This window comes from Mesorhizobium sp. M7A.F.Ca.US.010.02.1.1, from assembly GCF_004023085.1.
In the GTDB taxonomy this organism is placed as follows: Bacteria; Pseudomonadota; Alphaproteobacteria; order Rhizobiales; family Rhizobiaceae; genus Mesorhizobium.
Map to the genome: position 1 here is coordinate 226,598 of NZ_RZRV01000003.1, position 109,699 is coordinate 336,296.

Sequence of the window (109,699 nt, forward strand, 5' to 3'; positions counted from 1 at the left end):
CGCCCAGATCGCTGCCTGCGGCAAGCAGCGCACGGCGCAGGCCCGCGTGCTCATTGGCCTGGCAATGGATTTCGTAGCCGAGCTCGCCGATGACCGACAGCCGACCGACCTTGGCCCGCACCAGGCCGACATCCAATGTCTTGCAGGCGAGGAAGCCGAAAGCCTCGTGCGAGACATCCTGGTGTGTCAGCCGCTCGAGCAGCATTCGCGCATTGGGTCCGGCGAGCGAGAAACCGACTACCGCATCGGAAATGTCGCGGACGGTGACGCCGTCGCCCAGATGCTGTTCGAACCAGCGCATATGCCATTGGCGCAGATAGTAGGATCCCATGATCCACCAGGAGCCATCGCCCCAGTTGAAGACGGTGAGATCGCCCTTGAGTTTGCCGTTTTCGCCCAGCATCGGCGCGAGCTTGGCGCGTCCCGGCTTGGGCAGCGCACAGGCAAGCAGCCGGTCGAGCCAAGCCTCGGCCCGCGAACCGGTGATCTCGTAGCGCGAGAAAGCTGATATATCGAGCAGGCCGACACTTTCGCGCACTTTGCTGCATTCCTGTGCGACAATGTCGAAGGCGTTGGAGCGCTTCAGCGTCGGTGTCTCGACGAAGCCTTGCGGCGCGAAATAGAGCGGCACTTCCATGCCCCATGAATTGCCCCAGCGCGCGCCGGCGGCATCCATCGCGTCATGCGCGCCGGCTGTCTTCAAGGGCCGTCCCGCCGGCAGCTGCTCGTTGGGATAGCTCATGACGAAGCGGCGCGAATAGAACTGCCCGGTGGTCTGCCTGATGTATTCGCGGTTGGAGGCGAAGTCGCCATAGCGGGCGATGTCCATGCCGTAGACGTCGGCTTCCGGCTCGCCATGGATCATCCATTCGGCCAGCGACTTGCCGACGCCGCCGCCTTGCAGGAAACCGGCCATGACGCCGCACGCCACCCAGTAATTGGGCACGCCGCGCACCGGGCCGACCAGCGGATTGCCGTCCGGTGAGAAGGTGAAGGCGCCGTTTACCCAGCGCTTGATGCCGGCTGTCTCCAGGCAGGGATAACGGCTGAAGCCGAGCGCCAGCTCGTCGGCGATGCGGTCGGTATCTTCCTGGATCAGTTCGATGCCGTAGTCCCAGGGCGCCCCGTCCATGTTCCAGTGTTTGTGGTTGACCTCATAGATACCAAGCAGAAGGCCTTTCTGCTCCTGGCGCATGTAGGTGAAGCCTTCGAGATCGACGATCAGCGGCAATTCCATGTCCAGCGCCTGGATTTCGGGCAATGCCTCGGTGACGAGATAATGGTGTTCCATCGGCGATACCGGCAGGTCGATGCCGGCCATCCTGCCGACCTGCTTGGCCCACAGTCCGCCGGCATTGACGACGTGCTCGGCAATCACCGTGCCCTTCTCGGTGACCACGTCCCAACCGCCATCGGCGCGGCGGTTGAGTTCCAGCACCCGGTTGTGCTCGATGATGTCGGCGCCGCGCAGCCTGGCTGCCTTGGCATAGGCGTGCACGACGCCTGAGGGATCGATATGGCCCTCGCGCGCGGCAAAGAGGCCTCCCAGCATGCCGTCGGTGTTGAGGATCGGGCAGCGCTGCTTGATCTCATCGACACCGACCAGGTGGACATCGTCGATGCCCATGGTCTGGAAGATGCGGTAGGAGGCCTTGAGCCATTCCCAGCGCTCGGGCGCCGAGGCGACCGAGATGCCGCCGGTCATGTGCATGCCGATGCTCTGGCCCGATTCCTTCTCGACCTCGGAGAGCAGGTCGATCGTATAGGCCTGCAGGGCGGCGATGTTGGGATCGGCGTTCAGCGCATGGAATCCGCCGGCCGCATGCCAGCTCGATCCCGCTGTCAGTACCTCGCGTTCGATAAGCGCGACGTCGCTCCAGCCGAACTTCGCCAGGTGATAGAGCACCGAGGCTCCAACCACGCCGCCGCCGATGACGATCGCCCTGTATTGGGATTTCATCCTGTCGCACTCCACCCAGTCAGTGTGGCGTACCCTATCGGTATTGTACATATGTGTCTAGAGCTTGGCGGAGGACGGAATGAACGGTCCATGACGCCGCTTTGCGCCGATGCGGCAGAGGGGCGTCTCCGCTGCTGTCGGCAGCAAACGTGCTTGCTATTTGGGCCGATGCGCCCGCGAAGTCGCCAGCTGCGGGGGCCGAACGGGCCGTACTATCGGTTGCGCAAAAGCGTTTTCTCGACATAGCGCGAGAAGTCTTCGACATCCTCCGCTGGAGGCTCCTGGCCGGTGAAGCTGCGCAGATAACCGGCGACGTGAGGCAGGCGGCTGCTCATCGGCTCGTTGAGCTCAAGCGAGTAATAGCCGATCTGCATGAAATACAGCACGCGGGCTCGCACGAACGCGTCTTCTTCCTCATAGCCGTGGCGCATGAACATGTGGCGGATGGCGTTGACGCGCTCCTCGTCGGCCTCGTCGAGCGCGCGCCTGATGGCGGGCGAGCGGCGGGCCCAGGCCCTGATCGCGAAATCCAGCTGCGGATCGAACAGTTTTTCGTCCACCCAGCATTCGAAAATGCTCATCACCCCGCGGATGACGGTCGCGGAAGGCCGCCTGGCCCGTTCGACGATGAACCTGGTGTTGGTCTGCCGCCAGTAATCTAGCAATTGATCGAGCAGATCCTGTCGGCTCTTGAAATACCAGTAGAAGCTGGAACGCGACACATCGAGCTTCTGTCCAAGCGTCAGCACGCGGACGCGTTCGACACCGTCAGAGATCAACGTTTCAAGCGCAAGCTTCAGCCAGTCTTCGCGAGTGGCCTTGATATTGCCGGTGGCGCCGGCGCGCTGAATCGTCGTTTCGAGAGCTGCCATCGACACGACGCATGACACGCTGCCTCAGGCAAATCAAGGCTATGGACATTTGTGTACAGACCAAATCGGGCCCAAGCCGAACGATGCATCGTGGCTGTTGGCTGCATCGAGGCTCGATGGGGCATTGTCGTCGCCCGCCATCCGCGCGGCGCAAGCGGGGATTTTTGTCGCGGCTGCTGGTTCACTGTTTGCTTTCCCGCGAGGCAATTGTCTGGCAAATACCAGTTCAGACAGATGCCCGCGCGGCCAACAAGCAGGAACATACGATATGACGCTGTTTCGAAAGAACCTCATCGATGGCGAGTGGGTCGGCGACGCCGGTTCGCGCAACATCAACCCCTCGGATACCGGTGACATCGTCGGCGATTATGCCTCGGCGGGTGTCGAACAGGCCAAGCAGGCGATCGCCGCGGCCAAGGCAGCGTTCCCGGCTTGGTCCCGCTCCGGTCCGCTGGCGCGTCACGCGGTGCTGAAAAAGGCCTCCGACGAGATTTTGGCGCGCAAGGACGAGATTGGCCGCAACCTCGCGCGTGAGGAAGGCAAGACGCTGGCCGAAGGCATAGGCGAGACCATTCGCGCCGCCCAGATTTTCGATTTCTTTGCCGGCGAAACGTTGCGTTTGACCGGAGAGGTCGTGCCGAGCGTGCGGCCGGGCGTCGGCGTCGAGATGACGCGCGAGGCGGTCGGCGTGGTCGGCATCATCACGCCGTGGAATTTTCCGATCGCCATTCCGGCCTGGAAGATCGCTCCGGCGCTGACACACGGCAACACCGTCGTCTTCAAGCCGGCGGAGCTGGTTCCCGAGAGCGCCTGGACCATTGTCGACATCCTGCATCGCGCCGGCCTGCCAAAGGGCGTGCTCAATCTCGTCATGGGCAAGGGTTCGGTGGTCGGTCAGGCGATGCTCGACAGTCCCGACGTCAACGCCATCAGCTTCACCGGCTCGGTCGGTACCGGCAAGCGCGTTGCCGCGGCAAGCATCGAACACATGCGCAAGTTCCAGCTTGAAATGGGCGGCAAGAACCCACTGGTCGTGCTCGACGATGCCGATCTTGCGATCGCCGTCGATTGCGCGCTCAATGGCGCCTTCTTCTCGACCGGCCAGCGCTGCACCGCGTCGTCCAGGCTGATCGTGACCGAGGCCATCCATGACCGTTTCGTCGATGCCCTCAAGGATCGCATGAGCAAACTGGTCATCGGCGATGCGCTCGACGCGCAGACCCAGATCGGTCCTGTCGTCGACGCGACGCAGCTGAAGCAGGACGAGGACTATATCGCCATCGGCGTCAGGGAAGGTGCCACGCTCGCCTTCGGCGGCGAGCGGCTCGACCGCAAGACGCCAGGCTTCTATCTGCAGCCGGCATTGCTGACCGAGGCCACCAATGCCATGCGCAGTTCGCGCGAGGAGATTTTCGGACCTGTCGCCAGCGTCATTCGCGTCAAGGACTATGACGAGGCGCTTTCCGTCGCCAACGACACGCCCTTCGGCTTGACCTCCGGCATCTGCACCTCGAGCCTCAAGCATGCCACGCACTTCAAGCGCAATTCGGAGGCCGGAATGGTGATGGTCAACCTGCCGACGGCGGGTGTCGATTTCCATGTTCCCTTCGGCGGCCGCAAGGGTTCGAGCTATGGGCCGCGCGAGCAGGGCCACTATGCGGCGGAGTTCTACACCACGGTGAAGACGGCCTATACGTTCGCAGGCTGATCGGCCGTCGACCGATCAGCCTGACTGATCGGTCACTGCCGATCATGCCGGCAACACCGCCATGCACATCTGGATTGGACGGCGCGAAAGGATGACAGTGCAAGATCTGATCTGGCTTAACCCGCCGCCGCACCATTCTATCGACGGCGACAGCGTTCGTGTGCGCACCGGTAAGGAGACCGATTTCTGGCGCGAGACCTTCTACGGTTTCTGGCGCGACAACGGCCACTTCCTGCACCGGCCGGTCGAAGGCGATTTCAGCGCCGAAGTCACGGTCAAAGGCGACTACGAAGTCCTCTATGATCAGGCCGGGCTGATGGTCCGGCTCAGCGAAACGCACTGGATCAAGGCCGGTATCGAGTACACCGACGGCCTTGCCTATTTCTCCGTTGTCGTCACCAACGACACGTCAGACTGGTCGCTGGTCGCCATTCATGCCGATCCGAACGGCGTCAGGATCCGGTTGACCCGTCACGCCGAGGCGATCCGCGTCCAGTACCTCGATGCTTCCGACGGCCACTGGAAGCCTGTGCGGCTTGCCTATTTCCCGACCTCGAAGACGGTCGATATCGGCATGATGTGCTGTTCGCCGCAACGCGAGGGCTTTGAGGTAACGTTCTCCGATTTCTCCCTCGGTCCGCCGATATCGCGGGAATTGCACGATTGAGATGTGCGGTCTTGCGCTGAACCGCAAGCACTTCGACCTTTGCCGCGATCAAGTCTGTAGACCGCCGCGTGCCTCCGTCCGTGCCGGGAGTTGGTCGCGGCACTGCAGCCGGCGAGATCGTCAGCCAGTTGCGACGCCGCCAGACGGCTCGAAATTTTTAGCCCGGGTTCGGCTCAAGGCGAATATGCCAGGCAGTACGTTGCAACGCTATTGCCATCCGCGCTAGGAGTTGCCGATGGGCAGGTTTCGAAGGGCTGTCAAAAGAGTCGTCTATTCCAGGGCGCTAAGGTTTCTTGACGTTCCGCCCGTGCTGTGGTCGCAGGGCATCGGGCATTTCTGCGATTTCGCCGGGCCGCGCTGGTATCGCAACGCGCCAACTGCATCGACGCAGAGCGAGGCATTTTTCCGCCAACATTACAGCGGCGCGCGTGGCATCGTCTGGCTGCGCCTGAGCACCTTGTCCAGGGATGCGCAAACCTGCGACCTCGACACGTTCGTCAGGATCGTGCTGCCGACGATCACGGCACCGTTCACGCTGCTGACGACCGACGGAGATGCTTCGGTGCCGTCGGATCTGGCGAAGGACACCGTCGACCAACTTCTCGCCAACCCTTTCCTGGTCTCTTGGTACAGCCAGAATTGTGACGGCACTCACCCCAGAGTGAAGCCTTTCCCGATCGGGCTCGATCTTCACACGCCTCGGTCCCTTGCCACGCCGGCAGGGCTTGTGAAGCAACTGGAAATCATACGCGCCCGGCAGGATCATGTGGACCGCCGCCCGCCCAGGCTGTTCTCTGATTTCAGCATCAGCAATGGCTCGAGGCAGCGCCGGGAACTGCTTGATGCCCTGGGCGGATGTCCGCATGTTGATTTCCTGACGAAACGGGTCTCCCAGCGCTCGATCTGGCAACTATACTCGCAATACCCGCTCGTGCTGTCCACCGAAGGCAATGGCCTGGACTGTCATAGGACATGGGAGCTGTTTTATCTCGGCTGCATCGTCGTCACCAGGACCTCGCCGCTCGACCCGCTCTACCAGGGCCTGCCTGTCATTATCGTCGACGACTGGCATGAGGTGAGGGACCCCGATGCGCCGAGACGCTGGATAGAGCAGGTCGCGCATCTGACCGACCGGGGCCATGTTTGGGGACGCTTGCATCCGCAAACCTATCTCGGCCCCATTCGGCAAGAGCTTCAGCACGCATCCTGATAGGGCAGACCACGAAATTCCGGCTGGACGTGGTGCGAAGCGGGGCTCCTGCAAGCGATGTGGAACGATGTGGCTCCTCCATATCTGGTGGAGGGACGGATCAGGTGCCAGCCTCGTCCAGCCCCAGCCCGCCGCGGACAGCATTGCGGATGGCTTCTGGGCCGAACCTTGCCCAAACCGCTTGATGCGCGCGGATGCGCTGCCGTGCCCTGCGGTCGGCATCCAGGCAGAGTCCGACAGCCATTCCGGCAAGCCCTTCATCGGTATCCGACAGCAGCAGCTCCTCCCCGTCGACCAGATCCAGGCCCTCGGCCGCCAGAGGCGTGGCGATCACCGGCACGCCCCACGCCATCGCCTCCAAAATCTTGATGCGGGTGCCGCCGCCTGCCGCAAGCGGGATGATGGTGAGATGCGCTCTCGAAAGAAGCGGCGCCATGTCTTCGGGGTCTTCGACAAGCTCCACGCCCCGCAATCCTGCCAGCGCTTGCACGGCCGTTGTCGGGTTGCGCCCAGCGAGAATCAATGTCGCGGTCGGCAAGGCCAGTCGGATGCGCGTAAGTATGGAGCCGGCTAATCTCTGGACGGCGTCGACGTTTGGCGGATAGCCGAGATGGCCGACGAACAGGATCACCGGAAAGCTTTCGCCGGATCCGGGCTCGGCGGGCAGCGTTTCGGGGCTGTGCCCGGCGTGCGGAATTCCGTTTGGAACGACGTCGATCGGCAACTTATGCCGGGAAAGCGCCATCAACCGCTCTCGATCCTGGCTCGAGCAGACCCAGACCCGGTCGACAAGGGCAATCGCTTTTCTCTCGAGACGCCTGATGCCAAGGCCCGCGCTGATCGTCGCCACCGCAGGCCGCTTCACATCGACGTGCCGCAACTGCCCCGCCAAGTCGGACTCGACGTTGTGCATGTCGAGGATGAGATGTTTCGTCAATGCCCGCAAAGGCCGCAGCAGCTTGAACAGGCCGATGCCCTCGATCAGCACCGTATCGGGGCGGAAGTCCCGAACCAGTGCCTCCAGCCGCGTCAAGGCGACGCGCGAGATGCGACGCTCCGCCCTTATGCGCCACCACCCGATCGAAGCGGAGCGGGCCTCTCCCTTGATCGACAAGGCTTCGGTGCGGATCGACGGATCGGTTGTTTCCGTCGCCTGCGGCAGCACAGACACCAGGCAGACCGGGCCGAATTGCGCAGCAGACTCAGCATTGCGGTAGTTCCGCAAATCCGCGCCGGAGATCGGCGGAAAGGCCGGATCGTGGGACACAACCAGCACACGTCGCCCGGCTTTCGCCGCGGAGGCAGCGTCGAGCGGTTGTGCGTCCGCGGGTTTCAAAGCGGACGCTCTGGGCTTTGCGCCGGAGGCTTCATTCCAGACGACATGCGCGACGGCCCCAAAACCACAACAATCGGCTTCGACTTGTTCAGCCGAACGCCGCTTTCGTCAAGCGCCGCATCGTCGCTGAATGTCAGATGCACCAGCTGCGCGCCCTGCCGAATGTCACCATCGCCTGGACCACGCCAACCAGCGGCCCGCCAGATGCTTCCATGATGAGGTGAGCCTTGTCCGCCGATAGGCGTCACCGGCCATCTTGATGCCTTGCGCCTGCGTCGGGAATGGATGGATGACGTCGGCCAGCGCCCGCAGTCCCATGTCCGATTTGATCGCCAGCGACACCGCATTGATCATCTCGCCGGCATGGCTGGCGACGACCGTGGCGCCCAGGATGCGGTCGGAGCCCTCCCTGACGTGGATTTTGACAAAACCCTCCTCCTCGCCGTCCATCACCGCACGGGCGACATCGTGCATCAGCACCGTATAGGTCTTGACCGGAATGCCGCTCTGGCGCGCCTCCGCCGGATAGAGGCCGACATGGGCGATCTCCGGATCGGTATAGGTGCACCACGGAATGACCAGTTCGCTCAGTTTCCTGCGTCCGAGAAACAGGGCATTGCGCACGACCATGCGGGCTGTCGCCTCGGCGGTATGGGTGAATTTGTAGGCGAGGCAGACGTCGCCCGCCGCATAGATGCGTGGATTGGCGGTTCGGAGATAATCGTCCACCTTGATGCCGTCGGCATCATATGCCACCCCGGCGTTCTCCAGGTCGAGACCGTCGACATTGGGCGATCGGCCGATGCCGGTGATGATCTCGTCGACGGAAATCGTTGTCGTGATGTCGTCGCACACCAGGTCGGCGAGCTTCTTGCCGCCTTCCGTTCGTACCGCCACCACCTCGGTGTTGAGGCGAACCTCGACACCTTCGCGCGCCAGCGCGTCCGAAAGAATTTGGGCGGCATCGCGTTCCTCACCGGGCAGGAACATCGGTTCGCGCTGCGCCTGGATGACCTTCGCGCCCAGCAGGCAGAAGGCCTGCGCCGCTTCGCAACCGAGTGGTCCGCCGCCGATGACCAGAAGCCGCTTCGGGCACTCCGTGAGATCGAACATGGTCTCGTTGCTGAGATAGCCGGCGTCGGCAAGCCCCGAGATCGTCGGCAGCCTCGGGCGCGCGCCTGTCGCGATCAGCGCCTTTCTGAAACGCAAGGTTTGTCCGGCGACCGTGACAGCGTCCCTTCCGGAAAACCGCGCTTCACCGAAATAAAGGTCGATGCCTTCGGCAATCAGGCTATCGGCGGCATCGGCGCGGCTGATCCGCTGCCGGATCTGCCGCATCCGCGTCATGGCGCGCTGAAAGTTGACGTGAAGACGGTCCGGCATGTCGCCGCCGAAATTCTCGGCGTCGCGCATGTCGGCATAAAGCCTTGCGGTGCGGATGATCGACTTCGACGGGATGCAGCCGACATTGACGCAAGTTCCGCCGATCAGGTTGCGCTCGATGAGCGCGACCTTTGCGCCGAGGCCGGCCGCTTCGTAGGCGGCGGTCAGTCCAGCCGGTCCGGCACCGATGACGACGAGGTTGTAGGGACCGTCCGGCTGCGGGTTCTTCCGGTGCGGCGGATGGGCGCCCTTGATCAGCTCAATGTCGTTGTGATCGACAGGAAAGGCGGCAGCCCTGGTCCGGTCACGCGACATCGCCGCCACCCGACGCCGGGCTTGCCGGCTGAGACAGCCAGCCGCCATTGAATCCGGCCTTGCGCAAGCCGTTGCGGATGTGTTGATTTGACCGCATCAGTCTCCAGATCAACCCTGACCGATGGTTCTCGATCATCATCACCACGATGCCTTGATCCAGCCCATAGTGGCCTTCCGACACCCAGCCGTGCCTCCCGAATTTACGTCGGTTCGCCAATGTCGGATTGAAACCGCTCGGCAGTCGGAAATTGTCGATCACCTCGGGGTAGCGATCACCGAGATGGCGCAACGCCGCCAGGCAGATCTCCGGGGCGAAAGGCAGTGATGCCGGATAGGACCAAGGCGCGATCGTCCCGTCATCGGGACCGAACGGCGCGCCGCGCGCGGCATAGCCGGAAAACCGCCGGCGCTGTCGCTCCACGCTGGTGCGAAAACCGCCTGGCCCGTCGCCCGCCGAAAGACCCCAAAGGTTCTCGTCGTAGCCGCCATAGCCGTAAGGGTTGTGGCGTGCATAGTCGCGATGCAGATAGGTCGAGCGGCGGCTGTTTTCGAAATAGTCCGAGTTCTTCTCGCGCATGAAGGCGTCGCGGATGCCGGCGAAATCGATCCAGGCATGCGAGAACTGGTGCATGAACAGCGGACCGCCATACAGCACGTCGTAGCCGTAAATGTTCTCCCACTGATAGGTCGCCGTCCAGCCCTCGTAGCTGTTGTCCGAAGTTGGGCTGTCGGGCGAGGCCATCGACAGGACGTAGAGGATCGTGGCTTCGTTGTAGCCCTCCCAGCCATAGTGGAGAAAGCCGCTCCTCGGCTTCCAGCCTTGTCGCAAGGTCGGGCTTGAGCCTTGTGCCCACCGCCAGTCGACGCGCCGGTAGAGCGCCTCGGCCAGTTGGCGGATTTCGGCTTCCTCGTCATCATCACCGGAGAAATAGGCGCCCGCCACCAGCATGCCCGATATCAGCAATGCCGTATCCACCATCGACAGTTCGCAGCGCCAGACGCGCAGGCCGGTCCGCATGTCGAGGAAATGGTAGTAGAAACCCTTGTGGCCGGTGACCTCCTCGCCATTGCCTTGCGAGCCGGCCGAGAAGAAACGCAACGCGGCCAGCGTCAGCTTCGCGGCGGCATCGCGCGCCATCCAGCCGCGCTCGACGCCGACCGGATAGCTGGACAGCGCGAAGCCGACGACAGCGATGCTGGCCGGCGAATTCGGCCGCGAGGTGTCGGCGACCAATCCGTTTTCGGGGTTCACGTTCTCGAGGAAATAGTCGAAGGCGGCGCGCTGATAGCGGTCCAGAAGCTCGTCGTCGGACAGCGCGCCAGGCTCGGCCCTAAGCAAAGGAAGCAAGCTCCCGCCGGATGGCTGCAGCGTCCGTCAACCGCCAACCAGTTGCCCCGCGCCGGCAGGTCATCACGCATGCTGAACTGTCATGCCGCGTCATAGCTTTCCCGCATAGCTTTGTTGCGTCAACGTCGATTCGACGTCTGGACTATACGCCCCTACGCTCCAGTTCGTTGCGTCGTCACGCGGAATTGAGATGCGTCCTGCCTCAGTAGGTGGCGCGGCCGCCGGAAACGTCGAACACGGCGGCGGTCGTGAACGAACACTCTTCCGAGGCGATCCAGCAGATCAGCGCCGCCACCTCGTCGACCTCGCCGAAGCGCGCCATCGGTATCTTGGACAGCATGAAGTCGATGTGCTCCTGGCTCATCTGCCTGAAGATCGCGGTGCGCACGGCCGCCGGTGTGACGCAATTGACCGTCACCTTGGTCTTGGCCAACTCCTTGCCGAGCGACTTGGTCAGGCCGATCACCGCGGCCTTCGAGGTGCTGTAGGCCGAAGCGTTGGGATTGCCTTCCTTGCCGGCGATCGAAGCGATGTTGACGATGCGGCCATAGTTGCGCTCGAGCATGTGCGGGACAAGCGCCTTGTTGCAATAGAAGACGCCATTGATGTTGATGTCGATGACCTTCTGCCAATCTTCGACCGAGTAATTCCAGGTCGTCATGTTGGGTCCGGTGATCGCCGCACTGGTGACCAGGATGTCGACACCGCCAAGCGCTTCGATCGCCGACTGTTTGGCGCGTTCCACGCCGGCCGCATTGGCGACGTCGATGGCAACACCGTGGAGGCCGGGAAGGGTAGTCTTGGCCTGTTCGATCTGAGCAGGATCGCGATCCCAGACTGAAACCCGTCCGCCCTCTTCGACAATCCTCTGAGCCACTGCCAGACCGATGCCCGATGCGCCGCCGGTGATCACCGCCGCTCGACCGCTGAACCGTCCTGCAAAATTCATCGGCATCTGATTCTCCCCCCGTCACCTGAACCCGATGGACGCCAACCACGCGCGACCGCCATACCATCGACGGCGACTGTGCGGTCACCATCAGGCAAGTTCAAGCCGGCATGCGAGTCCGATCGTCTGGGCCAATCCCGTTACCCGGGACTCCCCTCGAGCTCTCTGCCCAGCGCCTTCACCATCGCCACCAGCGCCGGTCCGATCTCGGCATGCGCGCGCTCTTCCGTGATGATCTCGCCGATGCCGCCGCAGGTGATGGCAACCAGCGGCGAGCCGTCACTCGGACGGAACGGCACGCCGACTGCATGGATGTAGCTGTGCCAGGCGCCGAACGACGTCACATAGCCCTTGTCGGCATACTGGGCGATCGCATCGTCGATCGCCGCCGCGATCATCGCCGCCCTGTCCGGCTCGGCCTCCTGCAAAGCCCCCACAAGGCTGGCACGCTCCTCGGATGAAAGTGCCGCCGCATAGGCCAGCCCCATCGATGTCTTCCAGATCGGCAGATAGGAGCCCGGGTTGAGGCGCAGCGTGACAAGGCTCTCCGACCGGCAGTTGGCGAGATAGACCATGTTGAGGCTGTCGCGGGTGCCGAGCGCCACCGCCGCCCCCGTCAAATCGGCCAGCGGCTGCATCAGCGGCCGGGCGACGTGGACAACCGCACTGGAACTCAGTGCCGAATAACCCAGCGCCACGGTGGCTGGTCCCAGGCTGTAGCGGCCAAGGTCCTTGTCGTAGAGGAGATAGCCGAGCGCGCTTAGCGTATAGGTGATGCGCGAAACCGTGGCCTTGGGCAGGCCGGTGCGGGCAATGATGTCCTGATTGCCGAGTGAGGCATCGCCCGGGCGGAAAGCGCGCAGGATGCCGAGCCCGCGCACCAGCGACGACGAAAGCTGCGCGCCTTCGACTTCAAGCTCCGTCTCGTCCCTGGTGGCTCGCTTGCGCACGCTGAGGTCTTTCTGGCGTCGTCGTCCGCCTGTCGGGCCGGTGTCGCCGGCGCTGTCTCAAAAGTGAAATTAAATTCCATTTATATTGACAGGCGCTTTCACCCACTGTCAATATGCTTCCCTCGATGGCATCTCCAAGCGCCTTGTGCCATCTTACGAAGCCCCTCCTTGTGAAGGTAGCCACGTGTCTCGCTATATTTTGCGCCGGCTTATCGCCATGCCGTTTCTGGTGCTCGGCATCGTCACCATTGCCTTCCTGATCACCACGGTGACCAAGGGCGATCCGCTGACCGCGATTGTCGCCGAACAGCAGATGAGCAACCCCGAAGTGGTGGCCGCCGCCAAGGCGCGCTGGGGTCTCGATCGTCCTTTGCCGGAACGCTATATGATATATCTCAGTAATCTGCTGAGCGGCGATCTTGGCACCTCATTCATCACCAAGCGCAATGTCGGCACCGACATTCTCTACCGCTTGCCGGCAACGCTCGAACTGGTTTGCGCTGCGATGATCTTCGGCACCACGCTCGGCATTGTGCTTGGTGTGCTAGCCGCCTATTTCCGCAACAGCCTGATTGACCATGGCGCGCGGCTGTTCGCCTTGTTCGGCTCTTCGCTGCCGGTGTTCTGGTCGGGGCTCGGCCTGTTGTTCATCTTCTCCGTCATGCTGAACTGGCTGCCGGGGCCGGGCAGGGTCGATGCCCGCCTGGCATTGCCGCCCGGCATCACGGGCTTCCTGACCATCGATTCGCTTCTGGCTGGCGACTGGACCGTCCTCAAGGACGCGCTCTGGCACCTGCTTCTGCCGGCCTTCGTGCTCGGCTGGACGGTTTCGGGAACCATATCGCGGCTGGTGCGCGCCAACATGCTGGATGTGATGAGCCGCGAGTTCGTGCTCACCGCGCGCGCCAAGGGGGCGAGCGAATTCCGCGTCGTCATTGTGCACGCGCTGCGCAACACCATGGTGCCGACCCTGACCGTCATCGGCTATTCCTTCGCCTATCTGATCACCGGCGCGGTGCTGACCGAGACCATCTTTTCCTGGCCGGGCATGGGCTCCTATGCCGTCGAGGCGGCGCGCGCGCTTGACTTCCCGGCGATCATCGGCGTCACCATCGTCGGCGGCCTCGCCTTCCTGGTCACCAACCTCATCACCGACATACTCTATGTCGTGGCCAATCCGCGCGTGAGATTGAGCTGATGTCGGCGGTCGAAACCAGATCCCGTTCCGCCGCTGTTCCCGAATGGCTGACCGCGCCTTTGGTCATCGGCACGATCGTCATCCTGTTCTGGCTGTTCATGACCGTGTTCGCCAATCTGGTCGTGCAGTTCGATCCGCTCGAAATGGTGGCGCGCCGGCTGCAGCCGCCGAGCTGGGCGCACTGGCTGGGCACCGACGCACTCGGGCGCGATGTGCTGGCCCGCACTCTGCACGGGGCCGCGCATTCGCTGCCTATCGCGGTACTGGTCGTCGTCTCCGCTGGGATCATCGGCTCGCTGCTCGGCGCCATTTCCGGCTTCGTCGGCGGCCTGACCGGCGCGGCGATTATGCGGCTTGTCGACGTCACTCTGTCCTTTCCGCCGATGCTGCTGGCCATGGCCGTCGCGGCGTCGCTCGGCCCCGGCCTCGGCAATGCCGCCATCGCCATGGTGCTGGTCTGGTGGCCGGTCTACGCCCGGCTGATGCGGGCGCAGGTGCTGGAGGTGAAGGAGCGCGAGCATGTCGAGGCGGCGATCGCTGCCGGCGCCAGGCCTCGACGCGTGCTGTTCACGCACATATTGCCGCTTTGCTGGACCCCGGTGCTGATCAGCGCGACCATGGATCTCGGCCAGGTCGTGCTGCTTGCCGCGTCGCTCAGCTTCATCGGGCTCGGCGCCACGCCGCCGACGCCTGAATGGGGGTCGATGATCTCCGATGGCGCCGTCCATTTCTACCAATGGTGGATCGCCTTCGGTCCCGGCGTCGCCATCCTCACCATCGTGCTCGGCTTCAACTTCATCGGCGACGGCTTGCGCGACATTCTCGATCCAAGGTCGGATTAAGCGATGAGCGCACAGATATCTTCAGCGCCACCGGGCGCAGTCGACAAGGCGGGCAGAGGTGAGCCGCTGCTGTCCATACGCGGCCTGCGGGTAGGCTTCCGACGGGCAGGCGATCAGTTCGAAGCGGTGCGCGGCATCGATCTCGACGTCGCCAAGGGCGAAGTGGTCGGCATTGTCGGGGAGTCCGGCTCGGGCAAATCCGTCGGCATGCTCGCCGCGCTCGGCCTGACGTCGAAGAACGCGGTCGTCACCGGTTCGGTCCGCTTCAACGGCGACGAACTGGTCGGCAAATCGTCACGCGAAATGCGCAAGATCAGGGGCGCGCGGATAGCCATGATTTTTCAGGACCCGCTGTCCTCGCTAAACCCGGTGATGACCGTCGGCGCCCAGATCGCCGAGGCGGTCAGGCTGCATCAGCGCGTCACCCGCAAGCAGGCCATGGCGCGCGCGGTGGAATTGCTCAATCTGGTGGCGATCCCGCAGCCGGAGCGCCGGGTGAACCAGTATCCGCATGAATTCTCCGGCGGCATGCGCCAGCGCGCGGTCATCGCCATGGCCGTCGCCAACGATCCCGATTTGCTAATCGCCGATGAGCCGACCACGGCGCTCGATGTCACGGTGCAGGCGCAGATATTGGCCGTGCTGCGTTCGCTGCAGGAGCGGCTCGGCCTTGGCCTGGTGCTGATCACACATGATCTCGGCGTCGTCGCCGGTCATGCCGACCGCGTCGCGGTCGTCTATTCCGGCCGTGTCGTCGAACAGGCTGGCGTGTCCGAGCTGTTCGCCGACCCGCGCCACCCCTATACGCGCGGGCTCATTGCCTCGATCCCCAACCTCGAGGAAAGCCGCGAGCGGCTGTTCTCGATCGACGGTTCGCCGCCCGCACTTGGCCGCTTGCCGGGCGGCTGCGCCTTCCATCCGCGCTGCACCTATGCCGAGGCACGCTGCCGGACCGAGGATCCGCCTTTGCACGACATAGGCGGCCGCTTCTCGGCCTGCCATTTCGCGACGACCTTGCCGCCCTTCCATAGTGCTGCGCTGGCGGCGGCAGAACTGGACAGTGGAAGCATGGCCCCATGAGCGCAGTGGAGCAAATTCAAATCGAAACCAAGCCGGCGGCAGCGCTTTCCGTGCGCCATCTTGTCAAGGATTTTCCGGTTCGCGGCGGCCTCGTCTTCGACCGCGCGGTTGCCCATGTGCGTGCGGTGGCCGATGTGTCCTTTGACTTGGCGCCGGGCGAAACGCTGGGCCTCGTCGGCGAATCCGGTTGCGGCAAGTCGACCCTCGGACGCTGCCTGATGCGGCTGATCGAGCCGACCAGTGGCGAAAGCTGGTTCCGTGGCCAGAACCTGCTCGCCCTCAACCACGAAGACATGCGCCTGATGCGGCGCTACATCCAGCTGGTCTTCCAGGATCCGTACGGGTCGCTGCATCCGCGCATGCGCATTGCCGACAACATCGCCGAGCCTTTGCGCATGAGCGACATGTCGGCGGCCGATCGCCGTGGGCGGGTGGCCGAACTGCTCGAACTTGTCCGGCTCAATCCCGATCACGGCAAGCGCTATCCGCACGAACTGTCCGGCGGCCAGCGCCAGCGTGTGGTCATCGCCCGCGCGCTTGCGCTCAACCCGCAAGTGGTGATCCTCGACGAACCGGTTTCGGCGCTCGACGTTTCGGTGCAGGCTGGCGTGCTCAATTTGCTCAGGGATATTCAGCAGTCCTTCGGCACATCCTATCTGTTCATCGCACATGATCTTTCGGTCGTGCGCCACATCTCGCACCAGGTCGCGGTGATGTATCTCGGCAAGATCGTCGAGATCGCACCCGCGGCCGAACTCTACTCCAGGGCGCTGCACCCCTATACCCAGGCGCTGCTGTCGGCGGTGCCGCTCGCCAATCCCGAGAAGGAGCGCAAGCGCGAGCGCATCGTACTGACCGGTGACGTGCCGAGCCCGCTCAACCCACCATCCGGCTGCCGCTTCCGCACGCGCTGCTTCAAGGCGCAGGCGATTTGCGCTGCCGTCGAACCACCGCTCGATCCGGCTGGTGGTTCGCATCGCGTCGCCTGTCATTTTCCGGAGCCGGTCAACACTTTCAGGGCTGTCTGACAGGCCCGCCGAATTCATCCGCGAAGGAATTTTGATCGTGACTGAGGACCATTCCGAAAATGCCGCCACGGCTGGCCGCGCGCGCCTGCCGCTCGAAGGCATCAAGGTTCTCGATCTTTCGCGCGTGCTGGCCGGTCCGTGGGCGACGATGAGCTTGGCCGATCTCGGCGCCGAAGTCTGGAAGATCGAGAATATCGATGGTGGCGACGACACCAGGGCGTGGTCGGTGCCGAGCTACAAGGGTGTCTCAACCTATTATCTCTGCGCCAATCGGGGCAAGCAGAGCATCGCGCTCGACATGAAAAGCCCGCAGGGGCTGGCCATCGTGCGCGAGTTGGCAGCGAAGGCCGACATCGTCGTCGAGAATTTCCGCGCCGGCACCGCCGATCGCCTCGGTGTCGGTTTCAAGGAACTCAGCGCGTCAAACCCGCGGCTGATCTATTGCTCGATTTCCGGCTACGGCCAGACCGGGCCCGATGCCGGACGGCCCGGCTATGATTTCGTCATGCAGGCCGAAAGCGGCCTGATGGCCATCACTGGCGAGAGCAATGGCGAGCCGATGCGTGTCGGCGTCGCCATCACCGACATCGTCTGCGGCATGGTCGCCACGCAGTCGATCCTGGCAGCGCTTTACGAGCGCGCGACGACCGGCAAGGGCCAGTTCCTCGACCTGTCGCTGATCGACTGCGCGCTCAGCCTGCTGATCAATGTCGGCAGCGGTTACCTCAACACCGGTCGAGAGGTTGCCCGATACGGCAATGCCCATCCGACGGTCGTTCCCTATCAGATATTCGAAGCCTCCGATGGCAGCTTTGCGCTGGCGGTCGGCAATGACCGCCAGTTCGCGGCGCTGTGCGAGAAGGTCGTTGATCTGCCACATCTGGCTGGGGATGCGCGCTTCATCAAGGCAGGCGCGCGCGCCACCAACCGTGAGGCGCTGATCCCGCCGCTTGCCGCCGTCTTCAAGACCAAGCCGCGTGACCACTGGATGGCAACCTGTGCCGCCGCCAGCGTGCCGGCCGGCACGGTAAAATCGATACCGGAAGTCTTCGATAGCCCCAATGTGCGCGAACGTGGCCTCGTTCAGACCTTGCCGCATCCGCATCTCGGTTCCGTTGCCATGGTGCGCCCGGCACAGGGACTTGCCGCGCAGTTGACCGCCGACTTCACCGCGCCACCGATGCTGGGCCAGGACACAGCTGCCGTGCTGGCCGACGTGCTCGGCTACGGCGCCGAGACCATCGACCAACTGATCGGCTCCGGGGCTGTCGGCGTCTATACGCCGGCCGCCGAACCTGTCCTCGCCTGATTTTCCACGGAACGTGGCAGCCCTCGTCTCGCATTTGCGGGTCGACTGAGTGGTTCTTCACTTCAAGAGCGCGAAGAGCCGTTCCCGGAATTGCTCGGCCAGCTACTTCTGCTGGCCGTAATTCTTGTACCGCCCGCGAATGGCGGCAAGCTCGGTGCCCTCAATGATCGCCGGTGTGCCGGCGCTGCGCGCCAAAAGGTATTGCCGAGCCAAGGTCTCGAGCTTGATGGTGCGGATGAGCGCCACGTCGAGATCGCCGCCGAAAGCGATCATGCCATGATTGGCGAGCAGGCAGGCCGACCTGTCCTTGAGCGCGACGACGGCGACCTTGGCCAAGTCGCTTGACGCGAACAGCGCATAGTCCGAACAGCGCACATCATCGCCACCGAAACCCGCGACCATGTAATGGAACAGCGGCAGTCCCTCGCGCAGGCACGATAGCGCCACGCAATGGTCGGGATGGGCATGGACGACGGCACCGGCCTCGGGGAAAGCCTTGTAGATCTCGGCGTGCATTTCCCATTCGCTCGACGGCCGGAACGCCCCCTCCCAGCTGCCATCGAGTTGCATCGGCACCATCTGCTCCGGCCGAAGCGCGCTTGTAGCTATTCCTGTCGGCGTGATCATCATGCCGCTTGTCGTCCGCACGCTGATATTGCCGGTGGTGCCGACATTCATCCCGCTGGCGTCCAGCGTCTGCGTCGCGGTGATCAGGCTGGCGCGTGCAGTCTCGGTGTCCATCACGATGCTTTTCCTGTGGTTGGCCGCATGACAGGTTTTGCCGGTGGCCATATATCGATCGCCGGCGCGACGGTGGTCGCCCGTGTCATGTCTTGCAGGACGTCGGCGAAAATATCCGGGCCGCCGAGCTTTCCCGATTTCAGCATCAGCGCCAGCGGCTCGGATGGCAGGCCGGGGAGGTGGGCAGTGGCGCGCGACAGTCCCGGCCCCTCATAGGCACCCATGGCGATGCGGTCGATGCCGAGCGCCTTGACCACCGAACCGGCTGTCTCGCCGCCGGCGACGACCAGCCGCCGCACACCGAGATCGAGCACAAGAATTTGTGCGATCCCGGCCAAGATCTCTTCCGCCCTTGCTGCCACCACATCGCGGCCGTGCGCCTGCTGCAGCGCTTTGACCGTCGCTTGCGGCGCTGTCGTGGCAATGGCGACCATCGTGCCGGGCAAATGCCGCTCGGCAAAGGCACGCGCTTCGGCCATGACATCGCCGCCGGCAAAGGCGCTGGCAAGGTCGATCGTCAGCAGTGGATTGTTTTGCGCAAAGCGCTCGAGCTGTTCGATGGTGCGGTCAGCGACGCTGCCGGCCAGCACCACTGCCGGCCCTTCGACGGCCGGCAGGCTGGCGGCAACGAGATCGCCTGAATTCAGCAGCCCATGCGTGAGCCAGGCCGGTGGCAGATGCGCGGCGACTGAGGAATTGCCGGTCATCAGCGGCAGGTCGAAGGTCGCTTCCGCGATCGCAACCAGGTCGCGCTCGCGGATCGTGTCAGTGATCAGCAGCGTCTCGCCGACCGCGCTGTGCTCTCGTAGGGCGTTGCGGATGGCCTCCGCCCCGGCATCGACGACGAGATAGGGCACCAGCCCGACCTTGCCCTTGCTCTGCGCCTGCAGCACGCGAACCAGATTGGAATCAGTCATCGGCGTCAGCGGATCGAAGCGCTTGGGCGATTCACCCAACAATTGGGCGCCGCCGAACATGTGTCCCTGATAGACGGTGCGGCCGGTCTCACACAGCGCCGGGGCGAACAGCGTGACGCCGCCGCCAAGCCACTCGAGCAGCGCCTCGGCGCAAGGACCGATGTTGCCGGCAGGTGTCGAATCGAAAGTGGCGCAATATTTGAAGAAGATCTGCCGGGCACCAGCTTCAAGCAGCCGGTCCGCCGCCTCCAGAACCTGGCGCACCGCATCGCTGGCCGCGATGACGCGTGTCTTGAGCAGGATCACATGGGCAAGATTGCCTGGTGGGATCGGCGCACTCAGTCCGACCGTGCATCCCGTTGGAATGCCGCGCGCCACCAGCATCGACGCCAGCTCGGTGCCGCCGGTCAGATCGTCGGCTATGGCGCCGAACAGGAGTGAAGGCGTCGCGGTCATGCGCCCCGTCTCATATCCGTCTGCACCATGGCTGCCCGTCTCACAGTTGCCTGTCTCATGTCGGTGGTCAGGCCATTCGTGGTATCATATACACAGCCCATGCGACGCAGGCGACGCCTGCGCCACTGCAAGAACGGAGAGCGGATGTGACTGCTTCTATCGCGCCGATCGCGCGCGACAATCTGACGACGCGCGTCTACGAGGAGCTTCGCCGCGCCATGATGGAAGGTCGTTTCTGGCCGGGCCATCGCTTCAAGATCCGCGACCTCGCCGCCAGCCTTCAGGTTTCCGAAACGCCGGTGCGCGAGGCGCTGATGCAGCTGGTGCGCGAAAAAGGCCTGGAGATGGAGGCCGGTCGTTCGATCACCGTCGCCCAGCTGTCGCTGGCCCAATATCTGGAACTGCGCAGCATCCGGCTGCATCTCGAAGGCATGGCGGGGGCGGCGGCAACGACGCGCATCGAGCCGCGCGAGATCGACCGTCTGGCCGAGGTGCATGACAGGCTGATTGCCAACGAGGACAATGGCCATTGGTTTGAAGCCGTCCGCGACAATTGGGAATTCCACCACTCGATCTACCAGGCGGCGCAAATGCCGGAGTTGCTGGCCATCATCGAGGGCATCTGGCTGCGCAACGGACCGCTGGTGAACTATCAATACCCACACGCCAGGCCGACCTATGACGGCCGCCACAGGCACCTCGACATCCTCGACGCGCTGCGCGCCCGTGACGAGAACGGCGTGCGCAAGGGCATTCAGCAGGACATGATCGAAGGCGGACGCCTGCTGGTCAAGGTTCTCGAACGGCTGAACGACGGTGCGGTCACGCCGGAGGAACTGCGCCGCGCGGCGCAGAACGGCCGTCTGGTGTCGGCCGCCGGCTGAACGATCTGTTTGCCTCCACCGCATGGGCGCTGGTTCACGCCACCTGCGCCGCGGCGGCCATGCCGGCATCTGCCGCCTGCAGGGCGAGATCTATGTCTTTTGCGGTGTGCGCGGCACTCAGGAACATGTTGTGCCGGGGATGGAAATAGGCGCCTTCGCGCAAGGCGGCCGAGCAGAAGGCATTGGCCAGCTTGAACTCGGCATCGTCGTCGAACAGCACCATCGGCATCGACGCCGGACCGGTCTGGCGCAGCGACAGGCCATGCTTCTTCGCTGCCGCGTCGAGACCTGAGCGCAGCCTGTCGCCGGCTTCGGTCATGCGGGCAATCGCGTCGGTATCGCGCAGCGTGCTGATGGTGGCGATCGCGGCGGCCATGGCGACGGCGCCATACCAGAAGGAACCCGTCACATAGATCTTGGTCGCGGCCTCGCGAAACCGGTCGGTGCCGGTGATGGCGGCCAGCGGATAACCATTGGCGATAGCCTTCGAGAAGGCGGAAAGGTCCGGTCGTACGCCGAGCGGCTCCCAGCTGCCGGCGAGGTCGATGCGGAAGCCGGCCCGCACATCGTCGACGATCAGTGCCGCGTCGGCGGCGGTAGTCAGTTCGCGCGCCCGTTTGGCGAAGGCGGCTGTCGGCAATTCCTGGTCGCGGGCGATGTCGTGCCGGAAGGCGGTGACGACGACAGCAGCGAGATCGTCGCCGGCCTGCTTGACGGCTGCCTCGAGGCTGGCAACGTCATTGTAGTCGAAATGGATCAGGTGGGCGCGGTCCTCGGCGGTGACGCCGGCGAGCGAAGGCGTGCACCACGGCACGGCGCCGTGATAGGAGCCGCGCGCGACCAGCACCTTGCGCCGGCCGGTGCCGGCACGCGCGATTGTCACGCAGGCCGTGGTGGCGTCGGTGCCGTTCTTCTGCAGCATTGCCCAGTCGGCATGCGCGACGGTCTTGACCAGCAACTCCGCCAGCTCGACCAGAACTTCACCCGGGCCGTTCATCGCATCGCCCAGGCGACGTTGCTTCTCGGCTGCCTCTTCGACGGCCTGGTGATGGTGGCCGAGGATGTTGGGCCCCCAACTGCACATCAGATCGATGTATTCGCGTCCATCGACGTCCCAGACCCGGCAGCCATCGGCGCGCTCGAAGAACTGCGGATAGGCGGAGCCGAGATAGCGCGTCGCCATGTGTCCCCACATGCCGCCCGGAATGACCGAGGCCGCACGCTCGCGCAGCAACTGGTCCTTGGAGTTGATCAGGGAAGGCATAGCGAAGTCTCCGTATATTGATATATCATATATTGAGTTTGGCGCTGGAAGAACAGGATTTGCTGATCGTCCAGGATGAGAAAACGGGAGGCGTCAGGCCGCCTCCCGCATCTTTCGCTCAGTGGCTGAGTTCCGCCAGCGGCAGGTTGCAGCAGGCGCTGTAGCGCACGCCCTTGACGTCCGACTTGTAGGCCAGGATCAGGTTCGGGCTGATCAGCGGCAGGATGATCCTGTCCTTGATCATCTCCTCGCCGGCCTGGTGCCACAGCTTGGCAGCCTCGTCGCCGCTCGCCGCGAGGGCTGCCTTGTATATATCCGCTTCCTTTGGGTTGAGCACCGACGGGTCGCGCTCCGCGCCGGCGCGGCGTGCCCACGGGCTGCCCTTGGTCATGGCGAAATAATCGATGTATTGCGAGGTGCCGTAATAGTCCGGCGCGTAGAACACCGCGGTCATCGGGATGCCGTCGCCATTGACGCGTTCGCGCCAGTTGGCGAAGGGGATCGGCTGCAGATCGAGCTTGATGTTGATCTTGGCCAGATCCTGCTGAACCTTCTGCATCAGAAGCGACAGGTCGACGCCGTAGACGTTCATGCCGGGAAACGCCGCTTCCATCTCGAAGCCGTCGGCGTGTCCGGCCTTGGCCAGAAGTTCCTTTGCCTTGGCGACGTCATAGGGCTGCGCCTCGAAGCCCGAACCGCCGGGGAAGCCGAGCGGGATCGGCGCACTGATCAACTGGCCCTCGGAGCCGATGGTGAAGTCGAGGATGCTCGGACGGTCGAGGCCGAGCGAGATGGCCTCGCGCACTTCGGGCGTCAGTGGCACCTTGTTGGCCTTGGCGCCGGGCGACAGCGCCACATAGATGAAGTTGTAGGACGGCACGGTCTCGATCTTCACGTCGCTGCCGGTCATCGTCTTGGCCGTATCCGGGTCGATCTGCATGGCGATGTCGGCGGTGCCGCTCTGCAGCATCTGCGCCTGCGCCACCGCATCCTTGGTCTGGCGGATGACGACTTCGCTCAGCGCCGGCGCCGTGCGCCAGTATTTGTCGTTGCGTGCCAGCCGCAGCTCCGAATTGGGCTCATAGGATTTCAGCACGAACGGCGCGCTGCCGGCCGAATGCGCCAGGAACCAGGCCTCGGCATTGTCTGTCGTCGAGGCTTCCGCATCGGCCTTGGCGCCGGCTTCGGAAGCAACCTTGCTGTTGACGACCGCTGCGTAGGGCGCCGCCGCGATGTTGAGGAATTCGGAGCTCGGCGCGACCATCTTGACGACCACCGTATGCGCGTCCGGGGTCTCGATCGAGGCGACATTGTCCATCAGGAACGAGGCGCTGCCCTTGAGGTTCTTCAGCCGCTCCCAGGACCATTTGACGTCCTTGGCTTCAACCGGCGAACCGTCCGAGAATTTGGCGGCCGGGTCGAGTGTGAAGGTGAAGCTGCTCTGGTCGGCATTGCCTTCCCACTTCGAGGCGAGCAGTGGGATCAGCTTGTTGTCCTTATCGAGCGTCAGCAGGGATTCATAGACGCTGGAATTGTAGATCTGGCAGGTGTCGCAGAAGGCGCGGTGCGGGTCGAGCGAGTTGAGGTCGATGTTGCGTGCGATGACCAGCGGCTTGCTGTCCTGCGCGAACGTGGCCGGTGCCCAGAAGGCGCTGGTGGCCAGCAGCACGGCTGCCAGCATCGTCGCTCTGGTCTTGCTTCTCGGTAGGATGGTCATGTCAGTTCTCCCATTTTCTTGTCGGATCTTTGTGGCAATGCGTTCGCTCTATCCGCCCACGCCAGTGAGGGATTGAAGCGCGGCCTTGAGCTTTTCAGCGCCGCCCAGTGCGGCGCGGTTGAGCGGGGCCGATACGACGGGAGCAGAAAGGCTTCCCGTCACATGCAGGATCTCGTGATCGAGATAATCGAACACGCGATCCTGAATCTCCTGTGTCAGTCGTCCGCCAAGCGATAGCCCACGCTGCACCTGCTCGATGACGGCCACTCGGTTGGTCTTGCGGATCGAGGCTTCCACCAGCGGCCAGTCGAGCCCGGTCGGGTCGAGGCTGCGCAGGTCGATGATCTCGGCATCGGCGCCGGTCTCCTCGACCACCTGTCTGGCGACAGCAACCATGCTGGCGCTGGTGAGCAGTGTGTAGGCGCTGCCCGGCCTGACTATCTTCGCCTTGCCGAGCCGCACGCAATAGTCGCGGTCGTCCGCAGGCACAGGGCCTTCGCTCGGGAACAGTTCGACATGCTCGATGACGACGACCGGATCGTCGCATTTCAGCGCTGAATTCATCAGGCCGATATAGTCGAAGGGCGTCGTCGGCGCGACGATGCGCCAGCCGGGAAACAGGGCGAACAGGCCGGACGGATCACCCGAATGCTGCGAGCCGTAGCCGGTGTGCGGCGAGACGCGCACCCTGACCACGATGGGCACCGGAAAACCGCCGCCGAACATGTGACGCACCTTGCTGACCGCGTTGAACAGCTGGTCGGCGGCAACCAGGCAGAAGTCGCCGAACATGATCTCGACGATCGGCCGCAAGCCGCAAAGCGCTGCACCCAGCGCCACCCCGACAAAACCGTTCTCGGCGATCGGCATCGCCAGCACGCGCTCCGGCCAGCGTTCCAGCGCACCTTTTGTGGCGCCCGAAACGCCGCCGCGCAGCCGGTGCACGTCCTCGCCCATGATGATGATGCGCGGATCCTGCTCCATGGCGCGAGCGATGACCTCGGACGCGGCAACCATGAATTTGACCGGCTTGGTCTCGGCCGGCGGCACGTCCTCGATCTCGAGGAAGCGCTCGCTCTTCAGTTCGGAAAGATCGCCGCGGATCTGGTTGTCGACGTCGCTTGGGTCCGGCCACAGATGATCAGGAATGCGCAGCGCGTTGCCGCTCATTTCGGTCAGCGAATCGGCAGCGGTGTTGACCACCTCCATGACGCGCTGGTCGAGTGTACCGAGGTCCGAATCGTTCAGGATGCCCATCGTCTTCAGGCGAGCCGCCATGGTGGCAAGCGGGTCGCGCGCTTTCCAGGCGTCCTCTTCGGCCCGCGTGCGGTAGCCGAATTCGCTGCCCGGGCGGGCGCCGCTCTGATGCAGGAAGCGGTAGCAGAGCGCCTCGACCAGCACCGGGCCGCCGTCTTCCTCGATCGTCCGGCGCGCCTTGCGCATGGCATGGTGGACGGCCACCACATCCATGCCGTCGCATTCGATGCCGCGAAAGCCAAGCATAGGTCCGCGCGAGGCCAGCCGCGTCTCGCGCGTCTGCTCGTTGATGTGAGTCGAGACGGCATAGAGATTGTTTTCGGCGAAAAAGATCACCGGCAGCCGGTATAGCGCGGCGATGTTCATCGCCTCATAGGCCGGCCCTGCCATCATTGTGCCGTCGCCGAAGAAGGCGACCGAGATGTTGCCGGTACCAAGCAGCTTGTCGGCGAGCGCGTAGCCTGCCGCATGCGGCAGGTTGCCACCGATGATGGCGCTGGTGCCAGGAATCCCCGAGGCGTCGTCGCGCATATGCATCGAGCCGCCACGGCCGCCGCAATAGCCGGCGCTGAGGCCCATGATCTCGGCCATCAGGCCGCGCACCGAGCCCTGCATGTCCGGGTTGAAAGCGTCATGCAGCGGGTCGAATCCGCCGGGCGTCTGCGCGTTGACAAGCTTGGCCAGCACCTGGTGATGGGCGCGGTGGGTGCCGTTGATGCGGTCACCCGTGCCGAGCACGGACATGGCGCCGACCGCCGTCGCCTCCTGGCCGATGCTGGCATGCGCCGGACCATGCACCAGCCCCGCATTGGCGAGATCGAGCACTTTTTCCTCGAAACGGCGGATGAGCAGCATCTGGTGGTACCAGCGCACCAGGCCCGAAACCTCGGCGTCGTTCCAGTCCGAATCGTCAACCTCTAGCCGCAACCAGGGCGCCGATGGCTGGATCGATGTCTGCTGGACCATGTCAGCTATTTCCGTTCTGGTAGATGATATATCAAATATTTTCTCAGTCGATTAGGCCGTTCATTTTTCCTGGGGCATGATGCTGGCTAGAAGGTTTGCACACAAATGGAATTAAATTTCATTTTTGTGACGAGGCAGAGACTAAGCCGGGACGGCGCGGTTCCGCAAGAGGAATTTTGAGACTGCTAGCAGGCCCCATGTCGGTTCTTCGCCCGACAGATTTTCTAACGCTATTCGATATTGGTATGATATAATCACACCGACATTATAGGAGAAATCATGGCTGCCACCGAAAAGCGCACCTTCAGCCTGCCAACAGAGCAGGCTGCTTTCATCGACCGTCTCGTTGAATCAGGAACCTATGCGACCAGCAGTGAAGTGATCCGCGCCGGGCTTCGTGCCCTGCAAGAGCGCGACGCGGCCGTAGAGCGTTGGCTGCGCGAGGAAGTCGTGCCGACCTATGACAGATGGAAGGCAGACCCTTCCCGAGTTATCCCAGCCAACCAGGCTTTTGACGACGTCCGCGCTCACCACGCCGCCCGCTTTAAGAGGGATGTGTGAAGCGCCGGCATATTGTTCTGTTGCCGGAAGCCCTAACGGACTTAAGATGGATATACGACACCATCGAGATCGCCGCCGGCAACGTCACGGCCATACGCTATATCGAGCGTATCGAAGCCTACTGCCAGGGTCTCGACTACGCCTCGGAGCGCGGAACACGCCGTGACGATCTGCGGCCGGGGCTTCGGGTTGTCGGTTTTGAGCGCCGTGTAACGGTGACCTTTACAGTGGAATCCGACCAAGTGGTGATTTTCCGTGTGTTCTATGGCGGCGCCAATTGGGAGGATGAGCTCTAACCTGCAACGGGAAAAAGCGTAAACCGCCTAGCTGTCCGAACCCCGGCTGTCAGTCGACCAGATGCTGGAAGAACTGCAAAAACAATTCCCGCTCGGTGGTGATGTCGAGCTTCTCGTAGATACGCCGGCGGTGGTTCTTGACCGTGCCGACGGTGATGCCGAGGCGCTCGGCGATGTTCGCCGTCGGGTGGCCGGCGAGGATCAACTGGACCAGCTCCCGCTCGCGCAGCGACAGCTCCGGCCACAGGCTGGCCGGAATGGTCGGCTCCTGCCGGGGCGAGGCGCCGGGGCTGGTCGGTGCCGATGTGCGGGAGAATTCGGTTCCGCGCGCCTTGATGTCGAGCGCATGCAGCGCCTCGAACACCGGCAGCCGCTCGTCCAGCAGCGAGATTTCGCTGTCCTTGAAAGAAGCGGTCGAGCGATCGAGGAAGATGCCGAGGCACCAGTCACCGCCATCGGCCAGCATGATGCCGACCTCGTCGCAGATGTCCGACTGCGCCAGGAAGCCGGCAATGTACTGGCCGCGCTTGGCTTCGTCGTCGGCGAGCCGCTTCAGCGGCATGATGCCCAGCCGGCGTTCGCGCCGCCACGAGGCATAGAACGGGTCGAAGACGTAGTAGTTGTCGAGATAGCGCCGGACCATTTCATCCGAGAAGCGCCGGTGCTTGACGAATTCCGGCGTCTGCGTCGCCGAATAGCGCGTCACCGTGACGAGGTCGTGCTCGATGTCGGCGCCGATCAGGTCGATCAGGCAGTCGACATGCCTGTCGGTGCCGGTGGCGGCGATCGCTTTGGCGAGCGGCGCCCAGATATTGTCCATGCGCATGCCCTTTTCTCGGCGATGTCAGCCCAGCCGTCATTGTGTCTTTAGGCATATGGCGCGAAGCCGCCTGTCGAATCTAGCCTGGCGTCAACCTAGACCAGATCCCGAGGCGACCGTGACCCAACCCAATCTCACCGCCCCCATCGTCGGCAATCCAATTGTCATCGGCATCGACGCCGGCGGCACCATGACCGACACGATCCTTGTCGATCAGGACGGCCACTTCAAGATCGGCAAGTCGGCGACCACGCCGAAGAACGAAGCCGAGGGCTTCCTCGCGTCTGCTGAGGACGCGGCGGATGCCTGGGGCATCTCGCTGGAATCACTGTTTTCCGGCGTCAATGTCGTGCTCTATTCCGGCACCGGCATGCTCAACACGCTGTTGTCGCGCACCGGCCGCCGGCTCGGCCTGATCACCACCAAGGGCCTCGAGGACATGATCCTGATGGGCCGCGGACTGCAGGCCTGGGCCGACTATTCCTATGCCGACCGGCTGCATGCGGTCACCCATCATCATCCCGATCCGCTGGTGCCGCGCCGCCGCACGCATGGCGTCACCGAGCGCATCGACCAGTTCGGCGACATCGTGCTGCCGCTCTACGAACACGAGGTCTCCATCGCCGCCAAAAAACTGATCGCCGACAAGGTCGAAGCGATCTGCATCATGACCATCTTCTCGCACGTCAATCCCGTGCACGAGAAGCGCATCGCCGAGATTTGCCGCGAAGAGGTGGAGGAGGCCGGCGCTGACATCATCGTCTACACCAGCCACGAGGTTCGTCCGGTCATCCGTGAGCAGTCACGGCTGAACTCGGTGCTGATCGAGGCCTACGCGACTTCGCGTGGCCGCAAGCAACTTAGGGGTATCGAGGACGTCTCGAAGAAATACGGCTTCAAGTATGGCGTGCAGACGCTGCTCTCCTTCGGCGGCCTGACCTCGATCAACCATCCGCGCCTGCATGAAACCATGATCTCCGGCCCGATCGGCGGCATTCTGGGCGCTGCCTATGTCGGCAAGCTGATCGGCAACGACTCACTGATCTGCTCGGATATGGGCGGCACCTCCTTCGACATGGGCGTCATCACGCGCGGCCAGACCCGGATCGAGAACGAGCCGCTGATGGACCGTTTCAAGCTCAACGTGCCGACGTTGCATCTCGACACGATCGGCGCCGGCGCCGGCATGATCCTCAAGGTCGACCCGCTGACCAAGAAAGTTTCGCTCGGGCCTGAAAGTGCGGGCGCCGATCCGGGTCCGATCTGCTTCGCCAGGGGCGGCACCGAGCCGACCATCGCCGACTGCGACGCCATTCTCGGCCGCCTCAACCCACACTATTTCCTGGGCGGGAAGGTCGTGCTGCAGGTCGAAAAGGCCCGCCGCGCCTTCCAGGAGAAATGCTCCGACATCCTTGGCGTCGGGCTGGAGGAAGCCGCCGAAGGCATGATCGACATGCTGGAGTCCGATGCCAACAACGCGCTGCGCCGGGTCATTTCCGGGCAAGGCATCCACCCCTCGGAATTCACACTGCTGTCCTATGGCGGCTCCGGCCCGTTGCATCTGGCCGGCTGCTCCAGGGGCATCGGCTTCAAGGACATCATCACCTTCCAGTTTGCGGCCGCCTTCTCCGCCTTCGGCTGCACCACGGCCGATTTCATGCGGCGTCATTCCGTCTCCACCCAGCACGACATCCCGTCACGTGCCGACGAGGCTACGCTGGCCGCCTTCGGCGCCAAGGTCACCACTGTCTGGGACGACCTGACCAGGGCCGCGGTCGACGAGATGATCGCCGACGGCCATGCCAGGGAGAAGATCAGGACCGTGCCGTTCCTGATGATGCGCTACACCGGCCAGCTCGAGGACGTCGAGGTCATGGCGCCGCTTGCCAAGGTCGATTCGGCCGACGACATGCGCAAGGTGATCGATGAATTCGAAGCCGTCTATGCCAAGGTCAACCACCGCGTGTCGCGCTATGGCGAAGCCGGCTTCACCATCACCGAACTCGGGCTGATCGCCACCGCTGACAAGGTCAAGCCGGTGCTGCTCAAGCGACCCCTCGGCGCTTCCAATCCTGCTTCCGCCCACAAGGGTGTGCGCGAGGCGTATATCGGTGGGCGCTGGCACAAGGCCAATCTCTACGAGATGGACCTTTTGCAGCCCGGCCATGAAGTCATCGGCCCGGCCATCATCGAACATCCCGCCACCACGCTCGTCGTTCATCCGCAGGACCGCGTCCATGTCGATGAATGGACGCTGCTGCACTACACCCACGCTTGAGAGGGCGACCGCCATGTTGGACAAACCTGCCTCGGCCCTGCGCCTTCGCGAAAGATTGCTCGATTCCGAGCGGCTGATGGAGGAGACCGGTTGCTATGACGGCATCACCGAACTCACGCTGCGCAACCAGGATCCGCTGAAATTCGAGACGCTGCACACCAAGCTGCGCGCCTATTGCGTCTCGGCACGCGAAATGGCCCGCCGCATCTCGGCTTCGCCCGGCGTGCGAGAGGTCGGCGAAATGGTGGTCGCCATCTACACGCCCGAGGGCGACGCCATTGCGCTCTCCAACGGCATCATGGTGCATGTCCATACGATGAGCCGCTTCATCAAATGGATGATCAAAAACGGCTACGAGGACAACCCTCGCATCCGCGAAGGCGACATCTTCGCCAACAACGATGCCTTTATAGGCACCGTGCAGGTGCCCGACGTCATGGACGTCGTGCCGATCTTCCATGAAGGCACGCTGGTCGGCTGGGCCGGCGCTGTCTGCCACGAGCTGGAAGCCGGCGGCATCACGCCGGGCGGCGACGTGTGTCTGGCGCAGGAGCGCTTCACCGAGGGTCTGTTCGTCTGCGCCGAGAAGATCGGCGAGAATGACGAGGTCCGCCGCGACTACGTCATCCGCTGCGAACGTAATCTGCGCATGCCGATCTACTGGGTGCTGGACGAAAAGGCCAAGGTCGCCTCCTGCATCGACATGCGCGAAAGCGTCAAGCAGCTGATCTCGGAGATCGGCCTAGACTACTGGATGAAGGTCTCGAAGGAGTTCATCGAGGAAGGCCGCCGCGCCCAGCTCGCCCGCACCCGCCAGCTTACCGTGCCCGGCATCTATCGCGGCCACACTTTTTACGGCCATGTCACGGCGGGAAAGCCCGGCTTCCAGCTGCTCGGCGATCCCGACTGGCTCTATAATATCCCGATCGAGATGGAGATCACCACCGACGGCAAGATCACCATGGACTTCGAGGGCACGCAGCCCTGGGGCTACCATTCGATGAACTGCACGCCGGCCGGCATGGATGGCGGCATGTTCGTGACGCTGACCCAGCACATGAATTTCGAAGGGCTGGTCAATGACGGCGCCTGGATGGCAACCGAACTGAAACTGCCGCACGGCACCTGGACCAACCCCGACAACGAGATGGTGGCGACCGCCACCTCGTGGGCGCTGCTGCTGCCAGCCTATGGCGTCTTCCAGCGCCTGCTGTCGCGCGGCTTCATCGCCCGCGGCTTCGTCGAGGAGGCCTTTGTCGGCCAGGTCAACAGTCCTATGATCGAAATGGGTGGCGAGAGCCAGTACGGCACGCCGTTCGGCATGGCCCATTTTGAATGCGCCGCCGCCGGCTCCGGCGCGCTCGCCATCAAGGATGGTCTCGACACCGCCTATGTCGGCTGGAACCCGGAATCCGACATGGGCAACATCGAGGTCTGGGAACAGTCGATGCCGATGGTCTATATCGGCCGCTCGATCGTGCCCAACTCCGGCGGTGCCGGCAAATATCGCGGCGGCTGTTCCTTCGTCTCGACCTGGCTGATCAACAAGACGTCGCATCTGCGGCTCCACACCTCCGAACATTCTTCGCGCGTGTTCGACAATGGCGGCATGTGCGGCGGTTATCCGGCGCCGACCTGCCAGAAGCATCGCGCGGTGCGCAACTCAGACATTCACGAACTCGCGGCAAAAGGCGAACCGCTGGCGCATGCGCCCGGCATCGATCCGCATGTCTCCGACTACGAGCGGAACATCGGTGGCGACCATGTCGTGGTCGAGGGCCCCTACATCACCTCGCCGCACAAGTCCGGCGACATCTTCAGCCATTCCTACAATGGCGGCGGCGGTTACGGCGACGTTCTGGAGCGCGATCCGATCAAGACGGCCTGGGATGTCGAGAACGGCTTTCTCACCCGGCAAGCGGCGGACCAGGTGTTCGGCATCGTGCTGAAGGACGATGAGGACGGTTATCCCATCGCCGATATCGACGCCACGGTCGAGCGCCGCGCCGCCATGCGCAAGCAGCGTCTGGCGAAAGCAGTACCGGTGGCGGATTGGATCGCCAAGGAGCGCGGCCGCGTCAAAAAGGCCGATTTCGCCCCCGAGGTGAAGAAAATGTACGCCAGCGCGATCAAGCTGTCGCCGCGCTTCACCAGCGAATTCAGCGAGTTCTGGAACGTCGATGCCAGATCGATCTTCATGCCGGGAGCAAAACCATGACCTCGTACAGCAAGGAAGTCCTGGGTGATCTGGCCGCAGGCAAGCTGCCCTGGCCACAGACAAGGCGGATCATGAGTGCCTACAAGGACGATGACCGTTTCTTCAAGATGGTTGCCGTCTATCAGGATCGCGTTGCCTGGAAGGACCCGATCCTGCTGCCGGTCTCGGACCATCTGTTCATCTGCCAGAGCGGCGATGAGCGGATAACCCGCTGCGAATGCGGCCACTCCTTCGGCGACTATCGCAAGAACTGGAAGCTCAAGGCTGCGATCAACGTGCGCAACACCGAGGAGGCGCTGCGCGAAATCTATCCCAACAGTGATCTCCCCGATCCCGAATGGACGGAAATCCGCGAGTTCATCTGCCCGCAGTGCGGCACGCTGCACGAGGTGGAAGCGGCGGCACCTGGTTATCCCATAGTCCACGATTTCGAGCCCGACCTCGAAGGCTTCTATCGCGAATGGCTGGGCAAACCGCTTGCGCCGGTGTGATTGCCAAATCCGGTCAGGCCTGATTGCCTGCCCGGAACGAAGTGGAGACCGTGCGCCATGACAAACCTTTCCGGCCGTAGCGCCATCGTTACCGGTGGGTTCTCGGGCATGGGCTTTGCCATTGCCACGGCTTTGGCTGAAGCCGGCGCCAACGTTGCCGTCGGCTCCTACATCGCGCCGTCCGGCGCCGACAGGTCCGACGCCGCTTACTATCCCGGCGCGGACGAGATCGAGCGCGTGCGTGCGGCCCTTGCCGCCCACGGAAAGAGGGTTCACGCCGCCCATCTCGACGTCCGCGACAGCGACGTCACCAACCGTTTTGTTGCGGAAGCCGAAGCGGCCATCGGGCCGGCCGACATTCTGGTCAACGCTGCCGGCACCACCGCCGAGCAGCCGGTCTGCGGCCATTCCGACGCGCTGTGGGACAAGATCGTCGACACCAACCTGACCGGCGCCTTCCGTGCCACCCGCGCCGTGCTGCCGGGCATGATTGAGCGCGGCTGGGGCCGCATCGTCAATATCGGCTCAACCGCCGCCTCGGTCGGCTGGAAGGACAACCCAGCCTACTGCGCGTCCAAGGCCGGCCTTCTCGGCCTCACACGCTGCGTGGCGCTGGAAGGGGCAGCGCATGGCGTCACCTGTGTCATGATCAGCCCGACCTGGGTCGAGACCGAACTGATGCGCCGCAATGTGGCGCAGGTCGTCGAGCGCGAAGGCAAGGGGCGCACCGCTGAGGAAGCGAGGGCCGAGATCGCCAAAGGCAACCCGCAGCAGCGCATGCTGCAGCCGCAGGAGATTGCGGCTCTGGCGGTATTCCTGTGCTCGGATCTCGCCAAGGGCATCACCATGGAGAACATCCAGATCACCGGCGGAGCGCTTTGGTAGCGTCTCGGACGCGCAACCAGCTGATCTCTCCGCAGATGCCTCGCTGTAAGACAAGGTGACCGGATTTGCCATTGAGCGCCGGGCGCAATAGGTTATATTGCACTGCACAATGGAGACGCCGTTTATTGCACGCCCATATTTGCGAAGATTCCGGCCGGCTCATGGCTTGCCGGCCCTGGGTCGTGTCGGCGAGACTCTGAGATGAAGATTCCAAAGTCGCTGCTGATCGATCCCGAGAAGAATTCGGTCTATGGCGCCTTTGCCGTAGTCGTCTCGATCTGGGCGTTTTCCTATTCGGTCATTTTCGGCCAGGTGCTGATCCTGGCCTACTATGCGGTCTGGCTTCCGCTCATCCTGGTCGACTACCGGCGGTTTTTGCGACATCTGTCCAGCGCCTGGCTGCCGCTGCTGTTTGCGGCCTATGTCTGCTTCTCGGTTTTCTGGTCGCAGGCTCCCGGCGTCACCGCAAGGACGTCGGTCCAGTATTTTTCCCATATTGCCTGCGCCTACATAGCTGCGCGCACCGTCAGCGTGCGCACGTTGACCATAGGGGCGCTGGTCGGGATATTCGTCGTCCTTCTCTATTCTGTGAAGGTCGGGAATTATTCCGAGGATGTCCTCGACGGCACCGTGAACTTCGTCGGCGCCTTCGCCTCCAAGAATCAGATCGGCTTTGTCGGCTCGCTTGGCATCTATTTCTGCGTTGTCTTCCTTGCGTTCTACAGACGCGGCCGGCTGAGCTTCATACTGGCGGTGCCCGTCGTGCTGCTGTCGGCCTATGTACTGGTCGCCTCGCATTCCGCCACCTCGATGGCCTCGATACCCGCGGTTCTGGCGCTGGTGGCGCTTCTTGCGATGAGCAAACTTCTGTCACGCCGCTATCGCCGGGTCATCTTCCTGATCGGCGCCGGCCTGCTGGTCGTGACGGCCTTCGTCGCCTTGAATCTCGGGCTGATGGACTTCGTCCTCGGCCTCTTCGGCAAGGATTCGACGCTCACCGGGCGAACCTATCTTTGGGAACAAGGCTGGAACACGGTGCAGAAATCGCCGATTCTCGGCGTCGGCTATGCCGCCTATTGGGTGCAGGGCTTCGCTGAAGCCGAGCGGCTGTGGAACGAATTCTACATCACCACCCGCACCGGCTTTCACTTCCACAACACCTACATCGAGGCCCTCGTCGAACTCGGCTTCGTCGGAGCGACGCTGGTGTCGCTGATCATGCTGCGCACGCTCTACGGCCACGTCTCGGCGGTGATCTTCAAGGCATGGCAGGCGGACTCGGTGATCCTTTTCGGCGTGATGGTGCTGCTGCTGATCCGCTCCTTCGTCGAGGTCGAGATTCTCAACCCCTACATCATGGGTTCTTTCCTGATGTATTTCAGCTTCTTCAAGCTGGCGCGGCTGCCCGTTACCCGCAGGCGGCGGTCGCCGCGTCCCGAGCCGGCTGACGCGGCCGGGGGCGAGGCTGACTGGCCTCGGCATGCCCGCCGTCCGGCGGTCGCCGATCAGGCGTGAGCTATCGTCTCGGGACCTGAAGTCGCGTCAATACAAATTCCCCTGATCGAAGGCTCAAGCAGGCCGGGCGCGAGGCGGGAAATCCATGCCTCCGCGAAATAGACTGAAACGCTGGATTGTCAGACTCGCGTGCTCCGAGCGACCAGGACGTCCGGCGCGCAGCTGTTACTGTCCAAAAGCCGTGCTCCAGAAGCGCCAGGGCGTCCGGCCGGCACTTCCAGTTACGGCGCCGCGAAAACCAATCTCAGAACGTGCAAATGCGAATATCCGCGGACCATCCGCTCACAGAAGGCGACGAGCGTATGAAGCGGTTCTGCATTTCTGTAAAATGATGAACCGCTCAGCGCTTAGCAAGTCTACTGGCTGGCCAGCGGCGCCAGCTTGACCTTGATCACATCGCCAGGCAGCACCGGGGTTTCTTCCTTGGCGGCTATCTCGGTGGTCTTGCCATCGAGATTGCGCACCAGTGAATAGAGCAGGGTAGGTTGCTGATCGTTTGTTATAGCGGCCGCCATCGCGGGATCGCTGGCCTGGGCTATCAGGCCTTTCTGCATGTTCACCTTCAACGCGGCCTCGTTCAGGTCGGCTTCGGTCTGCTGCCGGTCAGTGGCGAGACTTGAACTCAAGGTGTTCTGGGCATCGATAGCATCCTGCTTCGCCTTGCTGATCGCCTGCTTGGCGGTGAGGATGGCGGTTTCGTAGTCCAGGATCTTGCCCTGCAGGTCGGCCACGGACTGGCGCGAATCCAGCAGACGGGCATTGGCGATCAGGCCCTTTTGCGCCAGCGGACCGATGCTGGCGAGTTGCTGCTGCGCCAGGTCGACCTGCTGCTGCTGATTGACGATCTTCTTCTGCAGCGATTCGATCTCGGACTCCAAGACACCTTTCAGATCGTCGAGCGCCTCGAGTTTCAGCTTCAGCGCCTTTTGGTCGGCCGTCAGGATCGTCATCTCGTCCGCGACGATGGCTGGCAGCCTTGGATCGCCCTCGACTTCCTTAGGCACGTCGAAACTCGCCTTGCCGGCCATGTCCGCATCGATGCGGGCGCGCCTGACGATCAGTCGAATGCGCTGGTCGTCGGAGATGTCGAACATGCCCTTGGCGGTGACAAGGTCCTTGCCGAGCTGGGGGCCGTAATCGGCGTTGCGCCTGATGCCGCCCGCGACGCTGATCGCCTTCAACACCGTCAGGTCTGGGACATAAGGAAATTGACCTGGGTTCTGGACTTCGCCCGAAATGTAGAATGGCCTGAACTGCGCCATCTCGACCGAGGCTTCCGGTCGGTCTGACAAAGCGAGCTTTTTCTGCAAAGCCTCGCCGATCGCCGCCGCGATTTCGGACGTGGTCTTGCCGGATGCCGGCAACTCGCCGGCGAACGGCACCGACAGCGTACCGGATGGACCGACCGTGTACTCGCCATTCACCGCCGACCAGTCACGAAATGTGCCTTCGACGGTCTGCCATTCGGCGACGCGGATGGTGAGCTTGTCTTGCGAGCCGAGGCGATAGTCGCCGGCGGCGGCGATATGCGGGACGACGAGCGCCATGGCAAGGCATGTGGCCAGCAAACGCGCCCGCCGCAGCCGGCCGGAATCCGGGCCGCTGCGAAAGGCTTCGAACAAATCTGTTTTCAACTCAACGTTCCGATCCGCTATAGCCCCATCGCCCGATGAGCTTGCGTCGAATGGCCGATGCCAATGTCTGGCATTGGCCACCGGCCGGTCAGTAAGAACCGCGCGACATCCAGACGGCCGGGACGGTCTTGATGATGATGCGAACGTCCTCGAACAGCGACCAGTTCTCGACATAGTGGCGATCGAAGGCGACGCGGCTGTCATAGGACACATCGTTGCGGCCGCTGACTTGCCACAGGCCAGTCAGGCCCGGGCGGGATTTCAGGTAATAGACGGCGGACGTGCCATAGATCTCGAGCTCGTCGCGCACGACCGGACGAGGGCCGACAAGGCTCATGTCGCCCTGCAGGATGTTGATGATCTGCGGCAGCTCGTCGAGGCTGAGTTTCCTCAGCACTGCTCCGACACGGGTAACGCGCGGATCGTTCTTCAGCTTGCGGGTGGCGATCCATTCCGCGTTGGCGTCCGGGTTGGTGGCGAGATAGGTTGCCAATACCCTGTCGCCGTCCGGAACCATGGTGCGGAACTTCAGGCAAGGAAAAATCCGCCCGCCGCGTCCAATTCGCCTGTGACCGTAGAAAATCGAGCCGCCGTCGGAAAACTTGACCAGCAGCGCTATCATGACAAACAGCGGGCTGAGTGCGATCAATCCAATCAGTGAACCGGCGATATCGAAGCTGCGTTTGAGCAAGCCGCCGATCGGTGGCGGAAAATCGATGTCAGCCTGCGAAAAGCTCGCCGTGGCCGACTTGGCAACGTCCCTCATGCCGTAAACTCCATGCGTTGAACGAATGGTTCAGCGCACGATACCAAAAAAATGTTGCAGCGCAACACACAATTTACCACCCCATTGAAATAGTCACGTCATGAATTGACTAAATAATAAGCTTGTCATGCACAAATTTCGGCGTATTTAGCACATTTGTGACAATAAATGGGCACGGCCGAAAAAATAGGGGCCTTTGTGGGGCCGTTTTTAGGCAGACCTACCTATCTGTCAAGGCAAGCTGCAAACTAGTGCTTTATCGTGCCCTGATGCATGGTGAAAACCGTATAAAATACTACTTAATATTGTCTATCTTACTGAAAATGCCGAGGAGAGCAGATCGGCTTAGCTCCCGTCGCGTGCATTGCAGCATGGCAGAGTCGATCGCAAAAGCTCGATCAAAAATATCCGAAGTTGCCCTTGCCGCCTATTGCTCGCCTTAATAGAATTGCAAATTATACCTGTCACGGTGACGACAGGTGGAAAAGGCCGGAAGCAACCGGTCGAGAGTGGGCGACCTTAACAAGCCCACATGACAAGGGACGGCGCTCGGGTGGGGCAATCGTGATAAATACCCGAGCCGGTTTATGGGCTGTTGGGCATGGCACTTCCAAAATTCATCCTCGGGATGATTTTCGCTCTGGCGATCGTCGTCGGCTGGTCCTGGCTGGGCGGTGCGTCGATAGGCACGATATTGGTGCGCGTCATCATCTGCGCCGTGATCATTCAGGCCGGCTATTTCGTGCTCATCTACACCATGATCGCCAGGAGCGCTCCGACGCCTGCCGACATAGCCCGTGACGCCGAGCGCAAACTGAACGCACCAGAGGTGGCCGAAAGCGAGAAGCTGGGCGGTGCCAGGCGCGGCCTGCATTGATGCAGATTGCTCAAACCTGCCCCCGGTTTGGAGGCATGCTTCGAAACAAGAGACCAGGCGCCGCGTGAATCCGTTTCGGCGCGTCTTGGTCGCCGGCTCACGCGACATCGGCGGGGTCGCTCTCTGACTGTTCCCCCGACAGCATCCTCGACAACCGGCTGCCGGTTTTTTCCTTCAGCCGCTGATATTGGCCGACCTCGACGATACGGCCGTTTTCCATCGCCACCACCCAGTCGGCGAAGGCGATCATCGACGGCCGGTGCGCGATGGTCAGGATCGTCATCGTGCCGCGCAATCCGTCGATCGACCTGACGATCAGCGACTGGTTCTGCCAGTCGAGCGCGCTGGTCGCCTCGTCCAGGATGAGCAGCGACGGCTTGCGCAGCAGCGCGCGTGCGAGCGCGATGCGCTGGCGTTCGCCGCCCGAAAGCCGCACGCCGCGATCGCCGACCACCGTCTCGAGCCTGAGGTCGAGCCGTTCGACAAACTCGCCGGCGTGGGCCTGATGCAGCGCGGCCCACAGGTCGCCATCGCTGGCCCGTGGCGCGGCAAGGCGCAGGTTCGCCGCGATCGTGTCGTGCAGGAGGAACACGTCCTGCGGCACATAGGCCACCTGGTCGCGCCAGCGACGGCGATTGCTGGCATCGATCTCGACGCCGTCGACAAGTATCATGCCGGTGGTAGGCTCCAGCAGGCCAAGCAGCATATCGGCGATCGTGCTCTTGCCCGATCCGGACGGGCCGATCAGGGCGGTGACCTTGCCGGCCGGCAGGCCGAAGGTGATGCCGCTCACCACCATCTTGCCGCCAGCATCTCCGTAGGTGAAGGAGACACCGCGAATATTCAATCCCGTATTGAGGGAGAGTGTCCCGGCGTCGGCGAACTCGGTATGGCCTGGTTCGCGTTCGGCGTCGAAACGTGCCTGCAGGCTGCGCATTGCCGTAAAGGCGGGCAGGTTGATCAGCACTTGCTGGGCTTGCGTCTGCATGTCCATGAAGCGCGGCGCGATGCGCATGAAGACCAGGAGCAGGACGACGATCTCGGCCATGGACAGGTTGAAGCGGACCAAAGCCACATAGATGAACAGGCTCAGGCCCACCACGCTCGCAACCTGGAATACCGCGGTGCCGATGGTGCTGTTGCGCACATAGTCGATGTTGTCGGCCTTCATCCTCTCAAGCGTCGACCGAAGCTGCGCGAAATAGCTGTCCTCGACATTCAGGCTCTTGGCCACCTTGATACCGCCGAGAAATTCCGAGACCGTCCGGTACTGATCCTGGCGATTGGCGGTCAGTACACGGCCGAAGGCCGTGGCCCGTGCCCGGAAGGGCCGCAGCGCCACGAACATCAGCATGCCGATGACGACGGCAAACAGCGTCATGACCGGCGAGATGAACACGGAAACCAGGAGATAGCCGGCCAGAAGAACGGCGATCTGCACCAGCATCAGCAGTGAGAACGCCGCGCCCTGGACGCGGTCGATGTCGCCGGTCAGGGCATGATCGAGATCGGAACTGCGCATGCGGGTAAAAACGCCCCAGCGCGCCTTGCCGATGCTTTCGAACAGGTTCATGCGAACGCGGTTGACGAAATCGAACAGCAATTTGGCCATGTAGACCGATTTGAAGCGATTGAACGCCGCCTGCGCTGCAACAAGTCCGACCAGCGCGAAAAGCACGGTCGTCAGCTGCAGCGTGCCGTCAGGCACCAGCCAGCGCACGAAATCATTGTTGGGCAGCCGAACAGCGAAATCCTGGTCGGCGCGTCCGACCAGATGCAGCAGCGGGATGAGCAGCAGGATGGAGATGCCCTCGGTCAGGCTGCCGAGGATGAGGAAGAACAGCGCCGTCCATGTTCGCCGGCCGCCGATCCGGGCAATGGCGGCGCCGAATGCGGCAATTTCTCGAAACAGCGACAGGCGAAGGATTGGGGGCTTCGACATGGTTGCGCTCACGACCGCCGGCTGCCGGCCGACAGATCCTTTTCGATCAGCTCCACGGCTTCGCCGATCCTGTCCAGGCCCGTCGGGACTTTCAGCCGGTACACGCCGATATGGTTAGCAATCCATGAACATTGCTGAAGATGCGCCGCCGCGAAGTCGTCGGGCAGCGCCGCACGGCCGAAGCGCGTCACATAGGAGAATTTGATGATGGCCGGCAGGGCGGTAATGGCGGGCAAGGGCGTGATGTCAGCCCTTTCGCCGCGCTCGAGGATATAGATCCTGGTCGCCGGCACCTTGTCGCCCGAAAAGTCACCGTTCAGGCGATGCTGCATTTTGTCGATCGCCGGATGCACTTGCGGCCGCACTTCCGCTCCCCCGAGCGAGATCGCCGCAGCGGCGTCGGCCGCCAGCTTGATCTGCGGAAAGCCCGGAACGGTCATTGGCTCACTCGGATTGGCAAGGTCCAGCGCCACCACGTCATCGGTAAGCAGTCGATGCCCGGCCCGGATCATCGCGCTTGCCGTCGTCGACTTGCCGGCTCCCTTGTCACCCATGAAGATGGCGCTGGTGCCGGCGGCGGCGATGGCACTGGCATGCAGGACAAGCAGGCCGCGCCGGTGCAAGAGCAGCGCCATGACCGGACCGAGCAGCGGAAACGCGAGCAGCGCATCGTCGACGCCGGGCGCCGGTTCGATGTCGATACGGCTGAAATCGGTGATCAGGAACGCGCCCACGGCATACCAAGCCAGATATTGCCGGTCCGGCTCGAAACGAAAGTCGGTCGCTGCTTCGGGCGCCGGCTTTGGCAGGTCGATCGCGCCGACAGCGATCACGAGATCCGCCGCCCCCGGCGGCGCCGGCTGCAGTTCGGGCAACATCACCTCCGACGCGATGGTCAGACCATAGGCGCGGTAGAAGCGGCGTTCTCGCATGGCCCGGCCATGTGAAAAGGCATCATCATTGTATAGAGCGAGCTGCTCGTTGCGCGGCATCACGTGGGGCTCCCGCCGTGCTGGAGTTGCCGCAGCCAGAGCGACAGCGAGGCCGAGCGCCAGACATACTGGACATCCAGGGGGGCTGCCTGATCGGGCTGGCGCAGCAGTCGCGCATAGGCAGCACTCACTTGCGGCAGATTGACATAAGGCGCGATGCGGTTCGCATCCGAGACCAGCAGCTGTTCCAGGAGGTCGCGATGGTTGCGCAGCATGCCGTTGACGAGATTGGCGGTGAAGTCGATCTTGTCGCGCCGCCACTGCACCGCCTCCGGCAATACGCCTTGCATGGCGCGACGCAGCACATAGCGACCAAAGCCGTGGCTCAGCTTCTCCTCGCCCGGCAACGCCAGGCAGAACTCGACCAGCGGCTTATCCCAGAATGGGTATCGCGGCTCGACGCCGAAATTGGCGGCGGCCTTGTCGAGAACCTCGAAAGCATGCGGGACATAGCCGTTCGACAGGATCCAGCGATGGCTCAAGGCGTCGCTGGCCTGAACGCCGGGCGGCATATAGCCGGCCCGGTGAAACCGGTCGACAAGCTCGGTGCGCTTGGCAAGGTCCGGATTGATCAGGTCGCGCCAGCTTCGTGCGCGCTGCACGTGCGCGGGCTTGCGGATCCTGTTCAGGGCACGGTTGGCCAGATGCCTCAGCTTGGCGATGCGCCAGGCCGGCCCGTAGAGGGTCAGGAACTGGAGATAAAGGCCAAGCGTGCTGTCGCCATAGGTATTGGAGGCGCTGCGGACCTCGCGCCACAGATCCATCCATCGGCCGCCATTCGCAAGCTCGTGCAGGTGACCATGGCCTTGGGAAACGACCTCGTCGCCGCCATGGCCGTCCAGCAGCACCTTGATGCCCTTGGCGCCGGCAGTCCGGTAGATACCGCGGGTGAGCGTCAGGCCCGGCGCCAGGAACGTTCCTTCCTGTTCTTCCAGCACGCGTTCGAATTCGGCGAATGGGGCATAGTTGCCGACCGGGATCAGCGTCGCGTCGACCTTCTGCTGGTCGAGAACGGCATCGATGAAGGGCCGCTCGTCCATCGGCGAGCCCCTCTCGAAAATCAGCGAGAAGGTCGGCAGCTTCGGCCTGCGCGCAGCGGCATTCTGCAGGCCGGCGACACAGGCGATAGATGAGGAATCGAGGCCGCCGCTCAGCATTGCGCCGACTGCCGAGGTCCCTCGCATGCGGTTGCGCACCGATTGCGAGAACAGATGGGCGAATTCCTCCGATGCATCCGACCGCAAGGGCCGCGCCGACGGCTCGATCTGCCAGTATCGGCGCAGCACCACCTGTTGCGCGGTGACGGTTACGCTGTGGCGGGCCGGCAGGCTGAATATATCGCTGTAGGGGGTCGACTGCGGGTCGTCGGGAAGCCCGGCCAGGAAGCCGGAGATCTGGCGCTCGCTGACACGTGCGCGGATACCTTCGACCTCCAGGATCGGCCCGATCTCGGACGCAAAGGCAAAACGCCGGTCCGCCGCGTGGTAGTAGAACGGCTTGACGCCAAAATGATCGCGCGCGCAAAACAGCGATTGCCGCTCGTCATCCCAGATGGCGAACGCGAAATCGCCTTGCAGATGCTCCGGACAAGCTTCGCCCCAGCGTAGATAGGCCCGCATCAGCACGATCGCGTCGGCCACCGACTGGTCGCGGATACCGAGCCTGGCCAGCAACTCGTCACGGTTGTCCAGCCGGCAATCGGCGGTGATGGCGAGCCGGCCGCCAGCCATCGTCAAAGGGCCTGGACCGACCTCATCCGATGTGTTGAGCCAGGCGTGGCCAAGGGCGATGCTGGTGTCCAGCCACCATGAACCGCCGTCGGGACCGCGATGGCGCATGCGCGCCAGCATTTGCTGAATGTCTGCCGCCGCGACCGCTGGTGCGTGTGCTCCGCGCAGCAGGATTCCGGCGACGCCGCTCATCGGCTGCCGTGGTCGACGAGATGGGCGAAGCCGTCGATCGATCCGCCAAGCACGATATGGTTGTCGCTGACCAGCCAGGCATGTGCTTTCAACTGCTCGCCCGTAACACGTTCGATGCCGATGCGTATCGTCGATTCATTGCCTTGGCGGGCGAGAATATACTGGCCGGAGAGCGCTTGGGTCAGGCACGTAGCGTAAGGGACGAAATGGGCCGCGGCGGCAACACCCCAGGCGACACGCCGCAGTTCGCCCATCGAGGCGCACTGCCGCGCGTCGAGCCGCGTCACCAGGCTGCGTACACGATTGTAGGACAGCAGGGTCAGCCCCAGCCGAACTGTCGCCACCACCAGCAGGCAATGGCCAAGGAAGATCATTTCCGAGCCGCTCAGGGAGAAAATCCTGACCAGCCCGTGCCGGCTTCCGCCGCGCTTCGACTGCTTGAGGCCTGTTTCCCTCGCGGGTTCCTGCCGTAAAGCCGTTGCCCGCGAAACCAGGGCCCGCGAAACTATGGCCTGCCAAACCAGCGCCTTGTGCTGGGTCGGCTTAGACAAGTGCCTCATGATGCCGTCTCGCAAGCCCATTTTCGGCCAGGCCCTTCAGCAATGCGTCGACATCGGCCTGGCAGCGCACCGGGTCGACATTATAGCGCGCAAGAACGGCGCTGCGGATGTCCCCGAGCGACCGGGGCTCCTGGATCAAATCCCAGATGAAGGCGCCGACGCCATTCAGGCTGTAGTAGACATTGGATTTGAGATTGAGCAGAGCCAAGCCATCGCCGAACTCGCAAGCCACGGCATCCTTGGTCGCACTCACGCTATCGTGGTCGGCCAGATCATGGTCGGATTGCTTCCAGTTCATCCCCGCACCTCACTGACAAAACGCTTCGACATCTCCGGTTGGCGCAGGAGAAGTCGGGAGGCTGGCCCCCCGACCCTCTTACGTCTGCTTTGAATCCAGAGTCCCGAAATGTCACTCTGGAAACGGCTATAAGTCTCAGGAGAACGTCAGGTCGCCGATCGGCGTGTGCGCGGGGAACGATGCGTCGATCGCCGTGTTGCCGCCGCCACCCTGGGTGATGGTCTCAATCGAACCATGAACCGTCAGGCTTGGTGTCTCGTATTCATGCTTTTCAACATTCTGTTCCATTTTACTCTCCGATTTAGGACTGGAAACGGCCTGTCGAGTGCCGTCAGCACTTTTATGCTGCAATGCAATAGCTGCACGGCAGCATTTATGAGTCAAGACTGTTTTACCTTCCGTTAATCAATTACGTTGCTGGCGTCAGGACATGAGCGGCCATGCCTAAAACTTGTCACTTTTTAGCCGATTCCTTGGGCACGATGGCAGCGCCCGCGCTGATTCTTTAAGCATGTGATTTTGCTTGCATAAGTCGTTTGCTTTGTGCCTATTTTTAGGCGTCGCTAATGGAAAGAATTTTCTGTTTGGAAAATTCGGCCGGGGATCGGCAAAAGACCTGACAAGGATATTTCAGCCGCGGTTCTCACTTCTTTCCGACGCGATCTCGATAGGCGCTCGGTTGCAAAAATTCGCACTGCAAAAGGAAAGGCTTTACGGCACCGAGGTTTTTGGTGATGTTTGCTTCGCACATGCAGCATAAGTGTTCGCGCAAACCGCTTTCTTTGGAGATTGTGCGCTAAATGGCATTGCCTGACGGCTCATACGAACGATTGCGCGCCGCCGGCTGTGCCGACGAGGTGGCCTACGTGCAGGCCTGCCTGCGATTCTATTTTGCCGGGCCGCACGCCGGCGCGGGCGACATTTCGATGCGTGATCTGGACGGTGCCAAAATTGCCGACATCGCCAGGCTGAACAAGGTCGCCACCTTTGTCCTCAAGGCCCTTTCGCGCGCACCCGCGCTTGAGAGGCCGCCTGAGCTTTTCCGATGGCTCGACACCTACCGCAGGAGAACGGTTTCGATGAACGCGTCCTGCATCATGGATTCCATGGCGGTCCATGATGTGCTGCGCGCCAGCGAGATCGATTTTGTTTTTCTGAAGGGTCCGTTCCAGCAGCAGCTTCTCTACGACGACCACTTCATGAAGCCGTCCGGCGATGTCGACATTCTGGTTTCGCCGCTCGGATTTGTCAGGGCGCGTGATGCCCTTCGCAAGATCGGTTATGAGGTATCAGGCAAGTCGAACTCCGTCTGGTGGGTCCGCTTCCTCGGCGAACAGCACATGACCCGGGACGACGGGCCGAGGTCGTCCACGGTAGATCTCCACTACCGCCTCCAGCAGCCCGGCTCGCCAAGCCCGCGCGACGCGGACGGGTTCCTGCGGCGCAAACGACAGGTCGAAATCGCCGGTGCGACGGTGCCGTTCACCTCGGTTGCCGATACTTTGCTTTTGTCCTGCATCAGCGTTGCCAAGGCACTTTTCAACCGGGAACCTTGCGCGGGCTACGTCTGTGATATCAGCGCCAGCGCCGGCCGACTCGACGAGGCGGATCAGCTGCGTTTGCTCGATGCCGCAACCGTGCAAGGTTTGGACGACACGCTGCTGCTTGGCCTGCGCGCCGCCGATGTGCTACTCGGCGGTGCTGGCACGCTGCTGTCGCAGCGCGCGACCAGGATCCTGTCGCGCATCGGCAATGAGGATCTGCTCAGCATGGTCATCGCGCCGTGGCTGCCGTCGCTGCGGTGGCCACAGCGGCGAACGGTGCTGTGGGAACTGTGCGGCCGCGCGCCGGTCCGCTATCTGGCCGAAGCCGGCTGGGCGGCGTCCGCCGATATCAGCCGCCGCATCTTCGAGCGGCCGGGAGGCGCTGAATGAAGGCAAATTGGGTGCTGATGGCAATTCTGTAGGGCATCGAAGGAGTACGGGGCGAGGGCAAATCGATATTACCTGTACGAGAGGCAAATCCATGTCGATGACGAAATCCGAGGTCTGCGTGATCATCGCGGCAAAAAACGCCGCAGCGACAATCGCCGTCGCCATCGCATCCGCGTTGCGCGAACCGGAAGTGGCGGAGGTCGTCGTTGTCGATGATGCCTCCACCGACCACACCGCCGATGTCGCACGATCCGCCGATGATGGCAGCGGGCGGCTCTCCGTGATGCGCCTCGATGTCAATCGCGGCCCCTCCTTTGCCCGCAACGCAGCCATCGCCGGCTCGAAATCGCCGTTCATCAGCATTCTTGATGCCGACGATTTCTTCCTCGAAGGCCGGTTTCGCAACCTGTTTGCCGGCGCCGATTGGGATTTCGCAGCCGACAACATCATGCTGATCAGGGATGATGCGACGGGCGACGCGACGAAAATCGTCGCGCCGCAATTTGCCGCCGATCCGGAATTCCTCGATTTCGAGCGCTTCGTCGAAGGCAACATCTCCAGGCGCCGCGTGCAGAGGGGCGAACTGGGCTTTTTGAAGCCGGTGATCAGCCGTGCCTTCCTCGACCGCCACGGGTTGAGCTACGACGAGAGCCTGCGGCTGGGCGAGGACTATGAACTCTACGCCCGCGCGGTCGCATGCGGGGCACGGTTCAAGGTCATTCGCTCCTGCGGCTACGGCGCCGTCGTCCGCGCCGATTCTCTGAGCGGCCGCCACAAGACCCAGGACCTGAAGCGTTTGGCCGATGCGGATCTGGCGCTGCTGGCGATAGACAGTCTGCCAGAAGGCTCGAAGGCGGTGCTAAGGCGGCATGAACGGCACGTGCGCGACAAATATCGGCTGCGCAATTTCCTTGACGTCAAGGCTGAGCGGGGGCTGGCATCGGCTGCGGCTTACGCTTTCGCCAGCCTGTCCAACCTCGTCCCCATCGTCCAGGGCGTGGCTTCCGACAAGCTCGAGGCGCTGTTTCGTCGCGTCGGCCTTATGTCCAGCCAAAAACATGTCCCGCCGCGGCGTTTTCTGATGGCCGGAACCAGCATGGGCAAGGAACGCTGAGAGCGGACCCCGGTGCTTGCGATTTGTCCGCTCGCGGCATGTCATCACGGAAACCATTTCGGCCGGATTTATGAGTTTACGAATTGGGTGGTTGCCTCGCGGCTCCGACGATGGCAGTCTATGTTGCGGTGCAACATATTGGACGACCAGCCGAACTGGCCCCCGATCGGATTGGTCTGATGTCTCTCCTTCAAAAGGAGTAGGACAACGCAACACGAATTTTGAGCCCCGGCTGCGGGATCGGCCGGAAGCCCGGCCCACAAGCCGGCGATGACAGGAATCGGAGTCCATGGCCTCGATATTCGGTTTCAGATCAAGGGATCCGGCCCGCGACCGGCAGGCCGATGTTTCACGTCTTGATCGTCTGGCAAAGCTGTTCGAGCAGATTGCGGCCGAGATCGAGGCCGAGAGAACCGGGCTTGAGAATCGCTACCGGACAACGTCGACCAACGCCGCCTTCCTGGTCGAAGCCATGGAAAACGGCTCAGCTTCCGAAAAGCGGTCTTCGGAAGTCAGCGCACTGACACAGTCGATCCTGAATTGCGAACGCCGCATTGCGGCGCTGTCGCGCCAGGACGGCATGATGAAAGAGCTCCGTCATTCGCTGGATATGGTCTTCGACGAGAATGCCGATTCGGCCACCTCGGCGGAATTCGCCTGGCCGGCAGGCGCAGGCAGAGGTTGAACGTGAAGGCTCGGAACTGTTGCAACAGATTTGATGCAGGGCGGGAAGCGTTGGCCCGTTCAGGAGCGGTTCGAACGTCGACTTTGGGTTGGGGACACACAGCGCAAAGGTGAGTTTGGTATGAATTCGAATCCGAAACCTACGACGGCAATTGACGCGCCGTCTCTCTCATATCGGGCCGGGCAAGCCGCCCGGCGGCGGCTGGGGTCGCTCGGTGCGTTGCTGCTGGCTGCTGTTGGCGCTTTCGTGGCAACCCCTTCCTACGCCCAGGACATTCCGACATCGCCGTCCTTTGTCGATGATTTCAAAAGCTTCGACCGCGCGCGCTGGTATGTTTCCGACGGCTGGAACAACGGCAGCCATCAGAATTGCACCTGGTCGAAAGGCATGGTCGAACTGTCGAATAATGTGCTGTCGCTCGGCTTCGAAAAGCAGACGCTGAAGGATCGCGACTACGTCTGCGGCGAGATCCAGACCAAGCAGCGCTTCGGCTACGGCACCTATGAGGCACGGCTGAAGACCGATACCGGCTCCGGCCTCAACGCGGCGTTCTTCACCTATATCGGTCCCAGCGACAAGCAGCCCTGGGACGAGATCGACTTCGAGGTCCTGACCAAGGACACCTCCAAGGTGCAGGTCAATGCCTATATCGCGGGCAAGGGCAAGAACGAGAAGCTGGTCGACGTGCCGGGCGGAACGGAGAACGCCTTCAACGACTACGCCTTCGTCTGGCAGAAGGACAGCTTGCGATGGTACGTCAACGGCCAGCTGGTGAACACGATTGCCGACCCGGCGAAGCTGCCCAGCCATGCACAGAAGATATTCTTCAGCTTTTGGGGCAGCGATACGATGAAGGGTTGGATGGGAGCGTTCGCGGATCCGGGCCGCAAGCTTTCCCTGCAGATCGAGCGGGTTGCCTTCACGGCGCTCGGCGAACCCTGTCAATTTCCGGAATCGCTGGCATGCAGTGTAAAGTAGTTGGGAAAGTCGATTTGAACCGGCGGGACCGAAAACGGTCCGCTGCCTTGCATGGGAATGAAACCGAATGAATTTGACGGTGTTTGGAATTGGCTATGTCGGCCTCGTGCAGGCTGCGGTCCTTGCCGAAGTTGGGCACCAGGTGGTGTGCGTCGACATCGACGCCGCCAAGGTCGAGCGGCTCAACCAGGGCCTGGTTCCCATTTTCGAACCCGGTTTGGAAAACCTCGTTAAGGAAAACCATGCTGCCGGCCGCATCAAGTTCACCACCGATGCCGCCGCCGCGGTCAGGCATGGCGAGATCCAGATGATCGCCGTCGGCACGCCGCCGGGCGAGGACGGCTCGGCCGACCTCAAATATGTGCTGGCCGTCGCCGAGACCATCGGCCGCGAAATGGACAAACCCAAGATCGTCGTCGGCAAGTCTACGGTGCCGGTCGGCACCTGCGAAAAGGTGAAGGCCAGGATCGCCGACACGTTGAAGAAAAGAGGCCGCGAGGACCTGGCTTTCGATGTCGCTTCGAATCCCGAGTTCCTCAAGGAGGGGTCCGCGGTCGCCGACTGCATGAAGCCGGACCGCATCATCGTCGGCACCGACAGCGAGGACACCGAGGCTGTGATGCGCGAACTCTACGCGCCGTTCAACCGCAACCACGAGAAGATGATCGTGATGGACGTGCGCAGCGCCGAATTCACCAAATATGCCGCCAACTGCATGCTGGCGACCAAGATCAGCTTCATGAACGAGATGGCCAATTTGGCCGAACAGCTCGGCGCCGACATCGAGGAGGTCCGCAAGGGCATCGGCAGCGATCCCCGCATCGGCTACCATTTCATCTATCCGGGTCTGGGTTATGGCGGCTCGTGCTTCCCCAAGGACGTGCGGGCGCTGATCAAGACCGCCGAAGGCGTCAAGTTCGACGCCAAGCTGCTGCGCGCCGTCGAGGAGCGCAACAACGCACAGAAATCGGTTCTCTTCGACAAGGTGGACCGCTATTTCAAGGGCAACCTCAAAGGCAAGACCTTTGCGCTCTGGGGCCTGGCCTTCAAGCCCAACACCGACGACATGCGTGAGGCGCCGGCGCGCGTCCTGATGGAAGCGCTCTGGAAGGCCGGCGCCAATGTGCAGGCTTATGATCCCGAGGCGATGCAGGAATGCCAGGCCATCTACGGACTGCGCGACGACCTGCTTCTGTGCGGCACCAAGGAGGCGGCGCTGCGCGGCGCCGATGCGCTGCTGATCGCCACGGAATGGAAGAGCTTCCGTGCGCCCTCCTTCGATGCGGTGAAGGATGCGCTGATTACGCCGGTCATCTTCGACGGCCGCAACCTCTATGACCCCAAGGTCATCGCCCGCCACGGCATCGAATATCACTCGATCGGCAGAATGGCGGCATGAGACCAGGTCCTGGCAGACGGATGCAAGACCGGTCCGCACATGGCCTGCGGGCGCTGGGACTGAGCGCGTATTTCTGTGTGGAGTTGTAGCCGATGGTGCTGGACGTAAAGCCGGGGCAAATCACCAAGGACCATTTCGATCTCGTTGCGATCGGCTCCGGCTTCGGTTCGGCCTTCTTCCTGCATGAGTTCGCCAAGCGCCGAAAGGCGCGCATTCTGGTGCTGGAGTGGGGACGCCACAACACCCATGAATGGCAGCTCGAGCAGAACGTCAACACCGACATCGAAGACGAGACGACCTACAAGACCAATTCCAACAAGCCGTGGAACTACACGATCGGACTGGGTGGCGGGACGAACTGCTGGTTCGCGCAGACGCCAAGATTTCATCCCAATGATTTCCGGCTGAAAAGCACCTACGGCATCGGCAATGACTGGCCGATCAGCTATGACGACGTCGAGCCGTTCTATTGCGACGCGGAAGACATCATGTCGATCTCCGGCGATCCCGACATGGCGGCGATGCTGCCCCGCTCGAAGCCGTTTCCGCAACCGCCGCATCGCATGTCGACACCGGACAGGATGATGAAGGCGGCGCAGCCCGGCCAGCACTTCGTCATGCCAACCGCGCGGGCGCGGCTGCCGACATCGCAACGCACCTCGTGCTGTGCCAATCTGCGTTGCTGGCTGTGTCCGGTCGACGCCAAATTCACCGTCAACAACGGCTTGATGCACGTCTTCGAGCATCCCGACGTTTCGGTCTGCCTCGGTGCGGAAGTGCGCCGGCTCGATCACGTCGGCGGCGCTGTCCGTGCGGTCACGTTCAGCCATGACGGCAAGGAATACCAGGTCAGCGGCGATCTCTTCATTCTCGGCGCCAATGCCATCCAGAGCGCGGCGATCATGCTGCGATCCGGCCTGGGCGGCGAATTCGTCGGCAGCGGCCTGCATGAATCCTACGGCTGGAATTTCGAGGTCTATCTAGACGGCGTCGACAATTTCGACGGCAGCACCATCACCACCGGCCTGAATTTCGGCCTCTATGATGGTCCTCACCGATCGGAGCATGCGGCGGCACTGGTCTATTTCGAGAACCGCTGGCAGCACGGACTGCGTGCCGAAAAAGGGCGGCTACGCCAGGCGCTGCCGCTTGTCGTGGTCACCGAGGACTTGCTCGATCCCGAGAACTTCGTCACGCTTGACGAGGATGAGAATGCCTTCGTCAGCTTCAAGGCGCCATCGGACTATGCGGTGAAGGGCATGGCGCGCGCTCTGGAGAAATTGCCTGGCCTTCTGGCGCCGCTGCCGGTCGAAAAGCTCTTCGATCGCGGCATCCGGCCGACCGAATCGCACGTCCAGGGCACGCTGAGGATGGGTACGGGCGCAGCCGATTCGGTCATCGACAGCGGCATGATCCACCACCAGCTCAGAAATCTGGTCGTCGTCGGCACCAGCACCTATCCGAGCTGCTCCTGCGCCAACCCGAGCCTGACCGCGGCAGCGCTGTCCTTGCGGGCGGCGAGCCGGATCGCGTGAAAGGAGGTATCGCATGATCGAGATTTCCCGACGCTCGGCCCTGGCCGTCATGGCTGGCGGAGTGGTTTCGACAGGGGTCGCCTACGCCGCCGTTTCCTCGTTCTCGGACGAGGATCTGGTGCGCGTCACGCTGGAAAAATACCTTGGCAAGTTGAACATCCGCATCGAGCATCTGCAGCAGTTCGTGCTGGCGTTCCGCGACAGGAATCCATGGAACTTTCCGAGCGAAAAACTGAGTGACGCCGTCACCTTGGTGGAGGAGCTCAAACTGGGGGCCGCGCGCCGCTTGCTGCCCCAGCGGAAGCGGGAAGATCTGCTGCATTTCGACCGCTGGGTCGTCGCCGAATTCCATATGCTGACGGACTACGCCTGGCGCAGTTCGCCCAACGACCCGATCCGATTTACCGGCTGGCAATCCTGTACCAATCCCTTCGCCAATCTGGAGCCGCCGAAACTTGCCTGACGTCGAAAAGAGAGGCGGCGGACTTTGCTGTTGTCTCCGAGCAAGGAATACGAGATGCGACAAGGAGCCCGATCATGAAAGTTCTCTTTGCAGGCGGCAACGGCTACCCGCCTGAGTTCAGCGGCGGCGTTCAGTCGAGCACGCATCATCTGGCCGAACAGCTGATCGAGCACGGTCATGAAGCCGCTGTGCTCGCCGCCCTGTTCGGTGATGGTGTCTTCGGCTTCAAGGCGCGCGCCAAGATGAAGCTGTTGCGGCAGCCGGCGGTTGTCGACAGCTATCCCGGCTATCCGGTGGTGCGGGCCTGGTTTCCCTGGGAAGCGGCGGGCTATGCCGTCGACAGGCTGAAACCCGATGTCGCCGTGGTCCAGTGTCACAAATCGGTTCCGATCGGCAAGGCGCTGCAGGCGGAGGGCGTGCCTCTGGTCGTTTATCTCCGCAATGTCGAGTTCCATGAATTGGGCGGCGATCTGCGCGAATTGCATTCAGCGCTTTACATCGCCAATTCGGACTTCACCGCACGTACCTACAGACAGGAGTTCGGCATCGAGGCGGTGGTAATCCCGCCCACCATCAACCCGGCGCACTACTCGACGCCAACGACGGGCCAGTTCGTCACGCTGATCAACCCTTATGAGGAAAAGGGGTTTGAACTCGCGGTGCGGATCGCCGGCGCCTGCCGCGAAATCCCATTCCTGTTCGTCGAAAGCTGGAAGCTCGACGACGATCACCGGGCGCGGATCGAACAGACGATCGCTCCCTTGGGCAATGTCGTCCTGGAGAGCCGCACCAGCGACATGAAGACGGTCTATGGCCGCACGAAGATCCTGCTTGCTCCCAGCAAGTGGGAAGAGGCGTGGGGCCGCGTCGCTTCGGAGGCCCATTGCAGCGGAATCCCGGTTGTCGGCTCGCGGCGCGGCGGTCTGCCCGAGGCTGTCGGCTCCGGTGGCGTGGTGCTGGATTACGATGCTCCGCTGGCCGATTGGGTCGCGGCCGTCAGGCGGCTGTGGAACGACAACCAGGAATATGACCGGCTTTCAAGCCTCGCCCGCAGCTTCGCCGGGCGCCCGGAACTCGATCCCGATCGCCAGTTCATCACCTTCTTCTCGATACTGGACAGGGCGATGCAGCAACGCGCGCGACAGGCGGCCTAGAGGAGTTCGCCGTGTCACGGAAACGGCGAACTCCTCTAACTCTTTGTTTTGATCAATTCCCAAGGGAAAGCGCTATGCGCTTTTCCCGGGAAAACCGTTCACACTTTTCCTGGAATTGCCCTAACGGCGCCGCCTGAGCAGGTCAGGCCGGGCGTTTGACCCGGCTTTTCAGCGTCTCGTAGCCGCGGGCGCCAAGCAGGGCGCGGGCAATGGTCTTGGCAGCGCTCTTGCGGCCCTCTTGCGACTTGATCTGCCGCAGCCTTGCCGGCAGGTTCCTGGCCGCCTGACCAAGTGCCGGCAGCGACAGCGTGTTGGGAAAGCTGACCATATGCGTTTCCACGCACAGCACCGGCTTGCCTGACAGTTCGGTGATCCTCAGCGCCTGTTCGTGCTCGCTCTCGATGAACAGGATGGCATCGGACTTGCGGTAGAAGTCGGCCTTGAAACTGCCATGCGCGCCGAGCCGTTGCCGTTCCGCCTTGCTCGGCAGATCGAGCATGATCAACTGGTCGTATTTGATCTCATGCTTGGCGAGCCATGCCTCGGTGAGCGCGCGGTATTTCTCCAGCCGGCTGGTGACCAGCCAGCCGATCCTGTGGGTCGCGACATGGAGCGGCCGCGCTTCGCTGAGGAATTTCTCATAGGCCGGGCCGTCGTCGTTTTCCGCCTCTGTCGGATCGAGGCACAGCACGCCGTCAATATCGACGCAGCATTGCGCCAGGAATTTATGATGCATGAAGTTCCACTGGAACATGCGCGGATGCGGCACGACTTCGAAGACGAGGTCGGTTTCCTGGTGCTGGGGCTCAAGGCCGAACACGGCGGCAAAGGTGAACTCCGCCTCGATGCCCGAAGCCTGGATGCGGGCGCGTGCGTCGCGCATGGCGTTGCCGCCGGCGACGCTGTCGTCGATCACCAGCACCTTGCGCATCTCGGAAACCTTGCGGTCGAGAGCGGCACGGCCCTTGGTGACGCCAGACGTATAGATCCGACCTGCCAGGAAGCTGTCGAGATCGGTCATCGGGATGTTCGCGGCAAGGCTGACCAGCGTCGCTGCCAAAACGCCGCTTCTCGGCACACCGACCACGAGGTCGATATCGCGCGGCAGCCGGTGCAGGCCCCTGACGATGGCGTCGTTCATATCGGAGATCGATCGGTAGTGCATGGTTCAGACCTGGTCCTGGAGGAGATGTCCGTAGCAGTCGAAGACGCCCAAATTATTGCGCTTCGCGCGCCGCCGCCGCAGGCAGCCTTGCCGGCAGCATCTTGAGGGCCTCGCGCAAGGCTTCGCGGCCGGAGGCGAATGCCAGTGCGATGACGATGGTGATGAGGTAGGAGAGCACGGCGCCGCTGGCCAGGGCGACGACATGCTGCTGGGGCAGCAGGGGCTTGATGAACCAGATCACGGCCAGCGCCAGATGGGCGCCAAGCACGACCGGCGTTGCCGCGCGAAGCACATGGTGCGCCTGCAGCGGCCCGCTCCTGCCGACATAAAGCCACAGGAACGGCGTCCGCAGATATTCGCTGATCGCATAGGCGATCGCCACGCCCAGCGCGCCATAGGGCAGGCCGAGCATGAAAGCCAGCACCGACGTCACGGCCGTTATGATGCCCCAGCGCATGAAATCGCCGGAGCGGCCCTGGCTGACGAAAAGCCACCCGGCCGGATTGTTGAGCGGCTGCAGCAGCCCGGCAAAGCCGAGCGCCAGGAAAATCGAGGCGCTTGCGCGCCATTGCTCGCCGAGCACGAAGGGGATCAGCACATCCGACATCGCGGTGGCGAAGGCGACGCCGGGAAGCGCCACCAGAAGGATCAGCGGCATGACGCGCAGATAGGCGCTGCGGTAGCGATCCGGCTCGTCCTTAAGCCTGGAAAGCGCCGGAACCATCACCTTCGACAGCGGGTTGGTGATCTGGCTCAACGGAAACAGAAGCAGCTTGTAGGCGCGGTCATAGAGGCCGAGTTGCGCCTCGCCCCAATATTTGCCGATCAGCACATTGTCGAGGTTGCGGGCAAAGAAATTGGCGAAGTTGAAGCCGGTGATGCCGGCGCCGAAATTGATCAGCTCGCCGATGCCGGCGACCTTGCGCGGCAGGCCCGGACGCCAGCGCGAGCTCGCCCAATAGCAGAGCGTCGGCAACACGGCACCGGTCAGCGTACCGGCAAACAGGGCCCAATAGGAGCGATCGATAAAGGTCCAGGCGATCGACACCGCAAGCCCGGCAATGGCGCTGGCGACGTCGATGACGGCCAGCCGGCCGAACTGCATGCGGCGTGTCAAGAGCGCCAGATGCTGGGCGCCCAGCCCATAGGCCATGATCTGCAGCCCGAACGCAGCCACCAGGCCCGTCACGCGCGGCTCGCCGTAGAAGGCAGCAACCAGCGGCGCCGCACCCGCAAGCACGCAAGCCAGGATAGCGCTGACGGCGACATTGATCCAGAAGAGGTAGTTCACCTCCTCATGCCGGATGCCTGATTTCTGGATCGTCGCCTGGGTCAGGCCGAAATCCTGGAACAGGGCGATAAAGGCAAGCACCGGCGCGCACATCGCCACGACACCGAAATCCTGTGGCGACAATAACCGCGACAGCACGATGACGGACAGGATCTGTGTCGCGACCCGCACCGATTGCGCCATGGCCGTGACAACCGCGCCGCGCCCAACCGATTTGCGCAAGGAGCCTTCTGGCGGATCGAATGCATTGGCTTCCAAATTCAGGATTCCTGATTTTTTACGTGGATTTCCGAGCCCGAAATCCACGACCGCCGCCGACCACAAACTACGGCAATAATTTTGCAGTGCAACAGAAAACGTCGATGCGTGCAGCAAAAATGTTGCGATGCAGCAAGAGCTGTACTAGCATTCCCTCGGGTGGGCCAACAGCGGTCGAGTTTTTATGCTGCATGTCTTGTACCTTGTGCACGACGTTTCCGACCCGGCGGTGCGCCGGCGGATCACGATGCTCAGGGCAGGTGGGGCCCAGGTCACTTTGGCCGGCTTCCGTCGCACCGCGAATCCGATTGCGGATATCGAGGGACTGCGGCCGATCGACCTCGGCGCGACGCGTGACGGGCGATTCGGCCAACGCCTCGCGGCCGTCGCCAAAGCAGCCGTTTCGATAGGCCCGAAGCTTGGCGGCATGCCAAAACCGGATCTCATCATCGCGCGCAACCTGGAAATGCTGGCGCTTGCCCGCCGCGCCAGGTCAGCCTTCGGTGCATCGGTCCCGATCGTATACGAGTGCCTCGACATTCATCGGCTTGTGCTGCGCAACGATGTCCTGGGCAAGGCGCTGCGCGCCACCGAACGCTTTCTGGCCAGGGATGTGAAGCTGCTGGTGACCAGTTCTCCTGCCTTTATCGCCAATTATTTCAAGCCGTTCGGCCAGGTCGCGGCACCCATCGAGCTGGTCGAAAACAAATATTTCGAGGCCGCGACGATCTTGCCCGGCGCACCGGAGGCTGAAGAGAGCCCGGCCGGTCCGCCATGGCGGATCGGCTGGTTCGGTGCGCTGCGCTGCCGCCGCTCGCTCGAGCTGCTGGCCGATTTCTCCCGCCGCATGGAGGGCCGCTTTGAAATCGTGCTGCGCGGACGTCCGGCTTTGTCGGAATTCCCTGACTTTCACGGCTTTGTCGAAGCCGAGCCGTGGCTGTCGTTTCTCGGGCCCTACCGCAATCCGGAAGACATGGCGGCGATCTACAACGATGTCCATTTTTCCTGGGCGATCGATTTCTTCGAAGCGGGGCAGAACTCCGAATGGCTTCTGCCCAACCGGCTCTACGAAGGCTGCCGTTTCGGAGCGGTGCCGATCTCGATGGGCAACACCGAGACCGGGCGGTTCCTTAAACAGCAGGATATCGGCGTGCTGTTGCCGCAGGCGTCGCCCGAAGCGCTCGAAGCCGTGCTCGGCAAGATGGAAGAGCATCGCTTCGCCAGGCTGAAAGGGCGTGTTCTGGCACGCAATCCGAGGACCTGGAGCTACGATCGCAGCGATTGCCGGGCGCTTGTCGAGCGGCTGCGCAGCCTGACGGCCGTGCCCGGCTCCTTTGCCGCCGAGGCATTGGCATAGGATGGCCAAGGATGGACAGAGGCAAGATGGACAGAGGTTGATGACGCCGACGGAAAAACCCTCATCCAGCCTGATCGTTATCCCGTGCCTGAACGAAGCCGCCCATATCGGTGCGCTGCTCGATCAATTGCGGCCCGCGGCCGCCCGGCTTGGCGCCCGGATCATCGTCGCCGACGGCGGCAGCACCGACGGCACGCTTTCCATCGTCGAGGACGTGATTGCCAAGGACCCGCGGGTCATCCTGCTCCACAACAAGCGGCGCATCCAGAGCGCGGCGATCAATCTCGCCGTCGGTACCTTCGGCGATGGTGCCGACTATCTCATCCGCATCGATGCGCATGGCGGTTATCCCGACGATTATTGCGACCGGCTGGTCGAGGAAGCCCTGGCTACATCAGCGGATTCGGTCGTCGTTTCGATGCTGACCAGCGGCAGCGGTGCCGTGCAGAAGGCGGCCGCCGCGGCGCAGAACTCCAAGCTCGGCACCGGCGGCTCGAAGCATCGGCATCTTTCGCAGGGACAGTGGATCGATCACGGCCATCATGCACTGATGCGGATATCGGCGTTCGGCGCCGTCGGCGGCTACGACGAAGCGTTCAGCCATAACGAGGACGCCGAGCTCGATTACCGCCTGCGCAAGGCCGGCTACAAGATCTGGATGAGCGGCAAGACGCAGATGGTCTACTATCCGCGCGCCTCGCTCTCAGGCCTCTATTTCCAGTATCTCGGCTACGGTCGCGGGCGTGCCAAGAATGTGCTGAAGCATCGCGTCATCCCGAAGGTAAGGCAGATGGTGCCGCTGCTGGTGTTCCCGGTGGTGCTGCTGGCGGCCTTCTCCTGCGTGCACTGGCTGGCGGCGGTGCCGCTGCTGCTGTGGGCGTCGGTGTGCCTGGGCTACGGACTGGTGACGGCTATCCGCCAGCGCAAGGCTGACGTTGCGCTGGCCGGTGTCTCGGCCATGGTCATGCATCTTGGCTGGTCGGTTGGCTTCTGGCTGCAGCTTCTCGGCCTCGGCTCGCGACGCGGAGTGGCCTGATGGCAGTGTCGACAAAGAACCGCAGCATCGACATCGGCGTCTGCACGTTCCGCCGGCCGGAGCTGGCTGACACGCTGCGCTCGCTCGACGCCATGGAGATGCCGGCGGGATTCGATATCCGCATTATCGTCGCCGACAATGACGACACCCCGACGGCCCGTGACCTGGTGGCGGCGCTGTCGCGGGAATTGACGGTGCCGATCCACTATCGGCATGCCCCGGCGCGCAACATCTCGATCGCCCGCAATGCCTGCCTCGATGCGAGCACAGCGGATTTCGTCGCCTTCATCGATGACGACGAGACGGCCACGCATCAATGGCTCGCCGAACTGGTCGTGATGGCGCAGCAAAGCGGTGTCGCCGTCGTGCTCGGCCCGGTCAGGGCGCGCTATCGCCCAGATGCGCCGGACTGGATGCGGCGCGGCGATTTCCATTCGACCTTGCCCGTCTGGGTGCGCGGCGAGATCCGCACCGGCTACACCTGCAATGTTCTGCTGCGGATGGGCTCGGATAGCCTGCGCGGCCGCCGCTTCAGCCTGGCGCGTGGCCAGACCGGCGGCGAGGACACCGAATTCTTCGATCAGATGCACAAGGCGGGCGGCCGCATCGCGTTCTCGCCCGAGGCCTGGGTCGACGAAGTGGTGCCGCGCTCCAGGGCGGCATTCGACTGGCTCGGCCGCCGCCGCTTCCGCGTCGGCCAGACGCATGGCCATCTCCTGGGCAGCAGCGCCAGCGGCATCGGCCTGGTCAAGCAGGTCGGCCTGGCCTCGGCAAAGGCCATCTATTGCTTCGCCTCGGCACTTCCGGTCGTCGTCAGTCCGGTCCGCAGGAACCGCAGCGTGCTGCGCGGCATTATGCATGTCGGTGTCGTCAGCGGCCTCGTCGGCATCCGCGAAATCCGCCTCTATGGCCAGCCGTCGCCACAGGAGGGAGGCAAGCGTGCAGTCTGACGTCAGCTCTGTCCCCGATGTTTCCTTCGTCATTGCCGCCTACAACGCCGAGGCGACCCTTGATCGGGCGATTGCCAGCGCCATCGCCCAGAAGGGTGTCAGCGTCGAAATCATCGTCGTCGACGACAAGTCGCGCGATGCTACGCTCGACGTGGCGCGGGCCTATCCAGGGGATATCGTCCGTGTCGTCGCCCTGGCCAGCAACCGCGGCCCCGGCGGCGCCAGGAATGCCGGCCTCGACGCCGCCCGAGGCAGATGGATCGCGGTTCTCGATTCCGACGACGCGGTCTTTCCCGGCCGGCTCGCGGCCATGATCGCTCGTGCCGAAAGCGCGGATGCCCAGATCGCCGTCGACAATCTGCAGGTCGTTCGCGAAGATGGCGTCATCGAGGACGCGATGTTTCCGCGGCAGTATCTGGAAGGCTTGCGCGAGATTTCGCTGGCCACCTACATCGCCGGCAACGTTGTCTTCGAATCCAAGTTCAACCTCGGCTATCTCAAGCCGATCTTCCAGCGCGAGTTCCTGAACGAAAACCGGCTTCGCTACGACGAAAAGCTGAGGATCGGCGAAGACTACGTCCTATTTGCCGAAGCCCTGGCCAGGGGTGGCAAATGCGTGGTCGAGCCTGATATCGGCTATGCCTATCATATCCGCAGCGGCTCCATCTCGCGCGTGCTCGAGCTTCACCACGTCGAAGCGATGAGCCAGGCAGATGCCGAGTTCGCTCAAACCCATGCGATGGATGAGGCTGCGCAAGCCGCGTTTGCCCGGCGCGGCCGCAGCCTGCGCAAGGCGGCATCGTTTCTGTCACTGGTACAGCACATCAAGGCGCGGTCCCCGCTCAAGGCGATCCGGACAGCGCTCAGCGACCCGGCGGCGGTCAGGCATATGGGCATGCCGATCGCCGTGCGGTTGCGAAGAATGGCGGCACAATTTGCCGTTGGGGCGGGGAGGTGAAGATGCAGGCACATGGAGGGATTTTTCGTGGCCTGTGAATGGACTGAAGTCGATCTCCTCAGAAGGAATTTGCGATGAAGAAAATCAGGAAGGCCGTGATACCGGTGGCGGGGCTTGGAACACGGTTCCTGCCGGCGACCAAGTCGATGCCGAAGGAAATGCTTCCCGTGGTCGACAGGCCTGTCGTGCAATATGCGGTGGACGAGGCCTTCGAAGCGGGCATCGAGCACATCGTCTTCGTGACCGGTCGCAACAAGGCGGTGATCGAGGACTATTTCGACCTGCATCCGGAATTGATCGGCACCCTGGAGCAGACCGGCAAGAAGACCCAGCTGGAGGCGCTCGAAAGCATGCTGCCTGTGGCCGGTGCCACCAGCTTCATCCGCCAGCAATCGCCGCAAGGCCTCGGCCATGCCGTCTGGTGCGCGCGCGAGGTTATCGGCAACGAGCCCTTTGCCTTGCTGCTGCCGGACATGGTGTCCTTCGGCGGGCGCGGATGCCTAGCCGAAACCGTCGAGCTTTATGAGCGCACGGGCGGCAACGTGATCGCCGTCGAGCGTTGCGAACCGAGCGAGACCAACAAATACGGCATCGTTGGCCGTGGCGCCGAGATCGGTGGCGGTTTCGAGGTGACGGCCATGGTCGAGAAGCCGGCGCCGGCCAATGCGCCGTCGAACTTCTACATCAACGGCCGCTACATCCTGCAGCCCGAGATTTTCGCTCTTCTGGGCAATCAGCAGCGCGGCGCCGGCAACGAGATCCAGTTGACGGATGCCATGGTTCGTCTGTCGAAGGATCAGCCGTTCTTCGCCCAGCCTTTCCTCGGCCGCATGTTCGACTGTGGTTCCAAGGAAGGGTTCATCCAGGCCAACATCGCCTTCGCGCTGGCGCGCGATGACATGAAGGGTCCGGTTTTCGAGATGCTTCAGGAGTTCGTCCGGTCGCATGAACGCCAGGAAGAAGCCGCATAATGCCCATCTTTCGGGAGCATGGTCAGATGGCTGGCGAAGAGGGGCCGGCAGGTTCTCGCCGTCTGGCACGACGCTTGCTTCGCTTCTGGCGATGCTCCCGATCTTCGAGGCGCCTGCAAGCCAAGGCATGATCCCGGAAAGTGGGTCCCGGTTTCCGGAAAAGATCATGTTGAAACAGTGAGATAGAGCCCATTGCGACGGACCGGCTCTAGAATTGGACCGAAGATGAATTATGCCAATTTTCCTCTCGACAAGAGGATGCCATTGCCGAATTCGGACGCAGGAGACGGCGAAGACTTCATCGATATCGAGCGGCTGCTTGGCATGGCCGCACGGCAGGCCAAGGTGGTTGCCGTGTGTGCCGTCATCGGTCTCTTCCTGGGCCTGTTCTATTTGCAGACAACGCCGCCCAAATATCAGTCGGTCGCGAGCGTGCTGATCGACGAAGGCTTGAACAAGATTGTCGACGATATCTCGGCGGCGTCGACAACCATGCAGACCGATTCCGCCATCCTGAGCCAGATCGAGATCCTGACCTCGACGCGGCTTGCCGCCGTGGTCGTCGACAAGCTGAAGCTCGACCAGAACGACACGTTCATGAATCCGCCCCAGTCGGCGCTTGCCCAAGGCATAGGCCTCATCCGCAGCGTGATCCAGTATGTCCGCCCCAGCCCTTCCCTTCCGGGTGGCGCCGACTTCAGCAAGCTCGACCCCTCCGCCCGCGATGCGCTGATCGCCACGTCGCGCCGCGACTACGCTATCCTCAAGCTGCAGAACGAGATCCGGGCGGAACGCGTCGGCCGAAGCTACGTCATCGCGCTCGGCTATCAGGCGACGGATCCGGCCTTGGCAAACGCCATCACCAAGGCCTATGCCGATGCCTATCTCGCCGATCAGCTCGATGCGAGCTTCGATGCCACCGAGCGGGCTGCGGTGTGGCTGCAGGGCCGGTTGACGGAGCTGCGCCAGAGTTCGCAGGCAGCTTCGCTCGCGGTTGAGAAATTCAGGGCCGAACATGGGCTGGCCGCCAACAGCGATGGCCAGCTGATGAGCGACAAGCAGCTTTCCGACCTCAACGCCCAGCTTATCGTGGCGCAGGCCGACACCGCACGCGCCAGCGCCCGCTACCAGCAGTACAAGGCCATTGTCGACAGCGGCTCCGAAAACGCCTTCAAAGATGCCGCCATATCGAGCGACCAGCCAAGCAGTTCGGTCATATCGGCGCTCAAGACCCGCTACCTCACAGTGGCCAAGCGGCTGCAGGACGTCGAGGCGAATTTCGGCCCCGAGCACCCGCAGGCGGTGGCTCTCTCCAAGGAGAAGGCCGACATATCGACGCAGATTTTCGGCGAGCTGAAGCAGCTGACCGAAAGCTATCGCAACGAATATGAGGTGGCGCAGGCACGCGAGACCGCGCTCAGGGCCAACGTCGCGGCCGCGCAAGGCAAGAGTTCCGTCGACAACCAGACGCAAGTCAAGCTGCGTGAACTCGATCAGCAGGCGACGGCGCTCACCACGCTCTATCAAACATTCCTGGGTCGTTACGAGGAAGCCGCGCAGCAGCAATCCTTCCCGGTCGGCAAAATCCGCATCATCTCGGACGCCTCGATGCCGTTTGCCGCGTCAAGCCCGCGCACCATCGTCGTGCTCGGACTTTCGCTGGTGCTTGGCCTGCTGATGGGCGCCGGCTTTGGTGGGCTGAACGAGTTCAATGAACGCTTCTTCAGGACCGGCGAGGACGTGCGCGACCGCGTCAACCTGAAATTCCTCGGCTATCTGCCGACGATCGGCGGCAAGCTCGGCAAGGAAGAAAAGCCGGGCGATACCCAGGTGGACGCTAAGACCACTCAATCGCTGTCGGCGGCCGAAAGGCGGGCGCGCATGCGGGTCAGCATCGATTCTCCAGCCTCGATGTTCTCCGAAACGCTGCGCAGCGCCAAGATCGCCTTCGACGTCGTGATGGAAGGGCAAGGCAGCCGCGTCATCGGCATTATCTCGGTGCTTCCCGGCGAGGGCAAGTCGACGGTCGCGGCAAATCTCGCGGGCTTGCTTGCCGCCAATGGCGCCAAGACGCTGCTGATCGACGGCGACTTGCGCAATCCCGGCCTCAGCCGGGGCCTTGGCATGGAAGCCGAGCAGGGTTTGATGGAAGCGGTTGTCAGCGGCCAGACTTGGCAGTCTGTCGGCAAGATCGACAGGCAGACGAAGCTGGCGATCATCCCGGCGGTGCTGCGCGGTCACTTCTCGCATACCAGCGAACTTCTCTCCTCGGCCGGCATGCGGCGCTTCATCGAGAACGCCAAGGAGACGTTCGAATACATCGTCGTCGATCTGCCGCCGCTCGGACCGGTGGTCGACGCCAAGGCCTTCGCCCCCTTGGTCGACGGGTTTGTCCTGGTCACCGAGTGGGGGCGCACGCCTCGCGCGATGGTCAGGTCGATGCTGGAATCCGAACCCTATGTCGCCAACAAGATCGTCGGCGCGGTGCTGAACAAGGTCGATTTGAAGAAACTGGCCAAATACGGATCGTTCGGTGGCTCGGAAAAGTTCTTCGATAAATATTCGAGCTACTATCTGGAAAAGTCGGAAGTGCGCGGCAAGGCGCCGGTCTGACATCGGTCATTGCGCGCGTGGGGCCACTTTGAGGTGTATCGATCTTCAGGTCAGCACACCTGAACATCGATGCGTCAGGAGAAGATCAGCCTGCCTTGCTTGTCGGCGATCCTGACGGCGGTCAGGCGTCCGCTCTGGAAGGCGGCTGTGTCGATGCCGAGCCGGCGCCCTTCGAGCTTCGGGACATCCACCGGCGTATGCCCGTGCACCACCCAGCGGTCGAGCAGGTGTGTTGCCTCGAAGAAGTCCGAACGGATGGTAATTAGGTCGTGGTCGGTTTGCGCCGCAAGGTCGACGCCGGGCCTGATGCCGGCGTGGACAAACACGAACTTCCGCGAACGGACCATGATCGGCAGCCCGCGTAGGAAGCTGACGTGATCCTCTGGAATGATCTCCCTTATGCGCCTGTCGATCTGCGCGCTGCTCCCGTAGAGGCTGGTGAGGCGCGCCGGATCGATGCCGTAGGAAAACAGGGTTTGCAGGCCGCCCGTCGCCAGCCAGGGCTCGCGCGACAAATGTCCGTCGAGATAGTTCAGCATGGCCACTTCGTGGTTGCCCGCAAGACAAATGCGCTGAAACCCTTTCGGCGCCGGCGCCAGAAGGTGATCGAGCACCCGCGCCGACTGGAGCCCCCGGTCGATGTAGTCGCCAAGCATGACGATGATCTTGCGGCTCTGGAAGCGCAGCGAATCGAGCAGGATGTTCTGCTCCAGGGCGCGGAGTTCCTTGTAGCAGCCATGCACGTCGCCGATCGCGTAGACAACGGCATCCTGCATGTCGATATCCAGGCGCGGACGCGCCGCGATGCGGGGTTTTCGCTGGAACAGGGTCACGTGCGGCGTCTCGAGGCGAACTCTCATGCGGAAGGCATAAGCGCCTGATATCTTGCCCGAAACGGAGAATTCCGCAATCGTGGAAAATGCAACCACGCCGGGTTGGGACCGCCAATGCATGTCGCCCAAAAATGAGCTCGGTTTTGGAAGAACGGCCTGTGTGGAAACAAAGCCTGAATCCGCTCAGGCGCGACATGCTTTACGTCGGCCGTTGGGCCGGTAATGCCGGATCGTCGTCAGGCTGCCTTGAGCCGATAACGGAAAACGGTGTGGTCGAGCAGCAGCCGGATGCGTGGTTCGGCCTCGATCGCCACCAGCCAGCTTGCCGCGATCATCGTCGCGCCGACGACCGCCATCGAGAACAGATGTGGCAGACCGGCGCGGACCAGGATGCCGAGCAGGGCCGCGCCGACGACATCGTGCAGCAGGTAGAGCGGATAGGTCATCAGGCCGATCCGGCGCCAGCCGCTCCAGGAAAGGTCGAGCCGCAGCGACCATGCCATCAGCGCGATGCCGATGAGGAAGATGAGGATCGGCGGCGCGAACGGCATATCCCGCCCGACCTTCAGGATATGAACGTCGACCGAACTGGCGATCTGCAGCACACCACCGGCCAGGAACAGGGCGCAGAAGGCAAGTCGGGCGCCTGTCACCGCCTTGAAGCGCATCAGCCACAGCATGACGCCGGTGGCGAAGAAAACGCCGTGATGCACCAGAAGCAGGGCGAGCGTGCGTGTTTCGGCAAGATCGGCCCAGCCGAGCGGGTAATACAGGCACCAAAACAGCGTGCTGACCAAGCCGATGGCGACGGCCACAATCTCCATCAGATGGAAGCGGCCAAGGCTGAGTAAGATCCAGACGATAGCATAGAAGGCGATCTCGATGCCCAGCGTCCAGTAGACGCTGTCCACCCAAGGCGCGTACGGAACGAACAGGCCGGTGCGTAGGAGCCTGATAACGGCATCGGTCGGCCAACTGAGGCCGACAAGCAGCAGCACCACCGCCGTGACCGGTGCGCAGATCCAAACCGCCGGCGCCAGCCGTTTCACCCTTGCTTCGAAAAACTGTAGGGGTGTCGACCTTTCGGCGCTGAAGGCGATGACGAAACCGCTGATGACGAAGAAGATCTGGACGCCGACCCAGCCGGATTCGACCCAGGCGCCTATTGCCGGCTGCGGGGGAACGCCGCCCGTCGCGCGCGCCGAAACACCGTCCGGATACGCCCACACCCAGAAGCCATAGTGGTAAACCATGACCATGAGGGCGGCGAGAAAGCGCAGGATGTCGACGCCGCCAAATGTAATCTTCTTTTGAGCCATGCGACCTGTGTCGATGGCCCCCCGCAAGCACTGTAGGGCGCATTGCTGCGTTGCACAATAAAAGATTGCTCGTCGATCCGAAAAGCGGCCTCGACAAGCCAAAGCCTTCAGCCGCTCAAAGGCCGATCCCACGGTCCTTCAGGGCCTTGGTGATCTCCTCGAGGATGATCGGATCGTCGATCGTCGCCGGCATGGTCCATTCTTCCTTGTCGGCGATCTTCTGCATGGTGCCGCGCAGGATCTTGCCCGAACGCGTCTTGGGCAGGCGCTTGATCGTCACCACCGTCTTGAAGGCGGCTACCGGGCCGATGCGTTCGCGCACCAGGCCGACCACCTCGTTCTCGATGGAGCCGACATCGCGGGTTACACCTGCGTTCAACACCACGAAGCCCAGCGGAACCTGGCCCTTCATGGCGTCGGCAATGCCGATGACCGCGCATTCGGCGACATCGGGATGGGCCGAAAGCACCTCTTCCATGGCGCCGGTGGAGAGCCGGTGGCCGGCGACATTGATGATGTCGTCGGTGCGGGCCATGACGTAGAGATAGCCGTCGTCGTCGACCATACCGGCATCCGCCGTCTTGTAGAAGCCGGGGAACTCGTCGAGATAGGCTTGGCGGAACCGTGCGTCGGCATGCCACAGCGTCGGCAGGCAGCCGGCCGGCAGCGGCAGTTTGACCACCACATTGCCCAGTGTGCCGCGAGGCACCTGATGGCCAGCATCGTCGAGCACGCGGATGTCGTAGCCGGGCATCGGCACGCCGGGCGAGCCGTATTTCACCGGCAACAGGCCAAGGCCGGCGGGATTGATCGTCATCGGCGAGCCGGTCTCGGTTTGCCACCAATGGTCGACCACAGGCACACCTAGCTTCTGCTCCGCCCATTTGATGGTTTCCGGGTCGGCGCGCTCGCCGGCAAGAAACAGCGTGCGGAATTTCGAGAGGTCGTGTTTGGCAATGAACTCGCCCTTCGGGTCCTGCCCCTTGATGGCGCGGAATGCGGTCGGCGCGGTGAACAGCGCGACCACGCCATGCTCCGCTATCTCCCGCCAGTAGGTGCCGGCATCGGGCGTGCCGACAGGCTTGCCCTCGAACAGGATGCTGGTGCAGCCATGCAGCAGCGGTCCGTAGACGATGTAGGAATGGCCGACCACCCAGCCGACATCGGACGCCGCCCAGAACACCTCGCCCGGCTTGACGCCGAACTCGTTTTCCATCGTCCATTTCAGCGCGACCATGTGGCCGCCATTGTCGCGCACGATGCCCTTGGGCTGGCCGGTCGTGCCCGATGTGTAGATGATGTAGAGCGGATCGGTGGCCAGCACCGGCACGCAATCGACATTGGCGCCCGCTGCCCGTTCGCGGGCGACCGCATCGGCATAGTCGATGTCGAAATGCTCCTTCATCTCGCAGCGCAACTGGTCGCGCTGCAGGATCAGGCAGGCGTCCGGCTTATGGCGGGAGATCTCTATCGCCTTGTCGAGCAACGGCTTGTAGGCAACGACGCGGCCCGGCTCCAGGCCGCAGGATGCCGAAATGATCAGCTTCGGCCTGGCATCGTCGATGCGGGTGGCAAGCTCATGCGAGGCAAAGCCGCCGAAGACCACCGAATGCACCGCGCCGATGCGGGCGCAGGCGAGCATGGCGATGGCCGCCTCGGCCACCATCGGCATGTAGATGATGACGCGGTCGCCCTTGCCGATGCCGCGATTCTTCAGCACAGAGGTGAGTGCAACTACCTCGCGCTTCAGCTCGGCATAGGTGAACTTCCTGACCATTCCTGTGATGGCGCTGTCATGGATCAGCGCGATCTGATCGGCGCGCCCGCCCGCGACATGGCGGTCGATGGCGTTGTAGCAGGTGTTGCAGGTGGCGCCGGTGAACCAGCGGCCATAGACGCCGGCCGCGGCGTCGAACACCTTGTCCCAGGGCGAATACCAGTCGATGCCGCTAGCCGCGTCCGCCCAGAAGCGCTCCGGGTCGCGCTTCCAGCCTTCATAGACCTCGTGATAGCGTGAAGCCATCCGTACCTCCCCGGGAAATGTTTTCTTCCTTCCAGATAGCGCGCTCTAACCTTGGCCGCAAATCCACGCCATTGTGGCGACGGCATCGACCTGGCGCTTGGGGGCAAGCAGCTATGAATTGCGAGACAGGATTGGGGTTGGTGATGTTTGCTGCTGTGCGGTTCATCGGGCGCTTTGCGCAATCATCGGTCACGGGCGCCCTACTTGCTATGTCCACCGGAACCGCTGAAGCCGGCGATGCCGCGGCACGGCACATCATCGGCTTTTCGCCGGATGGCGCTTATTTCGCCTTCGAGCAATATGGAACGCTCGACGCCGGTGTCTCGGACTCCGGCTGGTCGCAGATCGATATCATCGATACCCGTACGGATCAGGTGGTTGGCGGCAAGCCGATCCTCGTCGTCGACGAGACGGAGGAAGCGACACTGACCCTGGAGCAGGCGAGGGCGCAGGCCGCCGCTCAGGCAGCGCCCGTTCTCGCCCAATATGCGATCACATCTGTGGCCGAGCAGGCCGCTTCCGACAAGTTTACCTTCCCGGGCGAAATGGTTGCCTACAACGACATCTCCCGCCTCGAACAGGTGTCGCGGAAATGGCTGGCGCCGCTCCATGGCGAAACAGGCATTTCGACCATCCAGCTCGACGAAATCCTGGCGGCCAGCGCGACCGATTGTTCGGCGAGTTTCGATGCGACGCAGCAAGGCGACCAGGCACTTCAAGGGGAGAAGCCACTTCAAGGTGAGAAGGCAGGCAAGGCGCTCGGCTTCCGGCTGACGCTCCAAGGCCAGGATGGCAAGCCGATCAAGATCCTGCACGAGGACAAGACCGTGCCGGGCTCAAGAAACTGCCCGACCTCCTACAGCCTGTCGGAATCCTACCAATTCACCCCGGCCGGCAAGCCGGCGGTGATCGTCGTGCTGGTCTAGCGTTTCAGCCAGGGTTTCGAGGGGCGCGATCGTCGCTTCCTCGCGGTGACCGGGCAGCCACGCTGAGAGGTTGCGCCCAGGCGCCGGCAGCCGCTGTGTCTGAAGGTTGTTTCTAGATCGGCAGGGCCACAAGCATGAAGCCAATGCCGCCAGCGATCAAAATGGCTGTAGCCAGCGCTTTTCTGTGACGTTCGAAGCTCGTCGGAGCTCGCTCCCAATTGTAACGCATACGCTATCTCCCCAATACCCGGACAGGTTTTATCTTACTTAGGGGAAGAAATGCAACGTCCGCTGCCGGCCGGCCCGCTGCTTGTCACATTTCACCGATGACTATTTCTGGGACGAATGCGGCCGGGAAGACGCAACCGAGCAGGTTCTAACGCGACTGGGGCGGAGACTCTGTCAGCAAAGCCGTTGGTCCGGTGCACTGGGCTCCCATGATCGGCTGATAGACAGCGCTCCACCTCCGCGCTATCTGATTTCCGGGATGAGCGTGGCTTGGAGGGGCGTGGTGGAAATAGTCTCTGGAACCGTTCTGCGGCTAGCCGAGGATGCCTCCGTGCAGCATGTGGGCGATGGCGCAGTCGTGCTTTTGGCGCGCAGCGGCCAGCTTTATACATGCAACGGCACGACCGAAGCCTTTCTCGACAAGGTGGACGGCGCGCGCAACCTCGACCAGATCGTCGACCTGCTTTGCGAGGAGTTCGAGGTTGACAAGGGGACGCTCGATCAGGACATGGCGGCACTGGCCACGGATCTGATCTCTGAAGGTATCCTCGCCGCGCCAGGTGCTTGATGGCTGACGGCCCGCTCCTGCGCGCTCTGTTTCGCTGCCATCTCTGGGCAAGCGCGCGGCTGATGCCGGTCCTTGTCACCAACCGGAGCTTCGAGGAGGTGCTCAAATGGGCGCCGCTCGCCTCGTCGACGCCCTATCGCGGTCTGCCGTCCGCCTACATCGTCGCGAGTGTCAACCGCGCCGTCCGCCATCCCTGGCTGATGCGTGACCGCAGGTGCCTGAGGGAGGGTCTGCTAGGTCATCGTTTCCTGCGCCTAGCCGGTTTCGATCCGGACCTGCGCTTCGGCGTCGATCCGCAGTCGATGCAAGCGCAGCGCCTGGCAGCGCATTGCTGGGTCTGCCTCGATGGCAGGCCGGTGGTCAGCGACAAGCTTCCCGGCATGGTCGAAATCTATCGTCATCATGCCGATGCCGTAAAGGCGCGCCCCGCTTGACCAGACCTTCAGCCTGCTATGGCCTCAACGGCCTGATCCTTGGCATATCGGCCGAGCGCCCCGAGCTGTGGCAGGATTTCGACCGGATGCTGGGCAGCCTGCGTATCGCGGAACCCGTCGAGCCGGACTTTCGTCTCGAGATCGCCGAGACAGTCACCTTGGACGAGGCACCCAACGGATCCCTCGTCTTCGATGGCGAGGTGCCGGAGGATGGTCACTGCCGGATGATCGAGGATGGTGGTATCATCCATCTGGTCTTTCCCGAGCGTCAGACCGTTGCCATCAATGGCGTGGCGGGCTGGGCCGAACTCCGGATCCGCCCTGGCGCGAAAGCCGCGTGGACACCGGCAATGCTGGTGCTCGACGCCGCGCTCGACGCCGGTGGCCAGCATATGCTGCACACTGCCGGCTTGACGTTGCCGGACAGCGATGCGGTGGTGCTGATCCATGCTCCAAGCGGCACCGGCAAGACCACGACGTCGCTCGCGCTGGCAACACAGGGCTTTGGCCTCTGCTCCGACGACGCCATGATCCTGAATGTCGCTTCTGGCAAGGTCGTCGCCTGGGGCTTGCCGCGCGCCGTAAAAATCCACCAGAAGACTGCCGAAATGATCCCGCAGGTGGCGCGATGCCTTGGCCAGACGTGGGATCGCAACAGCGAACAGCCCGTCCCGCTTGAAAGGCTGAGTGGGATCGTTCGGGTCGAAAACGCGACCGCCCGGCCGGTGGCGGCCCTCCTGCACCTGGCGCGTTCCGCCGACAGCCAGACCCGGCTCGTCGCCATGGCCGGGACCGACGCAATGGTGGCGCTGGCAGTGGACAATGTCCGCACGGGCATGACCGGGCTGCTGCCCATGCAGAAGCGCCGGCTGGCGACCATCGGCGGGCTGGTCAATGCGGTGCCGACCTTCCGGCTGGAGGTGGGCGCGCGCCCGGCTGACGCTGCGGCGCTGATCAGCGCCACCCTGGATTGACGTCAAGTCAGGCTACTTGCGGCCTGGCCTTGGCCAATCTCTGGATCCACCGGAAGGCGTCGCGGCGCAGGCGCGAGCCCAGTCTGTCCCTGGAATTGACGCCGAGCAGCGTATTCGTGGTGATCAACCGCTTGGCCAGCCGTATCGAGAGATCGGGCTTGATCCGGGCGGCGAGTTCAAGCGCTCGGCTCTCCTTGAACAATTGGCCCGTCACATCGAGCACAACAGCCAGTTCGAGTTCGATGCCGGTCATGCGGGCAGCATCGAACAGGCATGTTTCCGCTTCCGGCGACTGCAGCGCCCGCACCCCTTGCAGCACGTCGACGCAAAGCTGCAGCCGGTGGAATTTGTGGCCGCCGGCGGCGTGAACGATGGCGATCGTCAGAAGAGCCGCCGGCGTGTCGGTCGCGTCGCCGTCGATGGCGCGCAATTCTGGGAAACCCAGCGACAGGCGCCGCCGCATGCCGGTGTCATGCACGAGGTCGCCATGCAGTTCGACCAGCAGGCTGGAATTCTCCTTTTCGAGCCATTTGAATTCCTGCAATTCGTAGGATTCGGCCTCGTTGCTGCCAAGCTCGAAGCCGCATGCCGCGATCACCCGGTTTGCCCTGGCCAGATTGGCGGGTTCGACGAGGATGTCGATATCGGTGAACGGCCTGTCGGCGACGTTGCGGTAGAGCTTTCGCGCGAAGGCCGGCCCCTTGACGATCCGCGCCGGAACATTGTCCGCCGCCAGTCCCTTCATGATGCGGTCGCCATGATACTTCAACAGCATCGACTGGCCGGTGGCGATCGTCGCTTTCTGGCGCAGGTCCTCCAGTTTGTCTCCCAACTCCTGATCCGATGGCAGTTGCGCGTCGCCGCTGAGCTTGCGCAGCATGATCGGCAGGACGCCATGGAATTCGGCGTTGTCGAGCAGCGACATCAGCGTCTTTGCCGACAAATTATCGACGTCGACAGTCGGCGCTTCCGGATCTGCGTAGCGCAGCAGCAGCTTTTCTTCGGCAGGGGTAAGCGGTGGCAGCATCAACCCGGACAATGTTGCGATTGAAGGGAAAGATGTTGCAGAAAAGCAGGGTGGAAGCCAGCTTTACATACCCCAGCGCAGCGCTGCCGTGTGTACCGGCGCATCCCAAAATCCGGTCGTCTCGTCGTCGAGCATGGTCAGCGTGATCGAGCAGCCGGCCATGTCGAGCGAAGTGACGTAGCAGCCGACCAGCGAACGGGCCACCGTCACGCCACGCTTCTCGAAGATCAGCCGTGCGCTGTTGTACATCAGATAGAGTTCCATCAGCGGCGTGCCGCCGAAGCCGTTGACGAACAGCAGCGCCGGGCCTTTCGCCTTGTCGCCGAGATCGCCCAGGATCGCGGCACAAATCTCCTGCGCGATCGCATCGGCGCTTTTCAACGTGTCGCGCCGGCGACCGGGCTCGCCATGGATGCCGACGCCGAATTCCATCTCGCCGTCGCCGATGCCGAAAGTCGGCTTGCCCGCCGCCGGCACCGTGCAACTGGTCAGCGCCACGCCCATCGAGCGGGTTGCCGTGTTGACGCGGTCGCCCAGCGCCTTCAACGGCGCCAGCGCCAGGCCATGTTCGGCCGCCGCGCCGACGATCTTTTCCACCACCAGCGTGCCGGCGACGCCACGCCGGCCCGTCGTATAAGAAGAATTCTCGACGGCGACATCGTCATTGGTCACGATCTGCTGGACGCCTTCCGACATCTCGGCCGCCATGTCGAAGTTCATCACGTCGCCCTCATAGTTCTTGACGATGAACAGGCAGCCGGCGCCGGTGTCGACGGCTTGCGCCGCCGCCAGCATCTGGTCCGGTGTCGGCGAGGTGAACACCTGGCCGGGGCAGGCGGCGTCCAGCATGCCGTGACCGACAAAGCCGCCATGCAGCGGCTCGTGGCCGGAGCCGCCGCCCGAGATCAGCGCCACCTTGCCCGGCCGCAAGGTCTTGCGCCGTATGAATTTGTGCGCGTCGCCAAGCACCAGGATGTCGGCATGGGCGGCCACGAATCCGTCGAGGCTCTCGGTCAGCACCGTGTCCACCGAGTTCATGAACTTCTTCACGATCGTCTCCTTCGGAAATAGGCCTTCCAAACAATTCCAGGAAAAGTGTGTCGCGTTTTTTCCGGAATTGCGTAAAACAAAGCGTTCGATCAGCTACCCTTGCCAGTGATGCTGGTGATCTTCTGGATGAAGTCGTTTACCGCTTTGTCGAGCGCGGCGTTCTGCTTGTCGTCGCCGAAATCCGGCACGATCAGCGAGACATGCCGCGTCTTGCGCATGCCTGATGCGATCGACATTTTTCCCGGATGCGCCTGATGGTAGGCGGCGAGAAACTGGTCACGCTCGGCCGGGCTGAAATGGCACACCGAAAATATAGCCGGCAAATGTTTTGACGGAATCGGGATCGAATAGGCCGGGCTGGAAATCTGCGTGACGAAGCTGCGGTGCTTGCCGAGCGCATCGGCAAGGCGCTGGCGCATGCCGGATGGGCGCTGGTCGATGACGTGCGACAGGATCGTCTTGTAGGCGCGGATCGCCTCCTCGGAGCCAGGTTCGGGTTTGATGTCGACCATGCCAGCCGCGCCTAGACAGAAACGTCCGCGATGGCTGCCTTGGCCATGGCGAGTTGCGCCGGAGCGACGGAAAGATCGCGCAGGCCGGCCTCGAGCAGTGACGGTATCGAGGCGGGATCGCCGCCGGCATCGCCGCACAGGCTGACCGGTATTTTTTCTCGTTCGCCAAACGCGGTCACGGCAGCGATCAGCCGCAGCACGGCTGGATGACGGACCGAATTGAGATGCGCCACGGCAGCGTTATCGCGGGCAGCCGCCATGACATACTGGGTGAGGTCATTGGAGCCGATCGAGAAGAAGGCGGCATCAGTAAAGGCTTCCGGCACGATCGCCACCGAAGGCACCTCGACCATGATGCCAAGCGGCGGCATCTTGTGCGCGATGCCGCGCGTGGCAAGCACCGCCTGCTCCTCGGCGAACATCGCCGCTGCCTGCCTGTATTCCTCAACAATGGCGATCATCGGGAACATCACTTTCAGACTGCCATGCACGGCGGCGCGCAGCAGCGCACGGATCTGTACACGAAACACCTCCGGTCTTGCCAGCGACAGCCTGATTCCGCGTTGGCCGAGGAACGGATTGCTCTCGTCGACCGTGAAGCCTGGCACCGGCTTGTCGCCGCCGGCATCGACGGTGCGGATCGTCACCGGCTTGTCGCCGGCCCACTCCAGCACCTTGCGGTAGGCGCGATACTGCGTCTCCTCATCCGGCAGCGACTTGCCGAACAGGAATTCGGTGCGCATCAGGCCGACACCGTCGCAGGTGGCGATGTCGATGCCGTCGACTTCGGACGGGTCGGCGATGTTGACCTGCACGCGTACCGGCGTGCCGGTCCTGGTCGCCGCCGGCCGCGCCAGGAAAGTCCCGGCTTGGTCGCGGCGCACCGTGAACGACGAAGACAATTGGCGGAAGGCGTCGATTTCAGCCTTGGACGGCAACAGCACGATGCCGCCATGTTCGGCATCGAGCAGTGCAATGCCGGCAAAGTGAGCCGGCAAAGCACCAAGCCCGACTATCATGGGCACGCCGCGCGAGCGCGCCAGCATGGCGACGTGGCTGGCTGTGCTGCCCGCCTTCAGCGCGATGCCGCCGCCGCTGCTCCAGTCGGATTCGAGAAAGCGCGTCGGCGCGATGTCCTCGCCGCAGAGAATGGCGCCGGCTGGAACCTGGACGTCACCAGCCTCGGTCAGTGCCCGCAGCACCTGATCCCTGATGTCGCGTATGTCGGCGGCACGTGCGCGAAAGTAATCCTGGTCGGAAGCATCGTAGCCGGCGATTTCGGCGTCGAGCGCCTGCCGCCATGCCTGATCGGCCGGCTGGCCGGCGTGGATAGCGGCAAAGGCCGGGCTGCTCAGCGCATCATCTTCCAGCATGGCGATCTGGAACTCGAGGATGTCGGCGGCGTCGCCTTCAGCCGCGTCTATCAATGCGGTGAGGCGGCCCGCCGCGATGGCGATTGCGGTTTCGAGCGCCGCCTTCTCGTCGTCGGCCGTTTCTTTGCCGACATAGGAGCCGACAGTCTGGTCGAGATCGAACAGCGGCCCTTCGGCATAGCCGGCCGAGGCCGAAATGCCTTGCAGCCTAAGCGGTTCGGACATGGTCCGTGCCTTCGTCGAAATCGCGGCGCACCAGCTCGACCAGCGCATCGACGGCATCATCGGCGCCGTCGCCGCTGGCCCTGATATGCAGCAGCGTGCCTTTCGGCGCCTTGGCCGCCATCACCTTGACGATGCTCTTGGCGTCGAACCATGGCCCGTTGGCGGCCAGCGCTATTTCCACCTCGGCGGCGAAAGTCTTGGCCAGCTTGGTGAACTTCACCGAAGGACGCGCGTGCAGGCCCACCTCGTGGGTGACGACAACGGTCGCTTCGGCGGATGCGGACATGTCTTCAAGCTTCCCGTTCACTCACGACGGCGACAATTCGTGCGCCGTCGCCACCACTTCCCTGAGCGAGGCGCCGCCTGAGGCCTCGGTCGCCGCCATCACCGCGCCTTCGACGATCGGCGCGTTGCAGACGATGATCTTGTGCGAGCGTGGCTCGCCGATCATCTCCACCGCCATTTCCGAGTTGGTCTCGGCACCGCCGAGATCGACCAGAATGGCGACACCGGCTTCCGACCAGGCCTTGTCGATGGCGCCCATGATCGCCTCGACATTGGTGCCGAGCCCGCCATGGCCGTTTCCGCCGCACCATGCAAGCGGCACTTCGTCGCCCACCATCTGGCGCACCATGTCGGCCGTGCCCTCGGCAACCAGCGGCGAATGCGAAACGATGACGATGCCGACATTGCTCATGGCTGACCTTCCAACGTTTCGACGATCGTGCGCACCAGAAGCGCGGTCGAACGTGCACCGGCATCCATGTGGCCGATCGAGCGGTCGCCAAGGAACGAGGCGCGGCCACGCAAGGCTTTCATAGGCACGGTCGCCTCGGCCGCCGCGTCGGCGATATCGGCGATTTCAAGAGCTGTCTTTCCCTGCAGCAGCGCGTCATGCACCGGCTGCAGCACGTCGAGCAGGGTTTTTTGTCCGATCTGCGATTTGCCCCGCGCGGCCACCGCTTCGATCGCCTTGCCGAACGCTGCCGTCAGATTGGCGCGATTAGGCGCCGCTGAAATCTCCTTGCCGAGCGCCAGGAACAGGGTGCCGAATAGCGGGCCGGAGGCGCCGCCGACCGTCATCACCAGCTTGGTGCCGATCGCCTTCAGGGCATCGGGCAGCGGTTTGGCCGAAAATGCTTCGGCTTCGGCGCGCACGGCCTCGAAGCCGCGCTTCATGTTCAGCCCATGGTCGCCGTCGCCGATCGCCTGGTCGAGCGCCGTCAACTCCTCGGCGTGAGCGGCAATGGTATCCGCAGCGGCCGCGATCAGCCGGGCAAGGTTCAATGCCGCCATGTCACCCGCATTCCCGGTTTCCATGCCGCCCGCAGTATCGAAAGAACGCTCATTCGACAACTGGAGCATGAATCAGGCCGCTTCGTGGAGCGCGGCCGCCGCCGCGAAAACCTCGGCCACTGCATAGGCGCCGGGGTCGGCCACGCCTTGCAGCTTGCTGCCGACATAGGCGGACCGCCCGGATTTTGCCCTGTCCATGGCAGCGGTGGCCTCGGCACCATGGCGAGCCGCGATAGCCGCTTCGTCCACGCCCTTGGCATCGAGCGCTCTGAGGGCAGGCTCCAGGGCATCGACCATTGTACGATCCCCCATCCTTGCGCCGCCATAAAAGGTCATCCGCTCAAGGCCGGCAAGCAGCGCCTTGGCCAAGCTCGCGCCGCTATCCAGAGCCTGCGCCGCCGCCGTGAAGAAGATCGACAGCAGCACGCCGCTGGAGCCGCCCATCGAGGCGCTCAGAATGTCGCCCATCGCGCCAAGGGTCGCCGCCGGCTCGGCAAGCGGCAGCGCATCAAGCCGCTCGAGGATGCTGCGCGCGCCGGTCGCCACCGTCGAGCCCGTGTCGCCGTCGCCCGCCTTGGCGTCGAGCCCGTTCAACGTGGTTTCCAGCGCGATCAGTCGTTCGCAGATGGTGACGAGAAGAGAGCGGGTCCGTGCATCCTGGCTGGGCTTGCGTGCCGCGCTCTGTCCGGCCGCTTTCGCCATCGGCACCACGGCAGGCGGCACAACCGGCTTTGCCGGCATCCAGGCGTGCGGACCGACCGGCGCCTGCAAGGCCGTCTCGCGCGCGGGGTCGAGCCGGATCAGCGACAGCGAGAAGCCGTTCATGTTGAGCGCCGTCATCAGCGGGCCCGGGCCGATCGCCAGCTTGATGGTTTTGGCCAGCGGCGAGGCAAGCACTGCGTTGGCGATAACGGACATTTCGAGCGGCGGCACCGAACCGAGATTATTGATCAGCAAGGCGTGGCCGGCCTTGGGATCAAGCCGTGCCGCTAGGCGCGCCGCCATGATCGCCACCAGCCTGTCGGCGCTCTGCACCGCAATCCGCTCGACGCCCGGCTCGCCATGGATGCCGAGGCCGAGCTCGCCATCGTTCTCGCCGAACCTGTCTTCGTGCGGCTGGCCGGGAATCGAGCAGGACGACAGCGACATGCCGAGCGAAACAACGTCCTTCGCTGCCGCTCGCGCGACAGCCGCTATATCGGCAAGATCGTGCCCGGTCTCCGACAGGTGGCCTGATATCTTGTGGACGAACAAGGTGCCGGCAACGCCGCGCGGCTGGGCAATGTCGGGCAGCGCGATGTCGTCGGCGACGATCACCATCTCGACGGCAAAACCCTCGGCGCGCGCCTTCTCTGCCGCGAGGCCGAAATTGAGACGGTCGCCGGTGTAGTTCTTGACGATCAGCAGGCAGCCGGCCGAACCGGTGACCGCGCGAATCGCTGCCAGCACCGCCTCGACGCTTGGCGAGGCAAAGATCTCGCCCGAAACCGCCGCCGTCAGCATGCCCTTGCCGACGAAGCCGGCATGGGACGGTTCGTGCCCGGCCCCGCCGCCGGAGACGACGCTGACTTTCGTCCTGTCCCAGTCGGTGCGCAGGATGACCTTGATCTCGGGATAGCCGTCGAGGCGCGCGAGATCGCCGGAGCCAATGGTCCGTAACAGGCCGTCGAGCGCCTCGGTGACGATCGTTTCCCTGCGATTGAAAAAGTGCTTCATCGAATTCGTCCCGTACTGGCAAAGTCAAAACCGGTGCTGAATCACCGAAAACCGCTCACATCAATCGCTGTCCATCGGCGTCGAAATACAGCGGCGCCCGGTAGCGGATCACCACTCTGTCGCCCTGCGCCAGATCCGTGTCGGGATCGGTCAGCGTCACCAGTTTCTTGGTCCCTACCGTCACATGCAAATGGTTCTGATCACCGAGATGCTCCACCCAGTCGACAACGCCGTCGGCGTGACCATTCGCGGCCTTCGCGATCGAAAGATGTTCGGTGCGCGCGCCGATCGTCTTGGTCCCGGCCGGTGCGCCGCCGTCAGGCAGCAGTCCGGTTGGCAGAAGATTGATCGCCGGCTGGCCGAGCCTTGCCGCGACATGCAGGTTTGCCGGCTCGGAATAGATGGTGCGCGGCGAACCGATCTGCACCAGCACGCCATCGGCAAGGATGCCGATACGGTCGGCCATGGTCATCGCCTCGATCTGATCATGCGTGACATAAAGCATGGTGGCGCCGAGTTCGGTCTGGATGCGCTTCAGCTCGAGCCTGAGATCGCCGCGCAGCTTGGCATCGAGCGACGACAGCGGCTCGTCCATCAGGTAGATCGAGGGCTTGCGCACCAGCGCCCGGCCGATGGCAACGCGCTGCATTTCGCCGCCCGAAAGCTTGGTCGAGCGATTGGCGAGCTTGTGATGGATGCGCACCATCCTGGCCACCTCCTCGACCCGGCGGCGGATCTGCTCTTCCGGCATCTTTCGGGCCGGTGAGCGCAGCGGGAAGGCGAGATTGTCGAACACCGACAGATGCGGATAGAGCGAATATTGTTGGAACACAAAAGCCGTGTCGCGCTCCGCCGGCGACAGTGTCGTGGCATTGTGTCCGCCGATCTCGATCGTGCCGGTATCCGGCCGTTCCAACCCGGCGATGAGCCGCAGCGTCGTTGTCTTGCCGGCCCCGGTCGGCCCGAGCAGCACGACGAATTCACCATCTGCTATGTGCAGGTCGAGGCCGTCGACGGCGACATGGTCGCCGAAACTCTTGGTCACGTTCTTGATGTGCACCTCAGCCATGCTGGGCCCTCCGCTCCGAGGCGACATCGTGGATCGCGGTTCTCACCGCGCGGCCGGACCCCTTCTCGAACAGCGACAGCCGCGCGCTGCTCAGCGTCAGGCCGACATGATCGCCGGTCGAGAGCCGGATTTCAGCCGGCACGCGCGCCTTGATGATGCCGTCCGCCGTCTCCACCGCGACGATCTGCGTGGTGCCGAGATATTCGGTGCCATAGATGGCGCCACGCAGCTTGGAGGCGTCGTCGAAGCGTATGTGCTCCGGGCGGATGCCGAGCGCCATGTCGCTCGGTGCGATGTCCTCGCGCACCTCCGGCACCGCCACCTTTGCACCTTGCACGATGATCTCCCTGGCGCCCTTGGCGAGTCCGCCGCCAAATCCCAGAAAGTTCATCGGCGGCGAGCCGATGAAGTCGGCGACGAACATGGTCGCCGGGCGGTCGTAGATTTCGCGTGGGCTTCCGAATTGTTCGATGACACCATGGTTCATCACCGCGATCTTGTCGGCCATCGACATCGCTTCCATCTGGTCGTGCGTGACATAGACCGTCGTGGCGTGGATGCGGTTGTGCAGCTCGCGCAGCTCGCGGACCATCAGATCGCGGAATTCGGTGTCGAGCGTGCCGAGCGGCTCATCCATCAGGAAGCATTTTGGCCGCCGCACGATGGCGCGGCCGAGCGCGACGCGCTGGCGGTCGCCGCCGGCCAGGCCGGAGACGGATTTGTTGAGCAGATGGTCGATGCGCAGCAGCTTCGCCGTCTCCTCGACACGGGTGCGGATTTCGGCCGAAGGCATGCCTTGCGCCAGGAGCGGGAAGCCGATGTTCTTGCGCACATTCATGTGCGGATAGAGCGCGAAGAGCTGGAAGACGAAGGCGATGTCGCGCTCGCGGGCCCGCAGCATGGTGACGTCGTCGCCGCCGAGCAGGATCTGGCCGCCGGTCGGCAATTCGAGCCCCGCGATCATGCGCAAGGTCGTCGTTTTGCCGCAGCCCGACGGGCCGAGCATGACGAAGAACTCGCCATCCTCGACGACGAAGTTGGAATCCTGCACGGCGACGAAATCGCCGAAGGCCTTTCTCAGGTGCTGGACGCGAATTTCGGCCATGATTATTCCGGGAATTTCGAGACGATGATGAACATCACGGTGCCGGCGAGCATGGTGATGAAGGAATAGGTGTAGAGCGACAGCGCGAAGGGCTGGAACAGCATCAGGAAGCCGATGGCGATTAGTGCCGTCGCGATGTTTTCCATCAGCCCGCGCCGTGCCCAGCGAGGCCATGATGATTTCCTGGAGATGGCGGCGCGCGTCATACGTAGCCTTCCTTTTCCACGTCCAAAGGGAGAGATGGCTGCCAGGTGGTTCCCCCACTCCGTCGCTGCTTCGCAGCGCCACCTCTCCCCCCTCCGGAGGGAGAGGAAGGGAGCCTGGCTGAATTAAGTTCGCGCCCTTCCTCTACCCCGTCGATCGGGGGAGAGGTGTCGAGCGAAGCTCGACGGAGTGGGGGTCGACCTGACGCGGCGCGAGACGATACACGTGCCTGCTTGCCATGCACGCTCTCGCTAAATGCTAAGCGTTCGCAAATGTGTCGATCCCGTAGCCGTGAACGAGGAGAGGGTAAACGGTGACACCGGCGGCCTCTTATTCCCACATCAATCATTTGCGCACCGCGCCGAAGGTGATGCCGCGCAGCAATTGCTTGCGAAGCAGGATGGTGAAGACCAGGATCGGCACCAGGAAGATCGTCGTGCCGGCTGCGACCGCCGGCCAGTCCTGGCCGCCTTCGCCGATGATGGTCGGGATGAAGGGCGGCGCGGTCTGCGCCGTGCCGGAGGTCAGAAGCGCTGCGAAGGCATACTCGTTCCAGGCGAAGATCAGGCAGAAGATGGCGGTCGCTGCAATGCCCGTGGTCGCCTGCGGCAGCACGGTGCGCCAGAAGGCCTGCAGCCGCGTATAGCCGTCGATCATCGCCGCCTCTTCGTACTCGCGCGGGATTTCGTCGATGAAGCCTTTCAGCAGCCACACCGCCAGCGAAACATTGACTGCCGTGTAGAGCAGGATCATGCCAAGCGCGGTGTCGGACAGGCCAAGCTCGCGGTACATTAGGTAGATCGGAATGGCGACGGCGATCGGCGGCATGAAGCGCGTCGACAGGATGAAGAACAAAAGGTCGTCGGCGAGCGGCACCTTGAAGCGCGAGAAGCCATAGGCAGACAGCGTGCCGAGGAACACGGCGCAGAAGGTCGAACCGAAGGCGATGATCAGCGAATTGACGAAGCGCGGCAGGAAGTTGGACGGGCCGGCGATCACCATGTTGCGCTTGCGCGTGGTCTCGTCGCAGAAGCCCGTCGCGGGACCCAGCGAGTTGATGTATTCCGGCGTCTGCCGCGTCCGCGTCGTGAACAGATTGCAGTAGCCTTCGAGGCTGGGCTGGAACAGGATCTTGGGCGGATAGGCGATCGAATCCGGCGGCGTCTTGAAGCTGGTGGCGAAGATCCACAGCAGCGGCACGATCGAGATCAGCGCGTAGAGCACGATGATCGTGCCGGCGATGCGCTTCGAATTCGTGGACGGTGCGACGACCGAGTGGGCAGTGGTCAGGCTCATCTCTGCTTCACCTTGTTGAGCGCCTTGACGTAGATGTTGGCCAGCCCGAACACCGCGACGAACAAGATGATGGCGAAGGCCGAGGAGTAGCCGGTGCGCCAGCTCTCAAAAGCCTGCCGCTTCAGCGTGATCGAGGCGACCTCGGTGGTCGAGCCCGGCCCACCGCCGGTCAAGAGGTTGACCATGTCGAACATCTTGAAGTTCTCGATGCCGCGAAACAGCACCGCCAGCATGATGAAGGGCAGCGCCATCGGCAGCGTGATCGACCAGAACTGCCGCCAGTTGGAGGCGCGGTCGACCTCGGCCGCCTCGTAGATGTATTCGGGGATCGAGCGTAAGCCGGCGAGGCAGATCAGCATCACGTAGGGCGTCCACATCCACGTGTCGACGATGATGATCGACCACGGCGCCAGCGACACGTTGGAGAGCATCTGGATATCGGTTGGCGGGATCCTCGTGACGAAGGAGATGGCGTAGGCGAACAGGCCGATCTGCGGCTCGTAGAGGAAGCGCCAGAAATTGCCGACCACCGCCGGCGACAGCATCATCGGCACCAGGATCAGCGTCGTCCAGAAGGCATGGCCGCGAAACTTCCTGTCGATCAGCCAGGCCAGCGTGAAGCCGATCAGCGTCTGCAACAGGATGGTCCAGAACACGAAATGCGCCGTCGTCTGCATGGCGATCCAGATATCCTTGTCGCCGAGGATGCGCTGGTAGTTGGCGAAGCCGAGATTCTTCACCACCTCGTTCGGCCGGTTGGCCCGGTAGTTGGTGAACGACAGATAGATCGCCCAGAACAGCGGAAAGATGTTGATGGCCAGCAGCAACAGGATCGTCGGCGAGATGAACAGCCAGGCGAGGCCCTTGTCGCTGATGCCCCGGACCTTGCCGGCCAACGGTTCCGGGGTCGCCCGGGCAACGTTCTCCGCAGTCCGATTGAGCATGGTGAGTCCTGCTTCGGTCACTTGGTCGTCTCTGTCATGGAATTTATCTGAACTGCGTCCCGTGCCAAGGGCGGCACGGGACGCTAGGGCCCTAGCTCGGGAGGAGCCGGGGTTACATCTTGCCGTCGTCCTGGAAGACCTGCGTCCAGTCCTTGACCAGGCCGTCGAGCGCATCCTTGGCCGAGCCCTGGCCGGCCACGACATAGTCATGGAAGCGTTTCTGCGAAGCCTGCAGCAGCGGTGCGTAGCTCGGCTCGGCCCAGAAGTCCTTCACGATGGCCATCGAGTCGAGGAAGGTCTGCGCGTAGGGCTGGCTGGCCGGGAACTTCGGATCCTTGACCACCGCGTTGAGGCAGGAATAGCCGCCGAGGGACCACCATTTGGCCTGCACGTCCTTGTTGGCGAACCACTTGATGTATTTCAGCGCCGCCTCCTGCTTGTCGGAATAGGACACTACCGAGATGCCCTGGCCGCCGAGCTGGGCGAACTGCTCACCGTCGGGACCCTTCGGGTTGACGAAGTAGCCGATCTTGTCGCCGCCGACATTCTCGTCCTTCTGCAGGCCCGGCCATGTGAAGGCGAAGTTCATGTGCATCGCCACCTGGCCGGATTTGAAGGCATCGACGCCTTCGCCCATGTAGCTGTTCGACGCGCCCGGAGGGGTACAGCAATCATAAAGCGCCTTGTAGAATTCCAGGCCCTTCACCGACTTGTCGGAGTTGACGAAGCCTTCCATCTCGTAGGGCTTCTTCGGGTTTTCGTACTGGAAGCCGTAGCTGTAGAGCACGTCCATGGCGCCCATGGTGATGCCTTCCGAGCCGCGCTCGGTATAGATCGAGGCGCCGTAGACGGTCTTGCCGTCAATCTCGCGCTTCTGGAAGAACTCGGCGACCTGCTTCAACTGGTCGAAGGTGGTCGGCGGACCGAGATCCCAGCCGTACTTCTCCTTGAATTCCTTCTGCAGCTCCGGCTTGGAGAACCAGTCCTTGCGATAGGTCCAGCCGACGACGTCGCCCATGGCTGGCAGCGCCCAGTAGTTCGGCGTGTTCTTCGGCCATTCCGAATAGCCGACGACGGTTGCCGGCACGAAGTCGTCCATGCTGATCTTCTCCTTGTCGAAGAAGTCGTTCAGCTTGACGTAGTGGCCGTTCTCGGCCGAACCGCCGATCCACTGGCTGTCGCCGATGATCAGGTCGCACAATTTGCCGTGCGAATTCAGCTCGTTGAGGAAACGGTCTGCATAATTGGTCCACGGCACGAACTCGAATTTCATGCCGATGCCGGTTTCCTTGGTAAAATCCTTGGACAGTTCGACAAGCGCGTTGGCCGGGTCCCAAGCGGCCCAGCACAGCGTCAGGTCTTCAGCGTGCGCGACATTCGAGACGGCTGTCGACGCTGTGATCGCCGAGGTCAGTCCCAACGCCAGTTTCAAGCTCGATTTCATGACTTCCTCCCATTTGCGAAACGCGCCCGGATGACGGTTTCAAAAAGCCCTCAACCCCTCTCCTCAGGGGCCCAAACATGGCGGCGCGGTCACGCTGCGGATGTTTAGTAATTTGTTTAGTGATGCAATTTTTACTAAACAAGGCAAGCGAATTCGTTGCTGCGCCGCAGCATGCTTATGGCGATGTCTGAAAACCTTGGGAAAAGCGCGGGTCGCTGGTCGGCCTACCGAAGCTCTTCAGGCCGATTCTGACCAGGACGTGGGGCAGCCTCGGTTTTCAATCCACCCTTCTGGTGCTCACCATCACCTTGCGGATTGGCGGCGCCGGCGGCAGCAGCGCGCGGATATCGGCGAACGGGAACGACGGTTCGAAACGGAACGCTTCGGCCGATGAGCCTTGCGCGCTGTTGCACTGGCCGGCGCGAAAGGCGTTCTGTGTCCGCGCGATGTCGACGAAGCGGTCGGGATCCTGCGACTGATGCATTCGGATCGCCTCAGCTTTGACGTCGGCATACCCGGAAATGTCGACGTAGTGCGTCGGCGAAAAACCGGTGCCGCCCATCGTGTCGGCATGCAGCACCGGGACGGCGAAAGACGCCGCGATGCGCACGCCGTCCGACAGCGCGCGATGGTCGGCGTGATAGTCGTTGGGCGCATGCGTGATCACCAGATCCGGGCCGGTTTGACCAATCAGTGCTTTCAGAGCTCCGATCAGCGCTGCATCGGCCACCAACTCGCCGTCCGGGAAGTCGAGGAAGCGTGGCATTGCGCCTACCAGCGCAGCCGCGGCCGTTGCTTCATCGCGACGGACACGAGCGAGAACAGCGGGATCACTCGTGCCGCCCCTGGCACCATCCGTGGCCATGGCAAAAGTGAGCTCTGCGCCTTGCGCGGCATAGGCGGCCATCGTACCGAACATGAAGATCTCGATGTCGTCCGGATGCGCACCGAGCGCTAGGATTTTCAAATCACTCTCTCCCCGGAACTGGAACAACGTGACGAACGGAATCCTGCTCGCCCTGATCGCCTACGCAAGCTATTCGGGCAGCGATGCCGTTGTCAAAAGCCTGGGCGGTCAGCTCACGATCTTCGAGATCGGCTTTTTCATAACCTTGTTCGCGGGCTTCTTCCTATTCTTCACGCGACCTGCGGGCGAACGCTGGCGCGATTTCTGGCGCACCAAAAGGCCATGGGCGGTGCAGGCGCGCGCCTGGGCGGGTATCGCTTCCGGCGTGCTCAGCGTCTACGCCTTCACCACCATTCCGCTGGCCGAGTCCTATGCGCTGATCTTCCTGGCGCCGCTCTGCGTCACCATCCTCTCCACGGTGATCCTCAAGGAGAAGGTCGGCCCCTGGCGCTGGCTGGCGGTGGTCGCCGGTTTTGCCGGTGTCATGCTGGTGGTGCGGCCTGGCTTTCGCGAGCTCAATCTCGGCCATCTTGCCGCCTTCGGCGTTGCCTTCCTCGCCGCCATCAGCGTCATCCTGATGCGCTCGCTGGCGCAGCAGGAAAAGCGCACCACCATGCTCGGCGTGCTGGTCGGTTGCGGCCTGCTGTTCAACGGCATCGGTGCCGCCGCCACCGCCTTCACTGTTCCCAGCGGAAAGCAGTTGCTGTGGCTGGCAATGGCCGGAGCCTTCACCGCAGGTGGACAATTCCTTCAACTGCTGGCCATGAAATACGCGCCCGCCAACCGCGTTGCGCCGACGCATTATTCGCAGATCGCCTGGGCGGTGGTCCTCGGCGCGTTGTTCTTCCAGGAATATCCGGACGGGCTGTCGCTGGTTGGTCTGGCGGTCGTTGGCGGCGCCGGCCTGTTGACCATGGTGCGGGAGGAAGCGCGGCTGGGCACCGTGCGCTGGAACCCGTTTTCGCGCACCCGGCTTTGAACCGTCTCTGGTTGCGCCGTGGCCACAACCGCTGATATGCGGGCGCCATGACCACAAAACCCCTGCCGGAGCTTCCTGTATCTGCCGTGCTGCCGGCGCTGAGGGAAGCGCTCGGCCATGGCAACAGCGCCGTGCTGGTGGCGCCGCCGGGCGCCGGCAAGACGACGCTGGTGCCGCTGGCGCTGCTTGACGCGCCTTGGCTCGGCGCCGGCAAGATCATCCTGCTTGAACCGCGCCGCCTCGCCGCCCGCGCCGCCGCCCGCCGGATGGCTGAATTGCTTGGTGAGGAACCTGGCGCCACCGTCGGCTATGCCATGCGCATGGAAAACCGCATTTCGGCAAAGACCAGGATCGTAGTCGTCACCGAAGGCGTGCTGGCGCGCATGATCCTCGACGATCCCGAATTGCCCGGCGTTTCGGCTGTCATTTTCGACGAATTCCACGAGCGTTCGCTCGATGGCGATTTTGGGCTCGCACTGGCGCTCGACGTGCAGGGTGCGCTGCGGCCGGACCTGCGCTTGGCTGTGATGTCGGCAACGCTCGACGGCGCGCGGGTCGCGAAACTGCTGTCGGGTGCGCCGGTGATCGAGAGCGAGGGGCGCGCCTTTCCTGTCGACATCCGCTACGACGAGCGCCCTACCGGCATTGCCATCGAGGACGCGATGGCCAAGGCGATCCGCACAGCCCTTGCCGACGAGATCGGCAGCGTGCTTGCCTTCCTGCCCGGCCAACGCGAGATCGAGCGAACCGCCGAGCGGCTGGCCGGCAAGGTCGGCACTGAAACCGACATCGTGCCGCTCTACGGCATGCTCGACGGCAAGGCGCAGGACGCCGCGATCAAGCCGGCGCCTTCAGGCCGCCGCAAGGTGGTGCTGGCCACCTCGATCGCCGAAACCTCGATCACCATCGACGGTGTGCGCGTCGTCATCGATTCCGGCCTGTCGCGCCTGCCGCGCTATGAGCCGGCCAGCGGCCTCACCCGGCTGGAAACCGTGCGTGTCAGCAAGGCTTCCGCCGACCAGCGCGCCGGCCGTGCCGGGCGCACGCAGGCTGGCGTCGCCATCCGGCTGTGGCGGGCCGAGCAGACGGCTGCACTTCCCGCTTTCACGCCGCCGGAAATCCTCGAGGCCGATCTGTCCGGACTGCTGCTCGATTGCGCTGCCTTTGGCGTTGCCGATCCGGCAGGGCTCGCCTTTCTCGATCCGCCGCCTGTTCCGGCCCTTAGTGAGGCAAGGGCACTGCTGCGCGCGCTGGATGCCGTCGACGAGACGGGCCGCCTGACGGAGGCGGGTGCAGCGATGCGCAAGCTCGCTCTGCCGGTGCGGTTGGCGCACATGGTTGCCGAGGCAGCCGGCAGCGGCCATGCCTTCGAAGCGGCGATGCTTGCGGTGCTGCTCACCGAACGCGGTCTTGGTGGCGACGGCGCCGATCTGGAGCGACGGCTGATGCGCTTTCGTGGGGAAAGATCTCCGCGCGCTACCGCCGCCAAGCAGCTCGCCGAACGGCTGGCGCGGCAGGCCGGCACCTCTTCACCCTCCCCCTTGTGGGGAGGGTCGATCCGCGAAGCGGAGCGGGGTGGGGGTAGGCCGAGCGCTGCACTCCCACCCCGTCTCCCTCGCCTTGCTGCGCAAGGCGCGCTCGCCGACCCTCCCCACAAGGGGGAGGGTAAGTCAGCCGGTCCCCTGCTCGTCCACGCCTGGCCGGATCGGGTGGCGAAGGCGCGTGGCGAGCGTGGCCGTTTCGTGCTGGCCAACGGCTCCGGCGCCATGCTCGACGCCGGCGATCCGCTGGCGGGCGAGCCGTTTCTGGTCGTCGCCGACTTGCAGGGCAAGGCACAGAATGCGCGCATCACGGCGGCGGCGGCGATCGGCGAGGACGATGTCCGCGCTGCGCTGGCGGACAGGATCGAGGTCCGCCGTGAAACGAGCTTCGACCGCGACAAGCGCGCCGTGCGCGTCCGCGAAACAGTGCGCCTTGGCGCCATCACGCTTGCCGAGCGCATGCTGCCGCCGCCAATCGGTGCTGACGCTGATCGCGCCGTCCTCGATGCGGTGCGCCAGCACGGGCTGTCGCTGCTGAATTGGAGCAAGGAGGCGCAAACGCTGCGCCAGCGGCTTGGCTGGCTGCATCGCGGCCTTGGCGCGCCCTGGCCCGACATGGCGGATGCCGCCCTCATCGAGCGCCTCGACGACTGGCTGCTGCCTTACCTCGCCGGCGCGGCATCGTTTGCCGCCATCGATGCGGGCGTTGTCTCGGCCGGACTGACCAGCCTCGTGCCGCATGATCTGCAGCGCAGGATCGATACGCTGGCGCCGACCCATTTCGATGCCCCGTCGGGCAGCCATGTGCCGATCCGCTATGACGGCGAATGGCCGGTGCTGGCGGTTCGCGTGCAGGAGCTGTTCGGCCTCGACCGCCATCCTTCGATCGCCAATGGCGCCGTGCCGCTGACGCTCGAACTCCTGTCGCCGGCGCACCGGCCAATCCAGACGACGCGCGACCTGCCCGGCTTCTGGCGCGGCTCCTGGGCCGATGTGCGCGCCGACATGCGCGGCCGCTATCCCAAGCATGTCTGGCCGGAAAACCCGCTGCTCGCCGCCGCCACCGCCCGCGCCAAACCGCGCGGGACCTAGCGTTCCTGGTCCTACGGCTGTAATTCATGGCCATGATCAACGTTTTGCGTTCGCCCGATTTCCAGCAGAGCCAGAGACTGCGCCTCAACACGCTGATCCGGTTGCGCTGGCTTGCCATTGTCGGTCAGAGCCTGACGGTGCTCGTCGTCGCCTATGGGCTGAAGTTTCCACTGCCGGTCAGCCTCTGCTTTGCCCTAATCGCCTGTTCGGCCTGGATGAACCTGTTTCTCGCCTTTCGCTTTCCGGCGGCGCACCGGCTCACGCCGCTTGCGGCCTTCGGCATCCTCATCTTCGACAGCCTGCAGCTTGCCGGCCTGCTCTACATGACCGGCGGCCTCACCAACCCGTTCTCGCTGCTGATGACCGTGCCTGTCGTCATTTCGGCGACATCGCTGCCCCTGCGCCTGACCGCCATCCTCGGTGGGCTGGTCATGTCGGCGGCGACCTTTCTGGTCTTTGTCCATCTGCCGCTGCCCTGGCATGAGGACGCGCCGCTGGCGATGCCTTTTCTCTATGTCGCCGGCATGTGGATGGCGGTGCTGTCCTCGATCGCCTTCACCGCCATATACGCCTTCCGCGTGGCCGCCGAAGCCCGGCTTCTTGCCAATGCGCTCGCCGCAACCGAGCTCGTGCTGCAGCGCGAGCAGCACCTTTCGGCACTCGACGGGCTGGCCGCCGCGGCCGCGCACGAGCTCGGCACGCCGCTCGCCACCATCGCGCTTGTCGCCAAGGAGATGGAAAAGGCGCTCGGCAAGGATCCGAAATACGGGGAAGACGTGACGCTGTTGCGTTCGCAGAGCGAGCGTTGCCGCGAGATTCTCAAGCGGCTGACCAGCCTGTCCTCCGAGGGCGAGGCGCATCTTTCGCGGTTGCCATTGACTTCGCTGGTCGAGGAGGTCACCGCGCCGCACCGGGACTTCGGCATCTCGATCAAGCTTCGGCCCGGCGAACGCATCGGCCCCGAGCCGGTCGGGCGACGCAATCCGGGCGTCATCTACGGCCTCGGCAACTTGGTCGAGAACGCCGTCGATTTTGCCCGCAAAAGCGTCACCGTGCGCTGGAGCTGGGACGAGGCCACCGTCACCTTCTCGATCATCGATGACGGCCCCGGCTTTCCGGCCGAGATCATCGACCGCATCGGCGAGCCCTATATGTCGACGCGCCAGGGCAATGAAACCGGCGGCGGTCTGGGCCTCGGCCTGTTCATCGCCAAGACCCTGCTCGAACGCTCTGGTGCCGTGCTCGATTTCCGCAATTCGAGCGGCCTGGGCGAGGGCGCCATGGTCCAGATATCGTGGCCGCGTGGTGTGTTCCTCAATCCGGAAATCACTTCGGCCAGCATGTTCGACACCGCCTGAGAGCCTTGAAGGACCTCTAAAAATTGGACAAGGAGGCTCAGGAACTATATTTGCGTAAAATTAAGGCAGCAGGAATTTTGAGACTATGACAGGCGACGAGAATATTGGCGCAATGGTTGAAGGCGAGGACACCTCGCTGCTTGTCGTCGATGACGACAAGCCGTTCCTCACGCGTCTGGCCCGCGCCATGGAAGCTAGAGGCTTCGTGGTCGAGACGGCCGAGAGCGTCGAGGAGGCGGTTGCCAAGGCGCGCGCCAATCCACCCGCCTACGCCGTGGTCGACATGCGGCTCGGCGACGGCAACGGCCTCGACGTGGTCGCGGCCATCCGCGAAAAGCGCGAGGATTCCCGCACCATCATCCTGACCGGCTACGGCAACATCGCCACCGCGGTGACCGCGGTGAAGCTCGGTGCGGTCGATTATCTCTCCAAGCCCGCCGACGCCGATGATATCTTCGCGGCACTCACCCGCACCGCCGGCGAGCGCGCGGCGCCGCCGGAAAACCCGATGTCAGCCGACCGCGTTCGATGGGAGCATATCCAGCGCGTCTATGAGATGTGCGAGCGCAACGTCTCCGAGACAGCGCGCCGGCTCAACATGCACCGACGCACCTTGCAGCGCATACTGGCCAAGCGGGCGCCGCGTTAAGGCCGCCGTTTGCCATCTTGCGGGATCGAAGCCCGCCAAAACAGACGGCATGACGGAGGCGACATGCAGGACTTGAAGCATCGGCCGGTTTCCGTCTTCCGCGAATTCCTCGATAGTGAAGCGGCTGGCGGCATCATCCTGATGGTGGCGGCGGCACTGGCCCTGATCGTCGCCAATTCGCCGCTCGCCGAAACCTATTTCTCCGCGCTCCACGCCTATCTCGGCCCGCTCAGCGTCTCGCATTGGGTCAATGACGGGCTGATGGCGGTGTTCTTCCTGCTCGTCGGACTGGAGATCAAGCGCGAGATGCTGGACGGCCAGCTCTCCACCTGGCCCCGGCGCGTGCTGCCCGGCATTGCAGCCGCCGGCGGCATGGTGGTTCCCGCACTCGTCTATGTGGCCGTCAACCGCGACAATGCGGCCGCCCTGTCCGGCTGGGCGATCCCGACCGCCACCGACATCGCTTTCGCGCTCGGCGTGCTGTCGCTGCTCGGCAGCCGCGTGCCGGCTTCGCTGAAGGTGTTCCTCACAGCACTGGCGATCATCGACGACCTCGGTGCCGTCATCATCATCGCCATCTTCTACACCAGCGGCCTGTCGCTGGCTTATCTGGGTGCTGCCTTCGCCGTCATTGCCGCGCTTGTCGTGCTCAACCGCATGCGGGTGATGACGCTGGTTCCCTATCTCGTGCTCGGCGTCATCTTGTGGATGCTGGTGCTGAAATCCGGCGTCCATGCCACGCTCGCCGGCGTGGCGCTGGCGCTGACCATCCCGCTTGAGCGCTCCGCCGGCATCGGCCACGATCTCGACCATTCGCCGCTGCACCGGCTCGAGCACGGCCTGCACAAGATTGTGGCCTTCGTCGTCATCCCGATCTTCGGCTTTGCCAATGCCGGCGTTTCGCTGGCCGGCCTCAGCGTCAGTGCGCTGATCGAGCCGTTGACGCTGGGTGTCGCCGCCGGCCTGGTGGTTGGCAAGCTGGTCGGCGTGTTCGGCTCCTCGGCACTTGCGATCCGGCTCGGTCTTGCCGACCTGCCCGCCAATGCCGGCTGGACGCACATGATCGGCATATCGCTGCTGTGCGGCATCGGCTTCACCATGAGCCTGTTCATCGGCCTGCTCGCCTTCGCCGGCGACGTGGCGCTGCAGGACGCGGTCAAGGTCGGCATCCTCGCCGGCTCCTTCATCGCCGCCATTCTGGGTGCTGCCGTGCTGCTCATGGCGCCCGCCAAGGGTGGCGTGGAGGACGATGAAGAGCAGAGCCGGTCATAGACTGAAGGACGGGCCGTTACTCGCTCTCACCTTCCAGCGCCGGCACCGACACGCCGGCAAGCTCTGCCGCCAGCAGCCGCGAAGCGCCGGCCCGCGCGACCCGCAGCATCAGCGCCTTGCGCGTTGCCGCTGCCATGCGGTGCTCGGGCGCATCGCGCAGGATCTCGGCGCCATAGCCGTCGGAAAGGATGAAGCCGCATTCCTGCGGAAAGATTTCCGAGGGCACGCCGGGATGGGTGGCGAAGAAGAAGCGGTCGGAATGCAGCCGGTAGTCGGGCCATTTGCGGTCGACCCTGAAATCCTCGATCGAGGATTTGATCTCGATTATCCAGATATCGCCCTGCCGGGTCAGCGCGACGAGGTCGGCGCGGCGGCCCGTGGCCAGCGACAGCTCGGGCAACACATGTGCGCCCATATCCATGAGCAGCCGCTGTACGCCGCGCCGCACCAGCATGGCGCGTTCGGACTGGCGGCCGTCGATGAGAGGATTGATGGGGATGGGGGAGATGATCGGCATGCCAGGCACCATGCCAGATTCTGTTCACGGTTTGAACCTGTTTTATGTGGGCGCTTTCAGGTAATCGTCGGGCTTCCACTCTTTCATCGCGGGCTACTTCCGCGCGATCCATTCCGCTAAACCGGGCTCGATGTCGTCGCTATCCGTATACTCCCGGATCAAAAGCTCGGCCTCGGCCCGCCATTTGTCCTCTGGAATGTTCTTCTGGATGACGATTTTTATGAACGCGCTGCGCAAAATATCGCAATCAAAAGCCGATACCGAGCTATCGAACTGAGACATGGCCAACCTCCCATCCATAAGGGCGGGAGCTTAGCGTTACTCTCAACCACCGGTGCGCCGTTAACCCGTAGCCGGTGACCTTGGGATTTTAATACGCTGTGAGGTGGCTTCAATAAGGATTCACTGTACGTTTTTAACCAAGCGGCTGGGCCTCAATTGCCGGCCAATTCGCGCGCTCTAGCTCCCGGCAGGCGGCAACCCCTCAAAGAAGCCGCAGTGGCCGGCGCGGATCATCATTCATCCGGCAACCTGCGCCGGCCATTTTGGCGTTAGGCCTGTCAAATATATAACCGCCTTTATGTAGGCGATCGTGTAGTTGTCGGACCTCAATGAACGCCCGTTTTGGACAGCAGGTTTAAAACCAGCACTCCAGCCAAGATCAGGCCCATGCCGACAAAACCTGCCACGTCGGGCCGTTGCCCGTAGACAATCCAAGCGACCAGCGCGACCAGAACAATGCCGCCGCCCGCCCATGCTGCATAGGCAACGCCGACCGGTATGCGGTCCAGCACCTGGGACAGAAAGAAAAACGCCGTGGCGTAACCGAGCAGCACCAACATCGACGGGCCAAGCCTGGTGAAGCCTTCCGAGGCCTTCATCGCGCTGGTCGCGATGACCTCACCGACAATAGCCAGGGCAAGAATGGCATAAGCTGGCATTCGATGAACCTCCAGTGGCGGGAGGCATCTAATGATCAGAACGCTACGATGGCGTCACGTTCACTTTCCCGTGATCGTGCCTCGCCGCGAGCGGCGCAGGGTCTCGTCGATTGCAAGGGCGCGCGCCTGTCCGATGAGGCCACCCAGCTACACTCCGGGCTGCGTCGCTCCTGTTAATTAGCTAGAGAGAATATAAGTGAAAGGTGATATTTTCGAAGCAGCCGGGGCTCCCCCAATACACCCCGCTCCGGTCAGGCCCGGTGGCGGTCCACCCAAAGGAAGGCTACCGGGCCGATCCCTGCAACCAACCGGTGACCCGCTCGTTGACCCATGCCGGGTTGATCCCCCGGCACTCCAGGACCTGCCCGCTGCCGAGGGGCGGCGGGCCTTTTTTACCGATTGGGTTCAAGCCTGCAGCGATAGCGAAGGCGCCGGCGGACTCCGGGACCTTCGCGTTGCAGGTCTCGTCAGAAGTGGATTCAGAAGGATCTGCGGAAACACCTGCGGCGCCAGGAACCGTGGCGCCAATAGCGACGGCAAACCCGCCTCCACCCGCGTCGACGACGGCGGCGGTGCCACCTGCGGTGCCGCACGAACTCGACGCCGTCCTGGACATCGGGACCATCCGGGTCGAGAATGTCGTCGGACGGTTTGTCGAGCTCATCGAGAATGCCCGGCCCCGTATTGGGGATGCCGGCCAAGGCGGTGGCAGGACGCGCGATTGCGACGACGGTCGCAGCCCCTGCCAGCCCAAGCATTCTAGTCAGAAACAATCGCCGATCCATGCCAATCTCCATCGTTGATCATTGCAACAAGGGAAGACATAGCGCGTCAGATTGACGCGCCCAGATGCCGAAGAAAATTGGATCAGTCGCTCTGCTGTGCCGGCGGTGGGCCTATTTAGCGATCTCTGACAATCCACGCGGCCAAATGCGCCTGTTCCCGGGGATCATTCCTCCGACAAGCCGGTCGCCGTTGCGTCCGTTTCGATGCTCACCGGCACGCCCTGGCGCAGGGAGTTGCTGACCGTGGAAATCGCCGCGGCCCTTGTGATGATCTCCGCCGGGTCGGAGCCGTCCAGCGTCGTGCAGGAAACCGTCATGGTTGACGAAGTCGCGAGCAAAGGCTTGCCTTCGAGGTTCAGCGTCACGGTCACGGCGATCTTGTTGAGCGTTATGCCCATTTCCTCGGCAACGTAGCGAAGGTCGTTGCAGAAGTAGCCGCCGATCGCCAGGGCGAGCAGCTGGCCGCCATTGAAGCCCAGGCCCATGCCGCCGGCCTTGCCTTCGGGCCGGTCGACGATGATCGTGTGGCCGCCGGCCCAGCCCATGGCCGCCTGCCTGCCCCCCATATTGCGCAGTTCGACGCTCATCGAGACCATTTGTGGACGTCCTCCCGGCAGGAGTCGACCAGGCGTCGGGCCTCGTCGACGTAGGGTCATTATGCAGCCGCAGAGGTGCCCCTGTCGCTGAGCAACGCCGCTCCCGCCATGTCATCAAGGATCGGACAATCCGGCCTTTCGTCGCCGTGGCAGGCATGGATCAGTTTCTGCAGCGTCGAGCGCATCGACTGCAACTCGCGCACTTTCTCCTCGATCGCCGTGACATGGGCGGCGGCGATTTCGCGCACGTTGTGGCTGGCGCGGCTGCGATCCTGGTAAAGCGCCATCAACTGGCGGCAATCGTCGATGGAAAAGCCCAGATTGCGCGCGCGGCGCAGGAAGGCCAGCCGATGGATGTCGTCTCCGGAATAATCGCGGTAGCCGTTGGCGGCCCGCGCCGGGGCGATCAGGCCGATCTCTTCATAGTAGCGGATAGTCTTGGCCGGCAGGCCGGAGCGGTGGGCGGCGTCACCGACATTCATGACGGTTCTCCTCGATTTCCAGGAGCCCATGGAGCAGGCCCCTTGAATTTGCTTCACAATCCTGTGAGTCCTGTTGCCAAAATGCCATAGTGATACGCTTACCGGTACGTCAAGGCAGGCATATAGGCATCGCGCGCTTGGCAAGCAAAGCAAATGCCAGCATGAATGACGATGAGAGAGCGGCCGACTCGTGCCGCCGAATTTGGGCGGGGCACCGGATCACCTGATGCGCATGAAGTCGTTTGCAATCATCGCCGCACTGGCGCTCTCCACTGCTATCGCCGGTTGCAGCACCATCGGCTCGCAGATCTTCTCCAACGACTACGGCGCGGTCACCGACGCCGGTTATCAGCTGCCGCGGATCCCGATCGAGAAAGTGCCGATGAAGTACCATCGGCAGGAAGTGAACTACGACAGCCCGGAAAAGCCGGGCACGATCATAGTCGATACGCAGAACAAGTTCCTCTACTTCATCGAGGGCGACGGCAGGGCCATTCGCTACGGCATCGGCGTCGGCCGCGAGGGCTTCGAGTGGCATGGCACCGCCCACATTGCGCTCAAGCGCGAATGGCCGACCTGGACACCGCCGAGGCAGATGATCCAGCGCCAGCCGGAATTGGAAAAGTTTGCCGGCGGCATGGAGCCGGGCCTGAAGAACCCGCTCGGCGCGCGCGCCATGTACCTGTTCAACAAGGGCGGCGATTCAGGCTATCGCCTGCATGGCAGCCCGGAGTGGAATTCGATCGGCAAGGCTATGTCGTCTGGCTGCATCCGCCTAATGAATCAGGACATTATCGACCTCTATGACCGCGCCTCGGTCGGCGCCAAGGTCATCGTTCTCTAGAGGCAGTTTTCGTACGCGGACCGTCTAGGCAACAACGGACGTCCCAAGCAGAAAACCGGGCAATTCGGCCCGGTTTTTTGTTGTTTGCCTCTAATGCCTCGAGAAGGAGGTCTCTACGAGACCTGCTCGACCTGCTGCACTTCCGGCACGAAATGGCGCAGAAGGTTCTGGATGCCGTGCTTCAGCGTCGCCGTCGAGGACGGGCAGCCGGCGCAGGCGCCCTTCATGTGCAGGAACACCGTGCCGTTCTCGAAGCCGCGGAAGGTGATGTCGCCTCCATCCTGGGCGACCGCCGGGCGCACCCGTGTATCGAGCAGTTCCTTGATGGTGATGACCAGCTCCTCGTCGGCCTTGTCGTAGAACTCACCGGTCTGGCTGGTCTCTGCGGCCGGGCCAGCCTTGGTCATGACAGGCGCGCCGGACATGAAATGCTCCATGATGGCGCCGAGGATCGCCGGCTTCAGATGCTGCCAGTCGGGGCCATCCTTGGTCACGGTGATGAAGTCATAGCCGAAGAAAACGCCGGTGACGCCAGGAATTTCGAACAGCCGGCCGGCCAGCGGCGAGGCGACGGCGGCGCTGTCGGCATCGCGGAAATCGGCGGTGCCTTCCAGAAGCACTTCCTTGCCGGGCAGGAATTTCAGCGTCGCCGGGTTTGGCGTCGATTCGGTCTGGATGAACATGGCCGTCTCCGTGCCCGTTTGGGCATCTAGTTTGGAACAATTCTAAATAGGCTCAATTGGATGGACATTCAAGCGAAACGCATCGCCGGAACGGCTGGCTGGCGGAATGTTTTTTCGCGCCCAAAATCGGAGCGGCATCACCTGAAGAGCAAAATCTCAGGCCAGGCTGTCTATTTCCTCGTCCGACAGGTTCTGCGGCACCACAGTCACTGGGATCGGGAAGGCGGCACCCTTGCCGGCCACGGCGCCGACCAGCGGCCCCGGGCCTTCCTTGCCCGCACCGGCGGCCAGCACCAGGATGGCGATGTCCTGGTCTTCCTCGATCAATTTGTGGATCTCTTCCGTCGGCTTGCCTTCGCGCACCACCATCTCGGGCTCGATGCCGAGCTTCTGGCGCACCTTGTTGGCATAGCTGTCGAGTGCGGCGCGCGCCGTGGCGTTGGCTTCCTCGCGCATGATCTTCTCGACACCCAGCCAATGCTGGAAATCGTCCGGCACGATGACATAGAGCAGCACCAGCGTGCCGCTGGTGCTCTGCGCCCGTTTCGAGGCATAGGCGACGGCGCGCTCGCATTCCGGCGTGTCGTCGATGATCGTCAGGAATTTCCTGCGATGGCCGGCTTCGCGGCTGAGGCGTTTGGAGACCATGTCTATCTACTCGGTGTCGTGCGGCCGCAATCTGCCACTGCGGGGGACCGGCGGCAAGCCGCCGGCCTTGTGCCAGTGCACCCGATGTCGCGATCAGCCCTGCAGCAGGCCGATAATGTCGCGCACCGTCTTCATCGTCGCTTCGGCCAGCACGCCGGCGCGCTCGCCGCCATCCTTGAGGACCGCGTCGACATAGGCGCGGTCATCCGAAATGCGGCGCATCTCGCTGGCGATCGGCGCCAGTTTTTCCACTGCAAGATCGGCCAAGGCCGGCTTGAACACGGAAAACTGCTGGCCGGCGAATTCCTTGAGTACATCCGCCTTCGACATCTCGGCGAGACCCGCATAGATGCCGACCAGGTTCTCCGCCTCGGGCCGGCCGGCCAGGCCGTCCAGCTCGCTCGGCAACGCTTCCGGGTCGGTTTTGGCCTTGCGGATCTTCTTCGAGATGTCATCGGCATCGTCGGTCAGGTTGATGCGCGACAAATCCGACGGGTCCGATTTGGACATTTTCTTGGAGCCGTCGCGCAGCGACATGATGCGCGCCGCCGGCCCACCGATGACCGGCTCGGTCAGCGGGAAATAGCCGTTCACGGTCTCTTCGCCGACCTGCATCTCGACGCCGATGCCAAGGGCCGCGATGCGGTCGGAGAAGTCGTTGTTGAATTTCTGCGCGATGTCGCGTGTGAGTTCCAGATGCTGCTTTTGGTCCTCGCCCACCGGCACGTGGGTGGCACGGTAGAGCAGGATGTCGGCAGCCATCAGCGAAGGATAGGCTAGCAGGCCGAGCGACGCGTTCTCGCGGTCCTTGCCGGCCTTGTCCTTGAACTGCGTCATGCGGTTCATCCAGCCGATGCGCGCCACGCAATTGAAGATCCAGGCGAGCTCCGCATGCTGCATGACCCGCGACTGATTGAAGACGATGTGCTTCTTCGGGTCGATGCCCGAGGCCAGGAACGCAGCGGTGATCGACCGCGTCTGGTCGGCTAGGTCTTCATGAACGAGTTGAGCTGTCAGCGAATGCAGGTCGACGACGCAATAGATGCAATCGGAGGTTTCCTGCAGGGCGACGAATTTCTTGATGGCGCCGAGATAGTTGCCGAGGTGCAGATTGCCGGTCGGCTGGACACCGGAAAAGACGAGTGGCTTGAAGGCGGTCATGATTGTCCTCATGGCTTGTGGAGGGCCGTATAAGCGTGATTCCGAAAAGTTGCAGACTTTTCGGAGCCAATCACGCGGCTGGAAACCGCGCGCGGCGAAAGTCTTGCGACGGCGCGCTTATGGACGAGAGCGGTGAGAGGATCAAGAGGCCATTGGGCCTTGGAGCAGACTACAAGGAACGGGGACAAGAAACCGGGAGTGTCTCAGTTTGAAATTTGAAATATGCAAAAGCACCTATATGCTTCGCGGAAAGCAGGGGCCGGAGACTTGGCGCGAGTTTGGAAGATTGTACGCCACGGGGCGCCCGATCAATGGGAGGATTCCATCCCAGAGAAGTCGCTGGCCGAAGGGCAATTAGTCGTGCTTCTATCGCGGCTAGCCGCGAGCCATCTGCCACCCGTCGCCACGACCCCATTGCCACGAAACGCTCCGCGCTTCCTACGTCGCTCACTGTCAAAAACGACCGCTTTGGCAACAAGCACTTCATCATGTACGCGAGCGGCAGCCGGGTGCATTACATAGCGACCTTGGAGGAGACGCCTTGAATGCCCACCGGATCTGAAGGTCAGAAGCGCCCCGCCGGCGTGGTCGGTATGCAAGAGGCACTGCAGCGCAGGCGCAGCCGCGAGACGCCGCTGGAGACCGCGGCACGGCTTCGGGCCGAACTCGGAATTGAACTGAGGGGGCAGGCGCGCAACACCTTGCCACCCTCCGTCTACGACGAATTGTCTGGAGAAGACTAATGTTTGTCGAAGCAGCCGCTATCGTCGCAATGAGGGGTGGGACATTGCAATAAATTCCGGCTCACGGATCTGGAGACTGTTCCCTAGTCGGCGGCGATCCTTTCCGTCCGACATTGCGCCGGATCATCCCGAAATCGGCGCCGCCGGTGGCAAACGCGGTGATGAAATAAAGCAGCGCCCCACCGGCAACCAGCGACAGCAGCGTCGCCGCCTTGACCACCAGCGGCGAGCCCGGCCCAAGCCTGATGGCGAACCAGTGTTCGGCAAAATAGAGCGCAGCGCCCATCACCACGGCGGACAGCACCAGACGTGGAATGCGCTTCATCAGCGGTACGTCGCGGCCCCAATGGCCGCGCCGGATCAAGACGCCGAGCAGCATCACCGCGTTGACCCAGCCGGCGACGGCCGAGGCCACCGCAATGCCGGGCGCCCCCATCCGTGGAAACAGCGTCAGCGCCGTGGTGACGTTCACCGCCACCGAGATGGCGGCAAAGATCATCGGCGTGCGCGTGTCCTCGCGGGCGAAATAGCCTGGGGTGAACGCCTTGATCAGCACGAAGGCCGGCAGGCCGAGGCCGAAGATCGCCAGGATCGCCGCCACCGTCGGCGTCGATCCGTTGGCGGCGAACGCGCCGCGCTCATAGACCAGCCGCACGATCGGCTCAGACATCACCCAGAGTGCCGCGGCTGCCGGCAAGGTCAGGAACAGCGTGAACTCGACCGAGCGGTTCTGCAGATTGGCCGCCTCGATCAGATTGCCCGACTTCAGCGCCCGCGACAGTTCGGGCAACAGCACGATCGCCACCGCAACACCGACCACGCCGAGCGGCAACTGGTAGATGCGGTCGGCATAGGCGAGCGAGGACACCGCGCTGTTCTGTGCCGAGGCGATCGCCGTGCCGATCAGCTGGTTGATCTGGGTGATGCCGCCGGTGATGGCCGCCGGCAGCGCCAGGATCAGCAGCCGCTTGACCGCGGGCGTCATTTTCGGCCGGCGGAAGCCGATCGAGATGCCGGCGTGGCGCACCGCCACCCAGACGATCGCCAGTTGCACCAGTCCGGCGGCAAGCACGCCCCAGGACAGCCCGTAGCCGACGGTGAGGGCATCCGAGCCCTTGTACCAGGCATAGGCGAGCACGCCGATCAGGATGATGTTGAGGAACACCGGGGCCACCGCGGCGGCGAAATAGCGGCGCAGCGAATTCAGCATGCCCGCCATCATCGCGCCCAGCGACATGCAGATCAGATAGGGAAACATGATCGTTGCCAGCGTCACCGTGGTGTCGAACTTCCCCGGCGTGCCGGCAAAACCCGGCGCCACCAGATAGCGCACGATCAGCGGCATCGACAGTTCCATGATGATCGTCAGCGCCAGCAGCGCCGTGAACAGCACGCCGAACACTTCCTCGGAAAAGCGCTTGGCGCCTTCGGTACCGTGGGTCTCGATCTCCTTGGCGAACAGCGGCACGAAGGCGGCGTTGAAGGCCCCCTCGGCAAACAGCCGGCGAAAGGTGTTGGGAAACTGGAAAGCGGCGTTGAAGGCATCGGCAACCGGTCCGGTACCGAGTGCAGCAGCCATCAGCATCTCGCGGCCGAAACCGAGCGCGCGGCTCATCAGCGTGCCGGAAGCGACCGTTGCGAATTTCTTGACGAGGCTCATGCTTTTGGGAACTGCCTGCGCAATTGGGACAAAGTGATGGTCGTTGTCACTCGGCCGCCGCCCTGGGCTTGCCGCCGCGTTCGGGCACGATGCCTTCGAGCGTTGCCATCAGCCGATTGCGGATGGTGGCGATGCGGGCCGGGCTATCTATCTTCTGGCCAGTGAGATCGGTGACATAGAAAGTGTCGATGACCTTTTCGCCGAAGGTGGTGATGTGGGCCGATGCGATGTCGAGCGACAGGTCGGAAAGCGTTCCGGTGATCTCCGACAGCAGTCCCGGCCGGTCGAGGCCCTCGACCTCGATGACCGAAAAACGGTTCGACAGCGTGTTGCGGATTTCGGCACGCGGTGGGATCTTGAACACCTTGGAGCCGCGCCGCGGCTTGGTGCGCTTCTCGATCATTTCCGGCAGCCAGCTCTTGCCCGACAGCACGTCCTCGATCAGCCGGCCGACACGTTCGGCGCGCCGGCGCTCGTCCTCGTCGCGATCGAATTCTCTGCTGATCAGGATCGTGTCGAGCGCGCGGCCATCCGACGTCGTGAAGATCTGCGCGTCGACAATGTTGCCGCCGGCTCCGGCGCAAGCCCCGGCGATGACAGAGAGCAGGCGGGGGTGGTCCTGCGCCAGCACGGTGATTTCGGTCACCGCCTCGAACTGGTGGGTTTTGACCATGGTGGCAAGCTTGTTGCCTGACACGTCCGCTTCGCGGATGAACTCGGCATGGCGCAACTGGTCTGCGAGATCGACGGTCAAAAGGTAATTCTCGTAGTGTTGGCCGACATAGCGCTTGCGGGCCTTGTCCGGCCAGTCGGCAAGCGCCTCGGCCAGGCGCTCGCGCGCCGCCGCCGTGCGCTGCGCGCGCGACACTTCCGAAAACCCGCCGGTCAGCAGCAATTCGGTCTCGTAGTAGAGCGTGCGCAGCAGCTGGCCCTTCCAGCCGTTCCAGACACCGGGTCCGACACCCCTGATGTCGCAGACGGTGAGGATCAAAAGCAGCTTCAGCCGCTCGACCGACTGCACGATCGCGGCAAAATCCTCGATGGTCTTGCGGTCGTTGAGGTCGCGGGTCTGCGCCGTCATCGACATCACGAGGTGGTTCTCGACCAGCCAGGCCACGGTTTCGGTATCGGCAGGCGACAGCCCCATATGCGGGCAGATCCGACGGGCGATCCTGGCCCCCGCCTCGGAATGGTCCTCCGGCCTGCCCTTGGCGATGTCGTGCAGCAGTACGGCGACATAGAGCGCTTCGCGGCTCTTCTTCAGGCTCGGCATCAGCGTGTGCGAGAGGGGGTGGACCTTTTCGCCGTCGCCGCGCTCGATCTCGGCCAGCACGCCGATGCAGCGGATCAGATGCTCGTCCACCGTGTAGTGGTGGTACATCGAGAACTGCATCATGGCGACGATCTTGCCGAAATCCGGGATCAGCTTGCCGAGCAGTCCGGCTTCGTTCATGCGACGCAGATTGAGTTCGGCATTGCGATCCGAGGTCAATATGTCGAGGAACAGCCGGTTGGCCTCCTCGTCGCGCCGCAGCGACTTGTTGACCAGGCCGAGCGAACGGGTCAGCAGCTTGAGCGCGTCAGGGTGGAATTCCAGACCGTGCTTGTCGGCGAACCAGAACAGCCTGAGCAGATTGACCGGATCGCGCTCGAACACCTGGTCGTCGGCGATGTTGATGCGGTGGTTGTCGACAATGAAATCGGAGGTGCCGGCCAGCTTGCGTTTGCGCCTGGAGAAAGTCAGGAAGATGCGGTTGAAGCCAGGAACGTGCTTGGCCTGCTCCTCCTCGAGCGCCGCGCAGAAGATGCGGGTCAGGTCGCCGACGTCCTTGGCAACGAGGAAGTAGTGCTTCATGAAGCGCTCGACCGCCGACAGGCCGGGGTGTGTGGTGTAGCCGAGCCGTTCGGCGATCTCGCGCTGGATGTCGAAATGCAACCGCTCTTCGGCCTTGCCGGTGAGGAAATGCATGTGGCAGCGTACCGCCCACAGGAAATCCTCCGCCTTCTGGAACTCGCGGTATTCGCCCTCGGTGAAGACGCCCTTGTCGACCAGTTCCTCGCCGGTACGCACCCGATAGAAATATTTGCCGATCCAGAACAGCGTCTGCAGGTCGCGCAGGCCGCCCTTGCCGTCCTTGACGTTGGGCTCGACCAGATAGCGGCTTTCGCCGGCCTTGGCATGGCGGTCATCGCGTTCGGCAAGCTTGGCCTGGACATATTCGGGGCCGGTCGTGCGCACCACCTCATGATCGAACCGCAGCATCAGTTCATCATAGAGCTTTTCCTCGCCCCACAGGAAACGTGCTTCGAGGATCGAGGTGCGAATGGTGACATCGGTGCGCGACAGGCGCAGGCATTCGTCGATGTTACGGGTGGCGTGGCCGACCTTCAGCCCCAGGTCCCACAGCATGTAGAGCATGTATTCGACTGTCTGTTCGCCCCACGGCGTCTGCTTGTAGGGCAGCAGGAACAGAAGGTCGATGTCGGATCCGGGCGCCAGCGTTCCACGGCCGTAGCCGCCGACAGCGACGACGGCCATGCGCTCCGCCGAGGACGGGTTCTTGACCCGGTAGACATGGGTGACGGCGAAATCGTAAAGCGCCCGGATGATCTCGTCCATGAGATGCGACAGCCGCGCCGCGCAGGCGCTGCCGCCGCCATCGTCCATCAGCATTCGTTCGGCAATGGCGCGCCCTTCCGCCAGTCGTCCCTTGAGCAGTTGGAGCACGCCATTGCGCGCGGCCTGCCCTGAGCCATCATCCGCCGTGGCCGCGGTCAGCGCGGTCATCTCGCGGCGCAAGGCTTCGCCGTCGATCAATTCGTCGAGCTTCAGGGAGATTCTTGCCATATATCCAGTCGGCCTTGCCGTTCGGCGGCGTCTATAGCGCGTTTTCGTGGCGCTGGGTATGGGGCGTTGAAAGCCGGTTCAAGACCCGGTTGAGCTTTGGCTCGGATAAGTAAATGGAATAACCATTCTCCGCTTCAGTCGACAGAAATCGACAATGCGCTTGCCTATCCGCCGAGCCTCGGCTTTGACCTTCGCTATGGCTGTCTTTCTGCGTTTCCCGGTCCCGGCGGCGCACTGGATATCCCGCTTTTCCCTGAGCAGGCTTGGCAATTGGAGCGCCCTGTCGCCAAGGAACTGATCTTGCGCGCAGAGCGCAGGAACAAGCTGATAGATTGTCTCGCCTCGCAAAACCGAAAACTCGGGGTTGAAGACAAGGTCGTCGACAGCGATGCCGATCTCCTCGGTGGCCTTGATCAGGTCGAGCGCGGTTTGCCTGGAGATGATGTAGCCGGCGGTTCCTATATGTCCAGCGTCGAGTTTGGATGTGGAAAAGCCGTGACCGATGTCAATGCGCTTGCGTCGGATCACGGTCTTGCAAAAATAGCTTTCGAGCTTGACGACTTCGGCATCGGCTGGAATCCAGTTGCTGTCGCGAAGCAATGCGCCGGCTTTCGCGGCAAAGACGATGTCGTCCTCGAAGATTGCCCCGTAGCGAGCGTCGCCTTGCGCTATGGCGGCCCAGCAGGCCCGGTGACTGAGCAGGCAGGCGATCTCGCCGTCAGTCAATGGCAGCCTGTTCCGATATCCGACATTTTGCGGCAGCTGGTCCAGGTCCGGCCGATCCCGTGCGTCGATGGCCTGAACGCGTTCGAACGGGACGCCGATGCGGGCAAACTCCGCCGTCACACGGGCAAGGCGATCGGGAGACCGATCGAGATTGATGACCAGACGCTTCATTGCCAAAGAAAATCTCACCCCCGGGACGCTCGCTCTCTAGCAGGCGTGGTGTTGCCGCGTGAGACTTTTTCTGGGGGAGGATGGACGCGCCGTGGACCGGAGAAGAAAAGTCGAAACAGCCCTTGACCTTCCAGTTACTGGAAGCCCTATCTCCACGTCACACGCCGATAAATCAAGGCATTTTCGAATGACGCATTCCGATCACGATCATCACGCGCATAGTAGCTGCTGCTCGACAAAAGGCGCCGTGCCCACCACGAAGAGCGTCGTCCGCGATCCGGTCTGCGGCATGACTGTCGATCCGGTCGCCGGCAAGCCGACGACCGAGCATGATGGCCATCCCTATCATTTCTGCAGCCAGGGCTGCCGCACGAAATTCGTCGCCGAGCCGGAAAAATTCCTGACGGCCACCGATCCGGTCTGCGGTATGAGCGTCGATCGCGCGACAGCCAGGCACTTTGCCCGCCACGAAGGCCAGGGCTTTTACTTCTGCTCGGCCGCCTGCCAGGCGAAATTCGAGGCGGAGCCGCAAAAATATCTCGGCGACAGGCCGGCACCGCAGCCGATGCCCAAAGGCACGCAATACACCTGCCCGATGCATCCCGAAATCATCCGCGACAAGCCAGGATCCTGCCCGATCTGTGGCATGGCGCTGGAGCCGATGGGCGTGCCGACGGGCGATGAAGGGCCAAATCCCGAGCTGGTCGATTTCACCAGGCGGTTTTGGGTGAGCGCTGTCCTTTCGGTCCCCCTTCTGATCATCGCAATGGCGCCCATGATCGGCTTGATGTTTGAAGGCCTGGTCGAGGACCGGACAAAGGTCTGGATCGAACTGGTCCTGGCAAGTCCGGTGGTGCTTTGGGCCGCCTTTCCCTTCTTCCACCGCGGCTGGGACTCGCTGGTCAACCGCAGCCCCAACATGTGGACGCTGATCTCGCTCGGCGTTGGCGCTGCCTATCTCTACAGCGTCGTCGCCACGCTGTTTCCGGACATTTTCCCGCATCAGTTCCGCGGCCATGGCGGTGCGGTGCCCGTCTATTTCGAGGCTGCCGCCGTCATCGTTGCGCTGGTCTTCCTTGGTCAGGTGCTGGAGCTGCGCGCCCGTGAAAAGACCGGTTCGGCGATCCGCGCCTTGCTCGATCTGGCGCCGAAGACCGCGCGGCTGATTGCCGCCGATGGTTCCGAAAACGACGTGCCCCTCGACGCCGTCAAGGCCGGCGATCGCCTGCGCATACGCCCCGGTGACGCCGTGCCGGTCGATGGCACGGTGCTGGAAGGGCGGTCCTCGATCGACGAATCGATGATCACGGGCGAGCCGTTGCCGGTCGAGAAGGTCGAGGGCGATGCGCTGACCGGCGGCACGCTCAACAAGAATGGTGCGCTGATCATGCGCGCTGAGAAGGTTGGCGCCGAGACGACGCTGGCGCGCATCGTCGAGCTCGTCGCCAAGGCGCAGCGCTCGCGCGCCCCGATTCAAGGGTTGGCCGATCGCGTTTCTTTCTACTTTGTCCCGGCCGTCGTCCTTGTCGCGATTGTCGCTTTCACCGCCTGGGCCGTGTTTGGACCCGAGCCCAGCCTGATCTTTGCCATCGTCTCGGCGGTGTCGGTGCTGATTATCGCTTGCCCCTGTGCGCTCGGCCTTGCCACGCCGATGTCGATCATGACCGCCACCGGGCGCGGAGCGCATGCCGGTGTGCTGATCAAGGAGGCCGCAGCACTCGAACGCTTCGCTTCCGTCGACACGCTGATCGTCGACAAGACGGGGACGCTGACCGAAGGCCGGCCGAAGCTGACCGATGTCGTTGCGGCAAACGGTTTTTCCGAGGAGGAATTGCTGGCGCTTGCCGCCGGTCTGGAGAAGGGGTCGGAGCATCCGCTGGCTGAAGCCATCGTCGACGGCGCCGCTACGCGCGGCGTGACAGTTGCCGAGGCCAGCGCCTTCGAGGCGGTCACCGGCAAGGGCGTGTCCGGTTCGGTCTCGGGAAAGACGGTCGCGCTCGGCAATGCCGCGATGATGGCCGACCTTGGCGTCGACATCGCATCCATCTCGGCCAAGGCCGAGGCGTTGCAACTCGAAGGCAAGACGGCGATGTTCGTCGCTGTCGACAAAAAACTGGCCGGCATCGTCGCCGTCGCCGACCCTATCAAGGCAACGACGGCCGAGGCGATCAAGGCGCTGCATGAAAGCGGCTTGCGGATCATCATGGCAACCGGCGACAATGAACGCACGGCCAACGCGATCGCCAGAAGCCTCGGCATCGACGAGGTCCGCGCCGGCCTGCTGCCGGAACAGAAGGCAGCCCTTGTCGAGGAACTGCGCGCAAAAGGCGCCGGCGTTGCCATGGCCGGGGACGGCGTCAACGACGCACCGGCCCTTGCCGCCGCCGATGTCGGCATCGCCATGGGCACCGGCGCCGATGTCGCCGTCGAAAGCGCCGGTATCACTCTGGTCAAGGGCGACCTCAACGGTATCGTGCGCGCCCGCACGCTGGCGCAGGCGACGATCCGCAACATCCGTCAGAACCTGTTCTTCGCCTTCCTCTACAATGTGCTGGGCGTGCCGGTCGCCGCCGGCGTGCTCTATCCGCTCACCGGCACGCTTCTGTCGCCGATGCTGGCGGCCGCGGCGATGAGTCTGTCTTCGGTGTCGGTGATCGCAAACGCATTGCGGCTGAGAACATTGAAACTCTGATCCAAGCCCCCAAATACGAAACCACTCAACAGGAGACCATGAATGACCTTGGCCAAAAAACTCGTGCTGCTGCTGATGGCGGCCGGAATGCTGGTTGCCGTCTTCCTCGAAAGCGTTCCGGCGCAGAGTGAGGAAATGAAACACGACATGGGCGCTATGGCGGCGGATGCGACCAGCCCTTCGACCGAAGGCTACAAGGCGGCGATGGACAAGATGCATGCCGACATGATGGCGTCCGACTATACCGGCAATGCCGACGTCGATTTCGTCAGAGGCATGATCCCGCACCATCAGGGTGCGATCGACATGGCCAAGGTCGAACTTGCCAATGGCAAGGACCCGGAAATCCGCAAGCTCGCCGAAGGCGTCATCGCCGCGCAGGAAGCCGAGATCAAGCAGATGCAGGCCTGGCTCGCCGCCCATCCGGTGAAGTAAGTCTTCAGCCATAGCCAGCGCGGCGAGAACGCCTCTGGATTTCTCGTCCAGCCTATGATGCGATCCAGCCCCAACTGGAGCCCGCCATGCCATCGACCATCAGAACCACCAAACTGCCCTCTGGCGAAGCAGTTCAGGTGCTTGGCCAGGGCACATGGAAGATGGGCGAGAATAACAATCGCCGCACCTCTGAGGTCAACGCCCTCAAGCTCGGCCTCGACCTCGGCATCACACTGATCGACACCGCCGAAATGTATGCCAGCGGCGGCGCCGAGGAGGTGGTGGCCGAAGCCATTGCCGGGCGCCGCGACGAGACCTTCCTGGTTTCGAAAGTTCTGCCATCAAATGCTTCGCGCGCGGGCGTGCAGCGCGCCTGCGAAAACAGCCTGAAACGCCTGCGCACCGACCGCATCGATCTCTATCTGCTGCATTGGCCCGGCAGCGTGCCATTGACGGAAACCGTCGCGGCCTTCGAGGCCCTGAAAAAGGCCGGCAAGATCCGCCACTGGGGCGTCAGCAATTTCGACACCGACGAGATGGAAGAGCTGACCTCCTTGCCCGATGGCGGCAGTGTCCAGGCCAACCAGGTGCTCTACAATCTGGTCCGGCGTGGCCTCGAATTCGACCTGGCGCGTTGGAGCCGGCAGCGCAACATTCCCTTGATGGCCTATTCGCCGGTCGAGCAGGGCGCGCTGGCGCGCAATGCCAGGCTCGACGCCGTCGCCGCCCGCCACAACGCCACGGCCGCCCAGATCGCCTTGGCCTGGGTGATGCATCAGGCCGGCGTCATCGCCATTCCGAAGGCCAGCAGCCAGGAGCACGTCCGCCAGAATGTCGCCGCGCTCGACATCAAGCTTACGCCTCAGGACATCGCCGATCTCGACCGTGGCTTTCCGCCACCGACGCGCAAACGCGGGCTGGAGATGATTTAGGCGCGCAGATAGCGAAGGCCCGTTCCGTCACACCCCCCTCTGTCCTGCCGGACATCTCCCCCGCAAGGGGGTGTTTGGACCGGAGACATCGCGAACAGGTGTGCGAGGACATCGCGAACAGTTTTGTCACTTATCGTCTGCAGAGGTTGAGGTCGACTGTTTCTATTTTCTGATGTCTGAAGAAGGCTTGGAAGACGC

97 protein-coding genes (1 of these 97 only partly in view) are annotated in these 109,699 nt (G+C 63.0%); 45 read left to right on the plus strand and 52 right to left on the minus strand.

Annotated elements, in window-relative coordinates:
- Positions 1-1,960 carry the 5' portion of an FAD-dependent oxidoreductase gene (locus tag EOA19_RS04550; RefSeq protein ID WP_128302833.1) on the minus strand. The gene continues 452 nt to the left of window position 1, outside the view, so only the first 1,960 of its 2,412 coding nucleotides appear in the window; the start codon lies at positions 1,958-1,960; its stop codon lies beyond the left edge, outside the window.
- A 212-nt stretch (positions 1,961-2,172) separates the two neighbouring features.
- Positions 2,173-2,832 carry a TetR/AcrR family transcriptional regulator gene (locus tag EOA19_RS04555; RefSeq protein ID WP_031213366.1) on the minus strand — a complete coding sequence of 220 codons (660 nt, stop codon included), beginning with the start codon at positions 2,830-2,832 and terminating at the stop codon, positions 2,173-2,175.
- Between the two features lie 268 nt (positions 2,833-3,100).
- Here EOA19_RS04555 and EOA19_RS04560 point away from each other — a divergent pair, with 268 nt between their 5' ends.
- From EOA19_RS04560 to EOA19_RS04570, 3 genes are all read left to right on the plus strand, one after another.
- Positions 3,101-4,540 carry an aldehyde dehydrogenase family protein gene (locus tag EOA19_RS04560; protein ID WP_023811552.1) on the plus strand — a complete coding sequence of 480 codons (1,440 nt, stop codon included), beginning with the start codon at positions 3,101-3,103 and terminating at the stop codon, positions 4,538-4,540.
- 91 nt (positions 4,541-4,631) lie between these two features.
- Positions 4,632-5,207, plus strand: a complete 576-nt coding sequence (locus EOA19_RS04565) for a DUF1349 domain-containing protein (RefSeq protein WP_023811553.1) — start codon at positions 4,632-4,634, stop codon at positions 5,205-5,207.
- 235 nt (positions 5,208-5,442) lie between these two features.
- The gene (locus tag EOA19_RS04570; RefSeq protein ID WP_128302834.1) at positions 5,443-6,417 is read left to right on the plus strand and encodes a hypothetical protein; all 975 of its coding nucleotides are present in this window, start codon (positions 5,443-5,445) and stop codon (positions 6,415-6,417) included.
- A gap of 100 nt (positions 6,418-6,517) precedes the next feature.
- On the opposite strand, the gene EOA19_RS04575 is transcribed toward EOA19_RS04570, so the two are convergent.
- The 5 genes from EOA19_RS04575 to EOA19_RS04595 all read right to left on the minus strand — a co-directional run bounded on the left by EOA19_RS04575 (position 6,518) and on the right by EOA19_RS04595 (position 12,698).
- Complete coding sequence (locus tag EOA19_RS04575) at positions 6,518-7,753, minus strand: glycosyltransferase family 4 protein (protein WP_128302835.1); 1,236 nt, start codon at positions 7,751-7,753, stop codon at positions 6,518-6,520.
- A gap of 165 nt (positions 7,754-7,918) precedes the next feature.
- On the minus strand, positions 7,919-9,451 hold the full coding sequence (locus EOA19_RS04580; RefSeq protein ID WP_128302836.1) for a mercuric reductase: 1,533 nt from the start codon (positions 9,449-9,451) through the stop codon (positions 7,919-7,921).
- Positions 9,441-10,790: a glucoamylase family protein gene (locus EOA19_RS04585; protein WP_128302893.1), complete on the minus strand. Its 1,350-nt coding sequence runs from the start codon at positions 10,788-10,790 to the stop codon at positions 9,441-9,443. Before EOA19_RS04585 ends, EOA19_RS04580 begins: the two co-directional genes overlap by 11 nt.
- Positions 10,791-11,001: 211 nt before the next feature.
- Positions 11,002-11,754: an SDR family NAD(P)-dependent oxidoreductase gene (locus tag EOA19_RS04590; protein ID WP_128302837.1), complete on the minus strand. Its 753-nt coding sequence runs from the start codon at positions 11,752-11,754 to the stop codon at positions 11,002-11,004.
- A 134-nt stretch (positions 11,755-11,888) separates the two neighbouring features.
- Positions 11,889-12,698: an IclR family transcriptional regulator gene (locus EOA19_RS04595; RefSeq protein ID WP_023811559.1), complete on the minus strand. Its 810-nt coding sequence runs from the start codon at positions 12,696-12,698 to the stop codon at positions 11,889-11,891.
- A 184-nt stretch (positions 12,699-12,882) separates the two neighbouring features.
- Between EOA19_RS04595 and EOA19_RS04605 the strand changes: the two genes are divergently transcribed.
- Genes EOA19_RS04605 through EOA19_RS04625 form a run of 5 tightly spaced genes read left to right on the plus strand, consistent with a single transcriptional unit; the run spans position 12,883 to position 18,155 of the window.
- Entirely contained in the window at positions 12,883-13,896 is a 1,014-nt protein-coding gene (locus EOA19_RS04605; protein ID WP_128302838.1) for an ABC transporter permease, read from the plus strand.
- On the plus strand, positions 13,896-14,738 hold the full coding sequence (locus tag EOA19_RS04610; RefSeq protein ID WP_128302839.1) for an ABC transporter permease: 843 nt from the start codon (positions 13,896-13,898) through the stop codon (positions 14,736-14,738). The genes EOA19_RS04605 and EOA19_RS04610 overlap by 1 nt, the downstream gene beginning before the upstream one ends.
- A 3-nt stretch (positions 14,739-14,741) precedes the next feature.
- Positions 14,742-15,818: an ABC transporter ATP-binding protein gene (locus EOA19_RS04615; protein ID WP_128302840.1), complete on the plus strand. Its 1,077-nt coding sequence runs from the start codon at positions 14,742-14,744 to the stop codon at positions 15,816-15,818.
- Positions 15,815-16,846 carry an oligopeptide/dipeptide ABC transporter ATP-binding protein gene (locus tag EOA19_RS04620; protein ID WP_128302841.1) on the plus strand — a complete coding sequence of 344 codons (1,032 nt, stop codon included), beginning with the start codon at positions 15,815-15,817 and terminating at the stop codon, positions 16,844-16,846. Before EOA19_RS04615 ends, EOA19_RS04620 begins: the two co-directional genes overlap by 4 nt.
- A 37-nt stretch (positions 16,847-16,883) precedes the next feature.
- On the plus strand, positions 16,884-18,155 hold the full coding sequence (locus EOA19_RS04625) for a CaiB/BaiF CoA-transferase family protein (RefSeq protein WP_128302842.1): 1,272 nt from the start codon (positions 16,884-16,886) through the stop codon (positions 18,153-18,155).
- Between the two features lie 102 nt (positions 18,156-18,257).
- Here the strand turns inward: EOA19_RS04625 and EOA19_RS04630 are convergent, their stop codons facing one another.
- A complete protein-coding gene (locus tag EOA19_RS04630; protein ID WP_128302843.1) occupies positions 18,258-18,896 on the minus strand; it encodes a class II aldolase/adducin family protein in 639 nt (212 codons plus the stop codon).
- Positions 18,896-20,269, minus strand: coding sequence for a 3-oxo-tetronate kinase (gene otnK / locus EOA19_RS04635; protein WP_128302844.1), 1,374 nt, complete (start codon positions 20,267-20,269; stop codon positions 18,896-18,898). Before otnK ends, EOA19_RS04630 begins: the two co-directional genes overlap by 1 nt.
- Before the next feature lie 146 nt (positions 20,270-20,415).
- Here otnK and EOA19_RS04640 point away from each other — a divergent pair, with 146 nt between their 5' ends.
- Positions 20,416-21,153: a GntR family transcriptional regulator gene (locus EOA19_RS04640; protein ID WP_023811567.1), complete on the plus strand. Its 738-nt coding sequence runs from the start codon at positions 20,416-20,418 to the stop codon at positions 21,151-21,153.
- Between the two features lie 34 nt (positions 21,154-21,187).
- On the opposite strand, the gene EOA19_RS04645 is transcribed toward EOA19_RS04640, so the two are convergent.
- From EOA19_RS04645 to EOA19_RS04655, 3 genes are all read right to left on the minus strand, one after another.
- Positions 21,188-22,417 (minus strand): aminotransferase class III-fold pyridoxal phosphate-dependent enzyme, encoded by a 1,230-nt coding sequence (locus tag EOA19_RS04645; RefSeq protein WP_128302845.1) that lies wholly within the window; start codon positions 22,415-22,417, stop codon positions 21,188-21,190.
- Between the two features lie 118 nt (positions 22,418-22,535).
- On the minus strand, positions 22,536-24,098 hold the full coding sequence (locus tag EOA19_RS04650; RefSeq protein WP_164892841.1) for an ABC transporter substrate-binding protein: 1,563 nt from the start codon (positions 24,096-24,098) through the stop codon (positions 22,536-22,538).
- A gap of 84 nt (positions 24,099-24,182) precedes the next feature.
- Positions 24,183-26,357 (minus strand): alpha-ketoacid dehydrogenase subunit alpha/beta, encoded by a 2,175-nt coding sequence (locus EOA19_RS04655; RefSeq protein ID WP_128302847.1) that lies wholly within the window; start codon positions 26,355-26,357, stop codon positions 24,183-24,185.
- A 279-nt stretch (positions 26,358-26,636) separates the two neighbouring features.
- Here EOA19_RS04655 and EOA19_RS04660 point away from each other — a divergent pair, with 279 nt between their 5' ends.
- A complete protein-coding gene (locus tag EOA19_RS04660) occupies positions 26,637-26,918 on the plus strand; it encodes a type II toxin-antitoxin system ParD family antitoxin (RefSeq protein ID WP_128302848.1) in 282 nt (93 codons plus the stop codon).
- A complete protein-coding gene (locus tag EOA19_RS04665) occupies positions 26,915-27,214 on the plus strand; it encodes a type II toxin-antitoxin system RelE/ParE family toxin (protein ID WP_128302849.1) in 300 nt (99 codons plus the stop codon). The genes EOA19_RS04660 and EOA19_RS04665 overlap by 4 nt, the downstream gene beginning before the upstream one ends.
- A gap of 49 nt (positions 27,215-27,263) precedes the next feature.
- On the opposite strand, the gene EOA19_RS04670 is transcribed toward EOA19_RS04665, so the two are convergent.
- On the minus strand, positions 27,264-28,040 hold the full coding sequence (locus EOA19_RS04670; protein ID WP_128302850.1) for a LuxR C-terminal-related transcriptional regulator: 777 nt from the start codon (positions 28,038-28,040) through the stop codon (positions 27,264-27,266).
- A 112-nt stretch (positions 28,041-28,152) separates the two neighbouring features.
- Here EOA19_RS04670 and EOA19_RS04675 point away from each other — a divergent pair, with 112 nt between their 5' ends.
- The 5 genes from EOA19_RS04675 (at position 28,153) to EOA19_RS04695 (ending at position 35,421) form a co-directional block, all read left to right on the plus strand.
- Positions 28,153-30,312, plus strand: a complete 2,160-nt coding sequence (locus tag EOA19_RS04675; RefSeq protein ID WP_128302851.1) for a hydantoinase/oxoprolinase family protein — start codon at positions 28,153-28,155, stop codon at positions 30,310-30,312.
- A gap of 13 nt (positions 30,313-30,325) precedes the next feature.
- Positions 30,326-32,530, plus strand: a complete 2,205-nt coding sequence (locus EOA19_RS04680; RefSeq protein ID WP_128302852.1) for a hydantoinase B/oxoprolinase family protein — start codon at positions 30,326-30,328, stop codon at positions 32,528-32,530.
- The gene (locus tag EOA19_RS04685; protein ID WP_128302853.1) at positions 32,527-33,021 is read left to right on the plus strand and encodes an acetone carboxylase subunit gamma; all 495 of its coding nucleotides are present in this window, start codon (positions 32,527-32,529) and stop codon (positions 33,019-33,021) included. Before EOA19_RS04680 ends, EOA19_RS04685 begins: the two co-directional genes overlap by 4 nt.
- Before the next feature lie 57 nt (positions 33,022-33,078).
- Positions 33,079-33,906, plus strand: a complete 828-nt coding sequence (locus tag EOA19_RS04690) for an SDR family NAD(P)-dependent oxidoreductase (protein WP_128302854.1) — start codon at positions 33,079-33,081, stop codon at positions 33,904-33,906.
- A 201-nt stretch (positions 33,907-34,107) separates the two neighbouring features.
- Positions 34,108-35,421: an O-antigen ligase gene (locus EOA19_RS04695; protein ID WP_023811579.1), complete on the plus strand. Its 1,314-nt coding sequence runs from the start codon at positions 34,108-34,110 to the stop codon at positions 35,419-35,421.
- Between the two features lie 356 nt (positions 35,422-35,777).
- Here the strand turns inward: EOA19_RS04695 and EOA19_RS04700 are convergent, their stop codons facing one another.
- Both EOA19_RS04700 and EOA19_RS04705 read right to left on the minus strand, forming a co-directional pair.
- Complete coding sequence (locus EOA19_RS04700; RefSeq protein ID WP_164892842.1) at positions 35,778-37,043, minus strand: polysaccharide biosynthesis/export family protein; 1,266 nt, start codon at positions 37,041-37,043, stop codon at positions 35,778-35,780.
- A 100-nt stretch (positions 37,044-37,143) separates the two neighbouring features.
- Positions 37,144-37,821, minus strand: a complete 678-nt coding sequence (locus EOA19_RS04705) for a sugar transferase (RefSeq protein WP_023811581.1) — start codon at positions 37,819-37,821, stop codon at positions 37,144-37,146.
- Positions 37,822-38,422: 601 nt separating this feature from the next.
- Here EOA19_RS04705 and EOA19_RS04710 point away from each other — a divergent pair.
- On the plus strand, positions 38,423-38,698 hold the full coding sequence (locus tag EOA19_RS04710) for a hypothetical protein (protein ID WP_023811582.1): 276 nt from the start codon (positions 38,423-38,425) through the stop codon (positions 38,696-38,698).
- 97 nt (positions 38,699-38,795) lie between these two features.
- Here EOA19_RS04710 and EOA19_RS04715 read toward each other — a convergent pair whose 3' ends face one another.
- The 6 genes from EOA19_RS04715 to EOA19_RS04740 form a co-directional block, all read right to left on the minus strand.
- Positions 38,796-40,640 (minus strand): ABC transporter ATP-binding protein, encoded by a 1,845-nt coding sequence (locus EOA19_RS04715; protein WP_128302856.1) that lies wholly within the window; start codon positions 40,638-40,640, stop codon positions 38,796-38,798.
- An 8-nt stretch (positions 40,641-40,648) separates the two neighbouring features.
- Positions 40,649-41,635 carry a serine kinase gene (locus EOA19_RS04720; RefSeq protein WP_128302857.1) on the minus strand — a complete coding sequence of 329 codons (987 nt, stop codon included), beginning with the start codon at positions 41,633-41,635 and terminating at the stop codon, positions 40,649-40,651.
- Entirely contained in the window at positions 41,632-43,554 is a 1,923-nt protein-coding gene (locus tag EOA19_RS04725; RefSeq protein ID WP_128302858.1) for a lasso peptide isopeptide bond-forming cyclase, read from the minus strand. Before EOA19_RS04725 ends, EOA19_RS04720 begins: the two co-directional genes overlap by 4 nt.
- The gene (locus EOA19_RS04730; RefSeq protein ID WP_128302859.1) at positions 43,551-44,114 is read right to left on the minus strand and encodes a lasso peptide biosynthesis B2 protein; all 564 of its coding nucleotides are present in this window, start codon (positions 44,112-44,114) and stop codon (positions 43,551-43,553) included. Before EOA19_RS04730 ends, EOA19_RS04725 begins: the two co-directional genes overlap by 4 nt.
- Entirely contained in the window at positions 44,098-44,412 is a 315-nt protein-coding gene (locus EOA19_RS04735) for a PqqD family protein (protein WP_023811587.1), read from the minus strand. The genes EOA19_RS04730 and EOA19_RS04735 overlap by 17 nt, the downstream gene beginning before the upstream one ends.
- Positions 44,413-44,547: 135 nt before the next feature.
- Positions 44,548-44,700 carry a lasso peptide gene (locus EOA19_RS04740; RefSeq protein WP_013891488.1) on the minus strand — a complete coding sequence of 51 codons (153 nt, stop codon included), beginning with the start codon at positions 44,698-44,700 and terminating at the stop codon, positions 44,548-44,550.
- 512 nt (positions 44,701-45,212) lie between these two features.
- Here EOA19_RS04740 and EOA19_RS04745 point away from each other — a divergent pair.
- The 8 genes from EOA19_RS04745 (at position 45,213) to EOA19_RS04780 (ending at position 53,674) form a co-directional block, all read left to right on the plus strand.
- On the plus strand, positions 45,213-46,346 hold the full coding sequence (locus EOA19_RS04745; protein ID WP_128302860.1) for a nucleotidyltransferase family protein: 1,134 nt from the start codon (positions 45,213-45,215) through the stop codon (positions 46,344-46,346).
- 91 nt (positions 46,347-46,437) lie between these two features.
- Entirely contained in the window at positions 46,438-47,460 is a 1,023-nt protein-coding gene (locus tag EOA19_RS04750; protein WP_023811589.1) for a glycosyltransferase, read from the plus strand.
- Positions 47,461-47,749: 289 nt separating this feature from the next.
- A complete protein-coding gene (locus tag EOA19_RS04755) occupies positions 47,750-48,145 on the plus strand; it encodes a hypothetical protein (protein ID WP_128302861.1) in 396 nt (131 codons plus the stop codon).
- Between the two features lie 120 nt (positions 48,146-48,265).
- Positions 48,266-49,123, plus strand: coding sequence for a family 16 glycosylhydrolase (locus tag EOA19_RS04760; RefSeq protein WP_128302862.1), 858 nt, complete (start codon positions 48,266-48,268; stop codon positions 49,121-49,123).
- A 67-nt stretch (positions 49,124-49,190) separates the two neighbouring features.
- Complete coding sequence (locus tag EOA19_RS04765) at positions 49,191-50,522, plus strand: UDP-glucose/GDP-mannose dehydrogenase family protein (RefSeq protein WP_127267657.1); 1,332 nt, start codon at positions 49,191-49,193, stop codon at positions 50,520-50,522.
- 92 nt (positions 50,523-50,614) lie between these two features.
- Positions 50,615-52,057 carry a GMC family oxidoreductase gene (locus tag EOA19_RS04770; RefSeq protein WP_128302863.1) on the plus strand — a complete coding sequence of 481 codons (1,443 nt, stop codon included), beginning with the start codon at positions 50,615-50,617 and terminating at the stop codon, positions 52,055-52,057.
- 13 nt (positions 52,058-52,070) lie between these two features.
- The gene (locus EOA19_RS04775; RefSeq protein ID WP_023811594.1) at positions 52,071-52,520 is read left to right on the plus strand and encodes a hypothetical protein; all 450 of its coding nucleotides are present in this window, start codon (positions 52,071-52,073) and stop codon (positions 52,518-52,520) included.
- Positions 52,521-52,594: 74 nt separating this feature from the next.
- Positions 52,595-53,674, plus strand: a complete 1,080-nt coding sequence (locus EOA19_RS04780; RefSeq protein ID WP_023811595.1) for a glycosyltransferase — start codon at positions 52,595-52,597, stop codon at positions 53,672-53,674.
- Between the two features lie 142 nt (positions 53,675-53,816).
- On the opposite strand, the gene EOA19_RS04785 is transcribed toward EOA19_RS04780, so the two are convergent.
- Positions 53,817-54,839: a phosphoribosyltransferase family protein gene (locus EOA19_RS04785; protein WP_128302864.1), complete on the minus strand. Its 1,023-nt coding sequence runs from the start codon at positions 54,837-54,839 to the stop codon at positions 53,817-53,819.
- A 52-nt stretch (positions 54,840-54,891) separates the two neighbouring features.
- Entirely contained in the window at positions 54,892-56,388 is a 1,497-nt protein-coding gene (locus EOA19_RS04790) for a lipopolysaccharide biosynthesis protein (RefSeq protein ID WP_128302865.1), read from the minus strand.
- Positions 56,389-56,572: 184 nt separating this feature from the next.
- Between EOA19_RS04790 and EOA19_RS04795 the strand changes: the two genes are divergently transcribed.
- The 6 genes from EOA19_RS04795 to EOA19_RS04820 all read left to right on the plus strand — a co-directional run bounded on the left by EOA19_RS04795 (position 56,573) and on the right by EOA19_RS04820 (position 64,273).
- On the plus strand, positions 56,573-57,745 hold the full coding sequence (locus EOA19_RS04795; RefSeq protein ID WP_128302866.1) for a glycosyltransferase: 1,173 nt from the start codon (positions 56,573-56,575) through the stop codon (positions 57,743-57,745).
- A gap of 40 nt (positions 57,746-57,785) precedes the next feature.
- Positions 57,786-58,781: a glycosyltransferase family 2 protein gene (locus EOA19_RS04800; RefSeq protein WP_128302867.1), complete on the plus strand. Its 996-nt coding sequence runs from the start codon at positions 57,786-57,788 to the stop codon at positions 58,779-58,781.
- Positions 58,781-59,731, plus strand: coding sequence for a glycosyltransferase family 2 protein (locus EOA19_RS04805; protein ID WP_128302868.1), 951 nt, complete (start codon positions 58,781-58,783; stop codon positions 59,729-59,731). Before EOA19_RS04800 ends, EOA19_RS04805 begins: the two co-directional genes overlap by 1 nt.
- Positions 59,721-60,689: a glycosyltransferase family 2 protein gene (locus EOA19_RS04810; RefSeq protein WP_128302869.1), complete on the plus strand. Its 969-nt coding sequence runs from the start codon at positions 59,721-59,723 to the stop codon at positions 60,687-60,689. Before EOA19_RS04805 ends, EOA19_RS04810 begins: the two co-directional genes overlap by 11 nt.
- 74 nt (positions 60,690-60,763) lie before the next feature.
- Positions 60,764-61,660: a UTP--glucose-1-phosphate uridylyltransferase gene (locus EOA19_RS04815; RefSeq protein ID WP_013528099.1), complete on the plus strand. Its 897-nt coding sequence runs from the start codon at positions 60,764-60,766 to the stop codon at positions 61,658-61,660.
- A 225-nt stretch (positions 61,661-61,885) separates the two neighbouring features.
- Entirely contained in the window at positions 61,886-64,273 is a 2,388-nt protein-coding gene (locus tag EOA19_RS04820; RefSeq protein WP_128302870.1) for a polysaccharide biosynthesis tyrosine autokinase, read from the plus strand.
- Positions 64,274-64,347: 74 nt separating this feature from the next.
- Here the strand turns inward: EOA19_RS04820 and EOA19_RS04825 are convergent, their stop codons facing one another.
- The 3 genes from EOA19_RS04825 to EOA19_RS04835 form a co-directional block, all read right to left on the minus strand.
- Positions 64,348-65,202: a metallophosphoesterase family protein gene (locus tag EOA19_RS04825; protein ID WP_348625592.1), complete on the minus strand. Its 855-nt coding sequence runs from the start codon at positions 65,200-65,202 to the stop codon at positions 64,348-64,350.
- Positions 65,203-65,342: 140 nt separating this feature from the next.
- On the minus strand, positions 65,343-66,425 hold the full coding sequence (locus tag EOA19_RS04830; protein WP_023811604.1) for an acyltransferase: 1,083 nt from the start codon (positions 66,423-66,425) through the stop codon (positions 65,343-65,345).
- Between the two features lie 115 nt (positions 66,426-66,540).
- Positions 66,541-68,448 carry a propionyl-CoA synthetase gene (locus EOA19_RS04835; protein ID WP_128302871.1) on the minus strand — a complete coding sequence of 636 codons (1,908 nt, stop codon included), beginning with the start codon at positions 68,446-68,448 and terminating at the stop codon, positions 66,541-66,543.
- 209 nt (positions 68,449-68,657) lie between these two features.
- Here EOA19_RS04835 and EOA19_RS04840 point away from each other — a divergent pair, with 209 nt between their 5' ends.
- The 4 genes from EOA19_RS04840 to EOA19_RS04855 all read left to right on the plus strand — a co-directional run bounded on the left by EOA19_RS04840 (position 68,658) and on the right by EOA19_RS04855 (position 71,578).
- Positions 68,658-69,374: a DUF2259 domain-containing protein gene (locus EOA19_RS04840; RefSeq protein ID WP_245486057.1), complete on the plus strand. Its 717-nt coding sequence runs from the start codon at positions 68,658-68,660 to the stop codon at positions 69,372-69,374.
- 511 nt (positions 69,375-69,885) lie between these two features.
- Positions 69,886-70,170, plus strand: a complete 285-nt coding sequence (locus EOA19_RS04845) for a PqqD family protein (protein WP_013528093.1) — start codon at positions 69,886-69,888, stop codon at positions 70,168-70,170.
- Positions 70,170-70,604, plus strand: a complete 435-nt coding sequence (locus EOA19_RS04850; RefSeq protein ID WP_023811607.1) for a lasso peptide biosynthesis B2 protein — start codon at positions 70,170-70,172, stop codon at positions 70,602-70,604. Before EOA19_RS04845 ends, EOA19_RS04850 begins: the two co-directional genes overlap by 1 nt.
- Positions 70,601-71,578 (plus strand): HPr kinase, encoded by a 978-nt coding sequence (locus EOA19_RS04855; RefSeq protein ID WP_023811608.1) that lies wholly within the window; start codon positions 70,601-70,603, stop codon positions 71,576-71,578. Before EOA19_RS04850 ends, EOA19_RS04855 begins: the two co-directional genes overlap by 4 nt.
- A gap of 7 nt (positions 71,579-71,585) precedes the next feature.
- On the opposite strand, the gene EOA19_RS04860 is transcribed toward EOA19_RS04855, so the two are convergent.
- From EOA19_RS04860 to EOA19_RS04930, 15 genes are all read right to left on the minus strand, one after another.
- Positions 71,586-72,605: a nucleotidyltransferase family protein gene (locus tag EOA19_RS04860; RefSeq protein WP_128302872.1), complete on the minus strand. Its 1,020-nt coding sequence runs from the start codon at positions 72,603-72,605 to the stop codon at positions 71,586-71,588.
- 63 nt (positions 72,606-72,668) lie between these two features.
- Positions 72,669-73,655, minus strand: coding sequence for a dihydroxyacetone kinase subunit DhaK (gene dhaK, locus EOA19_RS04865; protein ID WP_128302873.1), 987 nt, complete (start codon positions 73,653-73,655; stop codon positions 72,669-72,671).
- A gap of 89 nt (positions 73,656-73,744) precedes the next feature.
- Positions 73,745-74,167 carry a hypothetical protein gene (locus EOA19_RS04870; RefSeq protein ID WP_128302874.1) on the minus strand — a complete coding sequence of 141 codons (423 nt, stop codon included), beginning with the start codon at positions 74,165-74,167 and terminating at the stop codon, positions 73,745-73,747.
- Positions 74,168-74,178: 11 nt separating this feature from the next.
- On the minus strand, positions 74,179-75,765 hold the full coding sequence (gene ptsP / locus EOA19_RS04875; protein ID WP_128302875.1) for a phosphoenolpyruvate--protein phosphotransferase: 1,587 nt from the start codon (positions 75,763-75,765) through the stop codon (positions 74,179-74,181).
- A complete protein-coding gene (locus EOA19_RS04880) occupies positions 75,749-76,051 on the minus strand; it encodes an HPr family phosphocarrier protein (RefSeq protein ID WP_023811613.1) in 303 nt (100 codons plus the stop codon). The genes ptsP and EOA19_RS04880 overlap by 17 nt, the downstream gene beginning before the upstream one ends.
- 21 nt (positions 76,052-76,072) lie before the next feature.
- On the minus strand, positions 76,073-76,462 hold the full coding sequence (gene dhaM, locus EOA19_RS04885; RefSeq protein WP_013528085.1) for a dihydroxyacetone kinase phosphoryl donor subunit DhaM: 390 nt from the start codon (positions 76,460-76,462) through the stop codon (positions 76,073-76,075).
- Entirely contained in the window at positions 76,459-77,061 is a 603-nt protein-coding gene (gene dhaL, locus EOA19_RS04890; protein ID WP_023811614.1) for a dihydroxyacetone kinase subunit DhaL, read from the minus strand. Before dhaL ends, dhaM begins: the two co-directional genes overlap by 4 nt.
- Positions 77,062-77,133: 72 nt before the next feature.
- A complete protein-coding gene (locus tag EOA19_RS04895; protein ID WP_128302876.1) occupies positions 77,134-78,777 on the minus strand; it encodes a dihydroxyacetone kinase subunit DhaK in 1,644 nt (547 codons plus the stop codon).
- 55 nt (positions 78,778-78,832) lie between these two features.
- Positions 78,833-79,846: an ABC transporter ATP-binding protein gene (locus tag EOA19_RS04900; protein WP_023811616.1), complete on the minus strand. Its 1,014-nt coding sequence runs from the start codon at positions 79,844-79,846 to the stop codon at positions 78,833-78,835.
- Entirely contained in the window at positions 79,839-80,951 is a 1,113-nt protein-coding gene (locus tag EOA19_RS04905) for an ABC transporter ATP-binding protein (protein ID WP_023811617.1), read from the minus strand. The genes EOA19_RS04900 and EOA19_RS04905 overlap by 8 nt, the downstream gene beginning before the upstream one ends.
- 2 nt (positions 80,952-80,953) lie before the next feature.
- Positions 80,954-81,157: a hypothetical protein gene (locus EOA19_RS04910; RefSeq protein WP_128302877.1), complete on the minus strand. Its 204-nt coding sequence runs from the start codon at positions 81,155-81,157 to the stop codon at positions 80,954-80,956.
- A 343-nt stretch (positions 81,158-81,500) separates the two neighbouring features.
- Entirely contained in the window at positions 81,501-82,451 is a 951-nt protein-coding gene (locus EOA19_RS04915; protein WP_023811619.1) for a carbohydrate ABC transporter permease, read from the minus strand.
- Positions 82,448-83,416 (minus strand): sugar ABC transporter permease, encoded by a 969-nt coding sequence (locus EOA19_RS04920; protein WP_031213403.1) that lies wholly within the window; start codon positions 83,414-83,416, stop codon positions 82,448-82,450. The genes EOA19_RS04915 and EOA19_RS04920 overlap by 4 nt, the downstream gene beginning before the upstream one ends.
- A gap of 91 nt (positions 83,417-83,507) precedes the next feature.
- Positions 83,508-84,839 carry an ABC transporter substrate-binding protein gene (locus EOA19_RS04925; protein ID WP_023811621.1) on the minus strand — a complete coding sequence of 444 codons (1,332 nt, stop codon included), beginning with the start codon at positions 84,837-84,839 and terminating at the stop codon, positions 83,508-83,510.
- A gap of 277 nt (positions 84,840-85,116) precedes the next feature.
- Entirely contained in the window at positions 85,117-85,806 is a 690-nt protein-coding gene (locus EOA19_RS04930; RefSeq protein WP_023811622.1) for a PIG-L deacetylase family protein, read from the minus strand.
- Between the two features lie 28 nt (positions 85,807-85,834).
- Between EOA19_RS04930 and EOA19_RS04935 the strand changes: the two genes are divergently transcribed.
- From EOA19_RS04935 to nhaA, 5 genes are all read left to right on the plus strand, one after another.
- Positions 85,835-86,725 carry a DMT family transporter gene (locus tag EOA19_RS04935; RefSeq protein ID WP_023811623.1) on the plus strand — a complete coding sequence of 297 codons (891 nt, stop codon included), beginning with the start codon at positions 85,835-85,837 and terminating at the stop codon, positions 86,723-86,725.
- A gap of 47 nt (positions 86,726-86,772) precedes the next feature.
- Positions 86,773-89,358 carry an ATP-dependent helicase HrpB gene (hrpB, locus tag EOA19_RS04940; RefSeq protein ID WP_128302878.1) on the plus strand — a complete coding sequence of 862 codons (2,586 nt, stop codon included), beginning with the start codon at positions 86,773-86,775 and terminating at the stop codon, positions 89,356-89,358.
- A 26-nt stretch (positions 89,359-89,384) separates the two neighbouring features.
- Positions 89,385-90,716, plus strand: coding sequence for an ActS/PrrB/RegB family redox-sensitive histidine kinase (locus EOA19_RS04945; protein WP_128302879.1), 1,332 nt, complete (start codon positions 89,385-89,387; stop codon positions 90,714-90,716).
- 85 nt (positions 90,717-90,801) lie between these two features.
- Complete coding sequence (locus EOA19_RS04950) at positions 90,802-91,365, plus strand: ActR/PrrA/RegA family redox response regulator transcription factor (protein WP_013528072.1); 564 nt, start codon at positions 90,802-90,804, stop codon at positions 91,363-91,365.
- A 63-nt stretch (positions 91,366-91,428) separates the two neighbouring features.
- A complete protein-coding gene (nhaA, locus tag EOA19_RS04955) occupies positions 91,429-92,637 on the plus strand; it encodes a Na+/H+ antiporter NhaA (protein ID WP_023811625.1) in 1,209 nt (402 codons plus the stop codon).
- Between the two features lie 16 nt (positions 92,638-92,653).
- Here nhaA and EOA19_RS04960 read toward each other — a convergent pair whose 3' ends face one another.
- The 5 genes from EOA19_RS04960 to cueR form a co-directional block, all read right to left on the minus strand.
- Positions 92,654-93,154 carry an MmcB family DNA repair protein gene (locus EOA19_RS04960; RefSeq protein ID WP_023811626.1) on the minus strand — a complete coding sequence of 167 codons (501 nt, stop codon included), beginning with the start codon at positions 93,152-93,154 and terminating at the stop codon, positions 92,654-92,656.
- Positions 93,155-93,247: 93 nt separating this feature from the next.
- On the minus strand, positions 93,248-93,436 hold the full coding sequence (locus EOA19_RS04965; RefSeq protein ID WP_127289952.1) for a hypothetical protein: 189 nt from the start codon (positions 93,434-93,436) through the stop codon (positions 93,248-93,250).
- 326 nt (positions 93,437-93,762) lie between these two features.
- On the minus strand, positions 93,763-94,095 hold the full coding sequence (locus EOA19_RS04970) for an SMR family transporter (RefSeq protein ID WP_128302880.1): 333 nt from the start codon (positions 94,093-94,095) through the stop codon (positions 93,763-93,765).
- Between the two features lie 949 nt (positions 94,096-95,044).
- Complete coding sequence (locus EOA19_RS04980) at positions 95,045-95,476, minus strand: OsmC family protein (protein WP_128302882.1); 432 nt, start codon at positions 95,474-95,476, stop codon at positions 95,045-95,047.
- A gap of 59 nt (positions 95,477-95,535) precedes the next feature.
- Positions 95,536-95,958 (minus strand): Cu(I)-responsive transcriptional regulator, encoded by a 423-nt coding sequence (gene cueR / locus EOA19_RS04985; protein ID WP_023811630.1) that lies wholly within the window; start codon positions 95,956-95,958, stop codon positions 95,536-95,538.
- Positions 95,959-96,184: 226 nt separating this feature from the next.
- On the opposite strand from cueR, the gene EOA19_RS04990 reads away from it, so the two are divergent.
- Positions 96,185-96,802: a L,D-transpeptidase gene (locus EOA19_RS04990; protein ID WP_013528066.1), complete on the plus strand. Its 618-nt coding sequence runs from the start codon at positions 96,185-96,187 to the stop codon at positions 96,800-96,802.
- 113 nt (positions 96,803-96,915) lie between these two features.
- Here the strand turns inward: EOA19_RS04990 and EOA19_RS04995 are convergent, their stop codons facing one another.
- The 3 genes from EOA19_RS04995 to trpS all read right to left on the minus strand — a co-directional run bounded on the left by EOA19_RS04995 (position 96,916) and on the right by trpS (position 99,294).
- Positions 96,916-97,485 (minus strand): NifU family protein, encoded by a 570-nt coding sequence (locus tag EOA19_RS04995; protein WP_128302883.1) that lies wholly within the window; start codon positions 97,483-97,485, stop codon positions 96,916-96,918.
- A gap of 156 nt (positions 97,486-97,641) precedes the next feature.
- On the minus strand, positions 97,642-98,133 hold the full coding sequence (locus EOA19_RS05000) for a universal stress protein (protein WP_013528063.1): 492 nt from the start codon (positions 98,131-98,133) through the stop codon (positions 97,642-97,644).
- 93 nt (positions 98,134-98,226) lie between these two features.
- Positions 98,227-99,294 (minus strand): tryptophan--tRNA ligase, encoded by a 1,068-nt coding sequence (gene trpS / locus EOA19_RS05005; protein ID WP_128302884.1) that lies wholly within the window; start codon positions 99,292-99,294, stop codon positions 98,227-98,229.
- Positions 99,295-99,839: 545 nt separating this feature from the next.
- Here trpS and EOA19_RS05010 point away from each other — a divergent pair.
- Complete coding sequence (locus EOA19_RS05010; RefSeq protein WP_050592693.1) at positions 99,840-100,037, plus strand: hypothetical protein; 198 nt, start codon at positions 99,840-99,842, stop codon at positions 100,035-100,037.
- 61 nt (positions 100,038-100,098) lie between these two features.
- Here EOA19_RS05010 and murJ read toward each other — a convergent pair whose 3' ends face one another.
- From murJ to EOA19_RS05025, 3 genes are all read right to left on the minus strand, one after another.
- Positions 100,099-101,697, minus strand: a complete 1,599-nt coding sequence (murJ, locus tag EOA19_RS05015) for a murein biosynthesis integral membrane protein MurJ (protein WP_023811635.1) — start codon at positions 101,695-101,697, stop codon at positions 100,099-100,101.
- Positions 101,698-101,743: 46 nt separating this feature from the next.
- Positions 101,744-104,545 carry a [protein-PII] uridylyltransferase gene (locus EOA19_RS05020; RefSeq protein ID WP_023811636.1) on the minus strand — a complete coding sequence of 934 codons (2,802 nt, stop codon included), beginning with the start codon at positions 104,543-104,545 and terminating at the stop codon, positions 101,744-101,746.
- Between the two features lie 78 nt (positions 104,546-104,623).
- The gene (locus tag EOA19_RS05025; RefSeq protein WP_128302885.1) at positions 104,624-105,442 is read right to left on the minus strand and encodes a glycosyltransferase family 25 protein; all 819 of its coding nucleotides are present in this window, start codon (positions 105,440-105,442) and stop codon (positions 104,624-104,626) included.
- Between the two features lie 187 nt (positions 105,443-105,629).
- Between EOA19_RS05025 and EOA19_RS05030 the strand changes: the two genes are divergently transcribed.
- From EOA19_RS05030 to EOA19_RS05040, 3 genes are all read left to right on the plus strand, one after another.
- On the plus strand, positions 105,630-108,134 hold the full coding sequence (locus tag EOA19_RS05030) for a heavy metal translocating P-type ATPase (protein WP_128302886.1): 2,505 nt from the start codon (positions 105,630-105,632) through the stop codon (positions 108,132-108,134).
- A 42-nt stretch (positions 108,135-108,176) separates the two neighbouring features.
- Entirely contained in the window at positions 108,177-108,569 is a 393-nt protein-coding gene (locus tag EOA19_RS05035; RefSeq protein ID WP_128302887.1) for a DUF305 domain-containing protein, read from the plus strand.
- Between the two features lie 86 nt (positions 108,570-108,655).
- A complete protein-coding gene (locus tag EOA19_RS05040; protein WP_128302888.1) occupies positions 108,656-109,501 on the plus strand; it encodes an aldo/keto reductase in 846 nt (281 codons plus the stop codon).
- Positions 109,502-109,699 lie beyond the last annotated feature (198 nt).

What these genes read in the sequence shown, in the direction of transcription:
- EOA19_RS04970 (WP_128302880.1), bottom strand. Translation starts at nt 94,095, where the DNA reads ATGCCAGCTTATGCCATTCTTGCCCTGGCTATTGTCGGTGAGGTCATC.
- EOA19_RS04590 (WP_128302837.1), bottom strand. Translation starts at nt 11,754, where the DNA reads ATGCCGATGAATTTTGCAGGACGGTTCAGCGGTCGAGCGGCGGTGATC.
- EOA19_RS04780 (WP_023811595.1), top strand. Translation starts at nt 52,595, where the DNA reads ATGAAAGTTCTCTTTGCAGGCGGCAACGGCTACCCGCCTGAGTTCAGC.
- EOA19_RS04905 (WP_023811617.1), bottom strand. Translation starts at nt 80,951, where the DNA reads ATGGCCGAAATTCGCGTCCAGCACCTGAGAAAGGCCTTCGGCGATTTC.
- otnK (WP_128302844.1), bottom strand. Translation starts at nt 20,269, where the DNA reads ATGACCGCGACGCCTTCACTCCTGTTCGGCGCCATAGCCGACGATCTG.
- EOA19_RS04835 (WP_128302871.1), bottom strand. Translation starts at nt 68,448, where the DNA reads ATGGCTTCACGCTATCACGAGGTCTATGAAGGCTGGAAGCGCGACCCG.
- EOA19_RS04770 (WP_128302863.1), top strand. Translation starts at nt 50,615, where the DNA reads ATGGTGCTGGACGTAAAGCCGGGGCAAATCACCAAGGACCATTTCGAT.
- EOA19_RS05030 (WP_128302886.1), top strand. Translation starts at nt 105,630, where the DNA reads ATGACGCATTCCGATCACGATCATCACGCGCATAGTAGCTGCTGCTCG.
- nhaA (WP_023811625.1), top strand. Translation starts at nt 91,429, where the DNA reads ATGCAGGACTTGAAGCATCGGCCGGTTTCCGTCTTCCGCGAATTCCTC.
- EOA19_RS04950 (WP_013528072.1), top strand. Translation starts at nt 90,802, where the DNA reads ATGACAGGCGACGAGAATATTGGCGCAATGGTTGAAGGCGAGGACACC.
- EOA19_RS04915 (WP_023811619.1), bottom strand. Translation starts at nt 82,451, where the DNA reads ATGAGCCTGACCACTGCCCACTCGGTCGTCGCACCGTCCACGAATTCG.
- EOA19_RS04725 (WP_128302858.1), bottom strand. Translation starts at nt 43,554, where the DNA reads ATGAGCGGCGTCGCCGGAATCCTGCTGCGCGGAGCACACGCACCAGCG.
- EOA19_RS04815 (WP_013528099.1), top strand. Translation starts at nt 60,764, where the DNA reads ATGAAGAAAATCAGGAAGGCCGTGATACCGGTGGCGGGGCTTGGAACA.
- EOA19_RS04555 (WP_031213366.1), bottom strand. Translation starts at nt 2,832, where the DNA reads ATGGCAGCTCTCGAAACGACGATTCAGCGCGCCGGCGCCACCGGCAAT.
- EOA19_RS05020 (WP_023811636.1), bottom strand. Translation starts at nt 104,545, where the DNA reads ATGGCAAGAATCTCCCTGAAGCTCGACGAATTGATCGACGGCGAAGCC.
- EOA19_RS04990 (WP_013528066.1), top strand. Translation starts at nt 96,185, where the DNA reads ATGCGCATGAAGTCGTTTGCAATCATCGCCGCACTGGCGCTCTCCACT.
- EOA19_RS04895 (WP_128302876.1), bottom strand. Translation starts at nt 78,777, where the DNA reads ATGAAGCACTTTTTCAATCGCAGGGAAACGATCGTCACCGAGGCGCTC.
- EOA19_RS04830 (WP_023811604.1), bottom strand. Translation starts at nt 66,425, where the DNA reads ATGGCTCAAAAGAAGATTACATTTGGCGGCGTCGACATCCTGCGCTTT.
- EOA19_RS04750 (WP_023811589.1), top strand. Translation starts at nt 46,438, where the DNA reads ATGTCGATGACGAAATCCGAGGTCTGCGTGATCATCGCGGCAAAAAAC.
- EOA19_RS04995 (WP_128302883.1), bottom strand. Translation starts at nt 97,485, where the DNA reads ATGTTCATCCAGACCGAATCGACGCCAAACCCGGCGACGCTGAAATTC.
- dhaL (WP_023811614.1), bottom strand. Translation starts at nt 77,061, where the DNA reads ATGGCGGCATTGAACCTTGCCCGGCTGATCGCGGCCGCTGCGGATACC.
- EOA19_RS04705 (WP_023811581.1), bottom strand. Translation starts at nt 37,821, where the DNA reads ATGAGGGACGTTGCCAAGTCGGCCACGGCGAGCTTTTCGCAGGCTGAC.
- EOA19_RS04820 (WP_128302870.1), top strand. Translation starts at nt 61,886, where the DNA reads ATGAATTATGCCAATTTTCCTCTCGACAAGAGGATGCCATTGCCGAAT.
- EOA19_RS04910 (WP_128302877.1), bottom strand. Translation starts at nt 81,157, where the DNA reads ATGACGCGCGCCGCCATCTCCAGGAAATCATCATGGCCTCGCTGGGCA.
- EOA19_RS04860 (WP_128302872.1), bottom strand. Translation starts at nt 72,605, where the DNA reads ATGCTGCCACCGCTTACCCCTGCCGAAGAAAAGCTGCTGCTGCGCTAC.
- EOA19_RS04690 (WP_128302854.1), top strand. Translation starts at nt 33,079, where the DNA reads ATGACAAACCTTTCCGGCCGTAGCGCCATCGTTACCGGTGGGTTCTCG.
- EOA19_RS04745 (WP_128302860.1), top strand. Translation starts at nt 45,213, where the DNA reads ATGGCATTGCCTGACGGCTCATACGAACGATTGCGCGCCGCCGGCTGT.
- EOA19_RS04760 (WP_128302862.1), top strand. Translation starts at nt 48,266, where the DNA reads ATGAATTCGAATCCGAAACCTACGACGGCAATTGACGCGCCGTCTCTC.
- EOA19_RS04945 (WP_128302879.1), top strand. Translation starts at nt 89,385, where the DNA reads ATGGCCATGATCAACGTTTTGCGTTCGCCCGATTTCCAGCAGAGCCAG.
- EOA19_RS04965 (WP_127289952.1), bottom strand. Translation starts at nt 93,436, where the DNA reads ATGTCTCAGTTCGATAGCTCGGTATCGGCTTTTGATTGCGATATTTTG.
- cueR (WP_023811630.1), bottom strand. Translation starts at nt 95,958, where the DNA reads ATGAATGTCGGTGACGCCGCCCACCGCTCCGGCCTGCCGGCCAAGACT.
- EOA19_RS05000 (WP_013528063.1), bottom strand. Translation starts at nt 98,133, where the DNA reads ATGGTCTCCAAACGCCTCAGCCGCGAAGCCGGCCATCGCAGGAAATTC.
- EOA19_RS04615 (WP_128302840.1), top strand. Translation starts at nt 14,742, where the DNA reads ATGAGCGCACAGATATCTTCAGCGCCACCGGGCGCAGTCGACAAGGCG.
- EOA19_RS04560 (WP_023811552.1), top strand. Translation starts at nt 3,101, where the DNA reads ATGACGCTGTTTCGAAAGAACCTCATCGATGGCGAGTGGGTCGGCGAC.
- EOA19_RS04730 (WP_128302859.1), bottom strand. Translation starts at nt 44,114, where the DNA reads ATGAGGCACTTGTCTAAGCCGACCCAGCACAAGGCGCTGGTTTGGCAG.
- EOA19_RS04800 (WP_128302867.1), top strand. Translation starts at nt 57,786, where the DNA reads ATGACGCCGACGGAAAAACCCTCATCCAGCCTGATCGTTATCCCGTGC.
- EOA19_RS05040 (WP_128302888.1), top strand. Translation starts at nt 108,656, where the DNA reads ATGCCATCGACCATCAGAACCACCAAACTGCCCTCTGGCGAAGCAGTT.
- EOA19_RS04850 (WP_023811607.1), top strand. Translation starts at nt 70,170, where the DNA reads ATGGCTGACGGCCCGCTCCTGCGCGCTCTGTTTCGCTGCCATCTCTGG.
- EOA19_RS04900 (WP_023811616.1), bottom strand. Translation starts at nt 79,846, where the DNA reads ATGGCTGAGGTGCACATCAAGAACGTGACCAAGAGTTTCGGCGACCAT.
- EOA19_RS04695 (WP_023811579.1), top strand. Translation starts at nt 34,108, where the DNA reads ATGAAGATTCCAAAGTCGCTGCTGATCGATCCCGAGAAGAATTCGGTC.
- EOA19_RS04775 (WP_023811594.1), top strand. Translation starts at nt 52,071, where the DNA reads ATGATCGAGATTTCCCGACGCTCGGCCCTGGCCGTCATGGCTGGCGGA.
- EOA19_RS04630 (WP_128302843.1), bottom strand. Translation starts at nt 18,896, where the DNA reads ATGGACACCGAGACTGCACGCGCCAGCCTGATCACCGCGACGCAGACG.
- EOA19_RS04680 (WP_128302852.1), top strand. Translation starts at nt 30,326, where the DNA reads ATGTTGGACAAACCTGCCTCGGCCCTGCGCCTTCGCGAAAGATTGCTC.
- EOA19_RS04715 (WP_128302856.1), bottom strand. Translation starts at nt 40,640, where the DNA reads ATGTCGAAGCCCCCAATCCTTCGCCTGTCGCTGTTTCGAGAAATTGCC.
- EOA19_RS04870 (WP_128302874.1), bottom strand. Translation starts at nt 74,167, where the DNA reads ATGGTCGACATCAAACCCGAACCTGGCTCCGAGGAGGCGATCCGCGCC.
- EOA19_RS04565 (WP_023811553.1), top strand. Translation starts at nt 4,632, where the DNA reads ATGACAGTGCAAGATCTGATCTGGCTTAACCCGCCGCCGCACCATTCT.
- EOA19_RS04685 (WP_128302853.1), top strand. Translation starts at nt 32,527, where the DNA reads ATGACCTCGTACAGCAAGGAAGTCCTGGGTGATCTGGCCGCAGGCAAG.
- EOA19_RS04620 (WP_128302841.1), top strand. Translation starts at nt 15,815, where the DNA reads ATGAGCGCAGTGGAGCAAATTCAAATCGAAACCAAGCCGGCGGCAGCG.
- EOA19_RS04645 (WP_128302845.1), bottom strand. Translation starts at nt 22,417, where the DNA reads ATGCCTTCCCTGATCAACTCCAAGGACCAGTTGCTGCGCGAGCGTGCG.
- EOA19_RS05025 (WP_128302885.1), bottom strand. Translation starts at nt 105,442, where the DNA reads ATGAAGCGTCTGGTCATCAATCTCGATCGGTCTCCCGATCGCCTTGCC.
- EOA19_RS04670 (WP_128302850.1), bottom strand. Translation starts at nt 28,040, where the DNA reads ATGCGCATGGACAATATCTGGGCGCCGCTCGCCAAAGCGATCGCCGCC.
- hrpB (WP_128302878.1), top strand. Translation starts at nt 86,773, where the DNA reads ATGACCACAAAACCCCTGCCGGAGCTTCCTGTATCTGCCGTGCTGCCG.
- EOA19_RS04925 (WP_023811621.1), bottom strand. Translation starts at nt 84,839, where the DNA reads ATGAAATCGAGCTTGAAACTGGCGTTGGGACTGACCTCGGCGATCACA.
- EOA19_RS04765 (WP_127267657.1), top strand. Translation starts at nt 49,191, where the DNA reads ATGAATTTGACGGTGTTTGGAATTGGCTATGTCGGCCTCGTGCAGGCT.
- EOA19_RS04580 (WP_128302836.1), bottom strand. Translation starts at nt 9,451, where the DNA reads ATGTCGCGTGACCGGACCAGGGCTGCCGCCTTTCCTGTCGATCACAAC.
- EOA19_RS04980 (WP_128302882.1), bottom strand. Translation starts at nt 95,476, where the DNA reads ATGGTCTCGATGAGCGTCGAACTGCGCAATATGGGGGGCAGGCAGGCG.
- dhaM (WP_013528085.1), bottom strand. Translation starts at nt 76,462, where the DNA reads ATGAGCAATGTCGGCATCGTCATCGTTTCGCATTCGCCGCTGGTTGCC.
- EOA19_RS04960 (WP_023811626.1), bottom strand. Translation starts at nt 93,154, where the DNA reads ATGCCGATCATCTCCCCCATCCCCATCAATCCTCTCATCGACGGCCGC.
- EOA19_RS04660 (WP_128302848.1), top strand. Translation starts at nt 26,637, where the DNA reads ATGGCTGCCACCGAAAAGCGCACCTTCAGCCTGCCAACAGAGCAGGCT.
- EOA19_RS04840 (WP_245486057.1), top strand. Translation starts at nt 68,658, where the DNA reads ATGTCCACCGGAACCGCTGAAGCCGGCGATGCCGCGGCACGGCACATC.
- ptsP (WP_128302875.1), bottom strand. Translation starts at nt 75,765, where the DNA reads ATGTCCGAACCGCTTAGGCTGCAAGGCATTTCGGCCTCGGCCGGCTAT.
- EOA19_RS04795 (WP_128302866.1), top strand. Translation starts at nt 56,573, where the DNA reads ATGCTGCATGTCTTGTACCTTGTGCACGACGTTTCCGACCCGGCGGTG.
- EOA19_RS05035 (WP_128302887.1), top strand. Translation starts at nt 108,177, where the DNA reads ATGACCTTGGCCAAAAAACTCGTGCTGCTGCTGATGGCGGCCGGAATG.
- EOA19_RS04805 (WP_128302868.1), top strand. Translation starts at nt 58,781, where the DNA reads ATGGCAGTGTCGACAAAGAACCGCAGCATCGACATCGGCGTCTGCACG.
- EOA19_RS04655 (WP_128302847.1), bottom strand. Translation starts at nt 26,357, where the DNA reads ATGGTCCAGCAGACATCGATCCAGCCATCGGCGCCCTGGTTGCGGCTA.
- EOA19_RS04735 (WP_023811587.1), bottom strand. Translation starts at nt 44,412, where the DNA reads ATGAACTGGAAGCAATCCGACCATGATCTGGCCGACCACGATAGCGTG.
- EOA19_RS04740 (WP_013891488.1), bottom strand. Translation starts at nt 44,700, where the DNA reads ATGGAACAGAATGTTGAAAAGCATGAATACGAGACACCAAGCCTGACG.
- trpS (WP_128302884.1), bottom strand. Translation starts at nt 99,294, where the DNA reads ATGACCGCCTTCAAGCCACTCGTCTTTTCCGGTGTCCAGCCGACCGGC.
- EOA19_RS04650 (WP_164892841.1), bottom strand. Translation starts at nt 24,098, where the DNA reads ATGCTGGCAGCCGTGCTGCTGGCCACCAGCGCCTTCTGGGCACCGGCC.
- EOA19_RS05010 (WP_050592693.1), top strand. Translation starts at nt 99,840, where the DNA reads ATGCCCACCGGATCTGAAGGTCAGAAGCGCCCCGCCGGCGTGGTCGGT.
- EOA19_RS04880 (WP_023811613.1), bottom strand. Translation starts at nt 76,051, where the DNA reads ATGTCCGCATCCGCCGAAGCGACCGTTGTCGTCACCCACGAGGTGGGC.
- EOA19_RS04785 (WP_128302864.1), bottom strand. Translation starts at nt 54,839, where the DNA reads ATGCACTACCGATCGATCTCCGATATGAACGACGCCATCGTCAGGGGC.
- EOA19_RS04710 (WP_023811582.1), top strand. Translation starts at nt 38,423, where the DNA reads ATGGCACTTCCAAAATTCATCCTCGGGATGATTTTCGCTCTGGCGATC.
- murJ (WP_023811635.1), bottom strand. Translation starts at nt 101,697, where the DNA reads ATGAGCCTCGTCAAGAAATTCGCAACGGTCGCTTCCGGCACGCTGATG.
- EOA19_RS04610 (WP_128302839.1), top strand. Translation starts at nt 13,896, where the DNA reads ATGTCGGCGGTCGAAACCAGATCCCGTTCCGCCGCTGTTCCCGAATGG.
- EOA19_RS04755 (WP_128302861.1), top strand. Translation starts at nt 47,750, where the DNA reads ATGGCCTCGATATTCGGTTTCAGATCAAGGGATCCGGCCCGCGACCGG.
- EOA19_RS04570 (WP_128302834.1), top strand. Translation starts at nt 5,443, where the DNA reads ATGGGCAGGTTTCGAAGGGCTGTCAAAAGAGTCGTCTATTCCAGGGCG.